Below are 114,903 nucleotides of genomic sequence, written 5' to 3'. Positions count from 1 at the left end.
ACGAGACTGTCGCCGAAGACGCGGCTGGGATTCGGCCAAGCTTGGACAGAATGATCGGGTTCGGCGGCACGGTCTAACCGTCGCCGACCATATCCGCCGCCGACGTTCGCGTGGCAGCCGACGAACCAGCGCTGCTCGACGTCCGGGGGCCCCCGCCTCCCCTCTTCACGGTGCGCGTCCAGAACGTCGCCTCGAAATCCTCGCGGTGCGCCGCGCTTCACGATGCCACATGCTGATCAGCCCGACATGAGCGGGCCGTGTACGCCCTGCGGCTGAAGAAGATGAATATCTCGTCGCGGTCGTCTAAACTTTCAATCAGCCACGTGTATCCGAAGGCGATGCCTGTGATCCTCACCACGCCCGAAGAGTACGAGACTTGGCTCCTCGCCCCCTGGGACGAGGCCAAGACGCTGCAGCGGCCCCTGCCTGACGGCGCACTGAAGATCGTGGCGACGGGCGAGAAGGAAGATCCCGCACCGGCCGCCTAAGACTGTGCATCAGACGGCGCGGAACAGGTGGACAAGCCGAAGCCCTGCCGATTCCGAATCCCTGTCCCGTGCTAACCGCCCGGAACGAGCGAGGGGGCGAAAGGATTCGTCCCGGCAGGAGCGATTTCGATGCTGATGACCAAGGTAACGCGACCGGCGATCCGGACGCTGCGCGGCTGGGCGATCTCGGTGTTGCAGGAAGCCGGCGCGATCCGCGAATGCGAGGAGCACGGCTGGATGCAGGACCGCGCGGATCCGCACGCCCGCGAGCGCGCCCTCGCCGAAGCCCGCCGGGATCCGCCGGCCGGCATCTCTGCAGACCAGGCGGTCGCGGAAATCCGGGACGTCCTGGACTCGATCGGTGACACCTGCCCGGAGTGTCCCTCCGTGCTCGGGTAGGCGGTCACTCATAACTCGAGCTGCTGCGAGTGAAGGCGCGGTCTGCTATGCCCTTACCGGCGGCGCAAAAGACCACATGGCCAGCAGCGGAGATTCAATCCCGGCTGAGGACGTCTTAAAGACCCAGTCGAGATAGACACCACGATGATGTACGGTCATGTTCGCCCCCCGGGGAAGTCGCCCCACAGTGAGGACGTCATGAAAGCGCGATTTATTATCGCCGTGGCAGCAAGCTTGCTCCTGCCGAATATGTCTCAAGCTTCCGAAATCAAACTCCTTGCGTCCCTTGCAATGAAGGATGCGTCCCTCGAATTGATCCCGGAGTTCGAGCAGGCCACAGGTCACAAGGTCTCTGTGGCGTGGTCAAGCACCCCCGATGTCCAGAAGCGCATTGCGGCCGGCGAAGCCGCCGACTTGATCATATTGGGCGACAGCGGAACGGAAGAGCTGATCAAGCAAGGCAAACTGGTCGCCAGCAGCCGCGTCAATTTCGCGAAAGCGAGTATCGGAGTTGCGGTGCGCGCTGGTGCGCCTGCGCCCGATATCAGCTCCGCAGACGCCGTGAAGCGGTCGGTACTGGCAGCAAAATCCGTCGCCTACTCGGCTGGAGCGAGCGGCATCTATCTCGTCAGCATGTTTCAGAGGCTTGGCATCTCCGATCAAGTCAAATCGAAAACGGCCACGGTAAAGCCGGGCGAACCGGTAGGCGAGGTGGTCGCGCGCGGCGAAGCCGAGATCGGATTCCACCAGCTGAGTGAGCTCATTCCGGTGAAGGGCATCCAGATTGTTGGACCGTTGCCAGCAGAGATCCAGAACATCACCGTATACTCGGGCGGCATTCATAGCGCGACGAAGGAGGTGGACGCCGCCACGGCATTGGTCAAATTCCTCACCGCACCGGCCGCTGCACCGATCATCAAGAAGCATGGCCTAGAACCAGGCTGATCGCTTTTCCCGTAATTTCGACGCGACGTCGCTTAAGGATCAAACCGGCGTCGATCTCATCGATGAGGCGGTCCTGCCTGGCTCCCAAAGCCCGATATCTTCGCCTTCATGGCACACGCCTCAGAGCGCCTCTTCCGTCCGGCTGCGCCCGGGACCAGACACCCGCAGGCGAGTGAGCTCGATCCACGCCAGCGCGGCGTCGATCCATCTCTGCCGTTCGGCGCCATCGGCTTCGGTGGCGAGCTTCATCGCCGCAACCGCCTCGCGCTCGGGGTCGTACTCGATGTCCATGGGGCGGAAATATAGTCGCAAATCGTAAACGGTCGGTCCTCGACGCTACCGTAGGAATCCGGGGCGGCGACGCAAACGCTGGCCGCGCTCCTAAGCCTCGGGAAGCGCCACGCCCGTCATCTCGCCCAATCTGGCGATGAGCTGGTCCTGGAATTCGGGATCGGCGGCCTCGCTGGCCGGCTCCTCCCGCCGCATGTGATGCCAGTAGCGACCGCTGACCAATGCAGCCGGCTCGTCGCTTACGGCCAGCCAGGTCTGGGTCCGCTGTCCAGTCTCGAGGTCCACCGGCGCCCCCGGGCCGCCCATTCTTGTGCGCACCCAGCCGGGATCGACCGCGTTGCTCAACACCTGGGGCCAGCGTCGCGCCACGGCGAACGCCAGCGCGACGACCTGCAGCTTGCTCTCGGCGTAGGCCTTTGCCGGATCCCAGCTCCGCTTCGTCCAGTCGAGATCACGCAGCGAGCCCTCCCCGCCGCGGTGCAGGCCGCTGCTGAGGTAAACCAGCCGAGCTGGACGCTCGATCAGCGCCGTCAGGATGTACGGCGCGAGTGTGTTGACCGCGAGGACGCCGGTGTGACCCTCGGGTGTCGAGCCGCGGCTGCCCTCGGTGTAGATCCCCGCGTTGTGAATGATCGCGTCCATGCGCCCGATCGCGTTGACCTGGTCCGCGATGCTCCTGGTCTGGCCGGCGCTACGGAGGTCGCCGATTACGATCCCCGCCGCCCGCGGCGCGAGTTCGCCGATGCTCGCCGCGCGATCCGCCGAGCGGGCGTGCAGCACCACGCGATGACCGGCATCAAGAAGCGACTGCGCCGCCGCGCGACCGAGCCCGTCCGTGCTGCCGGTGATGAAGACGAACGCCACTTGATCCTCCTCCCCTATCGGTTCGCCAGCCACAGGAGCACGCTTAGCACCACGGAGATGATGAGCGAGGTCGTCAGCGGAAGGTAGAAGGCAAAATTCGGCCGCTCGACGTAAATATCGCCGGGTAGCCGGCCAAGCCCGAACTTGCCAAGGACAGGCCAAAGCAGCCCAGCGGCGACCAGCACAAGTCCGAAGATGATGAGCGTGCGCGACATCTAGCACCTCCATCGGCCTTGCGGCCCTTACAGTGACATCGCGAGACTTCGCTGCTTCAGCACTGCTGATTTTAGTTGCTGAACCACAACAGGAGCTGCTTACCTGAAGAACAGCATCCCGGCGCCTGCGGCGACGCAAGCGACGCCGGCGACACGCGCGATCCACCGTCCGAACGGGACCAGTTTTTCCAGAAGAACAAGCAGCGCCAGCACAGCGATCCAAAGTACGTTCATAACCCCGCCCACGAACAAGAGCGCCATCAGAGCCCCGCAGCAGCCGATGCAATATGCACCGTGGCGAAGGCCCAAGAGCAGACAGCCCGGCAAATCGCGGCGAAAGCCGCCGTAGCGCATCAGGAAACCGATCGGGCTCTGGCATCGGGCGAGGCATACGTCCTTCAGCGGGCTCCATTGGTAGACGCCCGCCGCAATCAGCACGATGCCTCCAAGGACATTGCTCGCGCTGGCCATCCGGGAATCGAGCAAAGCCGCCCGTTCGATCATCCATTGGACCAGAGTGGCCGCGAGTGAAAAACCCATCCAGGCCAGAAAATAGCCCGCGGCAAACCAACCCGTCGCCACGAGCGGCTTGCCCTCAACGTTTCCCTGTCGACCCACGCGCGCGTACATGAGGATCATGGGTGCTGCCGAAGGCGCCATCATGCCGATCATCATGACAGCCCACATGACAAACACGAACGCGAATTCGATCAATCCCCAGCGCGCGTTCGCCGGTGCCATGAGTCCCAGGCCGGCCGGAATCATGCGGAACCCGGTCATGTCCATGCCGCCCATGTCCATGTCGGCCGCGAGCCAAACCACGTAGCCCCAGGCCAGCGCCGCGGTCGCGCCGAGCGCACCGGCAACAAGCAGGCGATCTCGCTGCAATACCGCTTCCAGTGCGCTGTCGGTCATTTGCTACGAACGTCGTCGGCGCTGCCGACGGGCTGCTTCACGATATTACGACTGACTTGTCCATCGGATCGGCGCGTAGTGGCCGTTCTTGCCGGAATTATCCCACCGCATGCCGTGATCGCTGAAATTGTTCCCCGATGCTCCCATGGCAAGCGCCAGTTTATCCGGGCTAATCGGATGACCGGTGTTTGCCCACATCTCGCCGCTTGGATGCGCGGTCGGCAGCGGATCGACCGACATGTGCAGGATACCCGGAATTTCCGCGGATCGTGTCTTGCCCTCCACGCGGTATGTGATCGGCACCTTCTTCACTCCGAGATTCTTGCCGATCAGCGGCGCAAACGCCGCCATGGGCCCTCCGGCAGCGCCAGTAAAGATCGCACCGAGGGCCTCGGCCTGCTTGTCGTCGGCACGTTCATCGATATAGGCAGCCACCGACCAGTTGCCTTCTGCCATCGGCCCAGGCGTCTGGATCGCGAGCGCAACATTGAGGCCGTCGAGCGCAACGCTGCCGTACTTGCCGCTTTCAATGTGGAAGGCGACCGGCACGTTGCACACCCCTTCTGTTGGCCTTGAAGTCAAAGGGGCCGCCTTCGACACGAGGCACGGACAGACGACGCTGCAACTGCAATTCTCGAAATAATCGCCGGAAAGCTGCCATTGAACCTGGTCTGCCATAAATCCCTCCCTGTCAGCGCGGAAGCAGGACCAAACGTGCACAGATGAACTTCTTGGACGTCCTAGGCTCTCGAGAAGACTATCATGTTTTTGTGCGACCGAAAGACTGGATGCGGATGCCCCTGTCGCGCTGACCCGAACGTCTCCCTGCACACGAACGGCAATGGTCCGACCGATTGTGAGAGGGTTGAAGCTTACTGAGGTACGGTCATGAGTTCGAGCACATGGCCGTCAGGGTCGCGAAAATAGACGCCGCGGCCGCCGTTCCAGTCGTTGAGCTTGCCGTCCTCGAGGCCCCACGGTGCGCTGCCATAGGCGAGCTTCGCCTCGCGAATGCGGCCGAAGATGGCATCGAACTCGGCATCACTGACGTGGAAGGCGTAGTGGTGGCTCTCGAACTCCTCCTCGTCGTCAAAAAGGAGCGTGAGCGTGTCGTTGATGCGTACCGGCGCGAAATGGCCGCCTTTTGGATCAGGATGGAGGCCAAAAATGCGCGCAAAAAATTGCGCCGCTGCCTTCTTGTCGCGGGCAGGGACGATGGTGTGGTTGAGGGTGATGGTCATTGGAAGACCTCTCGCTAACGACGCCGCAGACTTATCGGCTCGAGACGGAGACCGGCACCCTGCGCCTTTAACGCGCCCTAAGCCGACTTTCGCTGCGGCTTGGCCGCCGTCTTCTTCGCCGGTGCTTCCTTCGGCTTCTTGCCTTCGATCGGCATCAGCATTTCACGCTGTCCGGATGCCGCCTTGCGCGGCTTCTTGGCAGGCTTGGCCGCCGTCGTCGGCGCGGCCTCCTTGCCCACCGATCGCCGCAGCGCCTCCATGAGGTCGACGACCTTGCCGGCAGCGGGGCGCTCCTTCGGCGTGATCGGCTTGCCGGCACGCTTCTGGTTGATCAGGTCGATCAGGGCGGTTTCGTATTGATCTTCGAACTTGTCCGGCTCGAAGCGCCCGGCCTTCTGGTTCACGATGTGCCTGGCGAGATCGAGCATGTCCTTGGTGACTTTGACGTCCTGGATCTCGTCGAAATACTCCTCCGCTGGCCGTACCTCGTAGGGGTAGCGCAGCAGCGTGCCCATCAGTCCCTTGTCGAGCGGCTCGAGCGCGATGATATGCTCGCGGTTGGTCAGCACCACCCGTCCGATCGCGACCTTGTCCATCTCGCGGATGGTCTCGCGGATCACGGCGAAGGCATCGTGGCCGACCTTGCCGTCCGGGCGAAGGTAGTAGGGCCGGATCAGGTAGCGCGGATCGATCTCGGCGCGGTCGACGAACTCGTCGATCTCGATGGTGCGGGTGGATTCCAGCGCGACGTTCTCGAGCTCCTCCTTCGAAACCTCGATGAAGGTGTCCTTGTCGAGCGCGTAGCCCTTGGCGATGTCTTCATTGGCGACTTCCTCGCCGGTGTCGGAGTCCACCTTCATGTACTTGATGCGGTGGCCGGTCCTCCGGTTCAGCTGGTTGAACGAGATCTTCTCGGACTCGGACGTGGCCGGGTAAAGCGCGACCGGACAGGTGACGAGGGACAGACGCAGGAAGCCTTTCCAGTTGGCGCGCGGGGCCATGATACGCAGAACTCCTTTGGGGCGGCTTGGATTCAAGACGATTTAATTGCTCTGGTTCCGACAATCCGCCGGGCCCGGCCGCGATTCATCGTCAACGGCCCCGCTGCGCCAGGCGAAGCCGCAGTCTGCCCTGACTCTCAGCGAACAAAGAGGGAACGTTGGGCATGTCCGCCGCAGCCGAGACCCCCGCGCCCGCCCCCGACGACCCGGAGGCCGCCGCCGACCAGGCCATCGCAGCGTGCGGCGGCGACGCCCGCGAAGCCGTCAAGGCGCTGATCGTGGCGAACGGCTTCCTCGAGGCGCAGGTCGAGGAGCTTCGGGCTTCGGTTTCTGCCGGCTACTCGCGCGGCAAATTCGACGCCCCGCGCGATCGAAAGGATTGGTACGACTGAGATGTCCCAGGTCACCTACTACGTCGCCCTGCCGTTCGTCGCGGCCGACGACGGCGTCGCTGCCGGCGAGGCGGTCGAGTGCTTCAATCCGAACGCGGCCGTGATGAAGGCGGAGGCGCTGTCGCGGAAGCCCGCCTGCGTCGGCGCGGTCGCCTTCTCCAGGACGGGAGATCCGGCCACGGGCGATTTCGGTGACGCAACCGTGATCCGTAAGTTCGGCGACGTTCCCGACGATCTCAGCGCACTGTGAAGCTCGACTGCCTCGCAACAAGCCTGTGCTGGGCACTTTGAACAGGGCGGATCCATCTTCCGCAGCGCCATCCGCCGAACGCCTCCACGCGGCTACCCTTGCCATAATCCGCTAGTTGGCTACCTCCCGTCGCTCTCCTGCCGCGCTGAAGAACGGCAAACGGAAACCGCTGTATGATTGTGTCTGGTACAGGTTTAGATCATCAATGACGACAGCTTCACTTCGAACTCGAGAGGAACAACGTGGCAAAGATCCAGGCCGAGCCCGTCCGCGATCCCAAATCCGATCATCTTCTGACCCCGCAAAACTGCGTTCTGGTCCTGATAGATTACCAGCCCGAGCAGTATTCGACCGTGACCTCATCCTCCCGTGAGGAAATCACCCTCAATGTGGTTGCGCTGTGCAAACTCGCTCAAGCCTACAGCATCCCCGTGGTGCTCTCGACGGTCGCAGTGGGCATGGGCGTGAACGAAGGCACGATTCCGGCGATCCGCGAAGCTCTGCCGGGAGTGGAAGAGATCGACCGCACAGGCGTCAATGCCTGGGAGGACGAGGACTTCCGCAAGGCCGTCCAAGGCACGGGGCGACGCAAGGTGGTGATCGCTGCGCTTTGGACCGAGGTCTGCCTGGCCTTTCCGACCCTCGACATGCTGACTGAAGGCTACGAGGTCTATCCGGTTGCCGACGCTGTGGGCGGCATCTCGCCGACCGCGCATGAGCGCGCGTTTGACCGCATGATTCAGGCCGGGGCAAGACCCATCACCGCGATCTCCTTCGGCTGCGAGATCATGCGCAACTGGGCGCGCGGAGATTCCGACAAGCTGCGACAGGTCATGAGGTGGTATTTCCCGGACCATCGCCGTCTGCACCAATCAGCCTAAGGGACGCGAAGGTTGTATGGAAAAGGTGGCGCTCCCGTCTGAGATGAAGGATGAGCGCAGCCCCGCCTTGGGGGCTTTTGGGGGCAGGGGGGCGGAGCTACGCAGGCCGCGCAATGGTCGCAGCCCAGCTAATCAACCCCTCCGCGCCGCGGCCGTTCCGATGGTCGATCCGTCCTTTGAAAATCCGGCCCTGAGTCGTCTATTTTGCGGACAGCCAGCGCTGATCGGGTACGATGCCTTTGGCAGGGTGTCATGGGTAGACCGACAAACGAGAGGCCGATGTGTCCGGCGTGCAAGCACCGGATGGCGCTGGCGCGCATCTCTCCCGGCGAGCGCGGATTCGAATTGCGGACGTTCGATTGCTCCACCTGCGACCGGACCGAGCAAGTCTCGATGTCGGTGGATCCCATGAAGACGGACGCCGTGGGTTGGTTGGCGCGCGAGCTCAAGCCGCCGCGTTGAGCCTGCGCGCCTTGTTTTCGGTTCGCGTCCGGAGAGCTAGTGGCGGCGCTGCGGCCCGTCTTCGACGATAACCTGGCTGACGTCCGGCTCGTCGATGCCGTCGGTCTCGTTGCACTCGCATGGTATACCCGCTCCGCACACGCACCCGAATTCGGAATCCCATGGTTTGTCCGGGTGGTTCTCGCACACCCAGCTGATTCCTCGGCAGATTGGACACTTCGAGTTCATGCCTTCGACAGGCCCTTGAACGACGATGCGCGCAGCAGCCCCTCGGCCGTGATGTCGCGGTACTCGATTTCGGCGACGAACGCCGGCTCGACCCACGTGGCCTTGGGGGCCCGGATCGGCTTCGTCAGCTTCGATTTCGGGCTGACGACGGTGTCGAGTTGCTTCCGGATTTGGCTCGAAACGGTGCGCGACCAGCCGGTGCCGACCTTGCCCATGTAGACCAGATCCCTCCCCTCCTTCCGGCCGAGGTGAAGCGCGGCCACCCCCGTCGGATCCTTCACGAATCCCACGACGGGAAACCGCGCACGCTGCACGCACTTGACCTTGATCCAGGCCTCGTTGCGATCCGAGCGATACGGCGCGTCGGCCTTCTTCGAGATGATACCTTCGTATCCCAGCTTGGCCGCATGTTCGAACAGCCGCGCCCCGTCCCCATCCAGATGGTCGGCGTACATCACGGGGACTGCCAATCCCGTCTCCTCGAACAGTCGCTTCAGGACCCGCTTGCGCTCGATCAGTGGCGCGTAGCGCAGGTCGAAGCCTTCGAGGAAAAGCAGGTCGAAAGCGAGGAAGGTCAGCGGCCCTTGCCGCCCGGCGGCGAGCGCGGCCTGGAGCTCGGAAAAGTTCGTCCGACCATCCTTCACCACGACCACCTCGCCGTCGAAGATCGCACGCTCGACCGGGATGTCGAACGCCCGGGCGATCGCGAAAAAGCGCTTCGTCCAATCGAGACCGGTGCGGGTGTAGACCGTCGCCCGACCCCGGTTCAGGTGGACCTGAACGCGGTAGCCGTCGTACTTGATTTCGTGGAGCCAGTGGTCGCCCGAGGGCGGCTTCGACTTGAGCGTGGCGAGTTGGGGCGGAATGAATTTCGGCATCTCCGAAGGCCGCGAACCTTCGATCGTCCTTGCCAGAAACCTCGTCTGGGTACGCTTCGCCAACTACGCTACTCACAAAAACCCGCCGCGGCCGGATGGGCAACGACGGGCAGTCTACTTCGAATATCCCACGATTTGGTAGCCTAACGGCGGGCGGCATCGTTCGTTCCGGCAGCCGTGCAGCGCCGCGCGCCGGCCCTGCTGGCCACGGGGCCACCGGATCCTCAAGCCCCGGTAAGCGACCGAGCCTTGTGGACGCGCCGCTCTAGGCCGGTTGGATTTCGCTCGCCGGATCGTCCGTCATGTCGTCTTCGGTCAGCTTCGTCTCGAGCCGAAGGCTGTTCAGCTTCGCGCTGCGATGCCGAAGCCTAGTGCCGCGCATCAGCGCGAACCTTAACTGTCCGGCGATCAGCATCTGCAGGATCGGCGTCAAGGCGTCCCACGGGATGCCGATGTTGGCGGAGATCCCGTCCGGACGGACGTCGAGCGACCCGAGCGCGATCGGCTCGAACTCCTTGCGGCGGTCCTCCACGAGCTCCGGCGAGGGCAACAACGAGACCTCCGTCCTGTCGGTCCTCAGCCCGGTCGGCCGCAACATCCTTCCTCGGATCTGCAGGTGCCGGAATTCGTGGTAGGGGTCGACAGGCCGCCGCTCCAGGTTGAGGGAAAACGAGTAGCCCCAGCCCCACCCGTCGATCTCCACCACGTAGTCGACGAACTCCTCGCGCGGCTTGCGCCGGCGCTTCTTCTTCGCAGCCTTTGCCGGCTTCGGTTCGTCAGCCATGGCAACGATTACCCGCCGTCCTGGAACGACGGCCGAGGCTATCCGAGTCGGTCCCGCGCGCGAACCTCTACGACGGGCCCAGGCCCGTCGCCACGATCCCGCGCAGGATCGCCAGGCGGCCCTCCGGACCGACGAGATCGCGAGCGATCCGCTCGAATTCGCCGCGATCCGTCTTGGCGAGATCGTCCCACCATTCGGAAGCCCAGCGCTGCTCGAGCATGTTGCCGAGCGCCAGAATGAACTGCGCGGCCACGACCTCGTCTTCCCGCAGCCGGTCGCGCAGCAGGGGCACGGCGCCGGCGGCTTCGCCGATCGCCGCCGGCCGCGAGCTTTCGTGGTCGACGGCCTCGCCGATCTTCTCCTCCATGAAGTCCAGGAGGTCGAGCACGAAGGCGGCGAAGTCGGTTCGGCGGGCGGATGTCATTGGGTTGCTCCGTTCGGTTTCTGTCCAGACCGTGTAGCCGCCGAAGGTTTCACATGGGTCTCATCGAGAAGGGAATCGATGGGCCATGGCGCGCAGCGGCAAACTTTGTTGACGCCCTGACGAGTTAGCTTCCCTTAGCTCAAATAAATATGCGGAGAGCATGCTCGATCCCGCCTCCCCTCGAAAGGCAGACGTGAATCATCGAAATACCTGGGAATCCCTCAACAGATCCTAGGTTACTGGCTGCTTCCCCAACAGTGCCGATGCCAGAACGATCATGGCCATCGTGTCGCGCCCGCAATAAGCGCGCAATGCAGCATCGATGGCCTGCCGACGCGGTTCACCAGTGTCTGCCGCGATCGCCTCGCGATAAGCCTTCTGAGCGCTGCCTCCGTCTTTCACCTCAAGGCCCGCATAGTCGAGTTCGGCAGCAACTGTTGGCAGGACGGCCTTAATCGACCAGCTGCCGCGTTGATCCCGGTGATACCAGTTAGCCCGCGTCACCGGCAGCAGATCGACCACCCGATCGGCAATGGCGCGAAGCCCCTCCTCGAGATCCGGGAACACATCCGCCAATTCGACGATACACCTCTTTTCGAAGCTGGCACTGTAGGCGATCACCGCGCCGGTCGACGGGATCATGTCGACCAGTGCCTCGGCACAGGGGCGACGCGGGTCGGTGCCGTCGAGGCTCAGGAATTCCCGATGCTCGATGTCGCAGCTCTCTTGCTCGATATGCGCGGAAAACTGGAAAGGGATCGATTGATGGGGACGCGTGCCGCGCCAGCGCGGAACCGGGAACCCAATCGTCTCAAAGTCGAGCCAAGTCCGCGGATAGGCCCAGCCATCCATCGCCGCGCGCGCACCTTCGGCATCGTGATAGACCTCTCCTGTTCGGGTCGCATCGTAAACCCTTCGGTCAATCACGCGCGTCAGTTGGGCAGGGTCAATGGCGAGTAGGTTAAAGATGCCCTGCGCAAGCCACCGCTTACCGCTGCCGTTGGGCAATACCGTTACGGGCCACTCCGGTCCTGGAGGCAGCGCTGACGCGGACAAGTCGAAGCGTTGAGATGGTCTTTTCATGCGATCGTACCGACTTAGTCTGCAGGTGATATTACTATTCGCCCGGTGTTGAGATCTCACCGGAATCCGTGATGAAAAATAGCGGAGCGCTTTCTTTGTCAGAAAAAGCCGCGGCCGTGAGCGGGCCCCCAAAGCAGGCACCGGTATCGATGTTCAACCGGTTTGACTGCAGGTCCGGTTTCCGAGAGCGAGTTGGAGTGTGCCCGTGCACCACGAGGACGCCGTGATCTGCTTCGGAAGACAGAAACGGCTCTCGCATCCACAGCAGGTCCTCTGCTGATTGTGATGATAGCGCTACGCCCGGCCTGATTCCCGCATGCACGAATAACCGGTGCGGGTCCCTTGTCTGCAGCGGCAGGGCGCGCATCCAGTCAAGGTGCTTGGGAGGCAGGTCGCTCGGGTCATCCACGCCGTAGCTCTCAAGTGTCTGTTCGCCGCCGTTGCCCCACCACGTCATGAGATCGCGATCCGAGCGGTGCTTATCGGCGGCCCGGATCAGCATTTCCTCGTGATTGCCCCGCAGGCAGATGAAGCGGTCGCTCTGACCGATTTGCCGCCCAATCAAGAAGTCCAGGACATGCTTGCTGTCAGCCCCCCGATCAATGTAGTCGCCGACAAAGAGAAACCGAGCCCTCCGTCCGGCACCAGTTCCTTCGCAGGCCGTAAGAAGTGACTGCAGCTTGTCGAAGCATCCGTGAATATCGCCGATCGCAAACGTGATCAAATTCAAGGCCAAATCTCGGAAAGTGTGTATCGGGTCAACTACGGGTTTCTAAATCGGATGCCGGTGCCAGATCTTTGCGTTTCTTTGATTCTCATACTATTCGACGAACCTCTAAGGGCAGTCGCCACTGAAAGCAAAGACAGCAGTATCTGTGTCCGAAAAGCCACTGTTAATCTTTCCTTGAAAATATCCGCAATTTCTCGGGCCCTGAATTGAATCTCTGGGTATCGATACCTAGTCAGGAATTCCTACCATTGACCTCCTCCCCTCGATGCGCGGTGTTCTGGTTCGTTGCCGAGCCTGGCGCCGAGTCGAAGCCCTCGCGCATAGCTGGCTACTTTTCAGAAATTCCGTCGGATTTGAGCTTGTTGCCGGATCGATACTACAACCTCCCGCTCTACAAGGACGAGATCTGGCCCAACGTGCAGGCCGCCTTCGGCTTCGTCGGATTTCGCGACGAGGCCTATTTTCCGTCCGGCAACGTGAGCTGCCGGCCGGACGGGTCTGCGAGCTACCTCATTGACCCCGCGCTCAACACCAAAGCGTTTCTCGATGTCATTTCGGCGCAGACCGGGACGTCACTCGCGCAGGCGAAAGTGACGCTCAAGGATACGCGCGCCCCTGGGCGCATCGGGGCCCCAATTGCCGAAGATTACGATGCACACATTGAGTTCGGCCGTTCGGCGACAGAGCGGCCCAAGCCGAAGTTGGGCCCTCTGGTCGAAGATCGGGCCTACGGCGCGATGTTGGGTCTCGCCGTTGGAGACGCCCTCGGCGTGCCGCTGGAATTCTCCGAGCGGGATTCCCTGCCGCACGTGTCCGAGATGATCGGCGGCGGCCCATTCGGACTCAAGCCGGGAGAATGGACCGACGACGCCAGCATGGCGCTGTGTCTAGCCGATTCGCTGATCGCCCAAAATGCGCTCGACGAGATCGACCTGCTGAACCGCTTCGCGCGGTGGTGGAAGCAAGGCGAGAACAGCGTCAACGGTCATTGCTTCGACATCGGGATCACCACGCGGCAAGCTCTTGATCGCTTTATCAGGCTCGGGACCCCGGCCGGGAGCGGTCCCCACGACAAGAATCAGGCCGGAAACGGCTCGCTAATGCGATTGGCACCGGTCGCGATTTTTGCTGCATCAGATCTGACTGAAGCCGTGCGTCTGGCGCATCGCCAGAGCATGGCAACCCATGCCAACACTCTGGCGGCAAAGGCCTGCGAATTCTTCGCGACACTCCTGGTCGAGGCCATGCGAGGCTTGGACAAGAACACGGTGCTGCGATCGAGGTTCTGGTTCAGCCACGACGAACTCAACGGGATCGCCGCCGGCAATTGGGTCGGCAAGACACGCGATGAGATATCTTCCACCGGATACGTGATCGCGACACTGGAGGCTGCGCTCTGGTGCGTGCACCGCACGTCCTCCTTTGAGGAGGCCGTGATCCTCGCAGTCAATTTGGGTCACGACTCCGATACCGTGGCCGCCGTCACCGGCCAACTCGCCGGCGCCCTCTACGGTCGCGCCGGCATCCCACAGCGCTGGCTCGAAAAGCTGCCCTGGCGAAAGCAGATCGAGGATCGCGCGGCATCCCTGCTACGCGCCGCGAAGCAAGCTCGCAATACGAAAGCCCAATCATGACAGAATTGCCTTCCGGGTTTCGCGGCCGTATCCACCGCGGAACGCAACAGATTGGCGGGACCTGCGTCGAACTCGAAGCCGGCGGGGAACGCATTCTGCTTGATCTTGGGCTGCCGCTCGATGCCGATGAAGTTTCCGAGCCGCTGCTGCCGGATGTGGCGGGCCTACGCAGTCCGAATCCCGCGTTGCGCGCGATCGTGATTTCGCACGGGCACGGCGACCACTGGGGGCTGTTGCCGCTGTGCAAGCCGAGTATCCCGCTGGCAATGGGCGCCGCGACGGCCCGGATCATGAGCGCGGCAGCGCCCTTCGTGCCGAACTTTTTCGCGCCTGACCTCTCCTACGAGTTGCGCGACCGCGAACCTTTCGAAATCGGTCCGTTCCGCGTCACGCCCTATCTGGTCGATCATTCGGCCTATGACGCCTATGCCCTGCTGGTCGAAGTCGCCGGCCGGCGACTGTTCTATAGCGGCGACATTCGCGCCCATGGCCGCAAGGGAGGATTGTTCGAGAAACTCGTGAACCATCCGCCCCAAGGCATCGATACCATGCTGATGGAAGGCTCCAGTCTCGGCCGGCTCGACGAGGATGCGCGCTTCCCTACGGAATCCGAAATCGAAGCGAAGCTCGTCGATAGCTTCAACCCGCCCGGCTTTGTTGCAATCTCGGCCTCGGCGCAAAACATCGACCGGATGGTCAGCATCTATCGCGCCTGCAAGCGTACCGGCCGGACGCTGCTGCTGGATCTCTACGCCATGGAGATTTTGAAGGCCACTGGCAATGCCAATTTGCCGGCGCCGGGATGGCCGAACCTCGCGGTTTACGTCCCCGAGTATCAACGCCGGCATATCAAGAGGACCGAGCGCTTCGATCTTCTTGAGCCCTACAAGGAGGCACGAATTTACCGCGAACACATGACCGAAATCGGCGATAGGGCCGTGATGCTGTTCCGCCCTGCGATGATGCGCGACGCCAAGGAGGCCAATCTTTGGCTCAAGGCTAGGGCGGTGTGGTCGCAATGGGAGGGCTATCTGAAGGAAGGGCCGGGGGCGAAATTGAAGTCCGACCTCGACGAGCTCGGCGTTCCCTTCGAAGTGATTCACACATCGGGGCATGCAAGCATCGGTGATTTGAAACGATTGGCTAACGCGATTGCGCCAAAGGCCCTCATTCCCATTCATACGTTTGAGGGTAATAAGTTTGCCAATTTTTTTCAGAACGTCACCCGCCGGGCGGATGGCGAATGGTGGAGGGTCTAAGCGTGGGTAAATTTAGGCGTGGACTGCGGCAGGAGGCGGTTCTCTGCCTCGACAACTTGACGAACGCGCAAGGCGACAATTGGTGGAAGGATTTACTTCGTCTCTGGACGCCAAGTGGATGTGGTGATGGATTGCGGCTGGCCGTTCGATTCAACACGCTGGATTTCTATTACAAAGGAAGTTGTGTCGCGCACATCAGCTTCTCGCCAGGAAAACGAAACGTGCCAGCGACCGCCCGTGTCATATGTCATGTCCAGTTCATTTTTGAGAGCAAAATCCCTGGGAAGGAACAGGCACTGTTCGACCCCCAGCAGGGACTTTGGAAGTGCAATGAATTGACGAAGGTTCGAAAGTTCGAAGAGATCATAAATTATATCCGGCGCTGGCAGGACAAATCCACTCAGACCGGAAAACGGCTCAAGGCTGACGAGAAGGCCGGTGTGGATGCTATTGTTGGCAATAGCGGGAACGTCATCGATCTGGAGATGGGGCTCCCCGCATGGGAATGGAAGAAATCCGCATTGCGAATGGACCTTGTTTCGCTCGAACGGAACGGTGATCGCATTCAAATTGCGTTCTGGGAGGCAAAGACGTTCGATGACAAACGGCTCAGAAGTGAAGAAGGGGTGCCTGAAGTCATTGGCCAGTTGCTCGGGAAAGATCCGGAGCCGGGTTACGTAGACTACGTCAAGCACGCAGATCATGAGCCCGACATTAGGAACGCCTATGCGGAGACATGCGTCATCCTCGAACGTCTTCACAAGATGAAATGCGCAGTCGCGTCCAGCAGTTCGGCACCCACGTCGCTTCATCCATTGATTACCGATGTCGCACGGTTGGCGAGAGAGGAAATTCCGAGCAGATTGGTTGTCAGGGGCCAGCCCGGCCTCGTTATTTACGGCGACCGGAAGGACAAGGTGATCGAGAACGACATCTTTTGGCCCCGGCACCGCGAAGCGATTGCGGGAGCGGGGATCACAATCTTTGTAGCGCAAAACTCAAAGGGCATGACATTGCCCATTATACCCGGAACGTAAGACAGTTCGGAGCAAGCACGAACGGGGTTTTCATACGATCAAACGATCCACGTGGACGAAGGCGGCCTTGCTTCCCGCACGCCTTTGCCCTCGATCGGCATCTAATTTCGATGGTAACGAACTTCATCAGAACGACGGGAGTTATAATTGCGTCGCCGAAGGCCTAGCCGTCGCGATTACTGGCACTGCGACGGGTCCAAGGCACAGCGCAGCTCGTTGATGGCCCTAGGCCTCGTCAGTTGATCCTTCCGCTACGCCCCACCAAGATCTGCTGCAGGGTCATGGAGCGCAGGAAAATTCATTGATCATTTTCATCGCGAAATGAAATCCTCGAAAATGGCCACGGCTTCTTCAATGTTGTGGCAGACCCAACTGTCTGACGACTGCGCGTCGTGATCAAAAAGTTCCATCCAAAATAGCGGGGGCGCCTGTGGGCATGAGCATCTGCTCGAGGCCGTGCAGCAGCGCCTTTATGCAAACCAAGAAACCATGCGTCAGCGTCGAGAGACAGTCGAACATCCGTTCGGCACAATGAAGACTCGCATGGGAGCGACGCACTTCCTCACAAAACCGCTTCCAAAAGTAGCCGCCGAGATGGCTCTGTCCGTTCTGGCCTACAATCTGATACGGGTTATGAACATACCACCTGATCGATGCGGCTATGAGTGCCCCGCAGCAGCTTGTGCCCTATGTAGTACAGGCGCAACAGCTGGCACCTCAATCAGGCTTTGCCCCGCTTCCGCAGAATGCAACCGATTGTCTCCTGCTCAAGGTGGTGGTTCTTCCCATCCGGCGTCGCTCCTCGTGATTGCATCCCGTACTCTTTCAAGGCGCATAGACTGTTCACCAACCGCATTTCTTCAACATGGGTACAGGGCACTTCAAGCAGGCGTGGACTCGCGAACACCAATGAAAGAACTTGCGCACGGGAAACCGCTACGTTGATGCGATTGAGACTAAAGAGAAAGTCCACACCCCGCGGGATTTCATCCGCGGATGAGCTTGTCATCGAAACCAGGCACACTGGTGCTTCCTGGCCCTGAAACTTGTCAACCGTCCCTACCCGCGCCTCGGGCGGGAGGGCTGCCTTGAGTGCGTTTACCTGCAGGTTGTAGGGAGCGACCACAAGGATATCGCCCAACCCGATGCGTCTTTCTTTGCCGTCCCTGTCCCGGAACCTCTTGCCCAGGAGCGTTTGGATCTCCTCACGGACGGCAGCGACTTCTTCAGGTGACAACTGGCTGTTCCCGGCATGCGAGACTTCGATCAGGTGGGCGCCGGACAGGCCGTCAGCCGGTTCTCCGAGGATTTTCTGACGGGCAGCGCCCTCGTCGCTGATCAATCGTCCCTCATAGATGATGTCGGAGATAAATCCGCAGACTTTGGGATGCATCCTGCGAGATACCGGAAGAAAGATTCCTCGATCCGCCGGAACGGTGTTGTGGCCCGCGAGAAGATATTCAAGGGCTGAAAACCCGCTCTCTCCAGGATGGGCCCCCTGGATCGGCTGGGAAAGCTGCATGGGATCGCCTACCAGGACAACGTTTTTGGCACACGTCGCCATCGCCACAATGTTTGCAACTGAAACCTGGCCGGCCTCATCTACAAACAGGTAGTCGAAGCTCTTGTCGAAATCGTTGCGAGAAAACAGCCAAGCCGTACCGCCGACCACCGAAGCCGTGAAAAGATCTTCATCATCATTTCTTTCTGTTTGAAGAATTATGTCCCTGTAGAGACCTTCGAACTCTTCACCTCCCTTTTTGGCTACGCTGATGGCTTTACCAAGCTCTGTCGCACGGTCGATCACTGCACACAGGAGATTGTCGACGGCCTTGTGACTGTTTGAGGCAACAGCAACACGTTTTCCCTGTTTTACGAGTTCGAGGATGGCGCACGAGCTTACGTAGGTCTTTCCCGTGCCAGGGGGACCTTGAATTGGCAGGACGCTACAATCAAGCGCCAACACCGCCGATACGACTTCCGGGACAAGCTCGTTGTTCGGCTTTACGATCGCAGTCTGCCCCCTCTTGTCTGCGAAGCGGGGTTTGGATTTCGAGATGAAGTCAACGATGGCAGGATATCGTCCGTCATTCAGAACAATGGAATCGACGGCCCGCCCGATGGCGGCCTCTATCGAGTCCGTGTTCAAGGGGCCTCCCGGCAGGATCGAGGTCTGATCCGGAGGGACATCAAAGCGGGCCTTGGAAAATTTGATGGTTGCTGTTCGCTTCGTTCGGTTGATATCCACCAATGTCACGGCCGCGGGCAGTCCATTTTCCGCTACGTGACAGCCTCCGGCCTCCAGCTTCGTTTCCTGCTCGGGGAATTCGTACGCGCGCTCCCACGACCTGCCGCCATCAACGGCGCGGGATCTTGCAACCAGTCCACCTAGGCATTCGAAGTCTTCAATCAGGTCTTCGGCTTCCTTGCCGATCTTGTCGAAAACCGACCACCAGGAAGGCTTTCGTTCCCGATCGTGGAAGTGAAGAAGATCGAAGAGAAGGTCGGCGACGCGATCCCCATGGCGACCGGCAACAATTTTGAGCCGCGCGCGCAGAGCGTCCGCTGCGGCCTGCTCATCGTTGACACTGTCGAGACTAAAGTTGCCGGGACTGCTCTTTGCTCCGACCGACCTCCATGGCATGCCCGCAGGCCGTACCGACGAGATCAGCCAGTCACGGAGTTTCTGGGTCGAAATACAATCGATCCGGTTATAGTCCCGAATCTCCTCCAGAATCCTGGGGTCATTTGTTTCCCGCCAGTTCTCATACGCAACAACGCTTCCGCCGGCCGTTTTGACTTCGCCGGTTCGCGCTTCCATATAGAACGCCTCGAGATTCTTCAGGGAATAGGCGGGCTCGGAAGCAATAAGTGAGCCCGAGACGACGCCATAGAGATCAACAAAGCGGTTTTCTCTCAGCATCTGATCCAGCAGGGCTTCTCCAATGCCGTGGCTGCTGGTCAGTCGCCGCAAAGCTGAAATCTCATATGCGGCGTAGTGATAGACATGCGCATTAGGAGACATGCTCAGCCGGTCGGCAAAGAAGGCCATAAGCTGGCGCAGAGCCTCTCCCTCCTGGGCGCGATCGTGTGCCCAGTAGTCCCGGAACACGCCAACCCCACCATTCTCAAACCAGACACCGTGAAGGTATTCCAGGCCGTCTTCATAAAATGGGTCGCCCTCGATATCATAGAAGATATCGCCATCGTCTGGCTCTGGCAGCAGTGCCAGACCACGATTGGGATCCAATGGCTTAAGTTCGAAGGACGGAGGACCACCAGCCCGTCTTGCTGTTTGCAAACGCGCCTGGATTGCCAGCCTTTGGCGGGTCGTCTCCGCAAGTTTGGGTACACGCTGGGTTAGCTGTCCCAGCTCGCTCATCGTATTAACCCCCGCCGCTGCCAGCTTGCCTCGCTGACTTCGGGAAATTCCAGCCACGAGCGACAGGCTGTCGGTTGCCTCCCATTGTCCTTGACAGTTGTCGCGCCAGCGACAGAGCCCGCACATTTTGACCGGCTCGGGAGATGTTGCTGGCGGAGTGGTTACAAACGTTTCCAGCCGGCTGCGCGCATGGCGGGCGTAAGCGGCATACTCCTTAAGTCGGAATGAAAACCGTTCCCCGTTGCCCAACTCGATATGCGCTTGTTCCGGCTCATGCTCCTGAACTTTGGCCAGGAGGTCGGAGTAGAGGACCAGCTGCAAAATGTGCTTTGGATCCGGCTTGCGCTTCAATTTGGTATCGACGACCTCGTAGGAGAACGCACCGAGCGCTGAGGGCTGTTCAACGCGCACCAGGAAATCTGACCAGCCGCCCCACGGCGCCGCGAAGAAGGCTCCTTGAAATAGGACATCCGGTCCCTGCGCGAGGGCTCCTCGCGTGGCCTGAGCCGCGGAGACCAACCCTCCATCCCGGCCGAATTCGATGACGGAAAAACCGTCCGACTTCAGCTTGGACAGATACCGGGATTCGTGCTCGTCACCCTGCTTCTGCAGAATCTTGACATCTTCTGTATCGTCCACAGGCAGGAGGGCTTCACCCCTTGCGTATCGCAGATCCAGCGCGGTCGCGTGCCTGCACGACATGAACCGCATCAGATCCGATGCGGACAACAGAACTCCCTGCTCCTCAACCTTCATGACGCAACCCCACCGTGTAACTCTAACGTAAGGAGTTGCCATGACAATAGCTGTCACCCCTGAGTCGTCCGGAATGTCCTTCGAAAAAGCGCAGCAACTGTTGGAACTTGCGACCTTTGTCGCAGGCCGGCGCACCGGCGTGACGCTCGACGACATAGTGGAGCGGCTGGGAATCTCCAAGCGCACTGCACAACGCATAATGCACGCGCTGGAGGCCCAGTTTCCGGATGCCGAATCGGGCTTCGACGAGGATGGACATAAGCGCTGGCGGCTTCAGACGGGCGCCTTGCGCGACCTGCTCACCCTCGCCTCCGACGAACTGGCGGCTCTCGATCTGGCAATTGAGACCCTTGAACGAAACGCATTGGGCGTTGAGGCCGCTGAGCTTCGCAGCCTTCGCGAAAAGGTACTGGCTCTTGTGCCACGCAACAAAATTGCTCGCGTGGAGACCGATCACGAAGCCCTGCTTGAGGCCCAGGGCCTTGCCTCACGACCTGGACCAGCCGCGCGCATTCCGCCCGAGATCATTTCGGCGATTTCGACGGCGCTGAAGTCTTCTCAGCGTCTTAAAATCCTCTACCGTTCCCACGGGTCCGCAAAACCAACCCCAAGGGTTGTCGAACCGTATGGCGTACTCATCGGGATCCGACGCTACCTGGTCGCGAGGCCAGCGGGAGACGTCGACGGTCCGCTGCGCTATTACGTGGCGGAGAGAATTCAAAGCGCGGAGCTGACCGGCGAGAGCTTTGTACGCGACCCTGACTTCGATATTGACCGGCACGCACAGAAGGCCTTCGGCGCATTTCAGAATGACGCGGAATATGGCGAGGTGGTCTGGAAGTTTAAACCTGGCGCAGCAGCCCACGCACGGGCCTTCCTGTTTCATCCAAAACAGGTCCTGGAGGACCTGCCTGACGGGTCGCTTATCGTCCGCTTCAGCGCTTCAGGACATCTGGAAATGTGCTGGCACCTCTACATGTGGGGTGACCAGGTTGAAGTCTTGGCACCCGACGCTCTTCGAAAAATGGTCGAGCCGTACCGCAGATCAGACTTTCTCGCCCTGCCTTAGTCGTCCCCGGGCGGTCAGGTTTTGTCATCCCGGTGGTCTATCAAACTGCCGGGCTTCTCCCCCGCCCCGAAAAGTATCGGACTACGGATTCGAATGAATGAAGACGCTCGCTAGGAGAGGGTTCCTTCAGCAACTCTGCGGCTTTGTTGGACTTGCACCGAGCCCCGGTGGCATTTGCAGTCCGGCCGTACCCAAACGCCATAAGCGTCGCATCAGCCAACGCGAGCTGGAGGATGCTGCCGTGCAGCATGCAGCCTGGCTTAACGATGCCAGCCGCGGCGCGAGAGCGGTTTTCAGCGATTGTGACCTCTCGGGGCTCGACTTCCTGTCTCACGAGCCGGAGATCATTGACCTGCAGGGATCGGACTTCACCGCAGCAGACCTATCCGGCGCGAGCGCCAATCAAGTCAGCTTTCATCGCGCGTCCCTGCAGAGTGCACGCCTGTCCTGGTCTCAGCTGAAGCTCCCGATTTTTTGCGGCGCTACCTTGCGAAGGGCTTTGTGCAATGATGTTGTATGGGGCTGGCCATCGCCGTTCGTCCTCACTCCTCCCCCCTCGATCGACGGTTGGCCGCCAAAAGCAACCTTCATAAACACCGACCTGAGTTTCTCGAATTTCGACAATGCGCAGGTGATGGGTTACTTTTCGGGAACGCGATTCAGCAGTTCGTCTCTGGACAATACCGACCTTTCGCATTCGGATTTCGCCGGAATGAAATATGTTTGTGAGAATTCATTCTCTGGATCCACATTGACCCGAACACGGTTCCAACGTGCCTCGATTGAGGGCACAAATTTTCGTTCTGCGCGTCTTTGCGAAGTGGATTTTTTGTTTGCAGCAATCGGCTCAAGGTGCACCTGGCCGCACGATTATGACTTCGCGACGGTCCCGAACAATAAATGATTGGGCGAGCGCTTGAAGCACTCCTGCGGAAACACGGCGCATATCGTGGACAACGGCGATACGCAAATAGCGGCGGATTTATTCATCTCTCCGGTTTGAGCGCCATCGACTGAACATCTGAGGCTACCGACTGAGATCCATGTGCGGCTTGATGGTCGCCAAACCATAAAGAACATGATGAGGGGACGACAAATGCTCCAGGTCTTGATTTCAAAACAAGAAAAGGCAAAGGCCCAGGCCACATTCCGCAGGATTATCGAAGACACCCTACGCTCCCAAGGGAAGCTCAACGTCGGCTATCCAGGGGGTAATGAAACGATCGAACTCTTCTCAGATGGAGATGGCGACGTCTGGTATGGCGGACAGCTTGTGAACAAGGTGGAGATCCCCCGATATTGGAATGCATTCGGCATATTTGATCCTAGTCGTTCGAGTCAGACCATTTCAGTCGAGCTAAACATTCCGATAGATACGAACAGCCAGAGAGTGTCCGGCTTCTTTGCACGAGATACGGCCACCAAGAAACTTTACCTGATGCACAGCGGAAGAATAGGCGGAGGTAAGAAGGGAGTCGGCAAGGACGCGTATCTCTCCTGGAGCAGGAATCGCCTGGCGGGCGCGTTTGATCCGGAAGCAGACAAGGAGCGTTACGGCATCGTAATCGGCGCTCTGGACCCCGGGACGCTGGTTGGCCGCATTCGTCGCTTCACCAAGCAGGTGGCACTGTTCAAAGAGCTCGTGAGGAAAGATCGTCTTGGGCCTGAAGACACAAAGGACGAAGGCATCGACCTCGACGGCTTCACGCCCGAATTCTCAGGGCAGAAGAATGGTTACACGGGCGGAACTCTGGACTACTTCAGCTATCACGGGGACGTCATAAGCGAGCTGCATAAGCGACGATCCGAAACGAAATCGCCTGCCGAAGTTATTTTCAACAACGGGCTGATCGATCTGGGAGTCCGCGTGAACGGCATATTGACGGAAGTGTACGAAGCCAAGACTTCTGTCGGCAGACAGGCACTTTACACAGCGATCGGACAGCTCCTCGTGCACTCTGGAGGCGAGCATAAAACTCGAAAGTTTCTGGTTCTGCCGGGCGACGAAGATATTGCTGATGATGTCGCGAATGCGCTTCGGTCTCTCGATATAAGCATATGGAAATTCTCTCTGCTGCCGGACGGTACAGGCGTGAAAATACAGCCCTGATCGATGAATTTACACTGGGGAGTATCGACATGGCACGTTTGGTGAGGAAAGCCTCGCGCGCGCAGCTGGTTCTGAGCGTCGCAAGCATGGCCGAACATTTCGACTACAGACCATTGTTTGACACGCTGGTGCGTCGCTATGGCGGTCAGTCTCCTTCTGGTTCCATTACCATGCGAGGAAATCCAAAGACCTTCACATTTGGTTGCGAGCTTCCAAAGTCCAAAGTTGCCAAGTTCAAGGCTGACTGGAAAACTGGAATCTCAGATCTGAATTCGAAGCAAAAAGAGAGGCTTTCTCCTGCGATCACTCACGCCCTCAGACAACTGCGCGATCAAATCGGAGCGGAGGACTTCCAGCTGCTGCTCCGGCTGCTCAAGCGGAAGGCAACGGTTGCCTGGTTGCTTTCGTGTGTGGCCGACAGCGGACGGTGATGGGCAGGGTTCACACATTGGATGTGATTGAAGGACCGGGCCGACGGAGGAGCACGGCCCACCCCCATCTTCGCTATCGCGACGCTAGTTGTCTTCTGCCGTCACCTGGCGGCCGGCACGGGCTGAACAAGGCAGCGAATGCCGCCACCGCCTCGCGCAATGTTTGGCGTGCTGAGCATCCGAATTTCGCGCCCGGGAAATGCTTCCGCGAGCGCCATCCGCGCCTGCCGGTCCCTCTCCTTGTCGCCAAATCTGCTGGCAATCACTGCGCCGTTTGGCGTGTACGCGTTGAGGTAGGTCGCGGCGAAAAGGCTGTCCTCTGAGGATGCAATGCGCGGGGCCTTGACAATTTTCAGCCTGAACGGACATCCGCCCGCCTCACTTGTTGCGCCCAGGTGGGTGAGATCAGCATCCCTTGCTTCCGCAGAGGGATCATCGTCCTCACAGGCCTGAACAAGAAGCTCGCCGGATTCCGCTGGAAGGACATAGCCGTCCACATGTCCGCTTGTTATCTGCTCGCCGGCGTCGCCATCCAGCCAGATCACCCTGGTAGCCCCCAGGCGGAGGAGTTCAGACTCGATATCCGCTTCACTCAACTGGGGGTTTCTATTCCTGTTCAGGAGGCAGCTTCGGGTCGTAAAGACAACGCCATTGCGGCCGACAACGAATGCGCCGCCTTCTGCTACGAAACCAGCGTTGATCATCTCACCGCCAAAGAGGTGTCGAGCCGTACCTGCCAGACGATCCCCGGGGCGCTGCGGACGTAATTTTGGCGCTCCCCATCCGTTGAAGTTCAAATCGAGCGGAATCACCCTTGACCCACGAACGATGTACAATGGGGCGATGTCACGCATCCAGATGTCATCGACCGGTGCTTCGATGATCTCAACATTGGCCCCGGGGAATCTCGCCCTGGCCTGACGCACCTGGTGCCGCGGCGTCAGCAGACGAACTGGCTCGAAATCAGAAATTGCGGTAACGACCTGTTGCAGTTCGTCAGCCATCGCGCCCAGCGCCGCACCCCATTCAGGATGAAGACCCCATGCCATCCAGCAGAAGGAGTGGAGAGCCCAGTCAGGTACAAATCCATTGCGCGTCATGCGGCGCCAGCTTGTCAGGATCGAACCCAGCGCCATTGCCTGTTCAAGTGAGCATCTGCATCCTTATGGCCGGCCCGGCCGGGATCATCTCTGACCAACCTCTCGTACATCTTGTCCAGACCCTTGCGCGCGGTCGCCAGGAGGGAACACGGCTCGGACCGGTGATAGAGTTCGAACGGGTTCCGAAAAATCGTAAGCTGGCCGCTCTTGGAAAGCTTGAATTCGGAGTCATCAAGACCGAGCGAATCTCCAACGTTTCCGGGTCCGTTCGCAAGAACTGACCTGAAGTTTTCGCCACGCAACTCCTTGCTCGCCCCAGGCGCGTCAAGGCGATAGCCTCTCATGATTTCGGCGCGGCCTTGGTCTAGCGGCTCGATCGCCCTGATCAAGACAGCACTGCCGAAGCCCTTCCGATCACAGGAGATGTTGATCGCGAGTCCTCCCGCCCAGTACAGGTAGACGTTCCCAGGCTCCTCACACATCTGACCACTTTCAGCTTTGGCGACATCGCTGGCTCCGACAAAGCAATGGGAAAATACATCGTTCTCGTCGTATGCTTCTGTTTCAAGGATCATTCCGCCGGCTTTTTTGCCGTCAAAAATGGTGAACAGAAAGCAACCGACAAGGTCTGGCGCGACCTTTTCGACCCGACGAGCAAAAAAATCGCTGTCGATGCCTTCAAGAAACTGTCGCCCCATGATCATTCTATCCTCCTCCCCCCGCAGTAAAGATGCCTTCGTCAGCTAAAACATCTGCTGGACAACTCGTTGATGATCTCAGCCATGTATGCGGTGTAGAGCTCGGCCCGCTGCTCATAAGAAACGACCGGGTCTGCTGAAAGCAGATCATCCGATGTCACCCTCAACTCGTCGCAGCCCATAAGTACGCTCGAGGAGCCGCGATCGATCGGGCAGCCAGGGTCTTTGCAATCGGAGTCGAGCAGATCCAATTCGGAAAGTGCGTAGTCGACACCAATAACGGTTTCGTACGAATGCTTCAGCAGCGGGACAATATCTGCCCAGTCGAGACTAGATAATCCACACGAACCAATGTCGACCACGGCAATAGATCCGCTTCGGGCCTTGGTGCAGACCGAAGTCAGCACGGTAGACGGTGCGTCTCTTCCACGAACGAAATCTTCCGAATTCAGGCCATCCCTTGGAATCGAGATTCTGTAATAATCGGCAATGGCGCGCTTCGCTTCGGACAGCTGTGAATGGATTGCTCGGCGTAAGCACACATCGCTCCATTGGACGATTACGCGAGCGGACGCTGGCAAGCTATCCGTATCGACCATTCCCAATTGGGCTGTCCAGAAATCAACCGCTGTTTCTGTGGCACGGGCATCCTGCCAAGCGAAAACGGAGATTTCTGACAAGGGGTCGCTCAACAACTGGACTGATGCACCCAAAATTTTGGTCGCGGCCTGAGCAAGGGTTGCGGTCGCAAATCCTTGGATGAATTGTCTTCGGCTCGTCGAGGGTGCTCGCATGTTCAACATGCGGAGCAGTCTGCCAATTGTAATTCCATTGTCAAATAGTTCCAACTTCGTCGGATGAGCCCTGAAACGTCCACTCTCTGCCCTCTCGCTCAATGCTATCCCTGCCGAAGCGTTCGAGATTCATCAAAAGGGACGGACAACATGTGAATCGGCGTGGCCATTTGACGAGGGGGTCAATATTCGTAGCCGAAACAAATGAGTATTCCCGCGATTTCGTGCATCTTCCCTCTGTTCGTTGAAACGCGTTTGTCAGCGCCGTAATCGCGTTCCGGTTACCCCACTTCGGCGCCTGGACGCCTCGATCAAATGATTCTGCAGAACACGATCGGCCAAGGCGGCCAGCAACGACCGGGATGGCTCATCTCAGTTTCCCCGCAGCGCGCCGCTCGAGCGGATCGCGTCTATCGCCAAGTTGCGCTTGTGCCCGGGCTTCGTTGACGGATCGCCGGCCATCCAAGTATTGTGATGCCCGTTCATGCCCGATGCGTGACTGACATGTACCCAGGTTACGTCGCCGGTCCGGTAGCTAACATCGTTGATTGGCGAAAACCGGTCGCCGTAGAGTGATCGGATCACGCTGCGGCATCCCTTAACATAAGCATCCGTGGTGCCGAGCAGCAGAACGAGTTTCACCGAAGAGGGGAGATCGGCGAGATAGGTCCGCGCGCAAGTTTCCACATTGACCAGAATCTCCTCCACGAAGGCCTTCGGCATCACTTCGCCGGTGCAGACGAGCTTACCCTCCTTGTTGGTGCGCGAAAGACTGCATCGCACGAACGATCCAAAGCCGATTTCGGTTTCGGTCTCGACCATCTTCTGGTCGACGGTCTCAGATTTCCCAATGATGCCGAGCAGCCGTAGTTCTTCGGTCAGACGCGGTCGCATATCCTTGAAAGGGATGTCCTCGAAGCGGCCAGTCCGGAACGCATCAGCTTGGGTAAATCCCTTGGAAAACCCTAGGAGGAGAACCGTCGGAGTGGCGGCCCCCCAAGCAGCTGGGTCATTGACCATCCGCCATTTTCCAACCGTTTGCGATTGCTGATCGGACGTGAAGCACCGGCGGCAGGCGATGCGTCCATGGGCCGGAAGGGCAGCAGCGTTGGAAGTGACGAAGGAAGTGGCCATCTTGGATTAGTCTCCGGAATTAGAGTCGTTGGAAGGCGCGTCGCCCTGCAGCGACAGAATTATGGGTACGTGTAAATGGTTGTCAGTTGCCGGTGTTGCCTATGACGAAGCGCCGCTTAAACGGCTCACAGGCGAAAGTGAAGCTCGCCCTCTTCGAGGGCGAGCTTCATGCGATACGTTGCATGCAACTAGCCGGACGCTGTCCGCGCAAAGGGCACCACGTTTGAAGCCCCGGCAATTTCGGGCAGGTCACCGGCACTTTCGTTAGAGAGACGCTCAAGGGGGCGAATCACGTTTTCTTCCCAAAGAGCGGCCGATACGCCTTCAAGTCTCTGGTGCAGCTCAGTCTGGCTCTGGAACCATTCGCGAATAAGGCGCTCCACTCGGTTTTTGAAACCCGGTCCGGCACCCCACTGGGCCGCACATTTCGTCCACAAACTGGCGTCCGCTTCCATAGGGCCGCGATAAACTTCAACAGCCGCTGTGCGCACGGCATCAGCAAAGGATCGACGCCAACCCGCTGCGCTTGCCTCTACCTGCTGGATCGTCTTTTGGGCGAGTGCCAGGTCAGGATCCTGCTTCAGTGTGTCAAGAACAGCCTGGAGCTTCTCGAACCATGCCTGCGACCGGAGGAAAGCGTCCTTGGCTCCGCCTGCTCCCACCTGATGGCTGACGCTGAAGTTGTAATACTCACCTTTCCGACGCGTCATCGCCCAGATGGTCGATGCGTAACGAATGGCCCCCATAGCTTCGATCAACTCCTGCTCAGGTTGCCGGACGCGTGGCGGCAAAGGCGCGTGCGCACCTAGAAAGTGCCCCAACTTGTCGGCGACCGCCTGCACCGCTGCCGTGAAGGCCTTAGTTTGGTGGTTACGGATGACCTCGTCGGCCGCTGCACATTCATCGAGGAGCCTCTCCTCGTAACTCTTTCGTAGACGGGTGATTTGCTCCAGTATTTCGCGGCGGCTCTTGTTGGCGTCATCTTTCTTGGCGTTGAAGAATAGAATGGGAACTCCACGCAACGCGCCGTCGCCGCTGGCGAGCGTCCTGAGGATCTGCTCCCGCTTTAGATTGTATCCGTCCTCATCGTCGATCGGTGGCTCACCGCTATCGTCTTTGATTGCCATAGCCTCTTCGTCACGCGGAAGGGCGAGGACCGAAACCTTGCCAACATCCACACGCATCCCGTGGGCGTTACGCAGGTGATCGAGAAGTAGTTGGACTGACGTACTGGGAGCCTGATTGAAAGTCGAGCAGAGAACGACATGGGTCCGCGCATCCTTCAGGCGCGCATCGAGATCAGCACGGACGGCGATTTCATCGAGCCCTTTGGTGTCTACGGCGGAGACAGTGAGGCCCAACAAATCGGCTCCGAACCCCGGAATGACGAGGTCAATGGATGCCGGGAACGGCACTTCGGCCACGCGACCGTTGTTGATATCCCGGAAGAGCTTTCGCATCTGCTGCATGGCGGTCTTCGCTCCAGCATCCTCGACCCAAATTTCGCGCTGTGTCCGCAATTCGAGCTTCATCCGCTCGATGACGCGAGACCGGAACTCTTCTTCCGTGGCGCAATGGTCCGCAAGCTCTAGCGCCTGGTCGCGCGAGTTCGTCTTGCCCTGAGCGTCCCGTTCGCGTTTCACGGTGAGCCCCGACATGTTGCGCAGGGCTCGCTGGACTTCTTCGCTAACGTTCACGGTGTCGTTCTTTTGGACGTCCGTTCCGGCGCGTCGTAGCCATGTGGCCGCGCAGAAGTCGCCGATAAGATTTCGCATTTCCTCGTCCGACTGCGCTTGAACGACGACCCCGTATCCCGGGCCGCGTCGGATGTTGACCTCGCAGAGCGTCGTGTGCCCGCCCCCCGTCTCGAGGACGACGCGCTCGCGAAGATCGGCTCCCGAGGGATCGAGCAGCCCGTATAGGAAGCTGATCGCCGTCGACTTCCCGACCCCCACCTCGCCAATAAAGGCAATCTGGTGCTCCATCCTTGCAAGGTAGGCAGCAGAGGCTTCAATCGCGGATCTTTGCCGCTCAATCTGCCGCTTCAACGGCCAAGGACGCTCCTCTTCCTTGAGGAACTGATCGATTCCACTCAGAGCCTCTTCAGCAAATTCGATGACGTTGCGCTGCGGGTTCGAGAACTCGGGTCTTTCGACGAACTGCCAGTTCTTGGCGAGGTAGGAGCGATAATCCCCTGCACTCTTTGATCCCATCTCCTCCAAAGCGCCGATAACGCGGAGAAGCTCGCTGATCGCACCGATTTCGCCTTTCTCAATGCGCGATACGCGGCTCTGATCGACCCCAGACTTCGCAGAAACCTGACTTTGGGTCGCCCCAATCTCTGCTCGAAACTGCGCAATATCCTGACCGATCCCGATCGGCACCTGGGCAACATCATTCATGACAATCTCCCTTTGTTTAATCCGCTCGATGATATGTAAATTGAATTTAGCATATATGCAATACTTATTTTTCATAATCTGGTTCGCCCTTCCATTGCGCAGGGGGAGCTTCTGAAATCCTTGATCTTTTTGGCCCTAAGCTCTAGGCCGTTGAGATAGCATTCAACCCCCGGCTGTTCCTGGGCCGCACAGCAACACAAATCCGAGGCGAGAATGGATAAGATCCCCGTCCGACAGGCACTCCTCTGCCCTGCCCTCAAGCGACGCAGGCCAAACAGAGATCCGGCCGCCATACGAGCGCTAGATCGGCTAATCACTCTACTGAGCGCCAGAGAGCTCCGCTGGTGCAGCGAGCCCGCGAGCGCGGGCGCAGTACCGGCCATAGAGGGATGATCGTGATCGCTGAGGAAACTCTAGACCGGCTCGATCGTCTGGTGAACGAAATCGGAAGCCTCAACTGCAAACTCGTGCTTGTGACCGGCCCTTCCGGCGCGGGCAAGTCAGAGCTCCTCGCGGAACTAGCCAAGCGTCATCAGACGTCCGTCCTAAACGTCGGCGCCGCTCTTGGAAGAGCGCTCCTGTCTGTCCCCATGTCCCGCCGACACCTGCGGGCGCCAGACCGACTCCGGGAGTTGTCCGACAACGCCGCAGCCAGCGAATTGATCATTCTTGACGACATCGAGCTGCTCTTCGACCGGACTTTGCAGCTCAATCCCCTCGATCTAATGAAGCGTCTGGCCCATGGACGACGTGTCGTTGCAGCATGGCCCGGAGATATTCAAGAGAATCGGCTTACATACGCTTCGACGGGGCATCCAGAACATCACGACTACGGCGCCGAAGGCGTCGTTCCATTCAAAATGTAATGCATTGGCCGGGGGACAATTTTCAATGCGCTATAATGATCTCATTCAGTTTGAGCCGATCGAATCGGTCATTCAGCTCCTTGATGCCAATCGCCCTGACGAGGCGAAGAAGCTGGTTGCGACCTACGTTATCTCCGATGACATGGCTGAGCGGATCACCAAGCAGATCATCCCTCAGCTTTCCTTCGACGAGTCGATAGATCACAAGGGTATCCTAATAGTCGGCAACTACGGCACCGGTAAGTCCCACCTGATGTCCGTGCTGTCGCTGGTGGCGGAGGATGCGAAATACGTTCCGATAATCCGGCATCAAAAGGTTTCCGATGCCGCAAGCGCCATTGCAGGAAAATTCAAGGTCCACCGCATCGAAATCTCGAGCCAGATGTCTCTGAGGGACATCATCACGCAGCAACTGGAGTTGTTCCTCGAAAAGCATGGCGTCGCTTTCACCTTCCCACCCGCGGACAAAGTGATCAACAACAAGGCGGCGTTCGAGGAGATGATGGCGGCCTTCGCCGAGGTTCACCCGAACCAAGGCGTCCTTCTCGTCGTCGATGAGTTTCTGGAGTACCTGCGGTCTCGCAGGGACCACGATCTCGTGCTCGATCTCTCTTTCCTGCGAGAAATTGGTGAGGTCACAAAGCATTTGCGTTTCCGGTTCGTCGCCGGCGTGCAGGAAGCGGTCTTCGATAGTAGCCGCTTCCAGCACGTCGCAGACAGCCTTCGCCGGGTGAAGGACCGCTTCACGCAGGTTCTTCTGGCCCGTCAGGACGTGAGCTTTGTTGTCGCGGAGCGGCTCTTGAAGAAATCGGCCGATCAGCAGAACAAGATCCGCACCTACCTGACGCCGTTTGCGAAGTTCTACGGCTCGATGAACGAACGCATGGACGAGTATGTGCGGCTCTTCCCCGTCCATCCGGATTACATTGGCACGTTCGAACGTTTGGTCTTTACGGAGAAGCGCGGCGCGCTCGTAACCCTGAGAGATCAGATTCAAGCAATCCTGAACAGCGACGTCCCGACAGAACGTCCCGGGCTGATCGGTTTCGACAAGTTCTGGGAGACGGTGACGTCCAACTCTGTGCTGCGGGCTGATCCGAACATCGGTCCTGTCCTCAAGGTGTCGGAGGTTCTAGCCGAACGCGTGCGCAAGGCATTCACACGGCCTGCCTACCGGCCGATGGCGCTGCGCATCATCGATGGCCTGTCTGTGCATCGCTTGACGACCGGCGGCGACATCTACGTCCCCATTGGTCCAACGGCTGAAGAGCTTCGCGATGCGCTGTGCCTCTATCAGCCTGGAATTGAAGATATGGGCGGGGACCCTGCCGCGGATCTTCTCTCGCTTGTGCAAACCGTACTGCGCGAGACGCTCAAGACCGTCAACGGCCAGTTCATCTCGAAGGCGCCCGACACCGAGCAGTACTATCTCGATCTCAAGAAGGACGTGGACTATGACGCCCAAATCGAGAAGCGTGCAGAGGCCCTATCGGACGATGCACTCGACCGCGCGTACTACGGTGCAATCCGTCAGTTGATGGAGCGAACGGACGAGACCACCTACGTTACCGGCCATCAGATCTGGCAGTATCAGATCGAATGGCAGGATCGCCGCGTTGATCGTAACGGATACCTGTTCTTCGGTGCTCCGAATGATCGCCCCACCGCCCAGCCCGAGCGCGATTTCTACATCTACTTCATCCAGCCATTTGAGCCGCCGCGCTTCCGCGATGAAAATAAGCCCGACGAGGTGTTCTTTCGCCTGAAAGGTCTCGACGACGCTATCCGGCGCCATCTGTCCTTTTTCGCCGCTGCGCAGGATCTGGCTTCGACCGCCAGCGGCGGAGCCAAGGCCACCTATCTCGACAAGGCCAAGGATGCCTTGAAGGACATGAGCAAGTGGCTGCAGGAAAAGCAGATGACCGCCTACGAGGTCACCTATCAAGGCAAGACGAAGACCCTGCAAGAATGGACCAAGGGGGTGTCCCTTCGGGACAAAGCGCGATTGGGGCCGGAGGAACGGATCAATTTCCGTGATGTAGTCAATGTCATCTCCGGCCTGGCGCTCAACAACCAGTTCCGCGAAGTGTCGCCGGAGTATCCGACCTTCTCCGTGCTGGTCACCGAATCCAATCGACGGCAATTGGTGGGCAATGCGCTCAAGGCGCTCGCTGGCGGTACGAGGACCAAAGACGCCGTCGGAGTGCTCGACGCGCTGGAGATGCTGGACGGGGATCGCATCGACCCGACCCGATCCCGTTACGCGCAGGAGATTCTCGCGCGCCTGAAGGCCAAGGGGCACGGCCAAGTGCTCAATCGCAGCGAACTGTTGAGTGGCGCGACGGATGTCGAGTACTTTGCGCCCGTAAAGTTTCGCCTGGAGCCGGACCTGCTGGTTACGGTGCTTGGCGGACTTGTCTATTCCGGCGACATCGTGTTGGCGATCACCGGCGACAAGGTGGACTCCGGCAAGATCACGCTCCTCGCCGAGCGACCGCTCGAAGAGCTGAAGCAGTTCAAGCACGTTGAGGCGCCGAAGGAGATCAACGTCGCGGTCCTTCGGTCTCTATTTGAACTGCTGGCGCTGTCTCCGGGTCTTGCGCAACTTGCTACCCAGGGTTCTGAGGAGCCCGTGAAGCAGTTAATGGAAGCTGTCGGCGGATTGGTGAAGCGGGTCCTCAACGTCACGACCGACATGCAGAACCGACTGACTTTCTGGGGGCAGCCACTTCTGCGCGAAGAAGAGGTCCGTGACTGGCGCAGCAGGCTGGATGGGCTAAAGGGGTTCACTGAAAGCCTGTCGCCCTACAACACCGCCGGCAAGCTCAAGAACCTGCGTATCGGGTCGGACGACATTGAGGCGCAGAAGAAAAACCTCGATGTTCTCTCTGCCGTCGAGCGGATGTTGGAGATGGTCGCTGAACTGGGGACAACAGCAAGCTATCTGTCGCAAGGCGAGATGGTGCTTCTGCCCGACGATGCCTGGGTGAAGAAGGCGCAGGAGACCCGAAAGCAGGTCCTCGACAAGCTGGCACAGGATCGGACCGCTCAGCACGGGGCCGAGTACCGCCAGACGCTCGCGCAGCTCAAGAAGAGCTACGTCACCGCGTATATTGGCCAGCACAGCAAAGCGCGTTTGGGCGTCGCAGAAGAAAAGAGCAAGGCGGCGCTGCGTAAGGATTCACGGCTCGTCGCCATGCGCGCCTTGGCCGGGATTTCCCTTATGCCAACCAGCCAACTTACCGGCTTCGACGACAAGCTCGACAAGCTGAAGAGCTGCGCCGCACTGGTGGAGTCAGAGCTTTCAGCGAGCCCGGTCTGCCTGCATTGCCAGTTCCGACCTTCCAGCGAACAAGGCGATCTGTTGCCCGCCTCCAATGTGCTCAAGCAGCTCGACGAGGAGCTCGACAAGCTTCTCGAAAACTGGGTTCAGACGCTGGTCGAAAACCTTGAAGACCCGATCATCCAGTCGAATTTCGAGCTCCTGAAGGCGTCATTCCGTGAGATCGTGACCGGTTTCTCGGAGAGAAAAACGCTCCCGGATTTCGTGACGCCTGAGTTCGTTGCCGCAGTACAGGAAGCGCTGTCAGGCCTAGAGAAGATCAGCGTCTCCGGCGACGACATCAAGAAGGCACTCCTCCAGGGCGGCTCACCGGCGACGCCTGAGGATCTGCGCAGGCGATTCGAGGCGTTCTTGACCGACCGCTGCAAGGGCAAAGACACCAGCAAGCTTCGCTTCGTCGTAGAGTGAGCCGCGATAAACGCTACAACAACAGGAAAGGCGAGAGTTGCCGATGGACGACCTCCTGCGAACGATAACCAGCAAAAGTAATAGTTCGGTCGAATGTTTGGGACTTCAGTTTCCCAACGATGACGAGCGCAGGGCTCATTTCCTAACGCTCCTGGCCGAAAAACTAAAAGATCCGGTGTTCCGTAGGGAGGACGGCTTTCCAGAAGGTACGGACGAGGCCATCTTGGCAATGTCCGATCCGCCGTATTACACAGCGTGCCCGAATCCCTGGCTCGTCGAATTCGTGAGATATTCCGGACGTCCCCACGAAATCTCCGCGCATTACAGCACCGAACCATTCGTGGCAGACGTCAGCGAGGGAAAGAATGATCCCATCTACAACGCACACAGCTATCACACGAAGGTCCCTCATAAGGCCATCATGCGATACATTACACACTACACCGGGCCGGGGGACCTGGTGCTCGATGGATTTTGTGGCACCGGAATGACTGGCGTTGCAGTGTCTCAGGTAGGACAAAATCGAAGTGCCATTCTCGTAGACTTATCGCCAATCGCTACTTTTATCGCCAGAAATTTGAATGGATCATTAGATGCTATTGCTTTCTCAGATATCTCCCGAACGATCGTGGATGAGTTAAGCGCCCGCTACGGAACTCTTTACGCAACCAATCATAATGGCTGGAAGGTGCGCGACAGGAAGTCCGTTGAGCACAAGCACTACCGCAGGCCGGGCGCTACAAAGGGTGAGGTGGAGTTTGTTCTCTACTCTGACGTCGTCTCATGCTCGAATTGCGGCGCGCAACATTCGTTCTATTCTATTGCCGTCGATGAGATAGAGGACTCGATGCGATCGAGCCTCCGGTGCCCAACGTGCGGCGTGGTGTCGAAGGAATCTGAGTGGGAGACGACCTTCGAGACTATCATCGATCCATTGCTGAAAACACCGCACAAGCAAGCAAAGACAGTTCCCGTCTTAATAAATTACTCTGTTGGCACTAGTCGTTTTGAGAAAATCCCTGATGCGGATGACGCCGCTGCTATCAGCGAATTGGAAGATGAGCTCACGAAATCTGGCTTTCCAATCGTACCTCTTATTGCCGGCCGGGAGACACAGCGAAACGTACCACGTGGCATTACTCATCTTCACCATTTCTTCACAACCAGGGAACTTTTTGCTGTGGCGCTCTTGATGCGCTGCATCGATAAAGTCGAGGACCCAGCGCTTCGTGATGCTTTGCGGTTTGCGCTAACAGCGTGCCTCCCCTATGCGTCAAAAATGCGAAGGTTCAGAGCTGATCGTAAGGGTGGCGGCCCGCTTTCGGGGACACTTTATGTCGGATCGCTTACCACTCCACCTAATGTCTTAAAATCGTTTCTCCGAAATGCCGAAACGATTGCATCCAGCCTCGGCTATCAACGCTCGACACCTCGTCGCAGCATCATCTCAACGCAGAGCTCTACGGCGATGTCCGCCATTCCGGATTCTTGCGTAGATTATATATTTGTGGACCCTCCGTTCGGGAGCAACATTGACTATTCTGAACTGAATTTCTTTTGGGAGGCGCTCCTTGGCGTCGTTACGAGCCAGCGATGCGAAGCCTTAGTCAGCGGCACTCAAAAAAAGGAGATTAACGACTACCGTCTTTTGCTGACCCAAAGCTTCAAGGAATTTTATCGCGTTCTGAAGCCTGGTCGATGGATGACCGTTGAATTTTCAAATACTCAGGCATCGGTTTGGAACACGATTCAAACCGGCTTGCAGGAAGCCGGCTTTGTTGTTGCCAACGTTTCCGCCCTCGACAAAAAGCAGGGAAGTTTCAAGGCTGTCATGACCACGACCGCTGTTAAGCAAGATCTGGTAATATCAGCCTATAAGCCGAATGGAGGCTTGGAGGAACGATTTAGTAAGTCCGGCGGTGGTGAGGAGTCCGTTTGGGATTTTGTTAGGACGCATTTGAGTTACCTGCCGTCCGTAAAGGTAAAAGCTGCCGCACTTGAGTTTATCGCGGAACGCGATCCCAGAATCATGTTCGATCGCATGGTCGCATGGTTCGTTCGTCACAACTGCCCTGTGCCAATGTCGACCCAGGAATTCCAAGTAGGAGTTTCTCAGCGTTTCGTTGAGCGTGACGGCATGGTATTTCTGCCTGAGCAAGCAGCGGAGTACGATAAGAAGCGTGCGCTTGTCGCGCTGGCGCCTCAGATGGAGCTTTTTATCGCTGATGAGAGAAGCGCCATAGATTGGCTTACCGACTTTCTGCGTAAACGCCCATCTACCTATCAAGAACTTCACCCGGAGTTTATTACTCAGCTCGGCGCCGGCTGGAAAAGGCATGAAACGAAGCCGGAGCTGTCCGCCTTGTTGGACGCTAATTTCCTCCGCTACGATGGCTCGAACGGTGTACCGAGTCAGATCCACAGCTATCTCTCCACTAACCATAAGGACCTTCGTGGCTTGGAAAAAAGCGACAAACGCCTGAATGCGAAGGCCAAGGATCGATGGTACGTGCCGGATCCGGCCAAGGCGCAGGACTTGGAGCAGAAGCGTGAGAAATCACTGCTTAAGGAGTTTGAAGCCTACCAGGCGGCACCGGGACGCCGGCTGAAGGAATTCCGACTTGAGGTGCTGCGCGCAGGCTTTAAGAATGCCTGGGCCACGAAGAACTATAAGACCATCATCGGGATCGCCCAGAAGGTCCCCGAGGAGGCGCTCCAGGAGGACGAGAAGCTGCTGCTCTGGTACGACCAGGCGCTGACGCGCATGGAGGCTGGTGCGTGACCTATGTGGGCGGCGGGCACGTCGTTGGCGAGTGGTGCTGGCATGAACGGCATGCCGTGCCTTGCCGCGTCGTCGAGCGCCAGGACGTGTGGGGTGAGACCGCCTACCGCGTCTGGCTTCCGGCCAATGACGCCATCGTGCGGGCCCGCGCTCAAGATCTGCTCCCACTCGATGCCGTTCGACCATCGATAGAGCACATCCTGCACACAGCAGCCGCCGCAAAGCTTCTTGACGCGTTGGAAGACGATCTGCTGCTGGCGCCGATCCAGTCAAGCGTCGTGCCGCTGCCGCACCAGCTCTACGCCTTGAATCGGGCGATGAGCCGCGACCGAATCCGCTACCTGCTGGCCGACGAGGTCGGGCTCGGCAAGACAATCGAGGCCGGCCTCATCCTGCGTGAATTGAAGCTACGTGGCATGGTCCGCCGTATTCTGGTCGTAGCTCCGAAGGGGCTGGTCCGCCAATGGCAGGCCGAGATGCGGCTGCACTTCGGCGAAACACTTCAATTCATTGAGCCTGCTGAGCTGTCGGCATTACGCCAGTGGCGTAGCGACGAGGAGAACCTCTGGCGGGTGCACGATCAAGTGATTTGCTCGCTGGACTCAGTGAAGCCGCTGGAAGGGCGACGCGGCTGGAGTATCGAACAGCTCAGTAGTTACAACCGCGAACGCTTCGAGGATCTGATCTCGGCATCGTGGGATCTCGTGATCATCGATGAAGCGCACCGCATGGGCGGTAGCACGGATCAGGTCGCCCGTTACAAGTTGGGTGCAGCCTTAGCGGAAGCTGCGCCTTATTTCCTCCTCCTCTCCGCGACGCCGCACCAAGGGAAGACGGACCAGTTCCTCCGGCTCATGCAACTTGTTGATCGCGACTCGTTCCCCGACGAGAGCAGCGTCAACCGCGACCGCGTTCGACCATTCGTGATCCGCACCGAGAAACGGGCCGCAATCGATGCGGAAGGCAAGCCACTCTTCAAGCCGCGGATGACGCGGCTGCACGCGGTGGTATGGCAGGATCGGCACACCGCCCAGCAGCAGCTCTACGAGGCCGTTACTGATTACGTCCGCCACGGCTACAACCAGGCCATGGCGGCGAAGCAGCGTCACATCGGATTCCTCATGATCCTGATGCAGCGGCTGGTGACATCCAGCACTGCTGCCATCCGGACGACCCTCGAAAAGCGGCACGCGCTGCTCGACCAGCCCCAGCTCCAGGCGTCGCTATTCGACGACGCCGATGTCGAGGAGTGGGCCGAACTCGACGGCCAGACCCAAGTGGACATCGCAGTTCAGACCAAAGGCTGGGAGATGGAGAAGGCTGAGGTCGACACGCTGCTCGACCTCGCGCGTAGGACCGAAAGCCAAGGGACGGACGCCAAGGCCGAGGCGCTGCTCGAGCTGATTTACAAACTTCAGCAGGAAGAGAACGACCCCGAGCTGAAGCTTCTCGTGTTCACGGAGTTCGTGCCGACGCAGGCGATGCTGGCCGACTTCCTGCAAAGCCGCGGATTCTCGATCGTCACCCTGAACGGTGGCATGGATCTGGACACCCGCACCAAGGCGCAGCAGGCATTCGCTCGAGAAGTGCGCATCTTGATCTCGACAGACGCCGGCGGCGAAGGTCTGAACCTTCAATTCTGCCATGTCATCGTCAACTTCGACATGCCGTGGAATCCGATGCGCGTGGAGCAGCGTATCGGCCGCGTCGATCGCATTGGACAGCCACACATCGTGCGAGCGATCAATTTCGTGCTCGATGACACCGTCGAACATCGCGTTCGCGAAGTCCTGGAAACCAAGCTTGCCATTATCGCCGAGGAATTCGGTGTCGACAAAGCAGCCGACGTGATGGACTCAGTCGCGGCAGAGCCGTTGTTCGACGAGCTGTTCGTCGAGGGGTTGCAAAACCCTGAGGCGATCGAAGCGAAATGCGACGCGGTCGTCTCGCAGCTCCAGGCGACATTGGCCGACAGCCGGAAGCAGAGCGAACTGCTTTCCGACGGCCACGAGCTGGAGGTCGACGACGCAAGGAAGTGGCGCGATCATCCGGCGCAATACTGGCTCGAACGAGCCATCACCAGCGGGCTGCCGGCGCGAGGCGGCGCGGCCACGAAGGACGGCGACGCTTGGCGAATACGCTGGGTGGATGGCAGCGAGTCCGCCAGGGTTTGCTTTGATGCCCGTACCGCCGAGGAGCACCCCGAACTCGAATGGGTAACCCTTGAAGACCCACGCGCCAGGGCCGTCATCAGCGAATTGCCGCGATGTGTGGCTGGGCAGCCTCTCCCAATGGTTAGGATTGCTGGGCTGCCCGAGACAGTGCGGGGGGTCTGGTCGCTCTGGGAAATCAGTCTGTCAGCGGATGACTTCAGCCATCGCAGATTCCTGACCGTCTTCGTCAACGATGACGGTCGGACGTTCATGCCGACGGCAAAAAGGATTTGGGACCTGCTCCTTACCGAAGAGCTGTCGTTGGCAGCGCCGGCTGCGATCGCCGAGACCACTCGCTGGTTCGATGTTTCGCAGGGTGCAGCGGTTGTGCAAGGCGAGCGGGTTTTCTCAGATCTAGTGGAGGAGCATCGGAGCCGGCTCCGGGAGGAGCGAGAGAGGGCCCAGTACGCCTATGAAGCCCGCCATCAGACAATCGGCCGGATAGGGCTTCCAAACGTGCGCGAATATCGACGTAAGCGGCTTCTGGCCGAACATGAAGCGCGGATGGCGCAGCTTGATGACGCAGAAGCGTACACCCCCGATCTCAACGCTGTGCTGATGCTCCGCATCGGTGAAGAAACGGCGCCGCAACTATGAGCCGTTGGATTGACCGCATACTGCAGGAATTCCCGCAAGATCTGTCGCGGTTCTGGATCGCCTCCGATCCAGACGACCTGCTGCTCGACGAGCGCATCCTTTCCAGCCTGCGCGAGCGCGGCTTTGAGCTCCTGCCTTTCGAGGATTCCATCGCTTTCCGGACAGAGTACGAGGAGCGATACCGCGCGGCCTGGGCTCGCGGCGAACCCGCGCCGTCTCGCGCCCTCATCCTGCACTTGCGCGGAACCGAAGTTGACGCGCTGCCGTGGGATTATTTGCGGACCGGCCGCCGAACCAGTCTGAGCCTGGCCAACCTCTTTCCGAAACTCAGCTACAGCGTCGTCCGTCAGATCGGCTCCGAGTACTACGAGGGTCTATTCGAGGCTCAAGATCAGCACAATCCGCAGTCGATGGGGGACGGCGCCACCAAGGACTTCATCCTCACTCATATCTTCAGGATCAGTCCCTACTTGATCTCCCGCCCCGAGGATCTGTGGCGTGAGCTACTGCGCCTCCACTATCGGGGCGATGGCCTCCCGCCGGTTCTCGCAGGCCATGTGGCCATGGTCCTCGGAGCGAAGGCGGCATTCGGCACACTTCCAATTGGGGACCTCCTCTCCTCAAAAAGCTTCCTGCTGCGTGTGGTACAAAGCGCCTGGGATCACTTCCTCTCGCTGAAAGGCGTCACTGGTTCGCGCGCAGCCGACGCAAAGCCTCCAGAAGAAATCCCGGACGCTGCGATCCCATTCGAGCATCCCGATGTTCGGGTCATCGTCGATTCCATGTTCTTCGACGGGATGCTCCAGCCATTAGAAACGCAGGAGCGACCAGAAGGCGTTCCAGATTGGATGCGAGTAGGCATCGTGGAGGATCCGAACGCCCTCGAAAAGCTGGTCATCGAAGGTATACACCGCGTCGCCGGCGAGCTTCCGTCGACAGATGCGTCCTTCCGGGATTGGTTGCTGCTCTCCCGGCGTCTGGGGGAGATGATCTTCCGTTTCCATGGAATCAAGCCGGACCGCGCGGAGGCGATCGGAACACACGTCACGGCGATTCAGAAAGCCGCCGACGAGCATCTGCGCGCCTGGGTCACTAGGCACTATGCCGATTTGCCGTCTCTGCCAGCAGCGAAGAGCCCCGTGATGGTGCATCACGTCCCGCGTTATATCTCCCTCCGGCACGATCCGCGTCAAACTCGCGTGGCGCTGCTGGTTTTCGACGGCATGGCCATGGATCAATGGATCCAGATCCGCGAAAGTGTCGCGCAGCGCGCCCCGAATCTCTCTTTCGAAGAAGGCGCCTGCTTCGCTTGGCTGCCGACACTGACATCCGTGTCCCGTCAGGCGCTGTTCTCCGGCCTGCGCCCCCGCGAGTTCGCAAATTCCATCGACACCACATCCCAGGAACCAGCGCTTTGGTCTCGGTACTGGCAAGATCATGGCCTACGCGCCAATGAGGTTTTTTTTCGCAAAGCGATCAAGCAAACCGCGCAATTGCCGGCGCTTGCGACCACTATCTCCAGTCCGACAACACGCGTAGCAGGGATAGTCATCGACACCATCGATGAGATCGTCCACGGAGCCGTCCTCGGCAAGCGGGGAATTGCAAATCAAATCGCCGGCTGGTGTGAGACTGGATTCGTCGAGCGCCTATTCAACATGCTGCTCGACCAAGGTTTCCACGTCTACGTGACGGCCGATCACGGAAACGTCGATGTCGTTGGAGTCGGACGCCCAAATCAGGGCGCAGTTTCGGAAACCCGGGGCGAGCGGGTCCGGACTTACAGAAGCGAAATTCTAGCCGAATTTATACCTGCGGAACTCGACGCATTCCGCCTTGATATAGCTGGGCTGCCTGCAGACTTCTTGCCGCTTTACGCGGGCACGCGCGGGGCGTTTATTCGACAAGGAGAGGCGATCGTCGCCCATGGAGGCATCTCTGTTGAAGAGCTGATTGTGCCATTCGTTAAGGTAAGTCGCGTGGGTACCGGGACGTGAAAGCAACAGCCCCACAGATCGGTTTTGATCGCTTCATAGAGCTCGATTGGGCGGCCACCGCGCTGCGAGTCCGCGCGGGCTCATCAGAACTGCAGGAGCTAATCCACTTAATCGATGCGACTCACTCTGGCCTGGCCGCGAAGAAGAAAACCCGGACGGTGCTCAATCGGCTCTGGCTTGAACCGCGTCCCGAATTGATCGAGTTTGCCGAGCGAGGTATCCAGCTCTATCGCGAGGCACCTGACACGCCCATCCTGGCGCTGAGCTGGGCCATGGCAATCACGACTTACCCGTTCTTTGGCCGAGTTGCGGAGATTGTCGGCCGCCTCACAGCGTTGCAGGGGGATTGCGCTTCAGCGGAAGTGCATCGGCGAATGGCCGAGGGCTACGGAGAGCGGGAAGGCACTCGCCGGATGACGAACATGGTGCTCCAGACACAGGAGAGCTGGGGCGCCATCGAGCGCACCGAGAAGGGCAAACGCTTGGTCAGACGGCCGAAGCTGTCGGTGCACGATGCCCAAGTGATCACTTGGCTCGTAGAAGCGTGTGTCCGCTATGCGCGGAGGCCGCTCGCGATCGCGACCATGGATTCCAATCCAGTCGCCTATCCATTCGATTTCGGTAGGTCGTTGTCTTATGTCCTGTCGAACTCCGCCGCAGTGGAGCTCCGGTCGGACAGCATGAATAATCAGGTTGTCGGCCTTAAAGGAATTTAGTGGAAGGACTTATCTCCTAACATCCCAGTCGTGAGATACCCGACGCTCCATAGTGCGAAGGTCAATGCGGGCCCTGACCGTGCGCATAACGTCGATAACCCGCTCTGAAACCTGTCGCTTATCCTCGATAACATTTGGCCAGCCTCAGCAAACGCTAACAAGGCAAATTTACTGTTGAGGATTCTCATTGTGGATGGAGGAGATTATTGCTGAGATTCAAGGGCGCTAGTAGCGATTCCTGCCCTTCTTAGTGAAGGACCCCTGTTGAACGAGCCTCGCTGCGAACGGCAAGCCCAGCGTAAACGGGTCCGAAGCCAAACCATATCAGTGAAGCACGCTGCAGACTGCGAACAGCATCGCCGCGCCGAGGATTACCGAAGTCACCATCGCCGCTCTGGTCGGTCACGCAAGGGTTCGGTGACGAGCAAATACGTCCATACGCTCGACACCGCGCTTATCATGGCTGCGGACACGATCTCTGCCTACATTCAAGGGTTCCTTGACGGCATCGAGTTCAAGCAAGCTGCCTACGCGTTGGACCGCGATTCGCGAAAAGCTACGCTCGCCCGTTTCCTGAAGAGGGCATCGTCCGGAGAGCCCGAAGAGCAGCACCGCCTGGCTGCTTAGCGACCCCCTAGGAACCCTAACGTTATTCCACGACTGAGCCCACGTGCCGACTGATAAGCAAGTTATCAAAGCTTATCAGTTGGGGAGGGACCGCCGGCTCGCATGGCAGATGTTACGGAAAGCGGCCACTGGCCGAGTTGCGGCTCCGCGTTCTCCATGAGGTCTACGACCATTCGGACAACCGCTCGGTGCAACTGCTGGCGCTGGGCTCGATGGACGGCATGATGGGCTAGATTGAGCGCGGGACCGCTTCCCGGCCATCCCCGACGCCGCCGGCCGACCAGGCTGGCGGCGTTTTTTTTCGTGCCCGTCCTAGTCGCCCCGTACGATCGCCGTACTGTCTCCGCCCGCCAGGAGCCGCGCACTGCGGCGGGAAGGCCCGCCGCATATGGCTTGACGGACCTTCCTCTCCTTCCCGGCGCGCAACGCGGGTCTGGTTGCGGCATTAACCATGCCTGTTTAAATTGGCGACGATGGATTGCCGTCGAGGGCCGAATGATCTAAGTGTTAGGTCAGCCGCGTTCGCGCGGGTAGACCGGTAGCTATGATGGTCAAGTTACTTTCCGCGCTCGCGCGGGTAGGCCGGTAGCTGTACTACAGGTCAGACTAAGCTCCGCGTTCGCGCGGGTTGACGAAGCCCCGGCCTCACCGCCGGGGTTTTCGGTTTCAGGCCGCCCTCCTCACGCAGCCTCGCCAGCCGAGAGCTGGACGTTAGTCTGTCGGGCGTGCTTGTGCGGCGTCGCCGGATGGATTTTGACTCGGCACACTGCGCTGTTCGAACAACTCAATCGACGGCAAAAGGCAGTGCGTCAGGCAGCGCGCGCGAAACGAGCGGCATGAAAACGAAAAACCCCGGCTTTCGCCGGGGCTTCGTGACCCGCGCGAACGCGGAATAATCAGGCGGATGAAACGCCGTTCACCGCTTGTAGCTTGCCCGGGCGGACCCGGAAAATGAGCCCGAACGTTTCCCTTAAACGTCTCACCGAGCTTACCCGCGCGCACGCGGCTTCTAAAACATACTCATCCGGTGCCGGGCTGCAATGCGCCGCCGGCCAATAAAACCAGCATGGTTACCGCCGCGATGAAAAGCGGCACCAGAAAGTCCATACAGGAGGCAACAAAAGACCGGGCAGCCCTCAGATCAAGTGCGTTTCCGAATCCGCGCAGTGCTGCGACGCGCGAGTAGATGCGCGTTTCGCCATCGGCGCGCAGTCGAGCCACTCTGCCGGATAACCCATCAACCAGGCCGTGAATTCTGGGTGGAGCGCGCCTTGCCTTGCCCTTGTTGTCGACGACCCACTCCAGACCGTCGCCTGCACCTGGTTTTCCAGGCGTGCCTTGTCCGGAGCGTCCGGAGAGCCGCGCCCCCCGTTCGTCGTCACACGAGGCGTTCCCCACAGGCTTGCCTTCACCGCTCCAACGAGATTCGTCCCATGCCCCTTCCGGACGACTGCCGCGCTCTCGCTGTTCGAGCCTCCGCTGCTCGTCGTCGGCGTCGGCCACAAAGTAGATTCTTGCCCGGCGGTGCTCCGCACCCGCGCTCGCGGCTTCCAGCGGAATTGCCCCCACGGCGTATTCCATGGAATCCAAGCCACCTCGCACAACATTGAGCCACGCAGTCGCGTCCGCAGACTGTTCTCCAAAGAGGACTGCAGGCCGTCGTGCCTCGATGAGGGATTCGAGGACGGGCCAGAGATGTCGCTCGTCAGCGAATCCTTGCTTTTTACCGGCTCGCGAGAACGGTTGGCACGGGGCCGATGCGGTCCAGACCGGTCGATCGTCCCGCCAGCCAACTTGTCGTAAGGCGGCCGGCCATCCACCGATGCCGGCGAAGAAGTGGCACTGAACGAAGTTTTTAAGGTCGTCCGGACGCACGTCGCGGACGTCGCGTCGATCGACATAGCCGGCAGGAATAGATCCAGCTGCAATGAGTCCTTCGAGCCAATCGGCCGCTTTCGAATCATGCTCATTGTAATATGTGCCTTTGCAAGTCATGGCTCACTTCCGCAGCCAAGCCCGCAAAAGCGCAAGATGTTTATGGCGAGTTGGCTTCCCTACGCCGCTAACCATTCCACTCGGCGAGGCCGGTTGACCGACTAGCCGAGTGAAAGTCGAGGAAGTATTGCGCCCGGAGGAAGAAGGAAATGACCGCGACCCCTCATTTTGCTGGGGTTTCTGCCATTCCCTCGGACTTTCCCTCACTCGCTGAGTGAAAGCTTGAGTGAAAGTCGGCCATCGGCGAGGGAATTCGTTGTCCCCGCAATTCTGCTGCGATCAGAGCCTCTAGGTGGCGAATTCCAGGTGCGCACCTGCTGCATCGGCCCGTGCGGACCAATCTGCGGCATCCGTCGTTCAAGGGGCTGGCGCAGGACTAGCCGGCACCGGGCTCCAACCCGGCCGCAATGAAGAGCGCCGTCATCACGATCAGGGTGAAGATCGGCACCAGGATCATCATGCAGGCGGCGACGAATTTCGACGCCGGCCTTGAGGTCGACCGCGTTGCCGAATCCCGTCCCAATGTTTGGCTTCGCCCGCGATATAAAGAAACAACTCCAACGTCCTCGGCTCGAGGTTGATGTCCCGTGGGACCGAGTCGAGACAGTGAGCGGCAAGGTCTCAATCGTCACCATGCACCTTGCAAAAGGCCTGGAATTTCGCACCGTCGTCGTGATGGCCTGCGACGACGAAATCATTCCGTCGCAGGAGCGTATCGAAGCTGTAGGCGATGATGCGGATTTGCAGAAAGTCTATGACACCGAGCGCCGGTTGCTTTATGTGGCTTGCACCCGTGCGCGAGATTATCTGTTGGTTTCGGGTGTCGATCCCGTATCAGAGTTTCTAGACGAGGGCTGCCAACAACCAATTAGGACCTGCCCTGGCGGCGCTCCGAGCTGGATGCGCTATTTTGATCTTGGTTTCCACTTCATGGCGGTTTTGGCCACGCAGCCTTCAGGCATTTTTCCTTGACCGGCTTCAACAAAGCCTAAGTGACGCATAAGACCGGCTTGAATATAGCCGGCATTTAGAGTGCCCCCATCATGAGGACCATATTGATCTCCCAGCTCCGCACTGATGAGCGGGTCTACGCCCGCAAGAGCCGGAAGACCTTTCTCAGTGGCTGCCAATGCTGCGGCCCGACCTTCGGTCCCCCACACTATTTCAACCATTTTTAGATAGGCCGGATCGTCCGACAACATATGTCCCGAACTCATCGACAGACCGGATGCTTCGATGAGGTCAATTATCTCCTGCCCGCCTTCCTCACGGCGCTTCACCGCATTCTGATAGAGGGTGGTCCGCTGCTCCGGTGTCATGTTCTTCAAATCTTCAATCGTAAATTTCTTCATTGTCGATACCCCTTCCCGACGACTAGCCAAATATATGCAGTGAGGTAAGATTGTACAGAAATCTTCTATCGTAGGAAGGCGCCGCCACACCTCACGACATCCGGTCCGATAATTCGCGTGTTCTGAATAATGGAGACTTGCTTTGGCACGGACCAGCGAAACCCACCCGCTTGAGATAGCCCAGGTGCAGGCGACGTCAGCACATGGCCGGATCGGCATCACTTTCTGCCCAGGAAAGTACCAGTTGGATGCCGCGACTGGGGCCTGGCATCGGAATCTCGACCTCGATCTCGATACGATTAGAGAGTGGGGAGCAAAGCTGGTCCTGACACTAGTGGAGCAGAAAGAGTTAAAGCAGCTACGAGTAGCTCGGCTGGGTGACGCTGTGCGATCTCGCGGTATGCTGTGGCTGCACCTTCCAATCAAGGACTATCACACACCTACCGCGGCATTCGAGAAGGATTGGGTGACGCATGGAACACGCGTGCGGCAACTGTTGCGTGGCGGCTCTGACATTGTGGTTCATTGTAAAGGCGGACTCGGACGAGCTGGGATGATCGCAGCACGTCTGCTAGTCGAGCTCGGCGTTACGCCGGAAGAGGCAATAAGCCTTGTCCGCGCTGCGCGTAAAGGCGCGATTGAGACCACCGATCAGGAAGAAGTCGTCCGGCAGACCAAAGCGATCCCTTGAGAGCTAACGATCTTGGAGATGAAGCTTGGATTGGTTTGAGAAGCTGACGGGATTTCGAGAGATAGACTATGCCGGCACGCGCGCTAAGCTTGCGGTCGAAGGGCAGCAACTGAAATCCCTGCCAAATGGGAAAAGCTACAGGGCCGGAGAGCTGGAACTGGTATCGCTAGAAACACTCCGCCAGCGAGCGCGATCTGGTTGTAACCAATCGGGTCGGCTCAATGTAGCCTTGGTGACCGGCGACGTGCGGGAGATGCACAGGCGGCCTGAGTACGTGGGTGCGCTGTTCCAAGTGGCTTCCCAGTTCAACCTGCTCGAGATGACGGGGCCGAACGTAACGCCGGAAGATGGCGTCACAATATATCAATACGACCGAACTCAGGGCCCGGCTTGTGCGATAGCCGCCGGCGCAGCCACGATCTATCGCAACTACTTTGCCAGAGTTGGCGCTGCCGAGGGCCAAACGAAGGAACGACAGCTTGATGGGTTGGCTGATATTGGAGCGGCCTTGAGCAAGGCTCTGGGTAGGCCGATTGAGGCATTCTGGAAGATGAAGAATGGCTACGCTCAATGCAGCCAAAGTGGACTTGATGCCATCGCGGAATATCTTCGTGATGCTCCGTCGGACCAGGTCGAAACGTTGCGTGGAAAGCTGCGCATCGGCCTCCACACTGACGTAGAGGTCACCGACGCAAGGGACAAGCTTCCCGCGCCAATCGTCTCGCAAGCATTCTGCTCCGCCCTCCCGGTGAGTTACAACGGCCATATACCTTCGGGCCATTGGAAGGCATTTGCTTCTCTAGTTCTGGAGGCGGCCTATGAAGCAACAATGTGGGCAGCGGTCCTGAATGCTCAGCGCGGCGCATCAAACATCGTTCTGCTCACGAGTTTGGGCGGGGGCGCGTTTGGCAACGATGAAGCTTGGATAAATGGCGCGTTGCGACGGGCTCTTAAAATGATGACTGGATTCAGACTTGATGTGATGATTGTTAGCTTTGGAGCACCTACACGCGGGTTTGCCCAGATAGTGAAAGAATTTGAGCTGTAGCGAGCATTTATGACACCGATCGGCGCCCGGAGCCCACGCCGATTCACGCTCGATGCGGCTGTAACGTTTTTCCCAGTCCGTGGAACGAGATACGGTCGGATCGCCATGCCCGGAGATGCGGCCACCGGAGCTTCGAATTGCGCTTCGAGCCGGTTGCACGTCGAACCCGTCCGTGGCTTGCCGCCTGACGCCATCCTCCGTTTCGCAGGACGTACGCGCGGTCCGCGGACGCGACCGATGGGCTCGATGACGCCGTTCGAGGCTGCCGGTTTCCGAACTTCGGGCCGGTGCCGGAGGACGCGCCGCTCGGTCAGGCGACGGATGCCGTCATGCGGCGGATCGCGTCACGTCGGGCAGAGCGGAATCCTTTTCGAGGTTGTGGATGGTGACCGTCGGTTCGACCGACTTGGCGATCTCGCACAGATGCCGGTGATGAGTGAAGTAGACGACCTGGCCTGCGCCAGCCATGCCGGCAAGCAGCCTGAAGGCCTCTTCGGCGCGGAAGTCGTCGAACGTTTCCATGATGTCGTCGGCGAGAAAAGGCGGCGGCGCATGTGCTCGGACGAACTCGTGATAGCCGGCTACCCGCAACGCCAGGTACAGCTGGAACCGCGTTCCCTTCGAAAGCTCCGAAGCGATCTTCGAGCTGCCGTCCGCGCCGTTCGCGATCAGGATTTCGCTTCCGCCGGAGGACTGGGTGACGAGCTTCGAATACGCTCCGCGGCTGATCAGCGCAAAGGATTCTGAGGCGCGAGCCATCATCGAGCTGCGATGACGGTCCCGGTAGGCGCGCAGCGCGTTGTCGGCGGCCGCGGCACCCAGCCTGAGTTTGAGATAGGCGACGGCTTTGTCTTCGATGGTCAGCAGCGTCGTACGCCGCTTCGCGTCGATGGCCGCGACGGAGCCATCGCCGCCGACTGCGGCGATCCTGTCCTCTGCCTTGTTTTTCGCGGCGAAAAGATCGCGAGTCCGGTTGTCTTGGTCCTCATACCGCGCCTTCCGTTCGATCAGTTCGGCTTCGAGCGATCCTCGATCCAGCGCGTCGAGAACGTTCTCGGCCTCTTCGATCGTCTCGAGCTGCATCGCCGCGAGGATCTCTTCGCGCACCGCGTTCAGACGCGAGGCGATGTCGGATCTGCTCGCGATGGCGCGCAGGCAGCCGTCGACTTCGGCAAGGGTGCAGACACCGCATAGATCCGTCATCTGCTGTGTCAGCGCTTGCACCATCGCCGAGTCGTCCGCGAGCCGGCACGCTTTCTCCTGTTCGGTCAGAAGTCGGGCTTCGATTTCCTGTCGGCGATCGCGTGTTCTGGCAGCATCCGCGACGCTCCCGAGAATGGCTTGGCAAAGGCCAATGACGTCGGACGGTCTGGAAGGCAGCCCGATCAACGCGGCGAGAGCCTCGACCTCGGCCCGGAATTGGGCTTGGTCCCGCTCCATCTTCGCGACGCGATCGGTCAAACCGGCCTTCTTCTCAAGGACGGAGCCCAGATCCGCGAGCGCTTCCAAGGTTTCTCGCACCACAACGGTCGCAGGCGCAACGTCCCCTTCGCCGAGCCAGCACGTCCCGCAGGCATGGCGCCATTCGCTGCTCCACTTTTCGTCGTTCAGTCGCGCGTCCGAGAGCTTCCGTTCGCGGGACTTCAGCTCGCGCCGGCGATCGTCGACTGAAGTCCGCAAGGCCGCGGCGTCTACCGCACGGTCCAGCGCCGCTTGACCGGCCGCCAACATAGCAGGGACATCGTCGTGCTGCGGGAGCGGAACGCCCGCCGAGCGGAGCGCATCTGCCATGCGCTCCCGCGAATGAGACGCGTCGGCATGCGCTTGCCTCAACTCTCGTTCGGCCGATGCCAGTCTTCCGCGGACTTCGATCGCCCGGTCGCGCTTCCGGAGCCAAAGCTTCAGGCCGGCGAGACCCCTCGTCTCGTCGAGCCCACCTACGATCTCGACGACGGATCGTCTGATTTCCTCGGCGATCGCCGCGCGCCGTCGAACAGTTTCCTGCAACCTCTGACGGGTCTGCTCCAGAGCGTTCCTGACCTCGCCCCGGACCATCAGCGCTCGATTTAGCTCGGCGACGCCCTCGATATGGCCGAACCGCTGTTCCGTGACGAGGTCGAATTTCCGCATTTCGGTCTCGAAGGCCGCGGCCGTCGTCGCGTCCAGCGCGTTTTTGTGAGCCGCCCACGCGGCTTCGCGGGCGGACCTGGCCGCCCCCGCTTCCTGGTCGCTGACGACGCCTGCGGCGGAGCCGAGAGCTTCGATCTTGCCGTCGAGTTGTGCCGCCTCGGCACTTAGGCGATCGACTTCTCCCTGCCGCCGGCCGAGGTCCCCGGAAAGCTCCGCATCTGCCGATGCCCAATGCTCGAGTTGGTCCGGCGCAGGAACCGGTATGCTGAGAAGAGCGTCTCCATCGCCCTCCCAAGGGCTCAGCTCGATCAGGCAGTCGGCCATTTCGTCAGCACGCTCCTGGCGGATGCGATCGGCCGCTCGCAAGCGCGCCGAGTCGTCGCTCTGGCGAGCAACGCCCATTGCCGCGGCCAACGACCGGCTCGTCGTCGCATCGAGGCCGCCGTCGTCCGTTCCGAGCCTTTCCTCGGCCTCCGTGAGAGCGTTGCGGGCTTTTTCGAGTTCGGCCTCGGCTCCCGCGAGCGCGGCTTCGACGCCCGACCGTCGTTCGATCAGCTTGCGAAGTTCTCCCGTGACCGTGGTCGACAGGACGAGACGCCTTGGGTCCGCTTCAGTCGCACGGTCGATGCGCGATAGGATGCGCGCGACCGTCTGCTCCGCGAGACTCAATTGGAGGCGCCGGTCGGGCAGGTCCTTTTCCGCCGTCACGTATCGTGCGCGTACGTCGGTCAACAGTTCGGCGCGGGATTTGAGACCATAAACCGGGTGGTTTACGGCGAGTCCTTCGAGTTCGCGCGTCAGATCCTCGATCGCATCGGCCACGGTCTGGGTCTGGGTCGCCAGCTTGGTCTGCTTCGTCATCAGATCCGGGAGATCCGCGGTCCAAGTCGGTGGTGCGTCTGGCAACGCCGCCAGAGGCGCGAACTGCGTGCGGAGACCACGTAGCGAGTGCAGCCGGGGCAGGACGTTGAGAACACGTTGAATCTCGTCGATCCGGGCCTGCGTGCGGCCGCGCTGGGCGAGTGCTTCTTCGTAGGCCTTGGTCGTATCGTCGCGGTCGACGACCAGACGGGAAAACTCGGATGCCAGCGTGTCGATTCCGTCCCGGGTCTCCTTGAGGACCGCAAGCTCCTTCTTGAGGTCGGCGAGAATTCCCGTACGCTTTCCGGATCTGAAGAAGACATCCGCCTCCGCTTGTGCCGAGCCGAGTTGATGGCTGAGATTGGCGAGGCCTGCGGTCGCGGAGAACAGCAGATGACCGAGATCGCCCTTGCTTGCGAGAATGCTTTCGCCTCCGGCCTCCAGCGTCTCGTCGTCCAAGCAGAACATCGTCTGATAAGCGCTTCGGTCGAGCCCTCCTATTTCGCCGAGCAGGCTCGCGTCCGCAATCGGTCGGTCCGCATCGTCCAGAAGGCTGTTCTGCGGGCGCTTGATTCGGGCGAGACTGCGGATCCCGCTGGAATTTTCCACCTCGGCTTCGATCCGCATCGCGGGATAAGGATGGAGGAAGTTGAACCTGCTGTGTGGTTGAATGCCGTAAATCAGATCCAGGCAGGCCGACATGGCGGTCGATTTACCGGCCTCGTTGGGCCCGTACACGATGTGTAAATCGGGGCCGCCGGATTTCCGTTGACCGAAATCGACGACCGCGTCGGTGAATTTGCCGTAACGCCGTAGACCGAGCTTCCTGATGCGCATCAACGTCCTCCATCCGCGCTGCCGGCGGCCAACCGCGCGAGTACCTCTTCCGTACCCTCCGCGACCAGCCGCTCGACGAGCAGGGCTAAACCGCGGTCGTCCGGCGCAAGGGCGCGTCGGCATTCCGGCGGAATTTGCGCGAACAGGTCGCTGACGATGCTGTCCGCCTCCACTCGAAAGGACTCGGAGACGGCGGTCTCTTCGTTCATGGTCCTTCGAAGCACGTCGAGAGGAGCGGCGCTTTCGACCGGGTCGAGGGCCTTCGGCGGTTTACAGTCGATTTCGAGCTTCTCGATCCAGACGTTGCCGATCGCTTCCGCGCGGCTTTCGGCCTCCGTGCGCAGGAGATCCGCATCGCGCCGAATGTTCCAGGCCAGCGGCGTCGTGCCGGAAAAAGCGAGACGAGCGACGACATGGTCGGAAGCCGATTTGTCGGTCGCCTCGCCGAGGGCCGCATCGATCCGGGGCGCGAGATCGGTCCACGAAGCAGCTCCGGCGACGCTGACGGAGACGCGCTCGAATTGCGCGACGCTGACGATGCGCTCGTCGAGAGCGATGGACCCATCGTCTAGGACGCTGACCAGCGTAACGGATTTGGGCCCGCTCTCTCCGATATCGCGTCCTTGCGGAATGCCGGGCATTACAATGGTGCAGGAGCCAGCGGTTGCCGAGCGTTTGTGGATGTGACCCAGCGCCCAATATCGAAATCCGGAATCGGCGAGATCCTTCGTGCTGCACGGCGCATAGACGTCGTGTATCGTCGTTCCGTCCAGGCTGGTATGCATCAGCCCGATGTTGACCGCTCCTTCCGCGGGTGGGCGGTATTTGGCCAAGAGGCCTTCCGGCGCCTGCGGCTTCGCGAAGCTGAGACCGTGCATCACGATCGGTCGGTCTCCGCGACCTCGTGGTATTTCGACGGCTTCGGCCCGGCCGCCGAAAAGGTGAACGCTCTCCGGCAAGACGAGCTCCTTCGTGATCTTCGATAGGGCGTCGTGGTTGCCCCGGATGACGAAGGTCTTGATGTTCGCGGCATGCAGCCGTCGAAGCTGCTCGGCGAGAAAGCGCGCCGTCTTCATGGAGGTTTGTTCGCCGTCGTAGAGATCGCCGGCGAGGAGGAGTGCGTCCACCTGCTCATCGATGCACAGCTCGACGATGCGTACCAGGACCTCCCTGCTGGCGTTGCCGACCAGCTCGGCGAGCCCGGAATTCCGTAGAGCCAGCGAGCGCAGCGGCGAATCCAGGTGGATATCGGCGGCGTGGACGAAGCGGTAGGCAGGCATCTCGATGTCTCATCCTGTTCGCGTTATCAGCGGGGCTCCAAGCACCACACGTTGAATAAATTCTTATGGAGTTACACATTCGCAAGTAGTGAAACCGGGCGTTCGTGGTTCAGCGTCCGCCGTCGGCGATGAACAACTTCCCGCGCCTTTGTAGTGTTCGCGTTGGTTGCGATAAACTGAAGATTGCAACTTATCCCTCTATTCCTCGAAGCTCCGCGCGAGGGCGGCCGGTGCTTCGAACCCGGACCGCCGAAAGACCTCTCACGATCGGTCGCGAGGGGCCATCTGTCCCTCGCCGTATGCTGCGGCCGTAGCGAAAAGCACTATGTCCGTCTCTTCGCGATACACGACGCTGCGATGTTGAAGCGCCCTCAGATCCAAGTTGCAGACGCTGGCTCGCTTGCCGTCGACTACCAGGCGGACGATCTGTGCGACGAGGGCCGCCGATGCCGCGGCGCCGACGAACGGTGCGCCCACGGCGACCTCCGCAAGCCGTGCCAGCCCGCATTCGTCGAGCTCGCCGCGCGTTCGAAGATCCTCGTAGGACGGGGGCCTGCCGGCCTCGAAATTTGCGACCGGTTCTTCGTCGTCCCGCGGCCAAGTCGCTTCGGCGCTGACGGGCCCGGGAAAGCTGTGAGTTCGGATCAGCCGGAAGTCCTCGACGCCGGCTCCGAGCCCGGCCTCGAAGACGGTCGCGAACCCTGCACCTTCCAGGATTCTGCGCGCGTCCGGATTGTCGACGCCGCAAAGAGCGAGAAGGGGTTCGCCATGCCTCACTCGAAGATCCCGATCGAACCGTCGTTCCACGAGCCTCGTCACGAATCCGCATCGCTCCGCCCATTGCGAGCAGACCCTCGCCTTCGACCGCTTGTCGTCGTTCGCACGCGTGAGGATGGATGTGCTTTCGGTCGAACGCCCGACGACGTCGTCGTCCTGAAGGTACATCCGCACGCACGAGGGGTCGGCGAAGTTCAATAGGCCGATCGTCCAGAGAAACGCCTGGCCGAGGTGTCCGAGACCGATAAGCCAGAAGTCTGCCGGCAGAGCTGTGGGTCGAGGACCGTCCGAAGCCACCGACCGCCAGTTGGCCGACGTCGCCTGATCCCACAGCGACAGGCCGATCGCGCGGTGACCGGCCATCGGCTCGCCGTTGACATGCGCGAACACTTCCGACACGGCCAAAGCGCCGGCCAGGACGCCCGACGGAGTGAATTCGATACTCTCGTCGAGCCCGGGCGCACCAGAGGGCACGACACCGGATCGCCACCCATCGAAGGTCGTATTGATGGCGAAGCGCGAGTGGACGACCGGAGCGGACTCGCCGATGCCGACGATCGGAACGCCTTCGGGTATGTCGGCGACAATGATGCCGCGAAGCTCCCGGACCGCGTCCGTCAGGAGAGGCCCCTCCGCGACCCGCGAAAGCAACGGCGCATCGAGCACGCCGGACACGGAAACGCCACCGAGAAAGGTGCGCCGTCCGCAGTTGAGAGCCGTCAGAAACGCTGCCTGCTGCGTCGGGCTCTTGGAGGCCGCCTCCCCGACGACCAGGTGCATGCGAAACCCGCGCAGCTTTTCGGTCGCCTCTTCAGCCGTCGATGCGGCGCCGTTGTCCATGAAGAGCTTGGCGGACCTGTTGAGCTCGTCGATGATTTGCTCGGACATGATGTTATCCGTGGATGCTGAGAGCGGGGTGCAGAAGTGACGGACGCGGAGCGTCCCAGCAGAAGCCGCCGAGATACCGATAGAGACCGATCTCCTGGAGCCTGACGGGCTCCGTCGCGAAGCGCGGGATGATCAAGGCGACGTGACCGGGTTCGGCAATCATCGGGTGAAGCCGATCGGACTCGCTTTGGCCTGCTTCGCCCGGATGCGTGTGGACGTCGGCGAGAACGACTTCGCCGCGTTCCCGGCAGATGCGCCACAAGTCACCCATGGAGCCGCCGTCTATCACGATGATGCCGGTGTCGAAGGCCGCCGGATCGATCTCATCGTAGAAGACGATCGATGTGATCCGCCGCGATGTTCCGACCGGCCCCAGCAGGAACGCGCCGCTTTCCCTCCGTCCAAGGCCACGAGCGCGGAGACCGGCGAGAAGGTCCTGCCAGAGAAGGGGAGCGATGGACAGATCAGGCGGCCGGCCGAACAGGCGTGCAATAACCAGACGAATTGAGCAGATCATGGACGATCTCCAAGTAGTGGATGATGCCGCGCACTGGCGGCCAGAGCAGTTCGGGAAGCTGCATGACCCATTGGTCGTGGCCGGGGAGGGCAAGGCGGTCGCAGGGAAGGTAGAGTGCGGCTTCATTCCAATTCGGATTGAACACTGCCGCGAATCTGCCAGAGCCTTTGGGCCAGAGCGGGCCTGGAAGGGGGGCGCCGGTCTCGACTGCGCAAGGTCTGGCGTTCGGCGGCCGGGCCGGATAGCCCTCGACGAGGAAGCGAAAGCCCCACTCGGTTCCGTCGCGCGCTTTGACGCTGATGTCGACGTGCGGCCACGCGATGCGGAGCACGCGCCAGTGCCCCTTCATGACCGCGATCTGGAAGTCGGGGCGCTCCGCGTGCATGCGGAACGCCCGTTCGTCGGCGCCGACGGAGGTATCCATCAGCCTTGCACCAGCTTCTTGCGCACGAGGTCGAAGCTCACGGTGCAGCCGTGCGCGACGAGACTGCCGAGATGACTGCTCAACGGCGGCTGGACCCGGGTAGCGCTGATCTGGAGAACGTGCTCCTCGGCCTCCTCCTTGCCGAGGCGGGCCTTCTGGACCGCCCATTGCGTGAGGCGTGCGACGGTCGTCGACGGCGCGAAGTGATCGCGGAACGTCTCGGTCTTGTAGTGGACGGTTACATCGACCCGGCGGCACCGATGCGCATGGAAGATCGGATTTTCGTGGCCATGGATCGGGTGATGATGGTCCAGCGGTTCATCATGACCTTCCTTGAAGATGAGGAGCTCCGCGGTGTCGACGCCGCGGCCTTCGAGCAGGCGGAGCAGGTCGGCGACGACCGCCGCCTCCTCCAACTCGAGACGGTCGAGAGGCATGGCTTCGACCGATACGAAGATAATCGTTTTCATGTTTTCGATCCCGTGTTCGGAGCCGGCGATGGCCGCTCTTAAGCACTGGATCGGGTGACGGGAGGAAAAGCGGAAAGGGTCGTCTCGAAAGAATTGTCGGAGACCCGTCCCGACCGGCATTCGAGAGCATGCCGCTATAGATCATGCGTCTGGCCAAGACCCCATGGCCGGGTCACGCTTGGGCTTCGGGGACGGCGCAGATGAATAGATACGGGCAGCGCGGACAGCGAAAGTCGTCCGGCCTTGGCTCGAACTTGCCGTTGCGGATGTCGTCGATCGCGGCGACGCAATCGTCGATCCGTTTGCCGAACTTGGCCTTGGTCTGTTCGATCTTGAGCACGGTGCCGGTTAACAGGTAGTGATTCTCCAATCGCGCCGTCTTACCGAAGGTTTCTTCGACGGCCTTGAGGAGCACCGTTGCTGACAGTCGGTCGGCGTCTTGCTTTGACTGACGGCCGGAACGGATTATGCGGACTACCGATGCCGTGCCCTCGCGGATGACGCGATCCGCGTCGTGCTTGATGGTCTCGGATCCGATCTTCGTCGACAAGACGCCGCTACCGCTCGCCGCGCCTGCGCTCGATAGATGCAGGCGGTCGAGCATCGCCGTCGTGAGCCTGCGGTAGGCGGGGCCGAAAGGGTGCTCCTCTAGCTTGCTGTCCGTCCACGCTTGCTCGAAGACCGCCTTCGCCTCGGCACGGTCGTACGTGACGCCCTGCGGCAGTTCGCGAACGTATCTTAGGACCCTTTGCAGGCAACCGTGCGCGTCTAGATAAGCGCCAGTTCGCGAACGACGGGATAATTGAAGCACCGACTCGTAGAAGAAGCGTCGCGGACAGCCGGTATAGCGTTCTATGTCGGCGGCGGATAGTTCGGCCGGAGCCGGAGGCGTCAGGATGGGGGCGTAGGTCCTCATGGGGATGGTGCGTACAATCCCGGCGGTCCGATCGGCCCGCGGCGCATCGAGGCGCTCGAGAAAACGGGATGGACTCGCGTTTCTTCCGTTGCGGCTGATCGGGCGGTAAAGGCGCAGATGCGACTTCGCCCGGGACATCGCAACGAAGAAGATGCATTCCTCCTCCGCCTCGTGCGCATCGGCGTCTTCCGTATCGACCATGCCGGTCGGCGGCGGGCAGACCGACGGCCGGTTCGGCGCCGGCAATGCCCCTGCGTATAGGCCCGGAAGATGCACGACTTCGAATTCGAGACCTTTCGATGCATGGACGGTCATGAGGCGGACGCCGTTCAATCCGTCCAATTCAGGCGGCAGATGTCTGAGATCGCGCTCGTCGGAGAGCAGGATCATGTGCCGGATGCGGTTCAACGCTCGGCGGATCGGCGATCCTCTACCGTGCGAGGGCATATTGCGCAGGAGATCCAGGAGCTGTCGAACGGCGACCCGACGGAGTTCGTCGGACGGCGTCTGGCCCGAAAGCACGGTCCTGATGTAGTCGCTTCGGTCAAACAGGAAACGGCTCAAGGCGAGCCACGCGGTCGTGCCTTGGGAAATTCCCTGCAGGTGCTGGGCGAGGCGCACGAGGCCGGCACGACCCGCGGGCGAGAGCTCCTCAACCCCTTCGAGCTTCCGGAGGTAGTCGAAGACGCGCTCCTCCGCCGTTTTTGCTAACCCGAGAACGCGAAGGGTATCCTCGATCGGCACCTTGTACTCGGGCAGCTCCGCGATCCTGACGAGACCCGTCCCACGTTCGTCCGCTATGAGGGAAAGGATCGACAGCAGATCCCGGACCTCCGAGCGCTCGAACAGAGGACCGAGATAAAGCACGGGTATGCCGCGTGCCTCCATCTCCTCGGCGAACCTTGCGAGCGACCCGTTTGAGCGGGCCAAAACCGCCTGATCCCGCAGAGCCGTGCCGCTCGCCTCGAGTTCGCGCACCGATCCCGCGAGCAGGTCCATCTCGTCGGTCGCGTCGGTACCTTGGATGACCGTCGGCCTTTCTCCGCCCGCTCCCTTCTCTGCGCGAAGATCCGCAGCGCCCGCAAACGTGCGGACCTTCATGGTCCCCCCGAATCCGGAGTAGAGGTCAACGATCTCCTTGGTCGAGCGGTAGTTGACCTCCAGCCCGTCCCTCAAGCCTTTAGGATAGTCGGTCTCGAACTTGGCGATGTTCGCGGCCGACGCTCCGCGAAACCGGTAGATCGATTGGCGCGCGTCGCCGACCGCCCACAGATTCTCTCCATCACCGACGATCTCCCGGACCATCATGGCGCTCGCGCGGTTCACGTCCTGGTACTCGTCGATATGCACATGCGTGAACTTCGAGCGCATTGCGTCGCGGAAATCGCGATCGCCGCGCATCATCATCGTCGGACGCATGATCAGGTCGCCGTAGTCGACCGCTCCGTCGGCGATCAGTTGCTTTTGATAGTGCTCGTATACGACGGCGACCTCGCCGGCCTTTTCCGCCGCGACGCGCTCATCCTCGGATCGCGCTGAAGCTTCCATCGCGGCTGCGGCGCGCTGGTAGTCTTCCCAGCTCCAGAGCTCGTCCTTCGCGCGCGAGATCGCCCGCAGTATGTCGCGTAGCGCGAGCGCAGGCTCCAGCAGGTTGAGGAAGTGCTTCATCTCCAGGGCCGGAAGAGCTTCTTCGAGCATCGCGACGCTCTCGCTGGCGTCGACGATCCTCGGATCCTCCGATACGCCGAACAGCGCGTGATGTTTCCGGATCGTGTCTAGACCGAAGGCGTGGAACGTTCCGGTCCAGACGTTGACGGCCTTAGGTCCCACGGCCAATTGCACTCGTTCCGAAAGCTCGAGCGCCGCCCGGTTCGAGAACGTGAGCGCCAGGATGTTGGCCGGCAGCACGTCGTCCTCGATCAGCGAGACGATCCGTGCAGTCAGGGTCTTCGTCTTGCCGGTGCCGGGACCCGCCCGAACGAGAGCTGGCCTGCCGCGGTGGGTGATCGTGCGGTTTTGAGAGTCGTCGCAGGGAGGGACAGGCCTTTCTTCCGCTTCGACCGGCGCCACATCGGGTAGAAGCAGTCCGTCGGCGAGCTGCTGCAGCGTCGTCTCATCGCGTACATTGAGGTCGAGGGAGATGCGCGACGCCGGCTTGCCTCCTATAAACAGACTCTTCGCCAGATATCGCGGCAGCACCAATTCGCGGCCGAAGACGTTTGCCTGCGCTTCGCGCCTTTCCTTGATGCCGTACGTCTCGATCCGCTGTCCCGGGTCGCCGCCGTTCGCTTCGGAGCGCGGATAGTAGCCTCGCTCCGGGCCGTCATGGATCTTGAAGTGACCGATCTCGTGCGCGAGTACCTCGGCGAGAACCGGTTCCGGTAGATCGTTCCGCACGAGAATGGTCTTGAACTGCCGATCGAGGAGGCCATGGGCTCCCTCGAGCTCGACGTCGTCCGCGGGCAGGGCTCTGATCTTGAGCGCCAGATGCTCTGCCGCCTGGCGCGCGACTTCGATAGCTGTCTCGGTATCGGCCACGGCAGCTTCGGCCCTCAACGATCGGGCTAGAAGGCGGATGGCGGCGAACTGTTCCATTCAGATTCCCAGATGAGCGAGCCAGAACTGCTTGTCGGCCGGCGTGAGGTCCGAGTTGCGGATAGCTTCGGCGAAGGAGATGCGGCTGCCCGATCTTCGGCCGGCCGGCGCGAAATAATCGGCCGTCGCTACCGTGGGAACGGCCGTCAGAAACGACCAAACGTCCTTCACGTGCGCGCCGGTCGCCTCGGCGAGCAGAGCGATCAGTTTCGCAGGGATGGTCATCTCGTCGACGAATCGCCGTACGATCAGACGGAGGATGGAAGTGTCGATCCGACAGGCTGCGGCGATCCTTTCCAGGTCGCCGATATCTGCATTCTTGAACGGATCTTCCGATCCTGCGTCTGATAGCTTCCAGAACAGATCCAACAGCATGTCATGTTTCGATACCGTCTGTCCGATACCGAGCGCATCGTCGGACAGATCGCTGCCATCGCTCGCGAACCAAGCCTCCGCGAAAGCAAGAATTTCGTCACGGGCCTGAGGATTTGCCTCGGCGATCGCCTTCACGCGATCTCCGCTGGCGCCGCCTTCGAGCTCTTCGTGAACCAGGGCCAAGATGTCGTCCAGCCCGTCCATGGACGTAAGGTTGTCGCTCATTTTATGCTCTTTCCCGCGCTCGCCGCGCGCGCAAATTGGGTATCGCGAGCGCCTTTTCCCGCGCGCTCTTGAGGAGGTACCGGATATTGCGATCGCTGCAGCCCATCTTTTCACCTGCTTCCTTTTCGGTAAGGTCGAGCTGCAGGACGTAGAAGACGGCTTGGCGCTCCTTTTCGGTGAGGCGATCCAAGACCTCTTTGAGTTCGACTCTCGCTTGTGCGAGAGGCATCGAGCTATCGGCTACGAAGCCGAGCGCGTCGGCTGTTTCCTCGCCGGTCGCCTCGGAGTCGGCCTCGACGAGATCCTCGCGGGATATCTCGGTCCGAGCGCGCAGACGGACAGCCGCGATTGCCGTCAGGTAGAGGCGCTCGGCCCCGGTCTTGAAGCTCATCTCGAAGATGTCGAGGCGATCCAACTGCATGAGCCTGAGGGCCTTGTCCTTGACGAACTCGTGGACACGTTCGCGATGGAGCTCCGACATTCCCCGCACAAGAGGCTCCCCCGACCGCTGAAGCCTCGAAAAGAACGCCACGATCAGCGAATCGTATTCCGACCCGGGCCGATTCGGCTTGAAGTTGCGGAGAAGGTAGACGAGCGTCTGCGGCCGAAGCTTGCCTTCCGCGGCCAGGCCAAAGGCTTGCGGAAGGGGCCATTCAAGGACGGCCTTGATTTCCTCCTCGACCTCGCGGTGGCGGCGGTAAGGCCGACCATCCTTGTCCTTGCCGATGAGTGGCTTCACCGAGCTCTCCTCTGCAGTGTCCATGTTGCCAACTCGATCTGGCCAGCCCGGCGAAACCGGAAGAAGAAATCTTTGTTCTCAAAGCAACGGCGGCAGAGACGGGGCTAAAAACCTCAACTATCTGATTTGATTTGATTTATTGTGATTCAGCCGTGCGGCTCCTCGCAGTTCTGCCTTACGAATCGCACATGTGGAGACCATGCGACTGGGCCTCCTGGTTGTCGTTGCCCATTAGATACAACCTACATACTCTGAAGATCGCGACACGGGTACCGACAAGACGAAAGATGGAGCTCCCGCCTCTACGATTTCGCCGCCGATCGGGTATCGACCGCAACGACATCATGGCGGGATCGATGGCCGCCTGAACCGTAGGGCTACGCCCTGGGGCCACACCAGAAGCACCTGGCGTGCAGCAAGACCTTATTTTACGGGGCTTTCTCGAAGCCGTTTTATTATGGCGGAGAGGGAGGGACTCCCGGTCCAATTTTCGCCCATCCGCCAATGATGTGGGCACCGATGTTCCACTGGCCTCCTGCCAAGGCGCCTCCGCTAAGCCAGCTTCGCCGAGCTATGTGGGCATATAGTCGCGCGCTCAAGGCCAATCGAATTACGGCTCCTTAACGTTGTGGTCTGTAGGCTGGGGCCCCATGCAATACACCGATGTGAAGTCCATCAGTCAGCAGGCGATGTGCCGGTACTGGGCACGCGTGGCCGGCGATCAGCCCTTTCCTGCGCTTGATCAGTTCAGACCCGAAGCACGGCTTCATGACCCCAAACAACTTGTCATTTGGAGCGTCGAGCGCCATGCACACGGGCACACGGGACACTTTCCGCCCGGCTGAATCGGATCAACATGAGCCGAAAGCACCGTGAATGGAACGCTTTTCAGATACCTCGTGGCCGGCGCCCCCGCTATTGTGCGACTAAACCGGGCTACTGGGTATGCTGACCTCGAGAGAGATGATTCAAAACGCAGCGGAACTGGCCGCGATGGCCGAGGCATTGGGGCGCTCGACGGACTACCGGTTGTTACGGCGCCTCGTCCCGCGGTCGATATCCACGCCAACCATCGGGCAAGAGACCAGGGTCGGGATCCTGTTGGACACTGAAACGACTGGACTCGATCACCGAACGGACGAACTCATCGAGCTCGGGATGGTCAAATTCGACTACACGCCGGACGGCAGGATCGCCGGGGTCAGGGACACTTTCTCGGCCTTCAACGAGCCATCAGTGCCGATCCCTCCCGAGATAACGGCGCTCACCGGCATCACCGACAAAATGGTGGCCGGCCAAAAGATCGACGATGCCGCCGTGAACGCCTTCGTCGACGATTCCGTGGTCGTGATCATCGCGCACAATAGCCGGTTCGATCGGAAATTTTCCGAACGCTACTGGCCGGTCTTCGAACAGAAGGCGTGGGCATGCTCCGCGACGGAGGTCGATTGGCGCCAGCACGGCTTCGATGGAGCGAAACTCGGCTACCTGTTGAACGGCGCCGGCTACTTCCACCAGGCGCATCGTGCCGTCGACGACTGTCACGCCCTGCTTGAGATCTTGGACTTCGACCTACCGACGACCGGCGCGCCGGCGCTGGCCGTCCTGCTCGACACGGCACGCCGGAAGACGGTCCGGATCTGGGCGGAGCACTCGCCGTTCGAGTTGAAGGATTCGTTGAAACGGCGAGGCTATCGCTGGAGCGACGGTACGGATGGCCGGCCCAAGTCCTGGTACGTCGACGTCGGCGAGTGCGCCGTCGACGACGAGCTCGCATTCCTGAAGGCGGAGATCTACCTGCGCGACGTCGAGCCGCGTCTGCAGACGCTGACTGCCTTCACCCGGTTCTCCAGCCGTATCTGAGGCGGCAGCCGGGAAGTAGCCGCCACTTGGGCGTCAGCGCCCGAGACCCTTCTCGACCCGCTTGCGTGAGTTGCCGACTTTCTTGACCGCTTTCTTGACGGCGGACGCGGACTGGCCGGTCTTCTTTGCTTCATAGCCGACTTCGTACTTCTGACCGCCGGCGACGCGCGCCCGGTCCTGCTTGCGTCCTCTCGCGGTCTTCTTGGTCGCCTTCTTCGCTGCAGCCATCGCTTTCTCCTCGAAGTGTTTGAGACAGTGCAACGCCGTCAAGGATTCGCCGGTTCCGGAACGATTCCGTCTGTGCCACTTTGAATCACCGTTGCGTGGAGTTTGTCCGTGGCGTTTCAGCGTAAGAAGCCGGACGCCGCCCTTGGCGAGAAGGCACCGTTTCCGGATTTCGTCGAACCGGCCTTGGCATCCTCGATCGAGAAGGTGCCATCCGGGTCCCGATGGATTCAAGAAATCAAGTTCGACGGCTACCGCGTGCAGGTCCATCTCCACAACGAGGCGGTCAGCCGCCACCTCTACCTTCCGCAAGCGAAGGTTGCAAATGTCCGCAGGCAACGCCCGCCACGGCCAGACGCTGCACCACGGCCTGCACGCGGTCCGGGATCTTGATTGACAATTCACCCGACTGGTAGAGGCCGAGGACGCGCTCGCGGAGCGCCGCATTGAACGTCGAAACGTCCGGCTAACCGCGTTCGCGCATGCGTTGGCGCTGCGCGCGCTTGCGCTCGGCCGCGGTCTTCGGAAAAGGTTTGTCGCTCATGCCCGAACAAGGCCAGAGCGGAATCCATCAAACTACCGCAGTTTGTGACTGGTCACGGCAAGAACACGACAAGCGAAAGCCCGCGCAGGAGGTCGACCGGGGTCGGGCTGCACGGGCTTCGCCCGCGGATCTACACACGTCACCGGGGTGCGTGAAGATTTTCCGATCCTGCGCGTCCATGCGTCAACGCTTCATGTGCTGGCAGGACTTATCGGCCTTCCGGTTATCCGGTCCGACGAGCTTTCGACGCAGCTTGCGCAGCACGTCCTGCGCCTCCGAAATCGAGAATCCACGGGCCTGCAGGTCTTCCATCGCCCGTTCCAGGATCGTGCCTTCGAGCTTGTAGATCGCCCGGAAGTCCGGATGCGCGGCGAACGCCACGGCCAGCGCGCGGCCCACCTGGTCGAGGGTCGGCCGGCGCCGGGCGTCCAGCCTCGTCCGCCAGTGCGCCGTGCGCAGGCGCGCCTGAGCCTTGACCACCTCCGGCGGGACGCGGGCCATGCGCTTGACGAACTTTCCGTCCGGGCGGTCCGGATTCCGGAAATGCTCCGCCTTCCTGGTCTCGTCGATCGATGCAACGATCCTGTTGATTTCGTCGGACCTCATTCCAATCCCCGCTGACACACCGTGTCGACACTGTCCCTCGTGGAATTACGGTGACCGGCTGAAAAGAGCAAGGATTGAACGGGTGGTCCGGATGACCGGGGCTCCGCAGGGGTGACCGGCTGCTTGGCGCTGGCGCCTGGGAAGGCCTGCGGACGCGACCGGATGACCGGCAGGAAAGGATGATCGAGGCTCGGGCCGGACGACCGGAAGTCGGCTCAATGCCGACGGCGACCCGCCCAGGAGGAACGGTCGAGAACGAGCGCCCGGAACGCCGGATCGTTGGCCAAGTCGACTCCATCGTCGGGACGGCGACGGGCCTTCGCTGCGCGCCATGCGGCCACGGCCACGGCCCAGTCATCGCGCTGGCGGCAGGCCTCTTCCCACAGCGTCATGGAGTCCTTGTCCACGACCCAGGCAGGGTAGACGATGGTTTGGGCCGGATTCCGCACGGGCTTGGCCGGGACCGTGACCGGATCGACGGTGACGGCCCCTTCGGACGGGGTGACGGGCGAAGACTCGATAGACTGGCTGGGCTGCGTTTGATCTGAGGTCTGAGGGTGGACTTGATATCTTGCAGCCTGCTGGACAATCAGGAGAACGTCATCGAAATGGTCGTAAGCCGTTGCCCGCTTTACGATTCCGGCGTCGATGAGCTCGTGGACAATCTCGGATTTGACGACGGGGACGCCGGAGGACAGGCGTCGTTCGATCGCCTCGGCGATGAGGCCGCGGTTGACCCGCATCTTGTGCTGCTGGGTGGAGGTGCCGGCCCGCCCCTTGATCAGGTCCTCGCGGGCTTTGCGCTCCGCGGCGGTCGCCGTGGGCGGCAGCGGCTCGAGGTCTTCGTTGTCCTTGGCGTCCCGGCCGCGGTTGCAGAACTCGCCGATCTCGGAGGGGGTCTGCCCCAGCTGGAGGACGAACTCGCGCTGGGCGGCGATCACTGACCTGACCGCCTTGGTGTCGCCGTGGAGTTCGATCAGGCGCTGGGTCACCACGCCGTCGGTCTGGCGATACAGCCAGTCGGCGAATGGCAGCACCTGGCCGGGGCGGCACTTGCGGACGGCAGAGAGGTAGGCGGGATCTTGTGTCGCCATGGCGGACTTGATGTAGAGGCGGCGGTAGGTGCAGCCGTCGTGCCAGATCGCGAGCGATTCCTTGGGGTCGGCCCCGGTCTCCTTGGAGGCCTTGTGCAGCTTGGTGCGGCGGATCATGTCGCGGCGGTCGCAGTTGAGCGTCGGCAGGAACTTGCGCCAGGCATCCATCGTCTGGAAGTAGTCGTCGCAGACCTCGATGCTCCAGCCGATGGCCAGCATGTTTTTCGTCTTGTTGATGTTGGTGTGGCCGCCGTCGGCGCCAATCGGGATCAGCAGATTGACGATTGCCTTCTGGATCATCTCGTGCAGTTTGCGCTGCTTCTGCTTGCTGAAGCCCAGGACGCGCGCGCCCGGCGGCAGCATCCAGACGAGATGCGCCCCGTCGACGCCGGTGCCGTCCTCTTCGCGGCCGCGATAGGTGATGGCATTCGGCATGAACTCGGGCGTCAGCACCTTGCGGAGATCGGCGCGTAGCGCGGCCATGTCCACCCACCAGCCGTCGAGATCGACGACGAAGGCCGTGCAGCGGCACTTGTCGAGCACGACATGGCTGCTGTCGAGCGCCCAGATGCGGTCCGAGCCGGTGAGCTCAACCGTCTTGTCGATGCCGTAGGTGACTCCGCGGCCCTTTTCGAGCGCTCCATTGAACAGCTTGAGCGTGATCAGGTTGAGCCAGCTGCGCATCGCAGGCGCGGGCGTGCCGTCCTCGTGGTGGAATTCCTCAACGGCAGGGGCGTAGTTTCGGTCGGCAAACCAGCCGCTGAGTGTGGCGCGGCGGATGCGGGCCTTGCGCTGAGCGGAGCTGCGGGCGGCCAGGATGTGCGCCAGCAGTTCCGGATCTTTGATGTAGTTTTCCCAGCCCGGGGGCGGCGTCTTCGGTTCCGGTCGCTTGGGCAGCGGACGGCCCTTCTCCAGCGCGCGCTTGCAGCGCGCCTGATGCTCGGCCTCGACCTTGTCTTCGCGAGCCTGCCAGAATGCCTGGCACTCAGCAGCGACCGCCTTCGCCTTCTCGATGACGGCGTTCCTCGCGCGCTCCTCGACGTCGAAGAACCGACGCCACCCTTCGGCCGTCGAGGCGTCCGTGTGCGGGACGACGGGCTGGACCGGACCGGTGACGCGCTCGACGCGGTCGCCGACGCGACGGGTGATCACCGGCGTGTGGCGGAAGATCTTGCGCGGCTCAGGCGCCTCGTATGGGACCGGCTTGCTGACGTCGGGACAGGGGATATCGCCCGGTAGGATGGTCAGCATGCCGCCGCCACGGACCCTCGCGTTCGGGGCCGGCGGCGGGTCGACCTCGGCCTGGCGGACGGGCCCGGTCTTCCACCCGATATCGAGCAACGGGTCATCCGCAGCGCAGCGCGCAGCGTGATCGATCGCATCGGTAGGATTAAGGTGCAGCATCGGGTCCGCGGGTGAGATGGACGCGAATCCTTGCCCGGGCGAAGGCCGAAGTCAAGCAAGGATTCGAAATACGCTAGCTGTGGCAAGGGCTTAGTGGTAGCAACTTCTGACGGTGCTTGACGGTATAATGATGCCGCACAGGATTGGGACCGCATCCGGACGCATTCGAGATGATATTACGAGAGTCGAATTATCAAAGACTCGAATTGATGGCTGACGTTGCCACCATTGGATTCGGGGAGCGCCTCTGCCGCAGGCATCGCCCGAATTTCGGCGTGCACGCGACAATTCGACTCTCGGAACGTCAGCCACAGTCTTGCCTCACCTATGGCCGTCGCGCCTCATTTGCGCGCGCGTCTCATCAACGTATTCCGCCGGCTCATCGAGCCCGCTGTCGGGTACCCGTATCCCCAAAAGATTTTCGTTGAGGGCGACCCATCGGCTCCAGGCGGCCCCGAAACGCACCGGGTCGCCGGCCTTGGAGATCGGCGGGCCGTCCGTCAGGATTCGACCGTGAGGGTCGAGCCGGGGATTCCGGGGGTCCGCCGACAGGTAGGCGACTAACAGTCTCTCAATGTACCTCGAGCGGCTCTCGCCCCGCTCGCGAGCCCGGATGTCGACGAGGTCGAGCAAGGGCTGGTGCATCCGCGTGACCAGACGTCCCTCGCGCGCCGTGTCGTCGGCGCCGGATGGACGGGAGGGCCGCGGCAGCTTCGAGGTGCGCGTTTTCGAATCCTTCACCATGCCTCCGAGAAACCCTGGATGTGTTGTAACACTGTATGTACAGTGCGGCGTCACGTGGACCACGAACGCCGGAGCGATAGAACATGGATTCGAAGGATTCGTCTAGCGACGCCGACCGTGCCGAACTGCTCCGCCTGGTCGCCGAGGACCGCGCCGAGAGCGCGCCGCCGCGCACCGCACGGCAGGGACCCCCCCAGGATGCGCTATCGCACGCTATCTTACACCTCGCAGCCACTTCGGAGCGCCTCCGATGAGGCCGCGATACGACCACCCGGCCCTGCAGTTGCTTACGTTCTCACGGTGGGACGACGCCTTCGCTCATCTGCGGTCGATCTCGGAAATTCTGCTTGGGCCGGCACGCTCGCTGGCGCTGCTCGACGCGTCCGACGACCGCAAGGCGGTGCGCAAGGAAATCCAAGCCGCAGTCGACGCGCTCTATGCCGACGGCTCGCCCGCCGTTGGGGCGCTGGCGCTGGCGTGGTCGATGCTGACGGTGAACCCGCGGCAGCCACACACATTCTGGGGCGTCCTGCCTCAGCTGCAGTTCGCGCTCGACGCCGCCGACCTGCCGAAAGACGACGACGCCGAAGTGCGCGCGCGCATCCGCGTCTGGTGGCGCGCTGCGGAGGGCAAGTGGCCCGAAGCGGCGGTCTCGATCTTCCGCATCGCCGACCTCGAGGCGCAGAAACGCGACGACGACAACGACCCGCCTCTCGCGATGTGGGCCGGGCCCATCTCGACGTCGCAATCGCTGTTCGCCGATCTTGGCCTACCGACGCTCGTGGTCATGCCCAAGGATAAGGCCGCCAAGCTCAAGGGTGAGCACGCTGCGTGGAAGGAAATCCTCGACGCCGCGCTGCCGCTGGTGGTCGCGCGCGACCTCGCGGCCGTGCGCGCGACGTTGCGCGCCGAGTATCCGCACGCTGTCACTGCGGTGGACCTGCTGCTGCGCGATCTGCGCGAGGGCGAGCCCGTGCGCATGAAGCCGGCGATCCTGGTCGGGTCATTTGGCTGCGGCAAGTCGCGCATGATCCGCCGCCTAGGCGACCTGCTTGGGATCGGTGTCTTCAGATTCGATGGTGGAAGCTCAAGCGACGGCGTCGGCTACGGTGGTACGCCCCGTGGCTGGTCCGAGAGCACGCCGTGTGTGCCTGCGCGCGCGGTGCAGGCCTACAAGATCGCCAACCCGATCGCGGCCGTAGACGAGCTCTGCAAGGCCTCGGCCAACCCACGGAACGGCGCGCTCTGGAGCGTCCTACTCAGCCACCTTGAGAGGGAGACATCAGCGCGCTTTCGTGATGCCGCATTGGATGCCGAACTAGACCTCAGTTTTGTAAATCACTGCGCGACCGCCAACTCCGTCGATCCGCTGCCGGCGCCGCTGCGCGACCGGTACCGGATTATCCGCGTGCCCACGCCGACGCTGGCGCACCTGCCGGCGCTCGCCGCCAACGTGATGCGCGATCTCGCCGCCGAAGACGAGGCCCGCGCCGGCGACGAGCCGCTGGCGGCGGACGAACTTGCCATCATCGGCAAGGCCTGGGGGCGGTCGAAGTTCTCGATGAGGGCCCTCCAGAAGATCGTCACAGCCACGCTAGAGGCCCGCGATCAGCATGCGATGAGGCACTGATGACGAAGACCGATGCCAGGAGCGACCTGCTGCGCGACATGGAGTCCTACACCTGCGGCGAGATGCCCTCGCCGCTGGCGATGCTGCGCGCGCCGCGTCTAGAGGACTGGGAGGCGCGCATTGGACGCAGAGGAAAGGAGTTCGTTTTGCTCGTCTACGGCAACGTCTACAAGCACCACGACCACGCCGATGGCGATGCTATCAAGACCAGCGCCGTGGCCTGGTTCGACCGCAAGTTCAGGTTCGTCCGGACGCACAACAGGATCTACGCGCTCGGCCAGCCGGCTGGCGATCCGATCCCGCTCGAAGGGATCGAAGACGAATGAGGCTAAACGGCCTTCACTTCACAAGAGACGCGTTATCTAAATTGCTCGGGAGGGATGCCGAAAAACGTCTTTTGCCCCGGCGATACGTCTTTTACTCCGACGCGAATTTCCCGCTCGGTAACTTTGCGCGCGTGGGCGGCGATCGGCGTCGGAAATTTCCCGCTCGGTAACTCTCCCGGGATGGCATTTGACAGCTGTCATGGATCCGAAGGAGCCGGACGTCATCCAGCTTTACGACATCTACATTGAAGAGCAGTGGGTCGGCTCGCGACGCACGGAGAAGCAGTGTCTGGACGTCGTCAGGCAAGCCGGCAAGGCCACGCTAATCTTCGGTCCGCTAAGTCCGAAAGTCCGGCCAGCACCCATCCTCCTCATGACGCCCCGTCCTGATTTCGCAGCCCTCATCGAGTAGCCGCTGCCCGACCTGACGCCAGCGGGCGTCGGCGCCGAAGCGCGCGATCGCATCGTCGCGCCGGATCTCGATCACCCGGCCGCACCGCTCGCACGCGACGCGCAACAGATCGCTCCGGATCTCGCCAAGCGGCCTGGCGGGGTCCGGCCTCGACGTCACCGCGCGCGGATCCGACAGCACAGCGGCCCACCACGATTCCTTGTCGTCGACGACTTCGCGCCGGCGCTGCGCCTCGGCGATCTTCCTCGCGGTGTCCTCGATGCACTGCTGCTTCGGCGTCGGAAAGCGCCAGCCCGCAGGTCTTTGCCCAGCCATCTCTAGTCTCCTTGTTGGCGCTCGGCGACATTGGATGCGTAAGCCGCAAAGCTCCAACAGCCAGAAGCTCGGTCTCGGACCATCGGTTGGCGCCCGTACGGAGCCGGAAAAGGTCGGGTGCGGTGCGCAGGTACCGCATGGTTCCCGCAGCACGAGATCGCCGAACGGCAACACGCTCGCTTGCTTGACGTGAGAACGAATAGAGAACAAGATCGATCCCTCCCGCGCAATAGGAATCCTTCATGACCGCCGCCGAGCAGCAACCGACCGTCGACGAAGCTGCCGACCTGCAGGCCGCCGCCGACCAGGCGATCGAGGCCTGCGGCGGCGATCTGCGCGCCACGATCATCGCGCTCATCGTGGCGAACGGCATGCACGAGCAGGAGCTCTATGACGTCTACGCGAAGGCGTCGAAAGGATTCCTGCGGGGGCGGTGCCGACGCGAGCTTCTACCGCTGCCAGTGCGGCCGCGGAGACCACTCCGGAATCTCGACGACGAGATCCGGAATGAAGGCGGCGTTCTCGGCCAGGCCGTTTCCGCGCGAGTAGCCTCGCGGGTTGCAGACGATGCGGGTGTCGCCGACCATGTAGTCGTGGTTGTCGTGCACGTGACCGTGGATCCACAGCGCCGGCTGATGCTCCGCGATGACGGCGGAGAGATCGCTGATGAAAGACGCATTGATGGCGTCCCCTTCGTAGCGCTCATGCAGCGAGCCCGGGTGCGGAGCGTGATGCGTGACCACCACGGTCGGGCCGTCGTACTCCTCGGCCAGGCGATCGGTCAGCCAGCGCCGTTCGGCGATGTGGCGGCGGTAGGCCTCGGGCGGCGTGAACGGCGCCGGGAATTCCGCGCCGCCCGAGGTCCGGATGAACTTGTGGTCGTTCATCTGCAAGCCGGCCCGTAGTCCGTGCGCCTGGCTGTCTGCTTCGAAGCGATAATCGGTCCACAGCGTGCAGCCCAAGAACCTGACGCCGTTGACGACGGGCACCGCGTCGGCATCCAGGAACGTCACGTTGGTGCCGCGCGCCGCGTCGCGGATCCGGGCCGCGGCGTCCTCCAGAATGCTGCCGTAATATTCGTGGTTGCCGGCGACGAACAGGATCGGCTTGTGCCACACCGCGCGCTGATTGGTCAGCCAGCTCACCGCCCGATAGGCGTGGTGGACGTCGCCGGCGAACACCGCGACGTCGAACTCCAGGCCCTGCGGCACGTCGTAGTCGTGATGCCAGATTTCGCCGTGCAGGTCAGATGCGATGAAGAGCTTCATGGCCGGACGATCGTGCCGCCGGCGGCAAGAGGCAAGGCTGCTCAGCCAGTATGTGACAAATTCGGGTCAGAAAACGAGATCCTGACCCGCCGTTGTCACTTAAGGATTCGGACTCGCGCCGGCGTCTCAATGATGGCAACGTGACCGGGCTTCGGTGCCGCGCAAGTGCTACACCGGGCTGCTACACCGTCTCTGCCGGCGGTTTTGGAAACGCCTTGTTTTGTAGGGATTCTGCGTCGTCGCGGTGCGATGGCGGAGAGAGTGGGATTCCCTCTAGTTGTACAGAAAAATCAATAAGATCAATTGATTATCAAGAAACACTCTCCCCCGTTTAGTGTTGGAAAGTGCCGCCTTTTTTCAGGTCGTAAACGACGCCAAGGATTCAATTCTTCTTAGCTCACGCCCCTCGAAGAAGCTATAGCTCATCAGATCCCCCGAACCAGAAGCGCGCCGGCAAGCCGATCACGCCGAAGGCAAAGCCAGCCGCGAGCACCGTCGTCGACTTGATGGAGGCGCTAAACGCGTCAACCGGCGTTTCACAACGTAGGCTCAAGGTGCAACGAGGTAATGTTCGGCCCAATCGCCTTTGGGGATGGCACCGCCGAGCGAGTATTTGAACTGTTCGATCTTGAGGCCATCGGCTGAGGTCTGGCACGAATAGGCGAGGTGATACCAGGCGTTGCCGCTTCGGACAGCCGCTCCTGACGCATCGACGACGGCGCCTGAGCTTCGAGGATCGCCGTAAGCGTAGGCAACGAGTTCGTCCGGGTGGAAGCCGCGGTGCTCGCGTCCAACAAGACCCATCGCGCGCCTGTTGCAGCGTTGTTCGACGCGGGCCCCGAGATCCAGCTTCATCATTTGCTCATCGGAAATGGTTCGCCCAACCGCTTGTGACGAGACCAAGGTCGTCGCGGCGAGGGCGACAGGCAAAAGAAGGAATGATTTCACAGTGATTGGCTCCAGATAGGGGAACTGGAGAAGGGAGAAATGTGCCCATCTTGTGGCGATGGCTGATACGTTCCTGCAATCTGGTAGGCCTTCGCCATGCTGCAGCACTCCCCTCTTCGCCCCTTCGGGAGGGGACCGTCGGCGTCTTCGTTGCCGATAAGCCCGATTGATTGCCGCGCGCTTCGCTTGCCGCGGTAATCAGAAAATTCAACTGCGCCTAACGAGGCTCGCCGCCTTTGGCCGATCGGTCCTCACGAACGCCGGTGGGCCGCTTCCATCCAACAGCGGATTCACCTCGCGATGGTGCCCTGACCGCTGTCGCCAACCACGGCCGGTTCTCCGGCCGCCGCGACAATGGACGCCCAATCACCGGCGCCGCAACGAAGTGCTGGCCGATGGCCACATGGTCGGCGGCGAGACGTCCGCAAAGAGCCACGCCGATGGTACTCGATGAAATGCGGATTGCGTGCTTGCGGAGGTCGGTGCGCAGCCCGGATATCCAAGGGCGACACTCTCGATCGCTGCATCATTGGCCAACATTGTCATGATCACTTCTTCGGCGCACGCATCTGATCCGCGTCTGGCTGGATGGCGCCTCCCACCAACTCGTCCGCGTTGGACGAGCGTCCGGCTTTAACGGTGACCTCCTAACCGATGTTGAGACTCGTCGCCATGCCGGAGTACGCCGGTATCAGCAGATCATCGGGTTGTCGCCGAAGTCGCAAACGCCCCCGGGAGCTGTCTCTGACGAATCAACGTGGTGCGTTGGAGTGCCGGCCCGCCTGTCGACAGACGGGAAGCCGTTGAAAGCGCCTGGATTGGCTTCGCGCGTGACGTGCCGCCGAGCAATGTTACTCTCGCGAGCCGCGCCGGGTGTTACGAGCATGGCGGTAGCAATCAATGCACCCGCCATCAGCTTGATTTTGGTCATCTACTTCTCGTCCGGATGCAAGCGGCCCAAGACGCTTGAGCCGCTCCAGACAAGATGCGAGCAGATACCTGGCTTCCGAACGCACAACTGGCTCGCGATCATTCAACGCATTGTGAGCCTCTCGCAATGACCATCCACGCAATCGGCAGAGGACCACACGGCTTGTCGACCGCTGGACAACACGCCGGGTCGAGCACTTCTCGACATGCCGGTGATTCGTCAGTCGGCTGCTTGCGTACTTGCGTAGACTGGCTGCGCGTCGGCTGATCGACATCGCGTCGGGTACGCCACGGGAAAATCGGCGATACTCATGCTGGCGTGCGGCAGCAAGAAAACCGAAAGCTAACAAGTCCGGTGATGTCTCGATCTATCGAGATCCTCTCGTCGTTTTGAAACAGCGTGAGAGGATGTTCCTTTGAACGGCCAGCCGAGGTTCGCACTTGCTGAGAGAGACGCAAATCCCGGCGCTGATTTCGGAGAGAGAAACTTTGATCTGACTTCGACACGCTGAAAATCTGGTGCTTTGCCCAACTAAGGAAACGAGTGATGAAACGACTGTTGACAATGCTGGTTACGACGACACTTGCGGCAAGCCTGCTTACGGCGACGGCAGAGGCACGCGGTGGTGCCGGCCACATGTGCGGCTTTGGAGGTGGTCATATGGGCGGTTTCGGTGGAAGTGTCCATATGGGTGCAATCGGTGGCACGCACATGGGTGGTTTTGGCGGCGGCCGCATCGGCCCGGCTAATCATGTGGGCGCCTATGGTTCGGGTTTACACCATGATTCCATGCACCGTTTCGGCGGCGTCTGGCCGAGGTACGGTGCTATCTTCGACAACGGCCTTGACTGCTACGATCTCTACTATGGTCGTCCGCGCAATCTCTGGCCACCATACTGCGGCTGACGGCGAGAACGAGCCACTGTATCGGGTGGAGGTTTCCGCTCCCGTGCCGATCCCTTGCCGCCTCCCTCGGTGGCGGGCTCCTCGGATGCAGAAGATCAAGGCGTCGCACTCACTCTCGGCAGGATCAAACGGCCTCCCGCCACCTGAACTCTTTTTTAATTGGATTTGCCTCCGGCGCCACCAACTCGGTGTTCGGGACGTCGACCCTGAATGTGCTCGACGGCGTGACGATCCGGTCTCACGAACAAACATTAGGAAGAGCGGTCAATGGCCAATGCAGAGGCGAATTCGGGGACCGGCCGGCGACGCGGGCTGTGCGCAGGCCGGATCGGTTTTATCGGTCTCGGACGAATGGGGACCGCGATGGCGGCAAATCTCGCCGCTGCCGGTCAAGACGTGGTCGCTTATGTCCGGCGCCCGGAGCAAAAAAGAATCCTCGAGGCGCTCGGCCTTGTGCCGACGACAAGCTTTAGCGACCTGTTCGAGCGCGAGCTGGTCATCAGCATGCTGCCTGACGATGCAGCCGTTCAACAGATCGCGTTTGGTCGAAAGGATCTCGGCATTGCCGGCCTGCTCATGGGCTTGATGCCGCGTGCAATCCATCTCTCGATGAGCACGATCAGCCCCACAACGGCGTCCCAGCTGGCAAGCGAACATGCACGAAATGGTCAGAGCTATGTTGCAGCCCCTGTATTCGGAAACCCTGATGCCGCGAAGGCCCGCCAGCTGTTTGTCATTGCCGCCGGCGCGCCGCCGGAGCTCGCGCGCTGCCAGCCGATCTTCGATCTGCTCGGCCAGCATACTTTTACGGTAGGCAGCACTCCGGCGACGGCCAACTTGATCAAGCTGGCCGGCAACGCCATGGTCGCGGCCAATCTGGAAATCCTGGGGGAGATTTGTGCGCTCGCCCGCAAACGCGGGCTCGATGCAGAGGAACTGCTGGCCATCATGACGGGCACAATGTTCGGAAGCCGTTTCCACCAGATTTATGGCAGCAAGATCGCAGGACAACAATACCGCACTGGCGGCCTCGTTTTCCCACTTGCGCTCAAGGACATGCGTCTGGTGCTCCAGGAGGCGGAGCAGGCAGGCGTGCCGATGCCGACTCTCAGTGTCGTTCGCGACCGCTTCATCACCGGAATAGCGCGTGGATACTCGGAGCTGGATTGGTCTGCGCTTGGCCTGCTGGCCGCCGAGGAGGCCGGACTGAGCGTCGCGCCCGGGAAATCTCCTGCAACCACAAAGCTCGGAAGCCCAACACAGGAGCCGCTTCATGCTCGATCGACCCGATAAACGTGAGCTGCAAATTGAACACGTCAACATTCCCGGCACCAACATCAACGTGTCGCGCGTAGCACTTGGCACGTGGGCGATCGGGGGTTGGATGTGGGGCGGGACCGACGAGACCGAATCGATCGCGACGATCCGGACCGCCATCAAACGCGGCATCAACGTGATCGACACCGCTCCCGCCTACGGATTTGGGCACTCCGAGGAGCTCGTTGGCCAGGCACTCGCAGAAGGCGACCTGCGGGCACGCGTGGTCATTGCAACCAAAGTCGGTCTTGAGTGGAGCCAGGGATGCGTGTTCCGCAACGCCTCCCGAGCTCGCATCCTGAAGGAGGTCGCCGATTCCTTGCGACGGCTTCGGACCGATTATATCGACGTCTACCAGGTGCACTGGCCGGATCCCCTTGTGGAGATCGAAGAGACTGCCGAGGCGATGGACAGTTTGCTGCGGCAGGGCAAGATCCGCGCAATCGGCGTCAGCAATTTTTCGGTGATGCAGATGGAGCGCTTCCGCCGGGTTGCGCCGCTGCATGTCGTGCAGCCCCCTTACAATCTCTTCGAGCGCGGTATCGAGGCTGAAATCTTGCCCTACTGTCGCGAAAACAACATCGCGACTTTTGGCTACGGTGCGCTTTGCCGGGGCCTGCTGTCGGGCCGCATGCGCCCTGATACAGTATTTACAGGCGATGACCTTCGCGGCAGCGATCCAAAATTCGGGCAGCCCCGTTTTGCGCAATATCTTGCCACCGTCGGACAACTTGACGACCTCGCTCAACAACGGTTCGGCAAGCGTATCATCCACCTGGCGATCCGCTGGATGCTTGACCAGGGAATTACGAGCTCGCTATGGGGCGCCCGCCACCCAGACCAGTTGCAACCGGTTGACCAGGTAAGCGGATGGCGTATCGACGCCGCGGCGAAAGCGGAGATCGATCGCATCCTCGAGGCCACCATTCGCGATCCCGTCGGGCCCGAATTCATGGCACCGCCGGCCCGCAGCAGGGTGGCATAACCGACAAAGGGGCGACTTCGCGCTCGATCCAACGCCCCTCGCTTGCCTGCACGTGAACGGCGCCGCCTCATTCATGTTGGCCAAGCGGTCGAAAATGGCCCACCTTCGGCCGGTGAAGGCTGATCATGCGCGTGCAGGGCCAACGCGGCCGAGGCTGGTCTTGAGGAGATGCCGGAGGCCAGAGAGGAGCGGGCAACTCGCCAGGCGGCTGCTCTGGCGCGGTTCGGCAAGCCGCTGGCCTCCGCGACCGTCATGTCGGGGCCGGTCAAGGACGGCCTGCTGCCTCGGCGAGTACTCGCGGTAGCCATTCAGGAGATGGAGGCCGCGTGTCGCTCGAGAGACTGGTGCATGTCGGGGTGGCTGCCGGCGCCGAGGAGGTCCAGCAGGTCACGCAGCCCGATCGCAAAACGCGGACTGTTGACGCGGAGGATGCGGATGAAATTGGCTTCGGGCGCTTCGGCGCGTGCCGCCCGACCACACGAGCAGCACGCGTATTCGCGCGTATCGATCAGCTGACCTTGGCCGCGTCTCCACCGGTGACTGCGAATTCGCTGCCGGTTACCAGCGCAGCGGCGTCGGATGCCAGGAAGACCGCCACCGGCGAGATATCTTCGGGCTGCAGCCATCCCACCTGAAGCGGCACAGTCGGAGCCCGAGCGTCCCAGGTTTCCTGCGCGGTCGGATGCGCTGGGGGTTGGCGATTAGATTGTGCCATTGCCGCCCGGAACCGCTGCTCATTGTAGGTCAAAGGCGTGCCGACCAGTCCCGGCAAGATTGCATTGACGGTGACGTTGTGTCGACCGAGCTCCAGGGCAGCCGATTTCATCAGCCCCAATATGCCCCACTTTGACGCGGAATAGCTTGCCCCATCCGCTGTGCCCATTCTGCCTTGCATCGAAGAGAGCAGGATGATGCGTCCCTGATTGCGGGCGACCAGCTTGGGTCCAAAGGCGCGAACGGTGTTGGCGGTCCCGTTGAGATTGTTCTCGATCTGGTCGCGCCAGTCCATGTCGTCCATTTCCATCAGCGGTTTCCAACCCTGAATGGCGGCATTGGCGACAACGATGTCGATCTTTCCGTGTTCACGCTCCACTTTCTCGGCAACTGCTCGCAAGGCCCTCATGTCACGAATGTCCGCTTTGGCTGCGGTGCCGCGCCGGCCATACTTCTCGATCTCGGACACTGTCTCGGCGAGTTCTGCCTCCGTGGCCGGAATTGCATCGGCAGTCGGGCTGACCGGTCCTGCAATGTCGAGGGCAACAACATCAGCACCATTGGCGGCGAATTCGACGGCAATCGCACGGCCAATTCCGCGGGCCGCACCGGTCACCACCGCGATCTTGCCGACCAGCGCCGATCCGCGCCCCGGCAGGATCGGCCCGGCGGTTCTTCTGGCAGGAGGTTTCGGATAGGGCCCGCTGACCGGCTCGGCTACCGATGCACGCTTTATTGGTTCGGCTGCTGCAACGCCGCCTGATAGCGCCAGGCCTGTTGCCGCCAGCCCTGCGCCGACCAGCACCGCGCGCCGTCGCACACCATTGCCGGTAGGTTGAAATTCAACGCGAGGATTCTCGCTCATTGGAAAGCTCCTTTTAGCTCAGTCGTCGTGTCCGTTGATTGCCGATCCGGCGATCGCCTTCAGCGGGTCGCTGGTGCAGGCTGCTCAGTCTTCCTGAACGGCGGGATTTGACCGAATTCACTTCATGTGCATCGCGTTCATTGCGCTTGGAGAATTCGCAGCATCCGGCTTTGGGCTCGATGGCGGCGACGGCTTATCGTTTGCCTGCGACTCTTCCCCGATGGCGCGGCGCATGATCGATATCTCCTGCTGCTGTTGCGCGACGATGTTCTGCGCCAGCCGCCGAAGTTCTTCGTTGTGACCGTATTTCAGCTCGGCGCGCGCCATATCAATCGCGCCTTGATGGTGAGGAATCATCATGGCAGCAAAGTCATGGTCCACGTCACCAGTTGGTTTGACAAGCATCGCTCTGGTCATGTCACTCATCGCCAGGTCATTGTCGACCATGAATTGCTGCTCGCTGCGACCGGCGCTGCCTGTGCCGGGGTTCGCGCTTGTTGAATTCTGTGCCCACGACGGTGAAGCTGCAGCCGTTAGCAGCATCGTGGACAGCAAGATTGTGCGCGAGGAAAGTGCCATGTTGACCTCCAAAGGGATGACCCGTTGCCAGCCGGACTGATGAAATGCCAGGCTGTCGATTTCTCGAAGTCGGGGCACCAGATGGCGCATTCAACTAAATTTGGATTTAGGTTTGATGAGCGGGGCTCCAGTCGGACGCAGAGCTACCGAGCGCTCAATTCAAATTGATGCTTAAAGTTTTTGCTTGGGGCGAGTGCGCCACCTCCCTACTTCGCTCCTGTCATTAACCCGCTCGGTGCACGGCACTTACGGCTCTTTCATCGCGGCGTCATCGCGCTCCAACCCGGCAAGAGGCTTGGCGATCGGAGCGCAAGGCAGGAATTGTACGATGGCAACGACTTCCTTGAACGTGAACGGTAAAGTCGCTTCAGTAACCGTCGACGATCCTGATACTCCCCTGCTTTACGTGCTGAGAAATGAGCTTGGTCTGCATGGACCGCGCTTCGGTTGCGGCCTCGGCCAATGCGGCGCCTGCACCGTCCACGTCGATGGAACGGCAGTTCGGTCCTGCGTTACACCGCTGTCCGCAGTGTCCGGCAGCGTCGTGACGCTCGAAGGCCTCGGCACGGCCAGCAATCCCCATCCGCTGCAAAGCGCGTTCATCGAAGAGCAGGCAGTCCAGTGCGGCTACTGCATCAACGGCATGATCATGCAGTCGGCGGACCTTTTGGCGCGCAATCCGAAACCGAGCGAGCAAGACATCAAGACAGAACTGGCGAACAATTTATGCCGTTGCGGAACGCATCTGCGGATTCTGCGCGCGGTCATGCGCGCTGCGGCAAGCTCGTAAGGAGACGCGCCATGGACGAGATGATCAATCGGCGCAAGCTGTTGCAGGCAGGTGGCGCGCTCATTGTGGCCTTCAGCCTGCCGATGGCACGCGCCGCTACGCCCGCCGCCGGAAAAACCCTGTCGACCGATCGGGTCGACGGCTTCCTTGCTGTCGCACACGATGGAACAGTGACGGTCTATTCCGGAAAGGTCGATCTCGGCACCGGCGTGCGGACCGCATTGACCCAGATCGTCGCGGACGAGCTTGACGTCCCAATGAATCAGATCACGATCATCGAAGGCGACACCGCGCTCACGCCGGACCAGGGCACGACCAGCGGAAGCTTTTCGATTCAGAACGGCGGCATGCAGCTGCGCCGCGCTGCGGCCACGGCGCGTCGAGCCCTTCTGCGCCGCGCTGCCGCGCAGATGGATCGCGACATTACCACACTTTCGATCCGAAACGGCGTGGTCACTGCCGCAGGCGGCGAAGGGCTGCCGATTGGGAGTCTCGTTGAACCGACTGCCCTTGCTCTCGACATCGAAAAGGATGCGCCGCAGAAGGCGCCCGGCGACTACACGATCGTCGGCAAGCCGGTGCGCCGCCTGGATATTCCGGCAAAGGTGGATGGCCGCTTCACTTTCATGCAGGATTTCAAGCTTCCCGGCATGCTGCACGGCCGAGTGGTGCGTCCATCGGGGTTCGGTGCGACGCTCGTCTCCTATGACGAGTCTTCAATCGCCGACATACCTGGAATTGTGAAGGTCGTCCGCATCAGCAACTTTCTTGGCGTCGTCGCCAAAAGCGAATGGAGCGCAATCAAGGCCGCCCAACAGCTGAAGGTGACCTGGTCAAGCTGGAATGATCTCCCGGACCAGGACAAGATCTGGGAGCACGTACGCAATACGCCCGTCGTGCATGACGATGTCACCAGCCGTCTCGGCAGCTCGCGCGCGGTCCTTGGTGCCGCGCCACGCAAGCTTCGGGCAACGTATGATTTCGCGATCCACACCCACGGCTCGATCGGCCCGTCCTGTGCCGTGGCGACCTTTATCGATGGCAAGCTCACCTGCTGGACCGCCTCGCAGGCGACACACGATTTGCGCAAGCAACTGGCTGCGATGCTGGCAATATCCGACGCGGACGTTCGCTGCGTCTATGTCGAGGGCGCGGGCTGCTACGGCCGCAATGGGCACGAGGACGCCGCGGCTGATGCGGCGCTGCTGGCGCGTGCGGTGGGCAGGCCGGTTCGGGTGCAATGGATGCGCGCCGACGAGCACGGCTGGGATCCCAAGGGACCGCCGACACTGCTGGACATGCAAGCCGGGGTCGATCCGCAAGGAAATCTGGCGGCGTGGGAATCGGAGCTGTTCGTGCCTGATGGATCGGCGAGCTTTGTGCCGCTCACCGGTGCCGACCTTGCCGGGCTCAACAGTCTCGGCAAGCTCAGCCCCGGCGGCGTGCTCAATGATCTCTCGATTCCGTATGACATTCCAAACGTCACGACGACCGCTCACCGGTTGCAGTCGACACCCCTGCGACCTGCCTGGATCCGCTCGCCCGGACGCCTGCAAAATACCTTTGCCAACGAATCCTTCCTTGACGAGATCGCGGCGAGCATTGGCGCGGATCCGCTTGACATTCGGCTTCAATATCTCGCGGACGCGCGCGGCAAGGAACTGCTGGAGCGACTGGCTAGGCTCAGCAAATGGCGTGAGCGGCGAAAACCGTATCGCAATGCCGAGGTCGTCACGGGACGCGGGCTTGCCTATGTGAAATACGAGCTGGTGCGCACCTATGTCGGCGCCGTCGCCGATGTGGAAATCAACCGTAAGACTGGCGCCCTCGCGGTGAAGCGCTTCTACGTGGCGCATGATTGCGGCCAGATCATCAACCCTGACGGGCTGCGCAACCAGATCGAGGGGTGCGTTGTCCAGACAGTCAGCAGAATTCTGAAGGAGGAAGTGACCTTCGATCGCTCCATGGTCACCAGCCTTGATTGGGCCAGCTATCCCATTCTGACCTTCCCTGAGATCCCGGAGGTCGTGATCGATCTGATCGATCGCCCGCAAGAGGTCCCCTGGGGCGGCGGGGAGCCTACCTGCGCCGTCGTCCCTTCGGCCATTGCCGGGGCCGTGTTCGAAGCGACTGGCGCACGCCTGCGCTCGGTGCCGTTCACGCCGCGAAAAGTGTTGGCGGCACTTCGCGCCAGCTGAACAGGCCACTGCGCGCTTGTGAGTTCGCCAACGTCTGCCCTGACCAGAGCGGCGAGCCTCACCTGAAACCCTCTGCGAGACACGAGCGGCCTCGTCCATGCAGGCGCGCGCCATAAAGTCGAATTTACAAAACTAAACTGGATTTAATGAAGCTCGGCTTCGTGCTAGGGCTATGTGGTTATTGTACAATTTCGGAACAGACAGTCAGCCTTGTCTGTGGCAATTGGGTAGGCGCCTGCCATCTGAGAGCGGCCGTGGTGCCAAGGAAGTCGCGATGCCAAAGGTGCTGCTGATCGAGGATCACGACGAGACTGCCCAGCAGATCGCGGCTGAGCTCGCTGGTCGTGGATACGAGGTCGACCGGGCGGCGACGGGCATTGAGGGACTCGACAAAGCTCGCGCAGGCGGGGCCGATGTCATGATCGTCGACCGTCTGCTTCCCGGAATCGACGGCCTGACCATCATCGAGGTTGCCAGGCAGGAGCAGGTGCGCACCCCCGTTTTGGTCTTGAGCGCCCTCGGAGCGGTGGATGACAGAATTCGCGGGTTGCGGGCCGGCGGTGACGACTATTTGACAAAACCATTTGCGATCCTTGAGCTGATTGCGAGGATTGAGGCCCTGCTGCGAAGGCCTGGTGAAAGCCGGGACACCGTTCTGCGGGTCGGACCACTTGAAGCCGATTTGCTGGAGCGTACCGCTACGCGGGACGGTCGCCCGCTCGATCTTTTGCCGCGCGAGTTCCGACTGCTCGAATACATGATGCGCCGCGTCGACCAACTGCTCACCCGAGCGATGCTGTTTGAAGAAGTCTGGAATTACAAGTTCGTGCCCCAGAGCAATCTCGTCGATGTGCATATGGGCCGGCTCCGCCGCAAAGTCGATCCGGCCGGCCAGCCGCCGATGATCCTCAATATCCGGGGAGAAGGATTTATGTTGCGTGCGCCTTCCTAAGATTATTCGAACGAGAGCCTTCCGATCGACCATTCTTCGCGGGACCATGGTCGCAATCGGCGCGTTCGCGATCTGCGTCTTCCTGATCATCGTCTTCATCTACTGGCCGACTTCCAGATACGTGACCGCGAGCGTCGATCGACTGATTGTCGATCGCGCCAATACGTTCTCAAGCCTTTCTCCGCAGCAGCGGCTCCAAGCGCTCCAGCAACACCTCGACGGGGATCCGCGGCGGGTGAAGCTTGGCGGCCTCTTCGACGCGCAAGGAAACCGCGTGATCGGAAACATTGAAAGTCTGCCGCGCAACCTACAGCCAGACGCCCCACCACAGCAGCTTTCAGTAGTGCGGATCGATGCTGCCGGCCGCGAGCAACAGTTGGCGCGCGCTGTCGCACGCAAGCTTGATGATGGAGGGATACTCCTTATCGGCCGGAACACCGACGAGCTGTCTGAAATCAGCAGCACGATAGAGCGAGCAGTCGCATGGGGGCTCATTCCGTCGCTGTGCCTTGGTTCGCTGTTTGGCGCATTCCTGAGCATCAGGACGCAACAACGGCTCGACCAGTACAACCGGCAGATCCAACGCATCGTGGCGGGCGAATTGCGCGAACGCTTGCCGGAACAAGGTGGGGCTCCCTTCACCGAGCTGGCGCGGCTTATCAATGCAATGCTGGATGAAATGGAGGAGCTTCTGCGTAGCGTTGCCGGAGTGGGCGACGACATCGCTCACGACCTGCGGACGCCGCTCACGAATGTGCGGATGACCCTGGAGCGCGGACGGCACAAAGCGAAGACTCTTGACGAGCTGAAAGCGGCTGTCGATCGCGCCATCGGCGGGCTCGACCAATCATTAACGATGGTCACCGCCCTGCTCCGCATCACCGAAATCGAGCATAGTCGGCGTTTGGCGGGGTTCCGGGGGGTCGACCTGGCGGAGTTGGTACACGACGTTGGAGAGCTCTACGAGCCTATGGCCAAAGACAAAGGCGTAACTCTAGTCGTAGAAGCCAAAGAAAAGATGGTGGTCCAGGGCGATCGCGACCTGCTGTTCGAGGCCATTGCAAATCTCGTCGACAACGCCGTGAAATTCACGCCGGAATGCGGCCATATCGAACTCAAGCTCTGCCGCATCGGAGAAAAGAGCGTCGTGCACGTCAGCGACACCGGGCGCGGAATCGCACCGAGCGAGCGTGACCTCGTCACGAGACGCTTTTATCGATCCGACAAAAGCCGCGGGGAGCCCGGGGTTGGATTGGGTCTGAGCCTGGTGGTTGCGATCGCAAAATTGCACGGAGTTCAGTTCGGGCTGTCGCCAGCGCCAACCGGACGGGGTTGCGTTGCGGAGATCGTGTTCGAGCGCGTTCCACCGCAAGTCAGTTGAGAGCATTGCGACGCGTCGGTCGACGAGCAGATCTGCCCAGGCGCCCGGCCACAGCCAAGCAGGATGACCCTAAATTCAAGTTTAACTTTGCCGCTGAGAATTTAGTGGCCCCAATCCGCCGGCCGCGTATCTCTACTCCTAGCTAACGCCTTGAAGCCAACGCGTCGAACCGCTCCTATCGGTTCAACGGAACTCTCGTTGGTTCATACGGCGATTTGCAAATCGATGATCAGGAGATGCCGATGCGGCGACGATTGTTCGTGGCAGCGCTTGCGCTGCTTTGCGCCAGCGCAGCCAGCGACGCGCAAACAACCACCGGCCCCTCGGCAATGGGTGCGACTTCCCCGATGGGCACACTCGGCTCCAACGGAACGAGCAGCAGCTTTACTGGCGCCGGCGTCCCGCTTGGGGCAACCGAAATCGATTCCGGCGGTCTAGGTCCGACGGTTAGCGCGTTGTGCAATGCGACTGGCTCGACGGGCGCAATGGGCACGTCGTCGACCTCTTCTATGGGTACGGGTGTAACGAGCAGCGCTTCATCCCCGTCCTCGACCTTCGACGGCGGCGGCATGACACCGAGTTCAAGCTGCGCCACGACATCAAGCAGCACAACCTCTTCAAGCCAGCCCGCGACTTCGACGGCGGGCGTGCTTGGCGGCACGATCCCGCTGGGTGCAACGGAGGCCGATACCAGCGGCGAAAGCCCGATGACAGCGGTACCGCTACCCAACACTTCGGGCGCTGCGTACGCCACGGCGCCATGCACGTCCGGCTCCTCCGCTTCCTCGATGACCGGCGCTACCGGCACGAACAATTTTTCATCCTCATCAGGCTGCTGACTGCTTCAGGGAGCGTTGCATGCGCAAGCTATGGCTCGTTATTCTCGCTGGCGTGGTGGTTGCCGGAGGAGCTGCATTGGCCGCTCGGCAAATCCGCCCGCCCAAACCAAACATGGTTGGCGTTGCGCCGGAGTCGGTGCCGGTCGTGGCGGGAACGGTGGTTCGTCACGACGTGCCGATCTACCGGCGTGGCGTAGGCACGGTGATTGCCTATAACAACGTGATCGTGCGCAGCCAGGTCACCGGCCAGCTCATCAAGATCGCCTTCACGCAGGGACAGACCGTCAAAAGCGGCGATCTCCTCGCCGAGATCGACCCTCGCCCATATCAAGCGCAACTCGATCAAGCGATCGCCAACCGCGATCGCGATCAGGCGCAGGTCGAAAATGCACAGGCCAATCTGAACCGGTACGTGCCGCTGGCCAAGAACGGTTGGGCAAGCACGCAGCTCGTCGATACCACGAAGGCTCAATTGGCCCAGCTTCAGGCGATGGTGAAGTCCGATGAGAGCGTCATCGAGCAAGCGAAGACGAATTTGAGCTATACGCAGCTGACGTCCGCAATCGACGGCGTGACCGGCCTTCGCCAAGTCGATATCGGCAACATCATCCATCCGACCGATACAGCTGGCCTAGTGGATGTGACCCAGATCCAGCCAATCTCATTGCTGTTCTCGCTTCCCCAGACCGACTTTGTGGAGATCAATCGGGAGATGGCCAAGGGACCACTGAAGGTCCTCGCCTATAGTCAGGATGACAAGACCCAGCTCGATGAGGGTAAGCTCGATCTGGTGGACAACCAGATCGTTCAGACCACCGGCACGATCAAGCTACGGGCGAGCTTTCCCAATGCGAGACGGATGCTTTGGCCGGGCGAGCTCATCAATGCGCGACTCTTTTTCGAAACCCGCCATAACGGGTTGACCATTGCCGCCTCCGCCATTCAGCAGGGCCCCCACGGACCCTTCGTCTGGGTGATCGGGGCAGACGAAACCGTGACGACGCGGCCAGTGAGGGTTGCCGAGATCAGCGATGGCAGCGCGCTGATCGATTCAGGGCTTCAGGCCAGCGAGAAGATTGTGGTCGACGGCCAATACAGGCTGCAGCCGGGTACCCGCGTGCAGGAGCTCCAGGGCAGCGCGGCGCAGGAAGCAGATCTCCAGAACTCCGTCGAGCAGGAAATCCCATGAACATATCCGCGACGTTCATCCACCGGCCGATCGCCACGGTGCTGCTGATGGCTGGGCTGTTGCTCGGCGGACTGGTCACCTACCGATTGCTTCCCGTCGCCTCCCTGCCGAACGTCAACTTCCCGACCATTTCGGTAACGGCCAGATTGCCCGGAGCCGATCCGCAGACCATGGCATCTTCGGTCGCGACGCCGCTCGAGCAGCAATTTTCGCAGATTCCCGGGTTGACTCAGCTGACCTCCGCGAACGCACTCGGATACACCCAGCTCACGGTCCAATTTGATCTCAGCCGCGATATCGACAGCGCGGCGACCGACGTTCTCGCCGCGATCAATGCGGCGACGCCATATTTGCCGACAGGAATTCCCTACCCTCCGACCATCCGCAAGGTAAACCCTGCGGACACGCCGATCCTGGTGCTCGGCTTGACGTCCAACACCTTGCCGCTCACGACGGTGGACGCCTTTACCGAAAACATCCTGGTGCCGAAACTCTCGCAGATCTCCGGCGTCGGCCTGATCGGTATTGGCGGGCAGCAAAAGCCGGCGATCCGCGTCCAGGTCGATCCGCAGGCACTTGCCAATCGCGGCATCGGCCTGGAAGACGTTCGCAACGTGCTGATGCAGGCCAATGTTGATCAGCCGAAGGGCACGCTGAACAGTCCGCACCAGACCTTCACGCTGGGCACCAACGATCAACTGCTCAAGCCGGACGCCTACAAGAACCTGATCGTCGCGTACCGCAACGGCGCACCGGTGCACGTCAGCGACATCGGCAACGTCATCGAAGCATCCGAGAACAACCAGATCGGCGCTTTCGTCAACAAACAACCGGCGATCATCCTGGCCATTCAACGCCAACCCGGCGCCAACGTCATCCAGACCGTCGACCTGATCAAGTCCCAGCTGCCTCAGCTACAGGCCGCGCTGCCGCCGGGCATCAAGCTCGATATTCTGTCCGACCGCACCCAGACGATTCGCGCCTCCGTTTCCGACGTACAGTTCACGCTGCTCTTGACGGTCGCACTCGTGGTGATGGTCATTTTCGTCTTCCTGCGCAATTTCTGGGCCACGGTAATCCCCGCCATCACCGTACCGCTGTCGCTGATCGGCACCTTCGCCGCCCTCTATGCGCTAGGCTACAGCCTGGACAATCTCTCGCTGATGGCACTGTCAATCGCGATCGGCTTTGTGGTGGACGATGCGGTCGTGGTGATCGAGAACATCGTCCGCCATCTTGAAGCCGGATTGAGTCCGATGGAGGCGGCCCTGAAGGGTTCGCGCGAAATCGGTTTCACGATCATCTCGATCACGCTGTCGCTGATCGCGGTGTTTATCCCGCTGTTCCTGATGGGCGGCTACGTTGGAAAGCTTTTCCAGGAATTCGCGATCACGGTAAGCGTGTCGCTGATCCTCTCGCTCGTGATCTCGCTGACGCTGACGCCGATGATGTGCTCACGCCTGCTCAAGCATGACACGGGCAAGCACGGATGGCTCTACCGGCAGTCCGAACGCGCTTTCGACGGACTGCTTGCCATCTACGAGCGCGGTCTGAAAGTGGCGCTACGCCACCGCTTCATCACGCTGATGACGATGTTCCTGGCCATCGCGGTAACCGGCTATCTGTACGTCGTCATTCCAAAAGGCTTCTTTCCGCAGCAGGACACCGGCCTGATCGTCGGCGTCGCCGAAGCCGCGCAGGATATCTCCTACCCCGCAATGAGCCAGCGCATGCACGCCGTCATCGATAAGGTGGTCGAAGATCCTGCCGTGTTGTCCGTGGGCTCCGCGATCGGCGCCGGCGGTGGGGTCGCCACGGTCAATCAGGGACGCGTCTTCATTACGCTCAAGCCGCGCGAGCAGCGCAACGCCAGTGCCGACCAAGTGATCAACCGGCTCCGAACCAAGCTCGCCTCGGTGGAGGGCATCACGCTTTACATGCAGGCCGCCCAGGACATCACGGTCGGTGCGCGCCTGGCCAAAACCCAATTTCAATACACGCTTACCGATTCGGACCAGAACGAGCTCAATCACTGGTCGGCCATCTTCCTGGACAAGCTGAAGAGCATTCCAGAGATTACCGACGTGACGACCGATCAGGAGAACGCCGGGCCGCGCCTTGATATTGCCGTTAACCGGGACGTCGCGTCGAGCTTCGGGATCCTGCCTTCGGCCATCGACAATACGCTCGACGACGCCTTTGGCCAGCGCATCGTCTCCACCATCTTCACGTCGCTCAACCAGTACCACGTGGTACTGGAAGTCCTTCCGCGCTTCCAGACCAGCCCAACCGTGCTACAGCAGATCTATCTCAACTCCTCCAACGGACAACAGGTCCCGCTGAGCACGCTCACCAAAAGCACCGTCACCGCCGCGCCGATCGTCATCAACCATCAGGGAATGTTCCCCTCAACCACGATCTCGTTTAACCTGAAACCGGGAGCGGCCCTGGGCACCGCGGTTGCCGCGATCCAGCAGTTCGAACGCACCAGCGGCAAGCCGCTCTCGCTCGCCACCACGTTCCAAGGCAACGCGAACGCATTCCAGGCGGCACTTTCCGGCGAGCTGGTGCTGGTGCTCGCGGCGCTGATCGTCATCTACATTATCCTCGGCGTGCTGTACGAAAGCTTTATCCATCCGATCACGATCCTCTCCACCCTGCCCTCCGCCGGCATCGGCGCGTTGCTTCTCCTCATTGCCGTGCATATGGATCTCAGCGTGATCGCCATAATCGGGATCATACTGCTGATCGGTATCGTCAAGAAGAACGGCATCATGCTGGTCGACTTCGCCCTCGAGGTGGAGCGCAATGAAGGACTGACATCCGAACAGTCGATCTACCAGGCCTGCGTGCTCCGCTTCAGGCCCATCCTGATGACGACCATGGCAGCGCTTTTGGGCGGGGTGCCGCTGATGCTCGGCACCGGCACGGGATCCGAGATACGACAGCCGCTCGGGTATACGATCGTCGGTGGGCTGATACTTTCGCAGCTGCTGACGCTGTTCACGACGCCTGTGGTCTACCTCTATCTTGATCGCCTGCAGCAAACGTTTCGCGGCCGGCCCGCGCCGGCGCAGGAAGCTGCGTCAAGCTCCACCGCGGCTTGAGATTGCCGCGGCCAACCTGCGCGCCGCGATTGCGCGGCGCTCCAAGGAACGCGGCCTTGGTTCTAGCTGCACGACCGACTCCGGTTCAGCTAACAGCGAATTTAAACGCCGGAATTGCCTTTTAATAGCGCATCAGTAGCTCGTTCCTTAATCCATAGATGCTGGGCTCAATCATCGGAGCTGCATCATGCAGGACTGCAACGTAGTCGTCGCGCAAACCACTTTGAAAACCACGGCGATCAATCGGACGGAGTCACCCCCGTTTGGACGGTACGCTGGCGCCATCCGCCGTTTCGAGATGCTTGAACAGGAGCAAGAGCAGCAGCTTGCGCGCCGCTGGCAAGAGCTGGGCGATCAAACAGCTGCCGACGCCCTCGTGACCAGCCATCTTCGGCTCGCCGCGAGCGTGGCGAAGCGCTATCGGGGATATGGTCTCCCGCTCGCTGATATCATCTCCGAAGCCAATCTCGGTCTGGTGATGGCCGCAACACGTTACGAGCCGGGTCGCGGCTCACGTTTCTCGACCTACGCGCTGTGGTGGATCAAGGCTACGATCCACGATTACATTCTTCGATCCTGGTCACTGGTCAAGATCGGAACGACGGCTGCCCAGAAGAAGCTGTTCTTCAGTCTCAGGCGCGAAATGAGGAAGCTTGCCAGCGAGACGTCCAGCCTCACGCCGGAGGTGGCCGATGCCATCGCTAAGCGGCTGGAGGTTTCGCCTCGCGACGTTCTGGAGATGGACCGCCGCCTGAATGGCGACCTGTCGCTGAATAGGCCGGTTAGCGAAGATAGCGAGACGGTGGACTGGCAGTCGAGGCTGGTCGACCCATCGCCGACGGCCGAGGCGCTCCTGGCCGAACACGACGAATCTGAGCAGCAAGCACGCGCGCTGCGCACCGCATTGGATACTCTTACGTCACGCGAACGACGGGTGTTCGAGGCGCGCCGGCTAAACGACCGCCCTGCCACGCTCGAGGTCCTGGCGTGCGAACTGTCGATCTCTAGCGAACGCGTCCGGCAAATCGAAACCTGCGCCTTTGAAAAGGTCAAGCGGGCCGCCAGGAGGAACCTCAGGCCGGACAGGTCAGCATCGAGTTCCGAGCCGGAGCAGGAGCCCAATAAACAGATGGAAGCGGCATAGAGCTTCCTTCGACAATGGCTGCAGGCCCACCACCGCCGGTTCTGGCTCGAACGGGACTGTAAAGCTCGCCGGAGTGCCCTGGACGCAAGATGAGTGAAGCCGACAATTGCGATGTTCGTAATCGCACGCTGGACGAGCGGGGGCGATCGCCTGGCGCTTCATTCTTCCGGTACCCGCGCTCTCTCGGACGTTCTGGTTGTCGTTCTGGAAGCGGGAATATGGCCGCGTCCCGGAGCTCCACGGAGGGATCAGGTTGTCCGGATCTGCGCCATCGCCCGAAGTCAAGAGAGGCTTGAGCGATCGAGCTGCGTGTGATTCGAGGTTGTGCAGAACGTCCCGCAGCCACACGAGACGCAAGTCTGCTCCGACGCGTCGCAATCGCCTATCGAACGACCGATTGGAATGTTCGTGCCAGCCCGAATTTCTCGTCGGGAGAGCAGTGTCGGAGCGCATTGGGCTGACCGAATGATGGATCAGCCCAAGGCCGCTTGGAAGCCAAGGTTGGCACGCGCGGCTTATCGACTCAAAACGGCTGAGGCTCGCAAGGGACATTGTCGCCCGTCCACGGCGCCGTCGCAAACGCGCCCACGCGGGGGGCGGGAACGCACACACGCCCGTCAACGTCACGCTCGGCCGTGGAGCCAGCCGCCGCCACATGCCGCTGGGCTACGTAGTGCTCGCGAGCCATGGCAGGCGTCGCAAGCATGGCGGTAGCGATCAGTCCGGCCGACAACAGCTTGATTTTGGTCATTGAACTACTCCTGTGAAGGGTGAAGCCAAACCATTTGGCTTTCACCCACGCAGGTCGGAGTCGATGCCGGGGTTCGAAATGCAATATTCGCTCACGGACATTCAACGCGCTGTGAGTTGCTGCGTATGGAACGCAAACCGCCGAACGTCAGTCAGCTCCGCACAACGAATTGTTACTCTGCGCATGCGGCCCCTTCCCTACTTCTCCGTGCGAAAGGACTTTCGTCATGAAAAAGGTTTGTGTTCTGCTCGTCGCCCCCTTTTTCGTTCTTCTAACCAGCCCGACATTCGCCCGCGGCGGAATGGGCTTGCATCAGACGCTCAGGACAGGCGGCGTCTTTGGCTCCAGCGCAGCTTCACCAGGGACCAACTCGTTGGGTACAGCGCTCTCGTCGGACGCCGTGGCCAACGGCCACCGCATGAATGGCCCTTTGCTGGGGACTGATCCCGCCATCGATCGTGAAGAGGCAAAGGTGGACAAGATGATTGATTCCATCTGTCGGGGCTGTTGACTTCCGGCGAAGCTCCGACTGGTTTTCGCGAACCGACTGACTCGATGCTGCGGGCAGCGGCTCTAACGCACACTGATAGCGTGTCCAATCGAAGTTCTGCGCGTCGGCTTGCATTGATGTGGCCCGCTGCGAGCAAGCGTTGCAGGATAGCGCCTTAGCTTGTCGGCACACACTTTCGCGCTGCGCTCAGAATGCCTCAGAGGAACCGAGAAGGAAGGGCGCAATCTCTCGACGCCTCAACAGTCGCAAATCTCTGGAAGATGGTGGCCGAGCCAATTGAAGCCGCCGCACAGCTTCTAAACTCGAATTTAGTCGCCTTAATGCCAATTTAATAACTCCGCGCGGCGGTCTTGCTACCTTCTTGGACAGGACTTTGGGCGTTTCTGCGAGCAGCGGTGGTTGCACTCCAGGTTCGTCCTCACTTTTCCAGAGGAGGCGTTAATGCCGACCAAAACAGTCGCCGACCAGTTCGTGGAAACCCTCGCGGCTGCGGGGATCAAACGCATCTATGGCGTGGTCGGCGACAGCCTCAACGGCCTGACCGACGCTATTCGCCGCCATGGCAAGATCGATTGGATTCATGTCAGGCACGAGGAAGTGGCGGCCTTTGCTGCCGGCGCCGACGCGCATCTGACGGGCGAACTCGCTGTGTGCGCGGGCAGTTGCGGACCCGGCAATCTTCACCTCATCAATGGACTGTTCGATTGCCACCGTTCGCACGTGCCCGTGCTTGCGATCGCTGCACACATTCCGTCACCTGAAATCGGCAGCGGGTACTTTCAGGAGACGCACCCGCAAGAGCTGTTTCGGGAATGCAGCCACTACTGCGAGCTCGTGTCCGGATCCCACCAGATGCCGCGCGCCTTGGAGACCGCGATCCGGGAGGCGGTCGGCAAGCGCGGCGCGTCAGTCCTCGTCATCCCGGGGGACGTCGCCTTGCAGGTCGCTGCCGTAGCGCCGCCGCCGAAGCGCGCAATGTTGCTACCACCTGTTCCGGTCGTCACACCCGCTCCCACCGATCTCGCTCGGCTGGCGAAATTGCTCAACGACGCAAGCCGCGTGACGATCTTGTGCGGCTCAGGATGCGCGGGCGCCCATGACGAGTTGCTCGCCCTCGGTGAACTGCTCCAAGCACCGATGGTGCACGCGTTGCGCGGCAAGGAACACGTTGAGTGGAGCAATCCGTATGACGTTGGCATGACAGGGCTGATCGGCTTTTCTTCCGGTTATTACGCCATGCGCGACTGCGATGTCCTGTTGATGCTGGGGACCGACTTTCCTTACAGGCAGTTCTACCCGGAGGCGGGTGGCGCGCGCATTGCGCAGGTCGATTTGCGGCCCGAGAATATCGGCCGCCGGGCCTCGGTCGATGTCGGAGTCATTGGCGGCGTGAGCGAGACGCTTGCGGCGTTGCTGCCAATGCTCACGCCGAAGACCGACGCTGCGCATCTCGCGCAAGCCCAGCGACACTACGCCAAGGCACGCAAGGGGCTTGACGAGCTTGCCGTCGGCAGGCCCGGCGGCGGATTGATCCACCCTCAGCAGGTCGCGAAAGCGATCAGCGACCAGGCAGCTGAAGATGCGGTATTCACCTGCGATGTCGGTCTGCCGACAGTGTGGGCCGCCCGCTATCTCGAAATGAACGGCAAGCGCCGGCTACTCGGATCATTCTGGCACGGTTCCATGGCCAACGCGATGGCGCAAGCCCTCGGTGCGCAAGCCGCCTGTCCGGGTCGGCAAGTGATCTCGCTCTCTGGCGACGGCGGCTTCACGATGCTGATGGGAGATTTCCTTACCCTCGTTCAACAGCGCCTTCCGGTGAAGGTCGTCGTGTTCAACAACAGTGCATTGGGCTTCATCGAGCTCGAGCAGAAGTCGACAGGAATTCTTGACTATGGAACCGAGCTCAAGAATCCGAACTTCGCAGCGATGGCCGAAGCCGTAGGGATTCGCGGCATTCGCCTCGAAGACCCGGCCGACGTCGATGATGGAATCGCCGCGGCGCTCGCCCACGACGGGCCAGTTCTCATCGATGCGGTTGTCAACCGAACCGAGCTCGCGATGCCGCCCTCGATTACGCTGGAGATGGCGAAGGGCTTTACGCTTTACATGATCAAGGCTGTGATCGGCGGACGCGGCGACGAGGTCGTGGACCTCGCCCGCTCCAATCTTTGGCGTTGAGGGAGGCAGCAATGGAAGTCACAGCGCTGCTTCTGTCGCGCCTTCAGTTCGCTTTCACCATCTCTTTCCACATCATCTTTCCATCGTTCACGATCGGCCTTGCAGCCTGGCTCACGATTCTGGAGGCATTGTACATCGCGACCGCACGCCCCGCCTACCGCACGCTCTTCGAGTTCTGGCTCAAAATCTTTGGCGTTGCCTTCGGTCTCGGCGTGGTCTCCGGAATTGTGATGGCGTTTCAGTTTGGCACGAACTGGAGCGAGCTATCCCGGATGTCGGGGCCGATTCAGGGGCCGCTACTCTCCTACGAGAGTTTTACCGCCTTCGCATTGGAAGCGAGCTTCTTTGGAATTCTGCTGTTCGGCCGCAAGCGCGTTCCGCCATGGTTTTATCTGATCGCCACCGCCATGGTGGCTCTGGGCACGACGCTTTCAGCGTTCTGGATCATGGTCAACAACAGCTGGATGCAGGTGCCGGTCGGCTACGCCATACAAAACGGCACCTTTGTTCCGGTTGATTGGTTCAAGATCATCTTCAGCCCGGTGGTCTGGGTGCGTTTCCCGCACATGTTGCTCGCCGCCTATCTCACCGGCGCGTTCTGCGTGGCTGCCACGGGGGCCTGGTACGTGCTGAGACGGATCTACACCCCGGAAGCCCGTATCATGCTTCGAATGGGCCTCTATCTCGCCGCCGTGCTGCTTCCGGTTCAACTGCTGTTTGGCCATCTTGTCGGCGATTACGCGCATGACGACCAGCCGGCGAAGTTCGCGGCGATCGAGGGCCGTTGGCACGACGAGCAACCCGCGGGCGAAGTTCTGTTCGCAGTGCCTGATGCCGCCTCGCAGACCAATCGGTACGAAATCAAGGTTCCGATTCTCGGCAGCTTGATCGGCAGCATGAGCTTTGATGCCAGGGAAGTCGGCCTGACCAGCTTTCGGCCTCAGGACCGGCCACCGGTACTCATTCCCTTCTTCGCGTTCCGCACCATGGTCGGCTGCGGCCTCTTGATGTTGGCGCTCGCCTGGCTTGGCTCCTACCGGTGCTGGAAGCGCCGGATTCACCGCAATCCGCTCCTGCTCTGGTCGATATTTCTGAGCTTTCCACTGCCTTTCATCGCGACGCTGACCGGCTGGTTCACGGCGGAAGTCGGACGCCAGCCCTGGACCATCTACGGGCTGCTTCGGACCGCTGATGCAATGACGCCCTTTTTGACGACTCGTACGGCGGCTATTTCGCTCGGGGTGTACTGCGGCCTTTATACCTTCATCTTCGTGTTCGGGATTTTCTACATCTACCGCCTGCTGCGAACGGGCCCTGCTGCCAGCCTCGTGATGGCGACCTTCGCCATTCCCAATCGCCCGATGTCCGCGGCCGACCATCAAGGCGACCTTGCCCTTCCGCTCACCGCAGGAGAATAGCGATGGTGATGTTCTGGGTCGCGGTATTGGCGATCAGCATCCTGCTTTACGTCTTGCTGGACGGCTTTGATCTCGGCGTCGGCATTCTGTTCGGCATCACCCCTGGTGACGCGCCACGGCGCGCGATGGTGAGCGCGGTCGCGCCGATCTGGGACGGCAACGAGACTTGGCTGGTGAGCGCCGGCGTCGTGTTGTGGGGAGCGTTCCCGCTTGCGTATGCGACACTGATTTCGGCGTTCTATTTGCCGGTCTTGCTGATGCTGGCCGGACTGATCCTGCGCGGCGTCGCGTTCGAGTTTCGTAGTAAGGCAGCACGGACGCGGTGGATCTGGGACGCTTCATTCGCGGGCGGCTCCTTGGCCGCGGCATTCATGCAGGGCCTGATGGTGGGCGCGCTGGTTGAGGGTCTTCCGATGGTCGGCGCTCGCTATGTCGGTGGAGCCTCCGGCTGGCTAAGTCCGTTTTCGGTGCTGTGCGGCGTTGGGCTCTGTCTTGGGTACGCACTGCTCGGCGCCTGCTGGCTCGTACGGAAGTGTGAGGCCGACGTTCGCGACGCGTGTTATCGCCTCATTCCCTATTTGTCGGTGGCCCTGCTCGCCTTCCTGGCCACCGTATTTGGCTACGCCTTGGCGGAGGACCTTCCGGTAATGACGCGCTGGCTCGACCGACCTTCCTTGTTTGTCTTCCCGATAGCCGGCGCACTGGCTGCCATCATGCTCGCTACCAGTGTCCGACTTCGTCAGGATGCACTGCCGTTTCCGATGATGGCACTCATCTTCGTGGCCGCGTTCGGCACGCTCGCGATCTCGTTCTGGCCCTACATGATCCCGTTCGCCATCACCATCGATGAGGCCGCCGCGCCTCAGGCGAGCCTCGCCTTCATGTTCTGGGGCGCCGGCCTGTTCGTCTTCCCGCTGATGCTGCTCTACACGGCCGTCAACTACTTCGTATTTCGCGGCAAGATCAGTTCGACAGCCGAGCATTACTAAAGCGAGAGCTGGCATGCTCAAAGAGCTCGGCGCGGGTTCGGCGGCGACCGGCACTGGGGAGTTGACCAGCTTGGCACCCTAGCTGCGTATGCCACTACCAGCCAGATCATTAAACTGGAATTTAGTGGTTCTCTAGTCGAGGCGCCCTAACTTACCAAGTGAGCATCAAAATCAATTCGGGACGCCATGAGTACTTCTGCGACAATCAACATCGTCAGCCCCGCTCAATTCGATCAGGGAACGGCGCAGACTCCAGGATGCGAGCGTCGCGCCGCGATCGCACCGGAGCTCAATATCGCTTCGGCTATCTGGGGTGGACTGTTTGAAGTGGGACCGGGATCACAAACCGGCGTTCATCATCACGGAGAGCAAGAGACGATTGCCTACGTCCTTTCGGGCATCTGCGAGATCCGCTGGGGCGAGAGAGGCGAAACTGTCGCGAAGGCGAGGGCCGGCGATTTCATTCATGTGCCCGCCTTCCTGCTGCACATGGAGATCAATCCTTCGAAGCAAGAACCGTTTCGATGGGTCGTCGTGCGCAGCACCGCGACGCCCGTTGTTATTAACCTCCCTGACGACGCCTGGTCCACACTTCCGGTGCGCTCATGATCGAGACAGGAGCAGCACACATCCGGCGCCGCCCGATCTTGGTTGCCATGGTCGCAATTGCCCTGGCCGCCTTCTTGGCGATCGCTCTTGTGAGCTCGCGCAGCGTCGCCGCCGGGCCTGGGGCGTCCTCGCCTGCTGCTATCCCATATCTGCCGAGCATCAGCGATCTGATGATCGAGACGATCCAGCCGCGGCACGAACGACTTTGGCGAGCCGAGCAGGAGGGAAACTGGGATTTTGCGGCCTACGAACTTCGAGCGCTCCGTGGCGCATTCGATCGGCTCGGGCGGTCCCATCCAACCGACCAGCAGACCTCTCTTCCGCAGATGATTGCCTCCGTCATGGAACAGCCGTTCAGGGAGCTCAACGGTGCGATCCAAGCCAAGGATGGCACGGCATTCGCCAAGACCTACGCCGGCCTGACCGACGCATGCAATTCGTGCCATCAGGCTCTTAACCACGGCGTCGTCGAAATCCGCCTACCGAGCAGGACGTCCCCATCGGATCCAAATGCTACCGATGTCCCGCACAATTGAAGCTCTCACTGCGTACCGAAGGCATTGCCTAGCCGTTCCGACAGAGCGGCACGCTTGCTACACGGCTAAATTGAACAATGTGCTCGCTGTCATCGCGATCGCACTATCCCGCTGCTAACAAGAAAGGAAATTCGCATGCGCCTGGCCCTTCTCTCAACCTCAGAGTTCACTCCCGAACAGAAAACGCTCTATCGCGACATGCGCAGCGGAATCGAAACAAAATTCAAGGGATTTGAAGCCATCAATCGTCAGGGCATATTGATTGGCCCGTGGAATCCGTGGCTGCGTTACTCAAAGTTCGGCGGACCAATTTGGGAGCTTGTCAAAATTCTGTCCTTCTCGCCGACGCTGCCAGGTTTGGTGCGTGAAGTGGCAATCCTTGTCACCGGCGCGCATTTTCGTTCGGCGTACGAGCTTTACGCCCATGTCTCTATCGCGGAAGCGGCCGGGCTATCAGAAGACAAGATCGCGGCAATCGCGGCCGGGCAGCGCCCAGGAAATCTCACGGATGAGGAAGCGGTCGCATATGAAGTTGCTTCCGCCTTGGTCTCTGGCGCCGTCCTTCCAGAGATCATCCACCGGCGAGCCGTGAGGGTTTTCGGCGAGGCCGGTGCCGCAGAACTCATCTACCTCGTTGGCCTGTACTGCCTCGTTTCTGTCACCTTAAACGGCTTTGACGTTCCGGTGCCGGACCACAAACGGTGGGCGCCGGCAATTTAGGGCAATCCAGCCGCTGTTGTCGCAACCGCGATCCTGGCAGTCCATGGCGGTCGCTTGAACAGCGTCCGTGCGGTCGGCGGTCGGGAAACCGGCCATGATCAAATCGTGCACACGAGCACTTCTCTTCTCGTCGTGACGCTGGCCGCCTACCTCGTGGGTCGGCCCGTTTCAGGCTGCGCCCTCAACGTGCGCCTGCCCGAATCAATCGACCCGGTGCTCTTACGCGCCTGAGATATAGTGGGGCGAGCGACTACGGCTGGACTGAGGCAAGACATGTTTCCCGCCACGTCGAACGAAGGTTGGCCCCTTCGCAACGTTCCCGCGCGTTCGGCGTATGCCCGACCTGACGGCCCGAAGAAGATCCGCCTTTGCCATGGCGCACAATCGACCGATGTGGCGCTCGCGACTAGTGGACGGTCGTAGCACTTGCAGAAGTGAACAGGCTCATCAGCACAGCCAGGGCCAAGCCGTAACGCGTCGAACTTCCTCCAACTGGTGCACGCTCTTCAAACCGTGTGCGCGGATCTTGCGGCAGCCACACCGATCAATCCCTGCAGCGTTTCGTTAGGGGATGGCACTGTTCGTAACGAGCAGCGGAGCGTTCATTGCAGGACCGCAGATCCCGGATCAAGGGAGTGCATCACGATTCACGCTCCACGTGCTCCGGTGACATGGTCTTTAATCTGAGCAAACGGTGCGCTCCGGCCCGGCACAATCGCGTGACTGGAATTACGACTGTGACTACGGATTCCCGCATCTGCGCACGGCGATCACACCGTCTCGGAAGAGTGATCCGCGACAGCACCGAATGTTTGCGGGGCCTACCTACATCGGTAGCGTAGAACAAACTCCCGATGGAAACGCCCCCGACAGAGCAGCCGTCAGCGCAAGCTGCGAACTCTCCGCACGAGTGAGAGAACGGAGAACGAATATGACTGCTTTCAACAATCTGATCGCCGCGGCGCTGATCTCGACGGCGACAATACCATCTGCATTTGCAGCATGGTCCTTCGCGGATCAGGAGCCCGCCGCCTTCGCATCGATGTATCCCAACCGGGATGTGCTGAATGGCGGCGCCTTGACGCCTGCAGGCAGGATGGGCCTGGAACGAGCCGGCGGTGCGGCTCCCGTGTTCGCCGGAGGCAACATTTATGCGCGGCCTCGGCATCGCTAACGCTCGCCGCAAGGCTAGGCAAGGCATCAAAAGTGGTGCGGCTGTTGCAAAGCACCGCACCCCATTTACCGCGTCGAACGAGCGACGCGGCCTTGTGGCTTGCGTAATCGCACGTCCGGACGCTTCGGCACCTGAGCCCATCTCACCTGCTCAAATGCTGCTATCTGCTCCAACATCGGACAGATTGCTGCCACGCATCGCCCTAGATGATCCGCCAAGAGCAGGATCAGAGTCAGGGTGATCGAGATCGCCACCAATGCGCATGATAATGTGGGCGACCGGCAGCAGCTGCATTCGATCTGCCGCAGCCAGGATGGCAACGTCGCCGGTAACGCTCTGCCCGCCATGGCGGTGTCGATCGGCAACATCATTATCAACGCGCACGACGACGCCGATCCCATCAGCAAAGCCACTGCGCTCATTAGTTAGATAGAAGGCCGCTACACCCTGCCAATGGCATTCTCACCGAAAGGCTATGCAGCTCTCCACGATGCAGCACAGCAGCGGCCAAGTTTCCTAACTTGCGATTTAGTGTTTGAACTGCGATTTTAGTCGATGGGCTTCATCAATCTGCGTACGTTCTGATCGCTGCCGAGCGGATTGCCGGCCAAACACTGACGCATCACGAGGTAAGAAGACCAATGACGCCAACAGAAGAACACCTGCTTGATGACGTCGCGCGTTATGACCCGATCACCGTCTGGCTGCATTGGACCACGGTCGCATTCGTTACGGTGCTGTGGGTTATTGGGCAAACTGCCGATTGGTTTCCAAGACCAGATCGTGTGGCGATGTGGTCTGTGCATGTTGTGGTCGGAGCTATCCTCCTCGTTGTGCTGCCCATAAGAGTTGTGTGGCGGATGCAATTCGGTCGCACTCTGCCGCCAGTCAGGGGCGGACTGCAACTTCTCATAGCCAGACTCACGCACGGCGGCCTTTACCTTCTCCTCGCCGTGGTGTTGCTATTGGGAACACTCGATGCATCTTATAGGGGCGCCACCCTCTTCGGGACGTGGTCGGTCCCGCAGTTCGGTACGCACAATCCGGCGACTCTTCGTGCCATTCAGGCTTGGCATGGAATTGGAGCCAATACGACAGTTGTGATCGCCGCATTGCATGCAGCTGCTGCACTAGTACACCAGTATGGCTTCCGAGATCGGCTCCTGACTCGCATGAAGCCCTGAGTGCTCTCGTGCAGGCCGAGACTGATCTTGAGGCACCTTTAGGACGCCTAGATCGCAATTCTAAAGCAGAACGTCGCTTATGACGCTCCAGTACATATTGACAGCGAGATTGGGACAAAGGCTGCGGCCCAGCAGTAGGACGTTGTCCCGCTCTAGAATGTCTGGATGATACGATCCATCACGACTTGTGCAGCTACGACGCTGCGGGTCGAGCCGAACAGTTTTCCTATCGTCTCATAGAGTGGAACGATTTTGGAAGGGTGCTCCAGAGAAGTCTCAAGAAGTGCTTCGGTAAAGGCCTTCGAGCGTGTTCTCCTGGAAGTGTCGTTGGCTTGTTTTCCTGCCTCAGCCAAATCGTGCCGAATGAAGCAAGCGCGCCGATAGCCGAGCCACACAGCGCGGAAATTGCGGAGAGATAAGCCGGTCCTTCCCTCTCATTCAGTCGCGCGCCTCACTGCGTTCGGCCGAAACCTTCGGGATCTTCGATGAACCCGGGATTGGAGTGCAGCAAGCTATCCTGCAGATCCAGCAGATCGCACTCACTCGCAGCCACCATGCGGCCATCGATGAGAGTATCGAGATGGATCAAAACGAATTCATCGAGGTCAAATACGAACCGGCAGTCGCGTTCGACGTGGGCGACACCCCGTCCCGGTTCGAGCATCTCGAAGATGTGGGACCAGCCGCCCCCAACTTTTGCATCCGGATCGGCAATGATGTATCTGAGCATGAAGCCTCCGCGTTCATTCATTCGTCTCGGATGCTATTTGCCCGGGCCCATCTGCTCAAGTCGCAGTGGGAAGCTAAGCGAGTTAGCTTCCCTACGGCCGACTTTTCCACATGCTTATTGTTCGCGGCGGCGGCGCCGTGCCCTGGCCTCACGGCGTGGAGCGCGGTCGAAAAGCTGGGCGACGTCTCGCCCGGACAGACCGTTCTCACTTCTCGCTGTTCGCGCTTCAGTTCGCCAATGCGCGGTGCGCGCATCATCGCGAGCTCCTCGAGCGAAGCCAAGATTGAGCGGCTGAAGAGCCTAGGTGCCGATTTCAGAAGCGCCTGCAGAGCGTGACCGTCGGCTTCGTCGAAGATCTTCAGGCAATGTGCGAGGTGATCGCGCGGCTTTGCGCCAACAGAATCCCGAGTTGGCATCGCGTGCAACTCCTGGCCAATCAAGCCGTCGCAGGCTTTAAACCAGCCTTACGCGCCGGATGATTCCACGATTACTTCCCGCGATCGCATTGCTGGCCGTCGCACTATTAGGGCTTCCACGGCTGGCCCAATGATGGCAACTTGGGGCAAGCCCCGGTGCTACACTGCGGTGCTACACCGTCAATTCCGGCGGTTCGAGAAACGCCTGATACTGAAGGACTTTTTCGCTGCTGAACATCGGTGGCGGAGAGAGTGGGATTCGAACCCACGGTACGGTTTCCCGCACACACGCTTTCCAAGCGTGCGCCTTAAGCCACTCGGCCATCTCTCCGGAGCGCACTCTCTTGAAGGGGCGCCGATGATTTTGCAAGGGATCGCGGGGAAATCGGGTGATTTTTCCGTAAGATATTGTATTTTATAGACAATATCAGGCGCAACGCTAACGCTCGGAACCGCCTGCTGGCTGAACCGACGGCGGGTTTGGTGCGACGATTCACTCAAGACCGTCAAACAAGACCGGGGGCCCCATGATCATCCGCAACACCATCGCCGCGCTGAGCCTGATTTCGGCTGTCGCCGCCGCCTTTGCAGGACCGGCCGCCGCACAGGTCTGCACCCGGCAAGGGGGCGACGTCAGCTGTGACGACGGACGGCGCGGGATGCTTTCGGGCGATGCCATCCTCTGGCCGGACGGCACGCGTTCGAGCGCGACGCCGCATCAGAGCGTCATTATCGGCAACAAGAGCTCGGTGCATGTCGGGCCCGGCGTGTTCGTCGGCCAGGGCAAGGGCATGGTGCCGCTCGACGATCCGAACGCGCCGAACAAGCGGCAGTGCGCGATTCTGGAAGGCGTGTCGTATTGCTATTGAGGCTCTCGTCTTCGCCCCTGCCCTCCCCGAAATGAACGGGGAGGAGACTAGATCAGCCGCACGCCCGATATCGCCGACTTGAGCCAGCGCAGCGCTTGCGGCGGCTGGTTGGCGAGCGGCGCAACCGCGGCCTTCTCCGTCCGGCACTTCTCCAGTTCTGCGACGAAATCCGCCGACCATTGCTGGATGGTGTGGCCGCGCAGCTTCTTCATCATCGCATCCCAGCGCATCTTGCGCTCGGTGAGCGGCATCGCGGCCGCGACCGCGATCGCGCGCGCCATGCCGTCGATGTCGTGCGGATTGACCAGCAGCGCGGCGTCGAGTTCGTTGGCCGCGCCGGCGAATTTCGACAACACCAGCACGCCGGGATCGGCCGGGTTTTGTGCGGCGACATATTCCTTGGCGACCAGGTTCATGCCGTCGTGCAGCGGCGTCACCACGCCGATCTGCGCGGTGCGGTAGAGTCCCGCGAGCACGGCCTGGCTAAAGCCCTTGTTGAGATAGCGGATAGGTGTCCAGTCGGCCTCGCCGTGGCGGCCGTTGACGTCGGACACGAGCCGCGCGACTTCGTTCTGCAAATTGCCATAGGCTTCGATGGCACCGCGCGAGGGATTTGCGATCTGCAACAGCGAGATGCTGCGCGCAAACTGCGGATGCTCGGTCCAAAGCCGATCGAACGCGCTGATGCGGTTGACGAGGCCCTTGGAATAGTCGAGCCGGTCGACGCCGATCGCGAGCCGCTCACCGTTGAGGCTGCGGCGAAGCCGGGAGACGTCCGGATGCGACGCCGATTTCGCCGCGTATTGCGCGAACTTCTCGGCGTCGATGCCGATCGGAAAGACCTCGCAGCGCGTTCGGCCATGCTGCGAGATCGCAACGCCGTCTTCGACGGCGAGGCCGAGTTCGCCCGCGACATAGCCGAGAAAATTCTGGCAGTCGTCATGGGTCTGGAAGCCGATCAGATCGTAGGCCAGCATCGCCGTGATCAGCTCGCGATGATTGGGCACGCCCTGCATCACCGCGGCGACAGGCCATGGCGTATGGAGGAAGAAGCCGATCGGATCGTCGACGCCGAGGTCCCGCAGCTCCGCGCCGAGTGCGAGGAAATGATAATCCTGCACCCAGAACGCGGTTTGTGCTTTCCGAAAGCGCATCAAGGCGCGCGCCATGAAGGCGTTGACCTCGCGATAGCTGACATAGTCGTCACGCGAGACGCGGATCAGATCGCTGCGCGAGTGCAGCGCCGGCCACAGCGCCGAATTGGCAAACCCCTCGTAATACCCGCCATAGTGTGCCGCCGGCAGATCCAGCGTCGCGATCGCGCCCGAACCCAATGCTTCGATTTCGGCGAACGGCTCCTTTTGATGACCGTCACGCACACGGCCCGAGGAACCCACCCAGATCGCGCCCGAATGTTCCACGACGGGTAACAAGGCCGCCGCGAGACCGCCCGTCATGGGCTCGTTGGGTTTGCCGCGTGCGACGCGATTCGAAACGACGACTAAGTTCACAGGTCGTCCCCTCCTGTTTCATTCCACCCGTTTAACTGCCGTTCATCAATATGGTTCCTGATCATCCTTTGCACCAATTGAAACCAAAATCGGGCGTGCGCGTTGGAACCGGTTTACCTCCAGGGAACCCGACGATTTCGCTACACAAAGTCGGTTTGGGTTACCGTGGCGCGCACAGCATGAAACGGGCGCGCTGGGGAATTACGCGCGCGATATGTGGCTCCGAGATGTCGGTGCCTTATTCCAACCTTGAGTCGTCGAGCAGCCGCGCGAGGAACGTGCGCACGTCGTTCGGCGCGTCGAAGTGCCCGTTGACACCCATAGCGCGGCGGCCGACCGAGAAAGCGAGCCCGTTCATGTCGGGCATGATCGCGAACACGGTCTCGTCGGTGACGTCATCGCCGATGAAGATCGGACGGCGGCCCTTGAAAGGCTCGTGCTTCATCAACTCGCGCACGCCGGTCGCCTTGGTGAAACCGGAATGCTTGATCTCGCAAACGAACTTGCCGGGCAGCACCTCGATCGGCGCATTGGGCAGGTCGGCGCGGATCAGCGAAACGGATTCATAGATCGCCTTCTCCGCATGCGGCGCAAGGCGGTAGTGCAGCGCCAGCGAATAGCCCTTGTCCTCGAGCAGAATGCCGGGACTGAGCTTGGCGACCGCCGCGAGCCGCCGCTTCAGCTCCTTGTCCAGCGGCGGCGCGCTGACGGCATCGGCTTCGTTGTCCACCGAAAGCCGCATCTCCGCGCCGTGGCCGGCGACGGCGCGAAAGACATCGGGCGCGAAGATCAGGTCGATGTCGTTGAGCGAACGGCCGCTGACCATCGCCAGTGCGCCCGAGGTGCGCTCCGTCAACCGGTTCAGCGTTTCCGACAGGCCGGGCGGCACCCACACCTCGCGCGGCGTCGGCATCAGGTCGAGCAGCGTCCCGTCGATGTCGAGCAGGATCGCTGTTTGATTGAGATGCGGCACGAGCGCGTGGGGCACCGGCACCGCATCGGGCGCTTCATCGTCGACCATGGTGCGCTCTTGATCCAATTCAGCCAGTTCCGATTTCATAGTCTACTCCATGGAAGCAAGCGGCCGCGCGATTTCTTCGAGCGATCTGCGTTCCGCCGAGATGGCATAGCGCCACGCCACGATCGCGGCCGCGATCATCAGGAAGGCCCCCAGTAAATAGCCTGCGAATACGCTCGTGCGCGACCCCGTGTCGATCAGCGCCCCGAACAATGCGGGGCCGATCACGCCGCCGATACCGGTGCCGACCGCGTAGAACACGGCGATCGCGAGCGCGCGGACTTCCAAGGGAAACGTCTCGCTGACGGTGAGATAGGCGGCGCTCGCGGCGGGCGAGGCAAAGAAGAAGATCACCATCCAGGCGATGGTCTGCCCCTGCGCGCTCAAGGCGCCAATCGAGAACAGATAGCCCGACAGCGCCAGCAACAAGCCCGACACCCCATAGGTGAACATGATCATGGTCCGGCGGCCGAGCGTATCGAACAGGCGGCCGAGCAGCAGCGGGCCGAGGAAATTGCCGGCGGCGAAGGGGAGCAGATACCAGCCGACATGATCGGCGCTGATGCCGTAAAAATCGGTCAACACCAGCGCAAAGGTGAAGAAGATGGCGTTGTAGAAGAAGGCCTGCGCGATCATCAGCACGAGGCCGACCATCGCCCGCTGGCGATAGACCGAGAACAGCGTGTGCACGACCTCGCGGATCGGCGTGTGGCTCCGCATTTTCAGGCGGATCCTGGCGAAGCGGCCGTCGGTCGTATCCTGGTCGTGTCCGAGCACCGAGCGTTCGATCTCGTCGACGATGGCGTGGGCCTGGTCGGGACGGCCGTGGATCATCAGCCAGCGCGGGCTCTCCGGAATCCACATCCGCATCAAGAGCACGACGAGGCCGATGGCCGCGCCGATGAGATAAGCGAGGCGCCAGCCGAGATCAGGGCCGATCACCGCGGGATCGAGCAGCACAATGGCCGCTACGGCGCCCATCGCGGCACCGATCCAGAAGCTGCCGTTGATGACGAGATCAGTCCAGCCGCGATAGCGCGCCGGCACCAGTTCCTGGATGGTCGAATTGATCGCGGTATATTCGCCGCCGATGCCGGCGCCGGTGAGAAAGCGAAACAGTGCGTAGCTCGCGACATTCCATGACAGAGCCGTCGCGGCCGTCGCCGAGAGATAGAGCGCGAGCGTGATGAAGAACAGCTTCTTGCGACCGATGCGGTCGGTGAGCCAGCCGAAGCCGAGCGCGCCGAGCACCGCGCCTGCGAGATAGGCGGAATTGGCAATGCCGAGATCGAGATTGGAGAAATGCAGCGAGGGACTCTGCTTCAGCGCGCCGGAGAGCGCGCCGGCCAACGTCACCTCGAGGCCATCCAGAATCCAGGTGATGCCGAGCGCGAGCACGACGCGGGTGTGAAACCCGCTCCACGGCAGCGCGTCAAGTCGCGCGGGAATGCTGGTTTCGATGATGCGGTCGCCCGCGGCCGCCTTCGCGACCGCCTTGGAGACCACAGGTCCATCGTCCGGCGCTAGGCTTCGCTGCAATTCCATCGCGTTGTTGCATCTGACCAATGGACATGGCCCCGGTTCACATAGCGTGGACAGGGGCGATCCGATCAAGGGGGTGCGGCATTCCGCCTGCCACCTGCGACAACGTCTGCGGCGAGGGCAGGTTCCCGCAGGAACGACTGCTCGCGCCGCTGGTTTTCGGTGGAGCCGCAAGGAGTTGACGCATGGCTCATGCCAGAAAGACGACACATTCTCGCAAAACATCGGCGGGCAAGAGCACCAGACGCGCCGCACCGAAGCGCTGGTCACAGCGCGTGACGAAGGAGAGCGACGCGCTCGACCTCAAACAAGGCGTGTTCAAGCTGACCAGCGCGAAGAAAATCGCGGCTTCGTTGAAGCGCTCGGCCGAGCACAGCGCGCGCCGCAAGACCGGCGCCTACCGCTCGGCGCTGTCGATGCTGACGTTCTACATCAACCGCGCCGGCAAGACGCTGCCGCAGACGCAGCGCACCCGGCTGGAGCGGGCAAAGGTGGAGCTGAAGCGGGCGTTCGGGAGGGAGTGAGCGCCAGGTCATCCTGGACAAGCGCAGCGCCGATCCAGTACCTATTACCCCAGGGAGCAGTTTGGCGAAGATTCGGGGTTAGCGGCCCGCGCCGCAACTTCGCGCTGGGGTAATGGATCCTGGCTTTCGCCAGGACGACGGCGGAGTGCGTGGCGCGCTTCGGGCCTCACGCCGCCCGGATATTGCCCATGAAGCGGTCGAGCTCGGCGCGCAGGCGGGTGCTTTCGGACGACAGCGTCTTGGCCGAATGCAGCACCTCTTCCGAAGCCGAGCCGGTTTCGGCGGCACCGCGGTTGACCTGGCCGATGTCGGTGGCAGCGGTCTGAGTGCCCTGTGCAACCGTCTGGACGCTGCGCGCGATTTCCTGCGTCGCCGCGCCCTGCTGCTCCACTGCGCTCGCGATCGACGTCGAGATCGACGAGATCTGGCCGATGGTCGCGCCGATCTCCTTGATCGCCGCAACCGACTCGGCCGTCGCACCTTGCATGCCCGTGATGTGCGAGGAGATCTCGTCGGTGGCCTTCGCCGTCTGGCTCGCCAGCGACTTCACTTCGCTGGCCACGACGGCAAAGCCGCGGCCGGCTTCACCGGCGCGTGCCGCTTCGATGGTCGCGTTGAGCGCCAGAAGATTGGTCTGCTCGGCGATCGCCGTGATCAGCTTGACCACTTCGCCGATCTGCTGGGCGGCATGCGAGAGCTTGCCGATGCGATTGTCGGTCTCCTTTGCCTGCACCACGGCGTTTTCGGCAATGCGGCTGGAATCGCGCACCTGGCGGCCGATCTCCTCGACCGAGGCCGAGAGCTCTTCCGTCGCGGTCGCCACCGACTGCATGTTGCTGGAGGCCTGCTCGGAGACGTCGGCGACCTGGCTCGACAGGCTCTGCGTGGTCTCGGCGGTGCGGGTCAGCGTCGAGGCTGCCGATTCCAGCTGCACGGCGGACGCCGAGACGTTGGAGACGATGGCACCGACCGCGCTTTCGAAATCGTCGGCGAAACGAATCAGTTCGGAGCGGCGAGCAGCGCTTGCTTCCTTGTTCTGGGCCTCGTTGGCGGCGGCGTCGCGCTCGGCCTTGGCCACGGCCTGCACCTTGAATTCTTCTACCGCGCCAGCCATCTCGCCGATCTCGTCCTTGCGGCCCAGGCCCGGCAGCACGACATCGAAATTGCCCGAGGCAAGCTCGCGCATTGCCTTGCACATCGCGATCATCGGACGCGAAATGCCGTTGCCTAGCATCAGGGCGAGCGCAGCGCCGACGGCAAGGCCGCCCAGCGCCATCATCAGCATCAGCCGCTCGGTCTCGCCGATGGTGGCATTGGCGTTGACCTCGATGCGCTGCTGATCCGCCGTCAGCTCCGACCGCAGCTCACCCGAGAGCTTGAGAATGGACGCGGCCGTTTTGGTCATGTCGCCGTTCAGCTTGACGATGACCTTCACGTTCTCGGTCAGTTTTGAAAAGGAGGTGCGGTACTGCTTGAGGAGATTGCTGATCTCGGTGACGCGGTCGGTGATCTTCTGGTCGTTGGCATAGATCGAGACCAGCAAGGTCTCCAGGAATTTGATACGGGCGATCACGCCGTCGGCGGTCTTCGGCTCCGGCTTGGCGACGAAGGCGCTGACCGAGGTGGAGACCGCAAGGTATTGCGATGTGATGTCCTTGGCCGTGCTCTGAACCGAGTTCAGGCCCGCCAATGCCGCGGTATCGGCAAGATCGTCGAACTTGAAGCGGATCTTGTTGCCGACGCTGTTGAGCTCATCGGTCGCGATCTTGCCATTCTCGCGCGTCAACGTGATGATCTCGCCGAACACCTTGGTAAAGCTCTTGAAGTCGGCCTCGAGCTTGCCGACCTGCTCGCGGCGCGCCGCGCCCGTGGTGGCCGCCGCCGACTTGGTAATGGCGGCCCTCAGATTCTCTTCGGCTGCGTTGGCCGCGGTCTCATCATCGACCGCGCCAGTCAACGTGTAGGCCCGCGCCAGCCCCTGGTAAGCGATCAGCTCGCGATCGACCGTCCGCGCAAGGTCCGCTTCGGCGACGCTGGAGCGGTAGGAGGCCACGGCGGCCTGGATCCGCTCGAAGCCGAAATACGCGAAAGCCATGCTGACGGCGAGGATGGCGAGCACCGCCACGAAGCCGAGGATGATTTTTGCGCGAAAACGCAAGGTGAGCAGCTTCGATGTGGTCGGCTTCGACTTGACGGGCATTCCCCACCCCATTCCATTCGCGGAAAAACAGGCGCAGCCCGGAAGCAGCCCGCTTCCTGACGCGTGAGCACGGTAAATGGCAAAGGATAAGCGGCGGTAAACTTGTGGCGCCGCAACTGGCGGTTAGGTGACGCAGGGTCTCGTCGTCCTGGACAAGCGCTACCCAGTGAGCAGTTGGCGATGACTCGGGGTTAGCAGTTCGCCCGACAACTCCTCCTTGGGGTAATGGGTCCTGGCTTTCGCCAGGACGACGGCGGAGTGCGTGGCGCGCTTCGGGCCTCACGCCGCCCGGATATTGCCCATGAAGCGGTCGAGCTCGGCGCGCAGGCGGGTGCTTTCGGACGACAGCGTCTTGGCCGAATGCAGCACCTCTTCCGAAGCCGAGCCGGTTTCGGCGGCACCGCGGTTGACCTGGCCGATGTCGGTGGCAGCGGTCTGAGTGCCCTGTGCAACCGTCTGGACGCTGCGCGCGATTTCCTGCGTCGCCGCGCCCTGCTGCTCCACTGCGCTCGCGATCGACGTCGAGATCGACGAGATCTGGCCGATGGTCGCGCCGATCTCCTTGATCGCCGCAACCGACTCGGCCGTCGCACCTTGCATGCCCGTGATGTGCGAGGAGATCTCGTCGGTGGCCTTCGCCGTCTGGCTCGCCAGCGACTTCACTTCGCTGGCCACGACGGCAAAGCCGCGGCCGGCTTCACCGGCGCGTGCCGCTTCGATGGTCGCGTTGAGCGCCAGAAGATTGGTCTGCTCGGCGATCGCCGTGATCAGCTTGACCACTTCGCCGATCTGCTGGGCGGCATGCGAGAGCTTGCCGATGCGATTGTCGGTCTCCTTTGCCTGCACCACGGCGTTTTCGGCAATGCGGCTGGAATCGCGCACCTGGCGGCCGATCTCCTCGACCGAGGCCGAGAGCTCTTCCGTCGCGGTCGCCACCGACTGCATGTTGCTGGAGGCCTGCTCGGAGACGTCGGCGACCTGGCTCGACAGGCTCTGCGTGGTCTCGGCGGTGCGGGTCAGCGTCGAGGCTGCCGATTCCAGCTGCACGGCGGACGCCGAGACGTTGGAGACGATGGCACCGACCGCGCTTTCGAAATCGTCGGCGAAACGAATCAGTTCGGAGCGGCGAGCAGCGCTTGCTTCCTTGTTCTGGGCCTCGTTGGCGGCGGCGTCGCGCTCGGCCTTGGCCACGGCCTGCACCTTGAATTCTTCGACCGCACCGGCCATCTCGCCGATCTCGTCCTTGCGGCCCAGGCCCGGCAGCACGACATCGAAATTACCCGCGGCAAGCTCGCGCATCGCCTTGCACATCGCGATCATCGGACGCGAAATGCCGGTGCCGAGCAGGAAAGCGAGGACCGCGCCGAGCAGCGTGCCGCCGACGGCCAGCATCAGCACCAGTTGCTCGGTCTTCCCGATGGTCGCTTCCGATTCGGACTCCAGCCGCTGCTGTTCGGCAACGAGGTCCGCCTTCATGGCGGTAGCGCCCTGAAGGATCGCGCCGGCCGAACCGCTCATCTCGGTGACGAGATCGTCGATCATCTTGGCATTGGCGATCAGTTTCTCCAGCGATTCCCGATAGGCACCGAGTAATCCCTTGGCATCCTTCAGGCCGGCGACGATCTTGTCGTCCATGGAATAAACCGCGCCGAGCGAGTTCTCGACGAATTTCAGCCGCGCCAGCGCGCTGGTCGCAATCGCCTGATCGGATGTCAGCACGAAATTGGTCGCCGCCGCGTTCGCGGTCTGGAATTGGGCATTGACCTGCTTGGTCCCGAACTCGATCGCCTGCGCCTCGGAATCGGAGGCATTGTTGCCGATGTCGTCGAGCTTGTATTTCAGGAGGTTGGCGTTGCGCATGAGCTGGTTCTGCACCAGCAGCGCGCTGTCACGCTTGGCCTGGAGGACTTTTGCGAAGGTCGCGGAGAAGTTGGAGAACTCCTTGGCGAGCTTGCCCAGGCTCTCCTGGCGCGCCGGCTTTTTGGCGCTCTTGACCGCCTGGTCGATGGCGCTCTTCAGGCCGGTCTCCGCGTCCAGCGCCGTCTTGGCGTCGTCCTCCTTGCCGGTGACGACGAAATATTTGACGGCCGAGCGATAGGCGAGCAGCTCCCGGTCGATATTACGGGCGAGATCGGCCTCGGTGACGCTGCTGCGGTAGGACCCGACCCCGGACGAGACCCGCTCGAAGCCAAAATAGGAGAAAGCCATGCTGCCGGCGGAGATCACCAGCACGGCGGCAAAGCCCAGAATGATCTTGGCGCGGAACCTGAGGGTCGGCATTATGGTGCGCTTCGACGAAGACGCGATACGTCCGGACATTCCCACCCCCAACCCTCTGTTCTTGCAACGCTCAGCCGGCCCGGAAGCAGCCCTTCCCGAACCTGTGCGGAAAATTAAGGCAGAAACGTCAAGAGGCGGTAAATCCAGCCGGCCTGCACCCCGGGTGGCGAGACTATCCGTCCTCCCGGCGCTCGTTCAGCCTTGCCGGGCCGAGGGGGCCGTGTTGCGGCCAACCGGAAAGCGCCTTACTCTTGGGGAACTTGTCGGACACTTATCAGGCACTTGGCGTTAGACCGGGCTGGTCCTCGAGGGGAGAAACGAGTGGGGCAAACCGATTTTCGGTTTGGCGGTGCGTCTGGCGTTGCCGTTGCCAAATCGAAGGCTGCGAGCGTCGATGAAGCCGTGGCCGAGCTCGTCGCCCAACTACCGTCCGACGAGCTGGCGCTGATCCTGGTCTTCCTCTCGCCCCGCTACGACCCCCATCGCTTCATCGCCGAGATCACCCGGCAGTTCGATGAGACCCGGATCTGCGGTTGCACGACCGCGGGCGAGCTCGCCCCTGACGGCTGGGACGAGAACAGCGTCGTGGCGCTCGCGTTCAGCCGTGCCGATTTCTCGGCCGCGGTGCGGCCGATTTTCAACCTCGACAGTTTCCGCGTCGAGGACGGCCGCAGAATCGGCGGCGAGCTCCGGCACGAGCTGTTGCGGATCACCCCGCAAGTCGATCGCGGCAATGCCTTCGGCCTGGTGTTGATCGACGGCCTGTGCCGCCGCGAAGAGGCAGTTATGTCCGCGATCTATGCCTCGCTCGACGACATTCCGGTTGTCGGCGGCTCCGCGGGTGACGGGATGCGCTTCGAGAAGACCTGGGTGTTCTGCGACGGCAAGGCACACACCAATGCCGCCCTCCTGATCCTGTTGAACACCTCGCTGCCGTTCCGGGTTTTCAAGTGCGACAATTTCGAGCCCAGTCCGCAGAAGATGGTGGTCACCGAAGCCGACATCGAAAATCGAACGGTCAGGGAGCTGAACGCGGAGCCAGCGGCCGAGGAATATTCGCGCATGGTCGGGATCCTGGACGCCAAGCTCGATCCGTTCTCCTTCGCGTCCCACCCGGTGCTGGTGCGCGTCGGCGGCGCCTATTACGCGCGGTCGATCCAGCGCGTCGAACCGGACGGCTCCTTGCATTTCTTCTGCGCCATCGACGAAGGCATGGTGCTGACGGCGGCGACGTCGCGCAGCCTGGTCGGCTCGACCCGCGACACCTTCACCGAAATCCGCGACCAGATCGGAGAGGTCTCGCTCTATATCGGCTTCGAGTGCCTGCTCCGGCGGCTCGACGCCGAGCAGCACCAGCTCACCCGCGACATGTCCGAACTGTACCGGCAGAACCGAGTCGTCGGCTTTCACACCTATGGCGAGCAGTTCGGCTCCATGCATGTGAACCAGACCTTCACCGGCGTCGCGATCGGAAGGCGCCCGTCGTGACGGACATGTGGCAGGGCCCTGATGCGACCGACCAGTTGCGGCGCGAGGCGGCGAAGCTGAAGAAGATCAACGCCGCCCTGATGTCGCGCGTCGAGCGCTCGATGGACCAGCAGCTCAACGCCTTCTCGCTGTTCGAGACTGCGATTGCGCTCGACCACAAGGTCCGCGACCGGACTCACCAGTTGCGCGGAGCGCTGCATTCGGTCGAGCGCGCCAATGAAGAGCTCTACCGCGCCAAGCAACAGGCTGAAGCCGCAAGCTCGCTGAAATCATCGGTGCTGATCTCGGTCACCCACGACCTGTTGCAGCCGCTCAACGCGGCGCGGCTGACGCTGTCGGCGCTGACCGAAATGATGGAGTCGCAGGAAGCGGGCCTGCTGATCGACCAGGCCGACCGCTCGCTGCTGATGCTGGAGGACCTGCTGCGGTCGCTGCTGGAGATCGCAAAGCTCGACGCCGGCGCACTCAAGCCCGACGTGCGCGCCATCGCGCTGGCGCCCCTGTTCGAGCAGCTTCGCAACGAATTCGAGCCGGTCGCGGCGCGGCAGGGGCTTGCCCTGCACATCCGCACCTCACCGCACGCGGTGAGGTCGGATGCGATGATGTTGCGACGGATCCTTCAGAACCTGCTTGCCAATGCAATCCGCTATACCCGCAGCGGCGGCGTCGTCATGGGATGCCGGCTGAGGGGCGACCGCATCTGCGTCCAGGTCTCCGACACCGGGCCTGGAATTGCGCAGGCGCAGCAGGAGGCAATCTTCCGCGAATTCCAGCGCGGCGAAGCAACCGCGACCGACCAGGCCGGCTTCGGGCTCGGCCTCTCCATCGTCCGCCGTTTCGCAACCGTGCTCGGTCACGGGGTGCAGTTGTCGTCCCGGATCGGCAAAGGATCGACCTTCACCCTGGAGCTGGAGGCGGGGGGGCGCGCGGCGGGGGGGGGGGGCGGGGGGGGGGGGCGGCGCCCCCCCCCGGCCCGCGGGGGGGGGGCGGGCGCGCCCCCCCCCCCCCCCCCGGCCCCCCCCCCCCCCCG

The 114,903-nt window shown here is 61.1% G+C and carries 100 protein-coding genes, 1 tRNA gene and 4 pseudogenes (1 of these 105 running past the window's edge); 55 read left to right on the top strand and 50 right to left on the bottom strand.

The features are described from left to right. The 4 genes and pseudogenes from AC0L3K_RS12360 to modA all read left to right on the top strand — a co-directional run. On the top strand, positions 1–77 hold the 3' portion of the coding sequence (locus tag AC0L3K_RS12360; protein WP_473366123.1) for a hypothetical protein. Its footprint begins 79 nt before the window's first position; only the last 77 of its 156 coding nucleotides appear in the window; its start codon lies beyond the left edge, outside the window; the stop codon is at positions 75–77. Between the two features lie 237 nt (positions 78–314). Next, positions 315–488: pseudogene (locus AC0L3K_RS12355) on the top strand (SOS response-associated peptidase); the annotation flags it as partial. 129 nt (positions 489–617) lie between these two features. After that, entirely contained in the window at positions 618–887 is a 270-nt protein-coding gene (locus AC0L3K_RS12350) for a hypothetical protein (protein ID WP_473366122.1), read from the top strand. A gap of 198 nt (positions 888–1,085) precedes the next feature. Next, positions 1,086–1,832: a molybdate ABC transporter substrate-binding protein gene (gene modA / locus AC0L3K_RS12345; protein ID WP_473366121.1), complete on the top strand. Its 747-nt coding sequence runs from the start codon at positions 1,086–1,088 to the stop codon at positions 1,830–1,832. A 120-nt stretch (positions 1,833–1,952) separates the two neighbouring features. Here the strand turns inward: modA and AC0L3K_RS12340 are convergent, their stop codons facing one another. The 7 genes from AC0L3K_RS12340 to ku all read right to left on the bottom strand — a co-directional run bounded on the left by AC0L3K_RS12340 (position 1,953) and on the right by ku (position 6,359). Further along, a complete protein-coding gene (locus AC0L3K_RS12340) occupies positions 1,953–2,123 on the bottom strand; it encodes a hypothetical protein (RefSeq protein WP_473366120.1) in 171 nt (56 codons plus the stop codon). A gap of 90 nt (positions 2,124–2,213) precedes the next feature. Continuing rightward, positions 2,214–2,987 (bottom strand): SDR family NAD(P)-dependent oxidoreductase, encoded by a 774-nt coding sequence (locus tag AC0L3K_RS12335; RefSeq protein ID WP_473366119.1) that lies wholly within the window; start codon positions 2,985–2,987, stop codon positions 2,214–2,216. A gap of 14 nt (positions 2,988–3,001) precedes the next feature. Beyond that, a complete protein-coding gene (locus tag AC0L3K_RS12330; RefSeq protein WP_473366118.1) occupies positions 3,002–3,202 on the bottom strand; it encodes a DUF2905 domain-containing protein in 201 nt (66 codons plus the stop codon). Positions 3,203–3,301: 99 nt separating this feature from the next. Further along, a complete protein-coding gene (locus tag AC0L3K_RS12325) occupies positions 3,302–4,117 on the bottom strand; it encodes a DUF2182 domain-containing protein (protein WP_473366117.1) in 816 nt (271 codons plus the stop codon). Positions 4,118–4,162: 45 nt separating this feature from the next. Continuing rightward, the gene (locus tag AC0L3K_RS12320; protein ID WP_473366116.1) at positions 4,163–4,795 is read right to left on the bottom strand and encodes a DUF1326 domain-containing protein; all 633 of its coding nucleotides are present in this window, start codon (positions 4,793–4,795) and stop codon (positions 4,163–4,165) included. 194 nt (positions 4,796–4,989) lie between these two features. Next, complete coding sequence (locus AC0L3K_RS12315; RefSeq protein ID WP_473366115.1) at positions 4,990–5,358, bottom strand: VOC family protein; 369 nt, start codon at positions 5,356–5,358, stop codon at positions 4,990–4,992. A 77-nt stretch (positions 5,359–5,435) separates the two neighbouring features. Then, entirely contained in the window at positions 5,436–6,359 is a 924-nt protein-coding gene (gene ku / locus AC0L3K_RS12310) for a non-homologous end joining protein Ku (protein ID WP_473366114.1), read from the bottom strand. A 164-nt stretch (positions 6,360–6,523) separates the two neighbouring features. Between ku and AC0L3K_RS12305 the strand changes: the two genes are divergently transcribed. The 4 genes from AC0L3K_RS12305 to AC0L3K_RS12290 all read left to right on the top strand — a co-directional run bounded on the left by AC0L3K_RS12305 (position 6,524) and on the right by AC0L3K_RS12290 (position 8,344). Continuing rightward, on the top strand, positions 6,524–6,751 hold the full coding sequence (locus tag AC0L3K_RS12305; RefSeq protein ID WP_473366113.1) for a hypothetical protein: 228 nt from the start codon (positions 6,524–6,526) through the stop codon (positions 6,749–6,751). A gap of 1 nt (position 6,752) precedes the next feature. After that, positions 6,753–7,001 carry a hypothetical protein gene (locus AC0L3K_RS12300; RefSeq protein ID WP_473366112.1) on the top strand — a complete coding sequence of 83 codons (249 nt, stop codon included), beginning with the start codon at positions 6,753–6,755 and terminating at the stop codon, positions 6,999–7,001. A 242-nt stretch (positions 7,002–7,243) separates the two neighbouring features. Continuing rightward, the gene (locus AC0L3K_RS12295; protein ID WP_473366111.1) at positions 7,244–7,882 is read left to right on the top strand and encodes a hydrolase; all 639 of its coding nucleotides are present in this window, start codon (positions 7,244–7,246) and stop codon (positions 7,880–7,882) included. A gap of 252 nt (positions 7,883–8,134) precedes the next feature. After that, positions 8,135–8,344 (top strand): response regulator, encoded by a 210-nt coding sequence (locus AC0L3K_RS12290; RefSeq protein ID WP_473366110.1) that lies wholly within the window; start codon positions 8,135–8,137, stop codon positions 8,342–8,344. Positions 8,345–8,568: 224 nt separating this feature from the next. On the opposite strand, the gene ligD is transcribed toward AC0L3K_RS12290, so the two are convergent. The 5 genes from ligD to AC0L3K_RS12265 all read right to left on the bottom strand — a co-directional run bounded on the left by ligD (position 8,569) and on the right by AC0L3K_RS12265 (position 12,471). Next, positions 8,569–9,450, bottom strand: coding sequence for a non-homologous end-joining DNA ligase (ligD, locus tag AC0L3K_RS12285; protein ID WP_473366109.1), 882 nt, complete (start codon positions 9,448–9,450; stop codon positions 8,569–8,571). A 265-nt stretch (positions 9,451–9,715) separates the two neighbouring features. Continuing rightward, on the bottom strand, positions 9,716–10,234 hold the full coding sequence (locus AC0L3K_RS12280) for a hypothetical protein (protein WP_473366108.1): 519 nt from the start codon (positions 10,232–10,234) through the stop codon (positions 9,716–9,718). Between the two features lie 67 nt (positions 10,235–10,301). Continuing rightward, complete coding sequence (locus AC0L3K_RS12275; protein WP_473366107.1) at positions 10,302–10,658, bottom strand: hypothetical protein; 357 nt, start codon at positions 10,656–10,658, stop codon at positions 10,302–10,304. A 231-nt stretch (positions 10,659–10,889) separates the two neighbouring features. Beyond that, on the bottom strand, positions 10,890–11,666 hold the full coding sequence (locus tag AC0L3K_RS12270; protein WP_473366106.1) for a DUF2779 domain-containing protein: 777 nt from the start codon (positions 11,664–11,666) through the stop codon (positions 10,890–10,892). A 109-nt stretch (positions 11,667–11,775) separates the two neighbouring features. Further along, complete coding sequence (locus AC0L3K_RS12265; protein ID WP_473366105.1) at positions 11,776–12,471, bottom strand: metallophosphoesterase family protein; 696 nt, start codon at positions 12,469–12,471, stop codon at positions 11,776–11,778. A gap of 590 nt (positions 12,472–13,061) precedes the next feature. On the opposite strand from AC0L3K_RS12265, the gene AC0L3K_RS12260 reads away from it, so the two are divergent. The 4 genes and pseudogenes from AC0L3K_RS12260 to AC0L3K_RS12245 form a co-directional block, all read left to right on the top strand. Continuing rightward, on the top strand, positions 13,062–14,105 hold the full coding sequence (locus AC0L3K_RS12260; RefSeq protein ID WP_473366104.1) for an ADP-ribosylglycohydrolase family protein: 1,044 nt from the start codon (positions 13,062–13,064) through the stop codon (positions 14,103–14,105). Continuing rightward, positions 14,102–15,364 (top strand): MBL fold metallo-hydrolase, encoded by a 1,263-nt coding sequence (locus AC0L3K_RS12255; protein ID WP_473366103.1) that lies wholly within the window; start codon positions 14,102–14,104, stop codon positions 15,362–15,364. Before AC0L3K_RS12260 ends, AC0L3K_RS12255 begins: the two co-directional genes overlap by 4 nt. A gap of 2 nt (positions 15,365–15,366) precedes the next feature. Then, entirely contained in the window at positions 15,367–16,401 is a 1,035-nt protein-coding gene (locus tag AC0L3K_RS12250) for a hypothetical protein (protein WP_473366102.1), read from the top strand. Positions 16,402–16,836: 435 nt separating this feature from the next. Beyond that, positions 16,837–17,043: pseudogene (locus AC0L3K_RS12245) on the top strand (transposase); the annotation flags it as partial. A gap of 79 nt (positions 17,044–17,122) precedes the next feature. Here the strand turns inward: AC0L3K_RS12245 and AC0L3K_RS12240 are convergent. Next, the gene (locus AC0L3K_RS12240) at positions 17,123–20,539 is read right to left on the bottom strand and encodes a TM0106 family RecB-like putative nuclease (protein WP_473366101.1); all 3,417 of its coding nucleotides are present in this window, start codon (positions 20,537–20,539) and stop codon (positions 17,123–17,125) included. Positions 20,540–20,579: 40 nt separating this feature from the next. On the opposite strand from AC0L3K_RS12240, the gene AC0L3K_RS12235 reads away from it, so the two are divergent. From AC0L3K_RS12235 to AC0L3K_RS12220, 4 genes are all read left to right on the top strand, one after another. Then, a complete protein-coding gene (locus AC0L3K_RS12235; protein ID WP_473366100.1) occupies positions 20,580–21,608 on the top strand; it encodes a helix-turn-helix transcriptional regulator in 1,029 nt (342 codons plus the stop codon). Between the two features lie 97 nt (positions 21,609–21,705). After that, on the top strand, positions 21,706–22,512 hold the full coding sequence (locus tag AC0L3K_RS12230; RefSeq protein ID WP_473366099.1) for a pentapeptide repeat-containing protein: 807 nt from the start codon (positions 21,706–21,708) through the stop codon (positions 22,510–22,512). Between the two features lie 192 nt (positions 22,513–22,704). Beyond that, a complete protein-coding gene (locus tag AC0L3K_RS12225) occupies positions 22,705–23,718 on the top strand; it encodes a hypothetical protein (protein WP_473366098.1) in 1,014 nt (337 codons plus the stop codon). A gap of 29 nt (positions 23,719–23,747) precedes the next feature. After that, positions 23,748–24,149 (top strand): hypothetical protein, encoded by a 402-nt coding sequence (locus AC0L3K_RS12220; RefSeq protein WP_473366097.1) that lies wholly within the window; start codon positions 23,748–23,750, stop codon positions 24,147–24,149. A 101-nt stretch (positions 24,150–24,250) separates the two neighbouring features. Here the strand turns inward: AC0L3K_RS12220 and AC0L3K_RS12215 are convergent, their stop codons facing one another. The 5 genes from AC0L3K_RS12215 to AC0L3K_RS12195 all read right to left on the bottom strand — a co-directional run bounded on the left by AC0L3K_RS12215 (position 24,251) and on the right by AC0L3K_RS12195 (position 30,352). Then, positions 24,251–25,285 (bottom strand): agmatine deiminase family protein, encoded by a 1,035-nt coding sequence (locus tag AC0L3K_RS12215; protein ID WP_473366096.1) that lies wholly within the window; start codon positions 25,283–25,285, stop codon positions 24,251–24,253. Then, the gene (locus AC0L3K_RS12210; protein ID WP_473366095.1) at positions 25,264–25,953 is read right to left on the bottom strand and encodes a DNA-3-methyladenine glycosylase; all 690 of its coding nucleotides are present in this window, start codon (positions 25,951–25,953) and stop codon (positions 25,264–25,266) included. Before AC0L3K_RS12210 ends, AC0L3K_RS12215 begins: the two co-directional genes overlap by 22 nt. Positions 25,954–25,988: 35 nt before the next feature. Continuing rightward, the gene (locus AC0L3K_RS12205) at positions 25,989–26,750 is read right to left on the bottom strand and encodes a hypothetical protein (RefSeq protein WP_473366094.1); all 762 of its coding nucleotides are present in this window, start codon (positions 26,748–26,750) and stop codon (positions 25,989–25,991) included. Between the two features lie 363 nt (positions 26,751–27,113). Continuing rightward, positions 27,114–27,875 (bottom strand): hypothetical protein, encoded by a 762-nt coding sequence (locus AC0L3K_RS12200; RefSeq protein WP_473366093.1) that lies wholly within the window; start codon positions 27,873–27,875, stop codon positions 27,114–27,116. Positions 27,876–28,063: 188 nt separating this feature from the next. Next, entirely contained in the window at positions 28,064–30,352 is a 2,289-nt protein-coding gene (locus AC0L3K_RS12195) for a helix-turn-helix domain-containing protein (protein ID WP_473366092.1), read from the bottom strand. A 314-nt stretch (positions 30,353–30,666) separates the two neighbouring features. Between AC0L3K_RS12195 and brxF the strand changes: the two genes are divergently transcribed. From brxF to AC0L3K_RS12160, 7 genes and pseudogenes are all read left to right on the top strand, one after another. Further along, positions 30,667–31,143, top strand: coding sequence for a BREX-3 system P-loop-containing protein BrxF (brxF, locus tag AC0L3K_RS12190; protein ID WP_473366091.1), 477 nt, complete (start codon positions 30,667–30,669; stop codon positions 31,141–31,143). Positions 31,144–31,168: 25 nt separating this feature from the next. Further along, positions 31,169–34,894: a DUF6079 family protein gene (locus AC0L3K_RS12185; protein ID WP_473366090.1), complete on the top strand. Its 3,726-nt coding sequence runs from the start codon at positions 31,169–31,171 to the stop codon at positions 34,892–34,894. Between the two features lie 43 nt (positions 34,895–34,937). Beyond that, the gene (locus tag AC0L3K_RS12180) at positions 34,938–37,676 is read left to right on the top strand and encodes a DNA methyltransferase (protein ID WP_473366089.1); all 2,739 of its coding nucleotides are present in this window, start codon (positions 34,938–34,940) and stop codon (positions 37,674–37,676) included. After that, complete coding sequence (locus AC0L3K_RS12175) at positions 37,673–40,486, top strand: DEAD/DEAH box helicase (RefSeq protein ID WP_473366088.1); 2,814 nt, start codon at positions 37,673–37,675, stop codon at positions 40,484–40,486. Before AC0L3K_RS12180 ends, AC0L3K_RS12175 begins: the two co-directional genes overlap by 4 nt. Beyond that, a complete protein-coding gene (gene pglZ / locus AC0L3K_RS12170; protein WP_473366087.1) occupies positions 40,483–42,483 on the top strand; it encodes a BREX-3 system phosphatase PglZ in 2,001 nt (666 codons plus the stop codon). Before AC0L3K_RS12175 ends, pglZ begins: the two co-directional genes overlap by 4 nt. Then, on the top strand, positions 42,480–43,199 hold the full coding sequence (locus tag AC0L3K_RS12165) for a hypothetical protein (RefSeq protein WP_473366086.1): 720 nt from the start codon (positions 42,480–42,482) through the stop codon (positions 43,197–43,199). The genes pglZ and AC0L3K_RS12165 overlap by 4 nt, the downstream gene beginning before the upstream one ends. Positions 43,200–43,572: 373 nt before the next feature. Next, positions 43,573–43,826 (top strand): annotated as a pseudogene (locus tag AC0L3K_RS12160) (integrase); the annotation flags it as partial. 1,020 nt (positions 43,827–44,846) lie between these two features. Here the strand turns inward: AC0L3K_RS12160 and AC0L3K_RS12155 are convergent. Together AC0L3K_RS12155 and AC0L3K_RS12150 are read right to left on the bottom strand one after the other, a co-directional pair. Next, positions 44,847–45,821 carry a DNA cytosine methyltransferase gene (locus tag AC0L3K_RS12155; protein ID WP_473366085.1) on the bottom strand — a complete coding sequence of 325 codons (975 nt, stop codon included), beginning with the start codon at positions 45,819–45,821 and terminating at the stop codon, positions 44,847–44,849. A gap of 376 nt (positions 45,822–46,197) precedes the next feature. Further along, a complete protein-coding gene (locus tag AC0L3K_RS12150; protein ID WP_473366084.1) occupies positions 46,198–46,344 on the bottom strand; it encodes a hypothetical protein in 147 nt (48 codons plus the stop codon). An 83-nt stretch (positions 46,345–46,427) separates the two neighbouring features. Between AC0L3K_RS12150 and AC0L3K_RS12145 the strand changes: the two genes are divergently transcribed. After that, positions 46,428–46,793 carry a 3'-5' exonuclease gene (locus AC0L3K_RS12145; protein WP_473366083.1) on the top strand — a complete coding sequence of 122 codons (366 nt, stop codon included), beginning with the start codon at positions 46,428–46,430 and terminating at the stop codon, positions 46,791–46,793. On the opposite strand, the gene AC0L3K_RS12140 is transcribed toward AC0L3K_RS12145, so the two are convergent. Continuing rightward, a complete protein-coding gene (locus tag AC0L3K_RS12140) occupies positions 46,727–47,173 on the bottom strand; it encodes a hypothetical protein (RefSeq protein WP_473366082.1) in 447 nt (148 codons plus the stop codon). The genes AC0L3K_RS12145 and AC0L3K_RS12140 overlap by 67 nt on opposite strands. Before the next feature lie 142 nt (positions 47,174–47,315). Between AC0L3K_RS12140 and AC0L3K_RS12135 the strand changes: the two genes are divergently transcribed. After that, positions 47,316–47,864 carry a cyclin-dependent kinase inhibitor 3 family protein gene (locus AC0L3K_RS12135; protein ID WP_473366081.1) on the top strand — a complete coding sequence of 183 codons (549 nt, stop codon included), beginning with the start codon at positions 47,316–47,318 and terminating at the stop codon, positions 47,862–47,864. Between the two features lie 25 nt (positions 47,865–47,889). Further along, positions 47,890–48,912 (top strand): hypothetical protein, encoded by a 1,023-nt coding sequence (locus AC0L3K_RS12130; RefSeq protein ID WP_473366080.1) that lies wholly within the window; start codon positions 47,890–47,892, stop codon positions 48,910–48,912. A 327-nt stretch (positions 48,913–49,239) separates the two neighbouring features. Here AC0L3K_RS12130 and AC0L3K_RS12125 read toward each other — a convergent pair whose 3' ends face one another. From AC0L3K_RS12125 to AC0L3K_RS12085, 9 genes are all read right to left on the bottom strand, one after another. Beyond that, on the bottom strand, positions 49,240–52,740 hold the full coding sequence (locus AC0L3K_RS12125) for an ATP-binding protein (protein WP_473366079.1): 3,501 nt from the start codon (positions 52,738–52,740) through the stop codon (positions 49,240–49,242). Next, positions 52,740–54,020, bottom strand: a complete 1,281-nt coding sequence (locus AC0L3K_RS12120) for a metallophosphoesterase family protein (protein ID WP_473366078.1) — start codon at positions 54,018–54,020, stop codon at positions 52,740–52,742. Before AC0L3K_RS12120 ends, AC0L3K_RS12125 begins: the two co-directional genes overlap by 1 nt. Before the next feature lie 261 nt (positions 54,021–54,281). After that, positions 54,282–55,637 carry a hypothetical protein gene (locus AC0L3K_RS12115; RefSeq protein WP_473366077.1) on the bottom strand — a complete coding sequence of 452 codons (1,356 nt, stop codon included), beginning with the start codon at positions 55,635–55,637 and terminating at the stop codon, positions 54,282–54,284. Positions 55,638–55,689: 52 nt separating this feature from the next. Then, positions 55,690–56,202, bottom strand: a complete 513-nt coding sequence (locus AC0L3K_RS12110; RefSeq protein WP_473366076.1) for a hypothetical protein — start codon at positions 56,200–56,202, stop codon at positions 55,690–55,692. Then, positions 56,150–56,626, bottom strand: coding sequence for a DUF7665 family protein (locus AC0L3K_RS12105; protein ID WP_473366075.1), 477 nt, complete (start codon positions 56,624–56,626; stop codon positions 56,150–56,152). Before AC0L3K_RS12105 ends, AC0L3K_RS12110 begins: the two co-directional genes overlap by 53 nt. Continuing rightward, complete coding sequence (locus tag AC0L3K_RS12100) at positions 56,626–57,096, bottom strand: hypothetical protein (protein ID WP_473366074.1); 471 nt, start codon at positions 57,094–57,096, stop codon at positions 56,626–56,628. Before AC0L3K_RS12100 ends, AC0L3K_RS12105 begins: the two co-directional genes overlap by 1 nt. Before the next feature lie 172 nt (positions 57,097–57,268). Then, positions 57,269–60,607, bottom strand: a complete 3,339-nt coding sequence (locus tag AC0L3K_RS12095; protein ID WP_473366073.1) for an ATP-dependent helicase — start codon at positions 60,605–60,607, stop codon at positions 57,269–57,271. Next, on the bottom strand, positions 60,608–61,117 hold the full coding sequence (locus tag AC0L3K_RS12090) for a hypothetical protein (protein WP_473366072.1): 510 nt from the start codon (positions 61,115–61,117) through the stop codon (positions 60,608–60,610). It abuts the gene before it with no gap. A gap of 91 nt (positions 61,118–61,208) precedes the next feature. After that, positions 61,209–61,946, bottom strand: a complete 738-nt coding sequence (locus tag AC0L3K_RS12085) for a sigma factor-like helix-turn-helix DNA-binding protein (protein WP_473366071.1) — start codon at positions 61,944–61,946, stop codon at positions 61,209–61,211. A 963-nt stretch (positions 61,947–62,909) separates the two neighbouring features. Here AC0L3K_RS12085 and AC0L3K_RS12080 point away from each other — a divergent pair. Then, on the top strand, positions 62,910–63,809 hold the full coding sequence (locus tag AC0L3K_RS12080) for a 3'-5' exonuclease (protein ID WP_473366070.1): 900 nt from the start codon (positions 62,910–62,912) through the stop codon (positions 63,807–63,809). A gap of 33 nt (positions 63,810–63,842) precedes the next feature. Here AC0L3K_RS12080 and AC0L3K_RS12075 read toward each other — a convergent pair whose 3' ends face one another. Next, positions 63,843–64,037 carry a DUF3606 domain-containing protein gene (locus tag AC0L3K_RS12075; RefSeq protein ID WP_279668556.1) on the bottom strand — a complete coding sequence of 65 codons (195 nt, stop codon included), beginning with the start codon at positions 64,035–64,037 and terminating at the stop codon, positions 63,843–63,845. Positions 64,038–64,145: 108 nt separating this feature from the next. Between AC0L3K_RS12075 and AC0L3K_RS12070 the strand changes: the two are divergent. After that, positions 64,146–64,322, top strand: a pseudogene (locus AC0L3K_RS12070) (non-homologous end-joining DNA ligase); the annotation flags it as partial. 439 nt (positions 64,323–64,761) lie between these two features. On the opposite strand, the gene AC0L3K_RS12065 reads toward AC0L3K_RS12070, so the two are convergent. From AC0L3K_RS12065 to AC0L3K_RS12055, 3 genes are all read right to left on the bottom strand, one after another. After that, positions 64,762–65,184, bottom strand: a complete 423-nt coding sequence (locus AC0L3K_RS12065) for a hypothetical protein (RefSeq protein ID WP_473366069.1) — start codon at positions 65,182–65,184, stop codon at positions 64,762–64,764. 215 nt (positions 65,185–65,399) lie between these two features. Then, positions 65,400–67,619, bottom strand: coding sequence for a hypothetical protein (locus AC0L3K_RS12060; RefSeq protein ID WP_473366068.1), 2,220 nt, complete (start codon positions 67,617–67,619; stop codon positions 65,400–65,402). Between the two features lie 384 nt (positions 67,620–68,003). Then, a complete protein-coding gene (locus AC0L3K_RS12055) occupies positions 68,004–68,426 on the bottom strand; it encodes a hypothetical protein (RefSeq protein WP_473366067.1) in 423 nt (140 codons plus the stop codon). Between the two features lie 250 nt (positions 68,427–68,676). Here AC0L3K_RS12055 and AC0L3K_RS12050 point away from each other — a divergent pair, with 250 nt between their 5' ends. Then, positions 68,677–70,056 (top strand): AAA family ATPase, encoded by a 1,380-nt coding sequence (locus tag AC0L3K_RS12050; protein ID WP_473366066.1) that lies wholly within the window; start codon positions 68,677–68,679, stop codon positions 70,054–70,056. Beyond that, a complete protein-coding gene (locus tag AC0L3K_RS12045; protein WP_473366065.1) occupies positions 70,056–70,382 on the top strand; it encodes a hypothetical protein in 327 nt (108 codons plus the stop codon). Before AC0L3K_RS12050 ends, AC0L3K_RS12045 begins: the two co-directional genes overlap by 1 nt. A 337-nt stretch (positions 70,383–70,719) precedes the next feature. Here the strand turns inward: AC0L3K_RS12045 and AC0L3K_RS12040 are convergent, their stop codons facing one another. The 4 genes from AC0L3K_RS12040 to AC0L3K_RS12025 form a co-directional block, all read right to left on the bottom strand. Then, entirely contained in the window at positions 70,720–71,109 is a 390-nt protein-coding gene (locus tag AC0L3K_RS12040; protein ID WP_473366064.1) for a hypothetical protein, read from the bottom strand. Positions 71,110–71,558: 449 nt separating this feature from the next. Continuing rightward, positions 71,559–72,377: a metallophosphoesterase gene (locus tag AC0L3K_RS12035; RefSeq protein WP_473366063.1), complete on the bottom strand. Its 819-nt coding sequence runs from the start codon at positions 72,375–72,377 to the stop codon at positions 71,559–71,561. A gap of 549 nt (positions 72,378–72,926) precedes the next feature. Beyond that, positions 72,927–73,433: a DUF930 domain-containing protein gene (locus tag AC0L3K_RS12030; RefSeq protein WP_240543132.1), complete on the bottom strand. Its 507-nt coding sequence runs from the start codon at positions 73,431–73,433 to the stop codon at positions 72,927–72,929. 583 nt (positions 73,434–74,016) lie between these two features. After that, positions 74,017–74,256 carry a hypothetical protein gene (locus AC0L3K_RS12025; RefSeq protein WP_143274133.1) on the bottom strand — a complete coding sequence of 80 codons (240 nt, stop codon included), beginning with the start codon at positions 74,254–74,256 and terminating at the stop codon, positions 74,017–74,019. Between the two features lie 546 nt (positions 74,257–74,802). Here AC0L3K_RS12025 and AC0L3K_RS12020 point away from each other — a divergent pair. The 4 genes from AC0L3K_RS12020 to AC0L3K_RS12005 all read left to right on the top strand — a co-directional run bounded on the left by AC0L3K_RS12020 (position 74,803) and on the right by AC0L3K_RS12005 (position 77,980). Then, complete coding sequence (locus tag AC0L3K_RS12020; RefSeq protein WP_473366062.1) at positions 74,803–75,162, top strand: hypothetical protein; 360 nt, start codon at positions 74,803–74,805, stop codon at positions 75,160–75,162. Positions 75,163–75,429: 267 nt separating this feature from the next. Then, positions 75,430–76,455 carry an NAD(P)-dependent oxidoreductase gene (locus AC0L3K_RS12015; protein ID WP_473366061.1) on the top strand — a complete coding sequence of 342 codons (1,026 nt, stop codon included), beginning with the start codon at positions 75,430–75,432 and terminating at the stop codon, positions 76,453–76,455. Beyond that, positions 76,436–77,464, top strand: coding sequence for an aldo/keto reductase (locus tag AC0L3K_RS12010; RefSeq protein ID WP_473366060.1), 1,029 nt, complete (start codon positions 76,436–76,438; stop codon positions 77,462–77,464). The genes AC0L3K_RS12015 and AC0L3K_RS12010 overlap by 20 nt, the downstream gene beginning before the upstream one ends. Positions 77,465–77,632: 168 nt before the next feature. Next, entirely contained in the window at positions 77,633–77,980 is a 348-nt protein-coding gene (locus AC0L3K_RS12005) for a citrate lyase holo-[acyl-carrier protein] synthase (RefSeq protein WP_473366059.1), read from the top strand. Here the strand turns inward: AC0L3K_RS12005 and AC0L3K_RS12000 are convergent. Both AC0L3K_RS12000 and AC0L3K_RS11995 read right to left on the bottom strand, forming a co-directional pair. Beyond that, positions 77,973–79,043, bottom strand: coding sequence for an SDR family NAD(P)-dependent oxidoreductase (locus tag AC0L3K_RS12000; RefSeq protein ID WP_473366058.1), 1,071 nt, complete (start codon positions 79,041–79,043; stop codon positions 77,973–77,975). The two genes, AC0L3K_RS12005 and AC0L3K_RS12000, sit on opposite strands and share 8 nt — an antisense overlap. A 117-nt stretch (positions 79,044–79,160) precedes the next feature. Beyond that, positions 79,161–79,712 (bottom strand): DUF305 domain-containing protein, encoded by a 552-nt coding sequence (locus AC0L3K_RS11995; RefSeq protein WP_473366057.1) that lies wholly within the window; start codon positions 79,710–79,712, stop codon positions 79,161–79,163. A 238-nt stretch (positions 79,713–79,950) separates the two neighbouring features. Here AC0L3K_RS11995 and AC0L3K_RS11990 point away from each other — a divergent pair, with 238 nt between their 5' ends. The 4 genes from AC0L3K_RS11990 (at position 79,951) to AC0L3K_RS11975 (ending at position 84,943) form a co-directional block, all read left to right on the top strand. Further along, a complete protein-coding gene (locus tag AC0L3K_RS11990; protein ID WP_473366056.1) occupies positions 79,951–80,412 on the top strand; it encodes a (2Fe-2S)-binding protein in 462 nt (153 codons plus the stop codon). A gap of 11 nt (positions 80,413–80,423) precedes the next feature. Further along, positions 80,424–82,610 (top strand): xanthine dehydrogenase family protein molybdopterin-binding subunit, encoded by a 2,187-nt coding sequence (locus AC0L3K_RS11985; protein ID WP_473366055.1) that lies wholly within the window; start codon positions 80,424–80,426, stop codon positions 82,608–82,610. Between the two features lie 274 nt (positions 82,611–82,884). Further along, positions 82,885–83,562 carry a response regulator transcription factor gene (locus AC0L3K_RS11980; RefSeq protein WP_473366054.1) on the top strand — a complete coding sequence of 226 codons (678 nt, stop codon included), beginning with the start codon at positions 82,885–82,887 and terminating at the stop codon, positions 83,560–83,562. 46 nt (positions 83,563–83,608) lie between these two features. After that, the gene (locus AC0L3K_RS11975; protein WP_473366053.1) at positions 83,609–84,943 is read left to right on the top strand and encodes a sensor histidine kinase; all 1,335 of its coding nucleotides are present in this window, start codon (positions 83,609–83,611) and stop codon (positions 84,941–84,943) included. A 229-nt stretch (positions 84,944–85,172) separates the two neighbouring features. Here AC0L3K_RS11975 and AC0L3K_RS11970 read toward each other — a convergent pair whose 3' ends face one another. Next, positions 85,173–85,757, bottom strand: coding sequence for a hypothetical protein (locus tag AC0L3K_RS11970; protein WP_473366052.1), 585 nt, complete (start codon positions 85,755–85,757; stop codon positions 85,173–85,175). 44 nt (positions 85,758–85,801) lie between these two features. Here AC0L3K_RS11970 and AC0L3K_RS11965 point away from each other — a divergent pair, with 44 nt between their 5' ends. From AC0L3K_RS11965 to rpoH, 3 genes are all read left to right on the top strand, one after another. Beyond that, positions 85,802–86,971, top strand: a complete 1,170-nt coding sequence (locus AC0L3K_RS11965) for an efflux RND transporter periplasmic adaptor subunit (RefSeq protein ID WP_473366051.1) — start codon at positions 85,802–85,804, stop codon at positions 86,969–86,971. After that, positions 86,968–90,078, top strand: coding sequence for a multidrug efflux RND transporter permease subunit (locus tag AC0L3K_RS11960; RefSeq protein WP_473366050.1), 3,111 nt, complete (start codon positions 86,968–86,970; stop codon positions 90,076–90,078). Before AC0L3K_RS11965 ends, AC0L3K_RS11960 begins: the two co-directional genes overlap by 4 nt. 187 nt (positions 90,079–90,265) lie before the next feature. Beyond that, positions 90,266–91,222, top strand: coding sequence for an RNA polymerase sigma factor RpoH (gene rpoH / locus AC0L3K_RS11955; protein ID WP_473366049.1), 957 nt, complete (start codon positions 90,266–90,268; stop codon positions 91,220–91,222). 523 nt (positions 91,223–91,745) lie between these two features. Here rpoH and AC0L3K_RS11950 read toward each other — a convergent pair. After that, complete coding sequence (locus tag AC0L3K_RS11950) at positions 91,746–91,973, bottom strand: hypothetical protein (protein WP_473366048.1); 228 nt, start codon at positions 91,971–91,973, stop codon at positions 91,746–91,748. A 226-nt stretch (positions 91,974–92,199) separates the two neighbouring features. On the opposite strand from AC0L3K_RS11950, the gene AC0L3K_RS11945 reads away from it, so the two are divergent. The 8 genes from AC0L3K_RS11945 to AC0L3K_RS11910 all read left to right on the top strand — a co-directional run bounded on the left by AC0L3K_RS11945 (position 92,200) and on the right by AC0L3K_RS11910 (position 100,111). Next, entirely contained in the window at positions 92,200–92,484 is a 285-nt protein-coding gene (locus AC0L3K_RS11945; protein WP_473366047.1) for a hypothetical protein, read from the top strand. 441 nt (positions 92,485–92,925) lie between these two features. After that, positions 92,926–94,665 carry a ubiquinone-dependent pyruvate dehydrogenase gene (gene poxB / locus AC0L3K_RS11940; protein ID WP_473366046.1) on the top strand — a complete coding sequence of 580 codons (1,740 nt, stop codon included), beginning with the start codon at positions 92,926–92,928 and terminating at the stop codon, positions 94,663–94,665. Between the two features lie 11 nt (positions 94,666–94,676). After that, positions 94,677–96,083: a cytochrome ubiquinol oxidase subunit I gene (locus AC0L3K_RS11935; protein WP_473366045.1), complete on the top strand. Its 1,407-nt coding sequence runs from the start codon at positions 94,677–94,679 to the stop codon at positions 96,081–96,083. A 2-nt stretch (positions 96,084–96,085) separates the two neighbouring features. Beyond that, on the top strand, positions 96,086–97,072 hold the full coding sequence (gene cydB, locus AC0L3K_RS11930; protein ID WP_473366044.1) for a cytochrome d ubiquinol oxidase subunit II: 987 nt from the start codon (positions 96,086–96,088) through the stop codon (positions 97,070–97,072). 186 nt (positions 97,073–97,258) lie between these two features. Further along, a complete protein-coding gene (locus AC0L3K_RS11925; RefSeq protein ID WP_473366043.1) occupies positions 97,259–97,681 on the top strand; it encodes a cupin domain-containing protein in 423 nt (140 codons plus the stop codon). After that, on the top strand, positions 97,678–98,217 hold the full coding sequence (locus AC0L3K_RS11920) for a cytochrome family protein (protein WP_473366042.1): 540 nt from the start codon (positions 97,678–97,680) through the stop codon (positions 98,215–98,217). The genes AC0L3K_RS11925 and AC0L3K_RS11920 overlap by 4 nt, the downstream gene beginning before the upstream one ends. A gap of 135 nt (positions 98,218–98,352) precedes the next feature. Then, the gene (locus AC0L3K_RS11915; RefSeq protein WP_473366041.1) at positions 98,353–98,937 is read left to right on the top strand and encodes a carboxymuconolactone decarboxylase family protein; all 585 of its coding nucleotides are present in this window, start codon (positions 98,353–98,355) and stop codon (positions 98,935–98,937) included. A 931-nt stretch (positions 98,938–99,868) separates the two neighbouring features. Then, positions 99,869–100,111: a hypothetical protein gene (locus AC0L3K_RS11910; protein WP_085357639.1), complete on the top strand. Its 243-nt coding sequence runs from the start codon at positions 99,869–99,871 to the stop codon at positions 100,109–100,111. Between the two features lie 150 nt (positions 100,112–100,261). Here AC0L3K_RS11910 and AC0L3K_RS11905 read toward each other — a convergent pair whose 3' ends face one another. Next, on the bottom strand, positions 100,262–100,405 hold the full coding sequence (locus AC0L3K_RS11905) for a hypothetical protein (protein WP_473366159.1): 144 nt from the start codon (positions 100,403–100,405) through the stop codon (positions 100,262–100,264). Here AC0L3K_RS11905 and AC0L3K_RS11900 point away from each other — a divergent pair. Together AC0L3K_RS11900 and AC0L3K_RS11895 are read left to right on the top strand one after the other, a co-directional pair. Further along, positions 100,349–100,540: a hypothetical protein gene (locus AC0L3K_RS11900; protein WP_473366160.1), complete on the top strand. Its 192-nt coding sequence runs from the start codon at positions 100,349–100,351 to the stop codon at positions 100,538–100,540. The genes AC0L3K_RS11905 and AC0L3K_RS11900 overlap by 57 nt on opposite strands. A 212-nt stretch (positions 100,541–100,752) precedes the next feature. Then, positions 100,753–101,295, top strand: a complete 543-nt coding sequence (locus tag AC0L3K_RS11895) for a cytochrome b (protein WP_085357635.1) — start codon at positions 100,753–100,755, stop codon at positions 101,293–101,295. A gap of 451 nt (positions 101,296–101,746) precedes the next feature. On the opposite strand, the gene AC0L3K_RS11890 is transcribed toward AC0L3K_RS11895, so the two are convergent. After that, positions 101,747–102,025 (bottom strand): hypothetical protein, encoded by a 279-nt coding sequence (locus tag AC0L3K_RS11890; protein WP_473366040.1) that lies wholly within the window; start codon positions 102,023–102,025, stop codon positions 101,747–101,749. A gap of 657 nt (positions 102,026–102,682) precedes the next feature. Beyond that, a tRNA-Ser gene (locus tag AC0L3K_RS11885) sits at positions 102,683–102,772 on the bottom strand. A gap of 196 nt (positions 102,773–102,968) precedes the next feature. Between AC0L3K_RS11885 and AC0L3K_RS11880 the strand changes: the two genes are divergently transcribed. Beyond that, positions 102,969–103,310 carry a hypothetical protein gene (locus AC0L3K_RS11880; RefSeq protein ID WP_007599077.1) on the top strand — a complete coding sequence of 114 codons (342 nt, stop codon included), beginning with the start codon at positions 102,969–102,971 and terminating at the stop codon, positions 103,308–103,310. A 47-nt stretch (positions 103,311–103,357) separates the two neighbouring features. On the opposite strand, the gene AC0L3K_RS11875 is transcribed toward AC0L3K_RS11880, so the two are convergent. From AC0L3K_RS11875 to AC0L3K_RS11865, 3 genes are all read right to left on the bottom strand, one after another. After that, positions 103,358–104,821 (bottom strand): trehalose-6-phosphate synthase, encoded by a 1,464-nt coding sequence (locus AC0L3K_RS11875; protein WP_007599076.1) that lies wholly within the window; start codon positions 104,819–104,821, stop codon positions 103,358–103,360. Positions 104,822–105,059: 238 nt separating this feature from the next. Then, positions 105,060–105,881: a trehalose-phosphatase gene (gene otsB / locus AC0L3K_RS11870; protein WP_007599075.1), complete on the bottom strand. Its 822-nt coding sequence runs from the start codon at positions 105,879–105,881 to the stop codon at positions 105,060–105,062. 3 nt (positions 105,882–105,884) lie between these two features. Continuing rightward, entirely contained in the window at positions 105,885–107,384 is a 1,500-nt protein-coding gene (locus tag AC0L3K_RS11865; protein WP_007599074.1) for an MFS transporter, read from the bottom strand. Between the two features lie 182 nt (positions 107,385–107,566). On the opposite strand from AC0L3K_RS11865, the gene AC0L3K_RS11860 reads away from it, so the two are divergent. Then, positions 107,567–107,905: a DUF3175 domain-containing protein gene (locus AC0L3K_RS11860; protein WP_473254816.1), complete on the top strand. Its 339-nt coding sequence runs from the start codon at positions 107,567–107,569 to the stop codon at positions 107,903–107,905. A gap of 166 nt (positions 107,906–108,071) precedes the next feature. Here AC0L3K_RS11860 and AC0L3K_RS11855 read toward each other — a convergent pair whose 3' ends face one another. Continuing rightward, positions 108,072–110,105: a methyl-accepting chemotaxis protein gene (locus AC0L3K_RS11855; RefSeq protein WP_473366039.1), complete on the bottom strand. Its 2,034-nt coding sequence runs from the start codon at positions 110,103–110,105 to the stop codon at positions 108,072–108,074. A 279-nt stretch (positions 110,106–110,384) separates the two neighbouring features. After that, positions 110,385–112,424 (bottom strand): methyl-accepting chemotaxis protein, encoded by a 2,040-nt coding sequence (locus tag AC0L3K_RS11850; RefSeq protein ID WP_473366038.1) that lies wholly within the window; start codon positions 112,422–112,424, stop codon positions 110,385–110,387. Between the two features lie 282 nt (positions 112,425–112,706). Here AC0L3K_RS11850 and AC0L3K_RS11845 point away from each other — a divergent pair, with 282 nt between their 5' ends. After that, the gene (locus tag AC0L3K_RS11845; RefSeq protein WP_007599070.1) at positions 112,707–113,873 is read left to right on the top strand and encodes an FIST N-terminal domain-containing protein; all 1,167 of its coding nucleotides are present in this window, start codon (positions 112,707–112,709) and stop codon (positions 113,871–113,873) included. A 5-nt stretch (positions 113,874–113,878) separates the two neighbouring features. After that, positions 113,879–114,903: sensor histidine kinase (locus AC0L3K_RS11840; protein WP_473366158.1), on the top strand; the 1,025-nt coding region annotated here is incomplete at its 3' end.

It is taken from the genome of Bradyrhizobium sp. MI1.10 (genome assembly GCF_055811035.1).
Note: the sequence above shows the minus strand (reverse complement) of the source record. Positions and strands in the feature narration are given on the sequence as shown.

What these genes read in the sequence shown, in the direction of transcription:
- AC0L3K_RS12350 (WP_473366122.1), top strand. Translation starts at nt 618, where the DNA reads ATGCTGATGACCAAGGTAACGCGACCGGCGATCCGGACGCTGCGCGGC.
- modA (WP_473366121.1), top strand. Translation starts at nt 1,086, where the DNA reads ATGAAAGCGCGATTTATTATCGCCGTGGCAGCAAGCTTGCTCCTGCCG.
- AC0L3K_RS12340 (WP_473366120.1), bottom strand. Translation starts at nt 2,123, where the DNA reads ATGGACATCGAGTACGACCCCGAGCGCGAGGCGGTTGCGGCGATGAAG.
- AC0L3K_RS12330 (WP_473366118.1), bottom strand. Translation starts at nt 3,202, where the DNA reads ATGTCGCGCACGCTCATCATCTTCGGACTTGTGCTGGTCGCCGCTGGG.
- AC0L3K_RS12325 (WP_473366117.1), bottom strand. Translation starts at nt 4,117, where the DNA reads ATGACCGACAGCGCACTGGAAGCGGTATTGCAGCGAGATCGCCTGCTT.
- AC0L3K_RS12320 (WP_473366116.1), bottom strand. Translation starts at nt 4,795, where the DNA reads ATGGCAGACCAGGTTCAATGGCAGCTTTCCGGCGATTATTTCGAGAAT.
- AC0L3K_RS12315 (WP_473366115.1), bottom strand. Translation starts at nt 5,358, where the DNA reads ATGACCATCACCCTCAACCACACCATCGTCCCTGCCCGCGACAAGAAG.
- ku (WP_473366114.1), bottom strand. Translation starts at nt 6,359, where the DNA reads ATGGCCCCGCGCGCCAACTGGAAAGGCTTCCTGCGTCTGTCCCTCGTC.
- AC0L3K_RS12305 (WP_473366113.1), top strand. Translation starts at nt 6,524, where the DNA reads ATGTCCGCCGCAGCCGAGACCCCCGCGCCCGCCCCCGACGACCCGGAG.
- AC0L3K_RS12300 (WP_473366112.1), top strand. Translation starts at nt 6,753, where the DNA reads ATGTCCCAGGTCACCTACTACGTCGCCCTGCCGTTCGTCGCGGCCGAC.
- AC0L3K_RS12290 (WP_473366110.1), top strand. Translation starts at nt 8,135, where the DNA reads ATGGGTAGACCGACAAACGAGAGGCCGATGTGTCCGGCGTGCAAGCAC.
- ligD (WP_473366109.1), bottom strand. Translation starts at nt 9,450, where the DNA reads ATGCCGAAATTCATTCCGCCCCAACTCGCCACGCTCAAGTCGAAGCCG.
- AC0L3K_RS12280 (WP_473366108.1), bottom strand. Translation starts at nt 10,234, where the DNA reads ATGGCTGACGAACCGAAGCCGGCAAAGGCTGCGAAGAAGAAGCGCCGG.
- AC0L3K_RS12275 (WP_473366107.1), bottom strand. Translation starts at nt 10,658, where the DNA reads ATGACATCCGCCCGCCGAACCGACTTCGCCGCCTTCGTGCTCGACCTC.
- AC0L3K_RS12255 (WP_473366103.1), top strand. Translation starts at nt 14,102, where the DNA reads ATGACAGAATTGCCTTCCGGGTTTCGCGGCCGTATCCACCGCGGAACG.
- AC0L3K_RS12240 (WP_473366101.1), bottom strand. Translation starts at nt 20,539, where the DNA reads ATGAAGGTTGAGGAGCAGGGAGTTCTGTTGTCCGCATCGGATCTGATG.
- AC0L3K_RS12235 (WP_473366100.1), top strand. Translation starts at nt 20,580, where the DNA reads ATGACAATAGCTGTCACCCCTGAGTCGTCCGGAATGTCCTTCGAAAAA.
- AC0L3K_RS12230 (WP_473366099.1), top strand. Translation starts at nt 21,706, where the DNA reads ATGAAGACGCTCGCTAGGAGAGGGTTCCTTCAGCAACTCTGCGGCTTT.
- AC0L3K_RS12225 (WP_473366098.1), top strand. Translation starts at nt 22,705, where the DNA reads ATGCTCCAGGTCTTGATTTCAAAACAAGAAAAGGCAAAGGCCCAGGCC.
- AC0L3K_RS12220 (WP_473366097.1), top strand. Translation starts at nt 23,748, where the DNA reads ATGGCACGTTTGGTGAGGAAAGCCTCGCGCGCGCAGCTGGTTCTGAGC.
- AC0L3K_RS12215 (WP_473366096.1), bottom strand. Translation starts at nt 25,285, where the DNA reads ATGGCGCTGGGTTCGATCCTGACAAGCTGGCGCCGCATGACGCGCAAT.
- AC0L3K_RS12210 (WP_473366095.1), bottom strand. Translation starts at nt 25,953, where the DNA reads ATGATCATGGGGCGACAGTTTCTTGAAGGCATCGACAGCGATTTTTTT.
- AC0L3K_RS12205 (WP_473366094.1), bottom strand. Translation starts at nt 26,750, where the DNA reads ATGTTGAACATGCGAGCACCCTCGACGAGCCGAAGACAATTCATCCAA.
- AC0L3K_RS12200 (WP_473366093.1), bottom strand. Translation starts at nt 27,875, where the DNA reads ATGGCCACTTCCTTCGTCACTTCCAACGCTGCTGCCCTTCCGGCCCAT.
- AC0L3K_RS12195 (WP_473366092.1), bottom strand. Translation starts at nt 30,352, where the DNA reads ATGAAAAATAAGTATTGCATATATGCTAAATTCAATTTACATATCATC.
- brxF (WP_473366091.1), top strand. Translation starts at nt 30,667, where the DNA reads ATGATCGTGATCGCTGAGGAAACTCTAGACCGGCTCGATCGTCTGGTG.
- AC0L3K_RS12185 (WP_473366090.1), top strand. Translation starts at nt 31,169, where the DNA reads ATGCGCTATAATGATCTCATTCAGTTTGAGCCGATCGAATCGGTCATT.
- AC0L3K_RS12180 (WP_473366089.1), top strand. Translation starts at nt 34,938, where the DNA reads ATGGACGACCTCCTGCGAACGATAACCAGCAAAAGTAATAGTTCGGTC.
- pglZ (WP_473366087.1), top strand. Translation starts at nt 40,483, where the DNA reads ATGAGCCGTTGGATTGACCGCATACTGCAGGAATTCCCGCAAGATCTG.
- AC0L3K_RS12155 (WP_473366085.1), bottom strand. Translation starts at nt 45,821, where the DNA reads ATGACTTGCAAAGGCACATATTACAATGAGCATGATTCGAAAGCGGCC.
- AC0L3K_RS12140 (WP_473366082.1), bottom strand. Translation starts at nt 47,173, where the DNA reads ATGAAGAAATTTACGATTGAAGATTTGAAGAACATGACACCGGAGCAG.
- AC0L3K_RS12125 (WP_473366079.1), bottom strand. Translation starts at nt 52,740, where the DNA reads ATGCGCATCAGGAAGCTCGGTCTACGGCGTTACGGCAAATTCACCGAC.
- AC0L3K_RS12120 (WP_473366078.1), bottom strand. Translation starts at nt 54,020, where the DNA reads ATGCCTGCCTACCGCTTCGTCCACGCCGCCGATATCCACCTGGATTCG.
- AC0L3K_RS12115 (WP_473366077.1), bottom strand. Translation starts at nt 55,637, where the DNA reads ATGGACAACGGCGCCGCATCGACGGCTGAAGAGGCGACCGAAAAGCTG.
- AC0L3K_RS12110 (WP_473366076.1), bottom strand. Translation starts at nt 56,202, where the DNA reads ATGATCTGCTCAATTCGTCTGGTTATTGCACGCCTGTTCGGCCGGCCG.
- AC0L3K_RS12105 (WP_473366075.1), bottom strand. Translation starts at nt 56,626, where the DNA reads ATGGATACCTCCGTCGGCGCCGACGAACGGGCGTTCCGCATGCACGCG.
- AC0L3K_RS12100 (WP_473366074.1), bottom strand. Translation starts at nt 57,096, where the DNA reads ATGAAAACGATTATCTTCGTATCGGTCGAAGCCATGCCTCTCGACCGT.
- AC0L3K_RS12095 (WP_473366073.1), bottom strand. Translation starts at nt 60,607, where the DNA reads ATGGAACAGTTCGCCGCCATCCGCCTTCTAGCCCGATCGTTGAGGGCC.
- AC0L3K_RS12080 (WP_473366070.1), top strand. Translation starts at nt 62,910, where the DNA reads ATGATTCAAAACGCAGCGGAACTGGCCGCGATGGCCGAGGCATTGGGG.
- AC0L3K_RS12075 (WP_279668556.1), bottom strand. Translation starts at nt 64,037, where the DNA reads ATGGCTGCAGCGAAGAAGGCGACCAAGAAGACCGCGAGAGGACGCAAG.
- AC0L3K_RS12065 (WP_473366069.1), bottom strand. Translation starts at nt 65,184, where the DNA reads ATGAGGTCCGACGAAATCAACAGGATCGTTGCATCGATCGACGAGACC.
- AC0L3K_RS12055 (WP_473366067.1), bottom strand. Translation starts at nt 68,426, where the DNA reads ATGGTGAAGGATTCGAAAACGCGCACCTCGAAGCTGCCGCGGCCCTCC.
- AC0L3K_RS12050 (WP_473366066.1), top strand. Translation starts at nt 68,677, where the DNA reads ATGAGGCCGCGATACGACCACCCGGCCCTGCAGTTGCTTACGTTCTCA.
- AC0L3K_RS12045 (WP_473366065.1), top strand. Translation starts at nt 70,056, where the DNA reads ATGACGAAGACCGATGCCAGGAGCGACCTGCTGCGCGACATGGAGTCC.
- AC0L3K_RS12040 (WP_473366064.1), bottom strand. Translation starts at nt 71,109, where the DNA reads ATGGCTGGGCAAAGACCTGCGGGCTGGCGCTTTCCGACGCCGAAGCAG.
- AC0L3K_RS12035 (WP_473366063.1), bottom strand. Translation starts at nt 72,377, where the DNA reads ATGAAGCTCTTCATCGCATCTGACCTGCACGGCGAAATCTGGCATCAC.
- AC0L3K_RS12025 (WP_143274133.1), bottom strand. Translation starts at nt 74,256, where the DNA reads ATGACCAAAATCAAGCTGATGGCGGGTGCATTGATTGCTACCGCCATG.
- AC0L3K_RS12020 (WP_473366062.1), top strand. Translation starts at nt 74,803, where the DNA reads ATGAAACGACTGTTGACAATGCTGGTTACGACGACACTTGCGGCAAGC.
- AC0L3K_RS12015 (WP_473366061.1), top strand. Translation starts at nt 75,430, where the DNA reads ATGGCCAATGCAGAGGCGAATTCGGGGACCGGCCGGCGACGCGGGCTG.
- AC0L3K_RS12010 (WP_473366060.1), top strand. Translation starts at nt 76,436, where the DNA reads ATGCTCGATCGACCCGATAAACGTGAGCTGCAAATTGAACACGTCAAC.
- AC0L3K_RS12005 (WP_473366059.1), top strand. Translation starts at nt 77,633, where the DNA reads ATGCCGGAGGCCAGAGAGGAGCGGGCAACTCGCCAGGCGGCTGCTCTG.
- AC0L3K_RS12000 (WP_473366058.1), bottom strand. Translation starts at nt 79,043, where the DNA reads ATGAGCGAGAATCCTCGCGTTGAATTTCAACCTACCGGCAATGGTGTG.
- AC0L3K_RS11995 (WP_473366057.1), bottom strand. Translation starts at nt 79,712, where the DNA reads ATGCGCCATCTGGTGCCCCGACTTCGAGAAATCGACAGCCTGGCATTT.
- AC0L3K_RS11990 (WP_473366056.1), top strand. Translation starts at nt 79,951, where the DNA reads ATGGCAACGACTTCCTTGAACGTGAACGGTAAAGTCGCTTCAGTAACC.
- AC0L3K_RS11985 (WP_473366055.1), top strand. Translation starts at nt 80,424, where the DNA reads ATGGACGAGATGATCAATCGGCGCAAGCTGTTGCAGGCAGGTGGCGCG.
- AC0L3K_RS11980 (WP_473366054.1), top strand. Translation starts at nt 82,885, where the DNA reads ATGCCAAAGGTGCTGCTGATCGAGGATCACGACGAGACTGCCCAGCAG.
- AC0L3K_RS11975 (WP_473366053.1), top strand. Translation starts at nt 83,609, where the DNA reads ATGGTCGCAATCGGCGCGTTCGCGATCTGCGTCTTCCTGATCATCGTC.
- AC0L3K_RS11965 (WP_473366051.1), top strand. Translation starts at nt 85,802, where the DNA reads ATGCGCAAGCTATGGCTCGTTATTCTCGCTGGCGTGGTGGTTGCCGGA.
- AC0L3K_RS11960 (WP_473366050.1), top strand. Translation starts at nt 86,968, where the DNA reads ATGAACATATCCGCGACGTTCATCCACCGGCCGATCGCCACGGTGCTG.
- rpoH (WP_473366049.1), top strand. Translation starts at nt 90,266, where the DNA reads ATGCAGGACTGCAACGTAGTCGTCGCGCAAACCACTTTGAAAACCACG.
- AC0L3K_RS11950 (WP_473366048.1), bottom strand. Translation starts at nt 91,973, where the DNA reads ATGACCAAAATCAAGCTGTTGTCGGCCGGACTGATCGCTACCGCCATG.
- AC0L3K_RS11945 (WP_473366047.1), top strand. Translation starts at nt 92,200, where the DNA reads ATGAAAAAGGTTTGTGTTCTGCTCGTCGCCCCCTTTTTCGTTCTTCTA.
- poxB (WP_473366046.1), top strand. Translation starts at nt 92,926, where the DNA reads ATGCCGACCAAAACAGTCGCCGACCAGTTCGTGGAAACCCTCGCGGCT.
- AC0L3K_RS11935 (WP_473366045.1), top strand. Translation starts at nt 94,677, where the DNA reads ATGGAAGTCACAGCGCTGCTTCTGTCGCGCCTTCAGTTCGCTTTCACC.
- cydB (WP_473366044.1), top strand. Translation starts at nt 96,086, where the DNA reads ATGGTGATGTTCTGGGTCGCGGTATTGGCGATCAGCATCCTGCTTTAC.
- AC0L3K_RS11925 (WP_473366043.1), top strand. Translation starts at nt 97,259, where the DNA reads ATGAGTACTTCTGCGACAATCAACATCGTCAGCCCCGCTCAATTCGAT.
- AC0L3K_RS11920 (WP_473366042.1), top strand. Translation starts at nt 97,678, where the DNA reads ATGATCGAGACAGGAGCAGCACACATCCGGCGCCGCCCGATCTTGGTT.
- AC0L3K_RS11915 (WP_473366041.1), top strand. Translation starts at nt 98,353, where the DNA reads ATGCGCCTGGCCCTTCTCTCAACCTCAGAGTTCACTCCCGAACAGAAA.
- AC0L3K_RS11910 (WP_085357639.1), top strand. Translation starts at nt 99,869, where the DNA reads ATGACTGCTTTCAACAATCTGATCGCCGCGGCGCTGATCTCGACGGCG.
- AC0L3K_RS11905 (WP_473366159.1), bottom strand. Translation starts at nt 100,405, where the DNA reads ATGCAGCTGCTGCCGGTCGCCCACATTATCATGCGCATTGGTGGCGAT.
- AC0L3K_RS11895 (WP_085357635.1), top strand. Translation starts at nt 100,753, where the DNA reads ATGACGCCAACAGAAGAACACCTGCTTGATGACGTCGCGCGTTATGAC.
- AC0L3K_RS11890 (WP_473366040.1), bottom strand. Translation starts at nt 102,025, where the DNA reads ATGCTCAGATACATCATTGCCGATCCGGATGCAAAAGTTGGGGGCGGC.
- AC0L3K_RS11880 (WP_007599077.1), top strand. Translation starts at nt 102,969, where the DNA reads ATGATCATCCGCAACACCATCGCCGCGCTGAGCCTGATTTCGGCTGTC.
- otsB (WP_007599075.1), bottom strand. Translation starts at nt 105,881, where the DNA reads ATGAAATCGGAACTGGCTGAATTGGATCAAGAGCGCACCATGGTCGAC.
- AC0L3K_RS11865 (WP_007599074.1), bottom strand. Translation starts at nt 107,384, where the DNA reads ATGGAATTGCAGCGAAGCCTAGCGCCGGACGATGGACCTGTGGTCTCC.
- AC0L3K_RS11860 (WP_473254816.1), top strand. Translation starts at nt 107,567, where the DNA reads ATGGCTCATGCCAGAAAGACGACACATTCTCGCAAAACATCGGCGGGC.
- AC0L3K_RS11855 (WP_473366039.1), bottom strand. Translation starts at nt 110,105, where the DNA reads ATGCCCGTCAAGTCGAAGCCGACCACATCGAAGCTGCTCACCTTGCGT.
- AC0L3K_RS11850 (WP_473366038.1), bottom strand. Translation starts at nt 112,424, where the DNA reads ATGTCCGGACGTATCGCGTCTTCGTCGAAGCGCACCATAATGCCGACC.